Origin of the sequence: Providencia sp. 2.29 (assembly GCF_015832305.1) — a bacterium.
In the GTDB taxonomy this organism is placed as follows: Bacteria; Pseudomonadota; Gammaproteobacteria; order Enterobacterales; family Enterobacteriaceae; genus Providencia; species Providencia stuartii.
In genome coordinates, this window is sequence record NZ_CP065420.1 from 3,626,713 (window position 1) to 3,742,055 (window position 115,343).

General features: G+C 41.3%; 94 protein-coding genes, 3 tRNA genes, 8 pseudogenes and 2 riboswitches (2 of these 107 only partly in view). Of the genes and pseudogenes, 41 read left to right on the forward strand and 64 right to left on the reverse strand.

Features of this window, described 5'->3' with window-relative positions; translation table 11 throughout:
- The 3 genes from rlmM to I3B46_RS17135 all read right to left on the reverse strand — a co-directional run.
- Window positions 1–838, reverse strand: partial view of a 23S rRNA (cytidine(2498)-2'-O)-methyltransferase RlmM gene (rlmM, locus tag I3B46_RS17125; RefSeq protein WP_004916579.1) — the 5' portion only. 260 nt of this gene lie to the left of the window's left edge; 838 of the gene's 1,098 nt are visible here — the first part of the coding sequence; the start codon lies at window positions 836–838; the stop codon falls past the left edge of the window.
- On the reverse strand, window positions 831–1,226 hold the full coding sequence (locus I3B46_RS17130) for a DUF423 domain-containing protein (protein ID WP_014657673.1): 396 nt from the start codon (window positions 1,224–1,226) through the stop codon (window positions 831–833). Before I3B46_RS17130 ends, rlmM begins: the two co-directional genes overlap by 8 nt.
- A 145-nt stretch (window positions 1,227–1,371) precedes the next feature.
- A complete protein-coding gene (locus I3B46_RS17135; protein ID WP_004916582.1) occupies window positions 1,372–2,313 on the reverse strand; it encodes a transcriptional regulator GcvA in 942 nt (313 codons plus the stop codon).
- A 611-nt stretch (window positions 2,314–2,924) separates the two neighbouring features.
- On the opposite strand from I3B46_RS17135, the gene csdA reads away from it, so the two are divergent.
- Window positions 2,925–4,133, forward strand: a complete 1,209-nt coding sequence (gene csdA / locus I3B46_RS17140; protein WP_014657672.1) for a cysteine desulfurase CsdA — start codon at window positions 2,925–2,927, stop codon at window positions 4,131–4,133.
- A 9-nt stretch (window positions 4,134–4,142) separates the two neighbouring features.
- A complete protein-coding gene (csdE, locus tag I3B46_RS17145) occupies window positions 4,143–4,604 on the forward strand; it encodes a cysteine desulfurase sulfur acceptor subunit CsdE (RefSeq protein ID WP_004924917.1) in 462 nt (153 codons plus the stop codon).
- A 25-nt stretch (window positions 4,605–4,629) separates the two neighbouring features.
- Here csdE and tcdA read toward each other — a convergent pair whose 3' ends face one another.
- On the reverse strand, window positions 4,630–5,448 hold the full coding sequence (gene tcdA / locus I3B46_RS17150; RefSeq protein ID WP_014657670.1) for a tRNA cyclic N6-threonylcarbamoyladenosine(37) synthase TcdA: 819 nt from the start codon (window positions 5,446–5,448) through the stop codon (window positions 4,630–4,632).
- Between the two features lie 21 nt (window positions 5,449–5,469).
- Entirely contained in the window at window positions 5,470–6,561 is a 1,092-nt protein-coding gene (mltA, locus tag I3B46_RS17155; protein ID WP_004924922.1) for a murein transglycosylase A, read from the reverse strand.
- Between the two features lie 339 nt (window positions 6,562–6,900).
- On the opposite strand from mltA, the gene I3B46_RS17160 reads away from it, so the two are divergent.
- The 3 genes from I3B46_RS17160 (at window position 6,901) to I3B46_RS17170 (ending at window position 7,191) form a co-directional block, all read left to right on the forward strand.
- Window positions 6,901–6,977: transfer RNA gene (locus I3B46_RS17160), tRNA-Met, on the forward strand.
- A gap of 31 nt (window positions 6,978–7,008) precedes the next feature.
- A tRNA-Met gene (locus tag I3B46_RS17165) sits at window positions 7,009–7,085 on the forward strand.
- Window positions 7,086–7,114: 29 nt separating this feature from the next.
- Window positions 7,115–7,191 (forward strand) — tRNA-Met (locus I3B46_RS17170).
- A 96-nt stretch (window positions 7,192–7,287) separates the two neighbouring features.
- On the opposite strand, the gene amiC is transcribed toward I3B46_RS17170, so the two are convergent.
- The gene (gene amiC / locus I3B46_RS17175) at window positions 7,288–8,538 is read right to left on the reverse strand and encodes an N-acetylmuramoyl-L-alanine amidase AmiC (protein WP_014657669.1); all 1,251 of its coding nucleotides are present in this window, start codon (window positions 8,536–8,538) and stop codon (window positions 7,288–7,290) included.
- Window positions 8,539–8,784: 246 nt separating this feature from the next.
- On the opposite strand from amiC, the gene argA reads away from it, so the two are divergent.
- Window positions 8,785–10,128 (forward strand): amino-acid N-acetyltransferase, encoded by a 1,344-nt coding sequence (argA, locus tag I3B46_RS17180; protein ID WP_163762162.1) that lies wholly within the window; start codon window positions 8,785–8,787, stop codon window positions 10,126–10,128.
- Between the two features lie 53 nt (window positions 10,129–10,181).
- On the opposite strand, the gene I3B46_RS17185 is transcribed toward argA, so the two are convergent.
- From I3B46_RS17185 to rppH, 13 genes are all read right to left on the reverse strand, one after another.
- A complete protein-coding gene (locus tag I3B46_RS17185) occupies window positions 10,182–10,751 on the reverse strand; it encodes a hypothetical protein (protein ID WP_004924935.1) in 570 nt (189 codons plus the stop codon).
- Between the two features lie 50 nt (window positions 10,752–10,801).
- Window positions 10,802–12,658 carry an exodeoxyribonuclease V subunit alpha gene (recD, locus tag I3B46_RS17190; RefSeq protein ID WP_169342218.1) on the reverse strand — a complete coding sequence of 619 codons (1,857 nt, stop codon included), beginning with the start codon at window positions 12,656–12,658 and terminating at the stop codon, window positions 10,802–10,804.
- On the reverse strand, window positions 12,658–16,266 hold the full coding sequence (recB, locus tag I3B46_RS17195; RefSeq protein ID WP_174822175.1) for an exodeoxyribonuclease V subunit beta: 3,609 nt from the start codon (window positions 16,264–16,266) through the stop codon (window positions 12,658–12,660). The genes recD and recB overlap by 1 nt, the downstream gene beginning before the upstream one ends.
- 5 nt (window positions 16,267–16,271) lie before the next feature.
- On the reverse strand, window positions 16,272–19,169 hold the full coding sequence (gene ptrA, locus I3B46_RS17200; protein WP_104873263.1) for a pitrilysin: 2,898 nt from the start codon (window positions 19,167–19,169) through the stop codon (window positions 16,272–16,274).
- An 18-nt stretch (window positions 19,170–19,187) separates the two neighbouring features.
- Window positions 19,188–22,562 carry an exodeoxyribonuclease V subunit gamma gene (gene recC, locus I3B46_RS17205; RefSeq protein ID WP_104873262.1) on the reverse strand — a complete coding sequence of 1,125 codons (3,375 nt, stop codon included), beginning with the start codon at window positions 22,560–22,562 and terminating at the stop codon, window positions 19,188–19,190.
- Window positions 22,540–22,917, reverse strand: a complete 378-nt coding sequence (locus I3B46_RS17210; RefSeq protein ID WP_004924951.1) for a prepilin-type N-terminal cleavage/methylation domain-containing protein — start codon at window positions 22,915–22,917, stop codon at window positions 22,540–22,542. Before I3B46_RS17210 ends, recC begins: the two co-directional genes overlap by 23 nt.
- On the reverse strand, window positions 22,914–23,357 hold the full coding sequence (locus I3B46_RS17215) for a YgdB family protein (protein WP_060561235.1): 444 nt from the start codon (window positions 23,355–23,357) through the stop codon (window positions 22,914–22,916). Before I3B46_RS17215 ends, I3B46_RS17210 begins: the two co-directional genes overlap by 4 nt.
- Window positions 23,354–23,941: a prepilin peptidase-dependent protein gene (locus I3B46_RS17220; RefSeq protein ID WP_004924958.1), complete on the reverse strand. Its 588-nt coding sequence runs from the start codon at window positions 23,939–23,941 to the stop codon at window positions 23,354–23,356. Before I3B46_RS17220 ends, I3B46_RS17215 begins: the two co-directional genes overlap by 4 nt.
- Window positions 23,942–23,950: 9 nt before the next feature.
- Window positions 23,951–24,436 (reverse strand): prepilin-type N-terminal cleavage/methylation domain-containing protein, encoded by a 486-nt coding sequence (locus I3B46_RS22540; RefSeq protein WP_004924961.1) that lies wholly within the window; start codon window positions 24,434–24,436, stop codon window positions 23,951–23,953.
- 268 nt (window positions 24,437–24,704) lie between these two features.
- Window positions 24,705–25,556: a thymidylate synthase gene (locus I3B46_RS17230; protein ID WP_004924967.1), complete on the reverse strand. Its 852-nt coding sequence runs from the start codon at window positions 25,554–25,556 to the stop codon at window positions 24,705–24,707.
- Between the two features lie 182 nt (window positions 25,557–25,738).
- Window positions 25,739–26,641, reverse strand: a complete 903-nt coding sequence (gene lgt / locus I3B46_RS17235) for a prolipoprotein diacylglyceryl transferase (protein ID WP_004924969.1) — start codon at window positions 26,639–26,641, stop codon at window positions 25,739–25,741.
- Between the two features lie 75 nt (window positions 26,642–26,716).
- Window positions 26,717–28,963, reverse strand: a complete 2,247-nt coding sequence (gene ptsP / locus I3B46_RS17240; protein ID WP_004924971.1) for a phosphoenolpyruvate--protein phosphotransferase — start codon at window positions 28,961–28,963, stop codon at window positions 26,717–26,719.
- A 4-nt stretch (window positions 28,964–28,967) separates the two neighbouring features.
- On the reverse strand, window positions 28,968–29,501 hold the full coding sequence (rppH, locus tag I3B46_RS17245; protein ID WP_004924973.1) for an RNA pyrophosphohydrolase: 534 nt from the start codon (window positions 29,499–29,501) through the stop codon (window positions 28,968–28,970).
- A gap of 113 nt (window positions 29,502–29,614) precedes the next feature.
- Window positions 29,615–29,713: riboswitch (TPP riboswitch) on the forward strand.
- Between the two features lie 59 nt (window positions 29,714–29,772).
- Between rppH and thiB the strand changes: the two genes are divergently transcribed.
- The 6 genes from thiB (at window position 29,773) to rluA (ending at window position 39,554) form a co-directional block, all read left to right on the forward strand.
- Window positions 29,773–30,777 carry a thiamine ABC transporter substrate binding subunit gene (gene thiB, locus I3B46_RS17250; protein ID WP_104873261.1) on the forward strand — a complete coding sequence of 335 codons (1,005 nt, stop codon included), beginning with the start codon at window positions 29,773–29,775 and terminating at the stop codon, window positions 30,775–30,777.
- Window positions 30,753–32,366, forward strand: coding sequence for a thiamine/thiamine pyrophosphate ABC transporter permease ThiP (thiP, locus tag I3B46_RS17255; protein ID WP_004924976.1), 1,614 nt, complete (start codon window positions 30,753–30,755; stop codon window positions 32,364–32,366). The genes thiB and thiP overlap by 25 nt, the downstream gene beginning before the upstream one ends.
- Window positions 32,350–33,057: a thiamine ABC transporter ATP-binding protein ThiQ gene (gene thiQ / locus I3B46_RS17260; RefSeq protein WP_004924979.1), complete on the forward strand. Its 708-nt coding sequence runs from the start codon at window positions 32,350–32,352 to the stop codon at window positions 33,055–33,057. The genes thiP and thiQ overlap by 17 nt, the downstream gene beginning before the upstream one ends.
- A gap of 53 nt (window positions 33,058–33,110) precedes the next feature.
- Window positions 33,111–35,462: a DNA polymerase II gene (locus I3B46_RS17265; protein ID WP_004924981.1), complete on the forward strand. Its 2,352-nt coding sequence runs from the start codon at window positions 33,111–33,113 to the stop codon at window positions 35,460–35,462.
- Between the two features lie 380 nt (window positions 35,463–35,842).
- On the forward strand, window positions 35,843–38,749 hold the full coding sequence (gene rapA, locus I3B46_RS17270) for an RNA polymerase-associated protein RapA (RefSeq protein WP_014657659.1): 2,907 nt from the start codon (window positions 35,843–35,845) through the stop codon (window positions 38,747–38,749).
- Window positions 38,750–38,900: 151 nt separating this feature from the next.
- Window positions 38,901–39,554, forward strand: coding sequence for a bifunctional tRNA pseudouridine(32) synthase/23S rRNA pseudouridine(746) synthase RluA (gene rluA, locus I3B46_RS17275; RefSeq protein WP_004924987.1), 654 nt, complete (start codon window positions 38,901–38,903; stop codon window positions 39,552–39,554).
- 95 nt (window positions 39,555–39,649) lie between these two features.
- On the opposite strand, the gene djlA is transcribed toward rluA, so the two are convergent.
- Complete coding sequence (gene djlA / locus I3B46_RS17280; protein ID WP_004924988.1) at window positions 39,650–40,465, reverse strand: co-chaperone DjlA; 816 nt, start codon at window positions 40,463–40,465, stop codon at window positions 39,650–39,652.
- A 181-nt stretch (window positions 40,466–40,646) separates the two neighbouring features.
- Between djlA and lptD the strand changes: the two genes are divergently transcribed.
- The 6 genes from lptD to apaH all read left to right on the forward strand — a co-directional run bounded on the left by lptD (window position 40,647) and on the right by apaH (window position 47,480).
- Window positions 40,647–43,013: an LPS assembly protein LptD gene (lptD, locus tag I3B46_RS17285; RefSeq protein WP_014657657.1), complete on the forward strand. Its 2,367-nt coding sequence runs from the start codon at window positions 40,647–40,649 to the stop codon at window positions 43,011–43,013.
- A 138-nt stretch (window positions 43,014–43,151) separates the two neighbouring features.
- The gene (surA, locus tag I3B46_RS17290) at window positions 43,152–44,471 is read left to right on the forward strand and encodes a peptidylprolyl isomerase SurA (protein WP_004924993.1); all 1,320 of its coding nucleotides are present in this window, start codon (window positions 43,152–43,154) and stop codon (window positions 44,469–44,471) included.
- Window positions 44,452–45,447: a 4-hydroxythreonine-4-phosphate dehydrogenase PdxA gene (gene pdxA, locus I3B46_RS17295; protein ID WP_163762163.1), complete on the forward strand. Its 996-nt coding sequence runs from the start codon at window positions 44,452–44,454 to the stop codon at window positions 45,445–45,447. Before surA ends, pdxA begins: the two co-directional genes overlap by 20 nt.
- Entirely contained in the window at window positions 45,444–46,253 is an 810-nt protein-coding gene (rsmA, locus tag I3B46_RS17300; RefSeq protein WP_014657655.1) for a 16S rRNA (adenine(1518)-N(6)/adenine(1519)-N(6))-dimethyltransferase RsmA, read from the forward strand. Before pdxA ends, rsmA begins: the two co-directional genes overlap by 4 nt.
- A 19-nt stretch (window positions 46,254–46,272) precedes the next feature.
- Window positions 46,273–46,650 carry a Co2+/Mg2+ efflux protein ApaG gene (apaG, locus tag I3B46_RS17305; RefSeq protein ID WP_004924999.1) on the forward strand — a complete coding sequence of 126 codons (378 nt, stop codon included), beginning with the start codon at window positions 46,273–46,275 and terminating at the stop codon, window positions 46,648–46,650.
- A gap of 2 nt (window positions 46,651–46,652) precedes the next feature.
- A complete protein-coding gene (gene apaH, locus I3B46_RS17310) occupies window positions 46,653–47,480 on the forward strand; it encodes a bis(5'-nucleosyl)-tetraphosphatase (symmetrical) ApaH (RefSeq protein ID WP_104873259.1) in 828 nt (275 codons plus the stop codon).
- A gap of 182 nt (window positions 47,481–47,662) precedes the next feature.
- Here apaH and folA read toward each other — a convergent pair whose 3' ends face one another.
- The gene (gene folA, locus I3B46_RS17315) at window positions 47,663–48,166 is read right to left on the reverse strand and encodes a type 3 dihydrofolate reductase (RefSeq protein WP_004925009.1); all 504 of its coding nucleotides are present in this window, start codon (window positions 48,164–48,166) and stop codon (window positions 47,663–47,665) included.
- Between the two features lie 169 nt (window positions 48,167–48,335).
- Between folA and I3B46_RS17320 the strand changes: the two genes are divergently transcribed.
- From I3B46_RS17320 to I3B46_RS17360, 9 genes and pseudogenes are all read left to right on the forward strand, one after another.
- The gene (locus tag I3B46_RS17320) at window positions 48,336–48,950 is read left to right on the forward strand and encodes a LysE family translocator (RefSeq protein WP_004925011.1); all 615 of its coding nucleotides are present in this window, start codon (window positions 48,336–48,338) and stop codon (window positions 48,948–48,950) included.
- 373 nt (window positions 48,951–49,323) lie between these two features.
- Window positions 49,324–49,911 (forward strand): DUF6630 family protein, encoded by a 588-nt coding sequence (locus I3B46_RS17325; protein ID WP_223854678.1) that lies wholly within the window; start codon window positions 49,324–49,326, stop codon window positions 49,909–49,911.
- 156 nt (window positions 49,912–50,067) lie between these two features.
- Window positions 50,068–50,886 (forward strand): annotated as a pseudogene (locus I3B46_RS17330) (IS256 family transposase).
- A 156-nt stretch (window positions 50,887–51,042) separates the two neighbouring features.
- Window positions 51,043–52,136 (forward strand): annotated as a pseudogene (locus I3B46_RS17335) (IS3 family transposase).
- A 42-nt stretch (window positions 52,137–52,178) separates the two neighbouring features.
- A pseudogene (locus tag I3B46_RS17340) lies at window positions 52,179–52,415 on the forward strand (RHS repeat-associated core domain-containing protein); the annotation flags it as partial.
- A gap of 342 nt (window positions 52,416–52,757) precedes the next feature.
- Complete coding sequence (locus I3B46_RS17345) at window positions 52,758–53,354, forward strand: barstar family protein (protein ID WP_163762164.1); 597 nt, start codon at window positions 52,758–52,760, stop codon at window positions 53,352–53,354.
- A gap of 267 nt (window positions 53,355–53,621) precedes the next feature.
- Window positions 53,622–53,738 (forward strand): annotated as a pseudogene (locus tag I3B46_RS22770) (RHS repeat-associated core domain-containing protein); the annotation flags it as partial.
- A gap of 84 nt (window positions 53,739–53,822) precedes the next feature.
- Complete coding sequence (locus I3B46_RS17355; RefSeq protein WP_004925031.1) at window positions 53,823–54,170, forward strand: AHH domain-containing protein; 348 nt, start codon at window positions 53,823–53,825, stop codon at window positions 54,168–54,170.
- Window positions 54,167–54,730 (forward strand): hypothetical protein, encoded by a 564-nt coding sequence (locus I3B46_RS17360; protein WP_004925033.1) that lies wholly within the window; start codon window positions 54,167–54,169, stop codon window positions 54,728–54,730. The genes I3B46_RS17355 and I3B46_RS17360 overlap by 4 nt, the downstream gene beginning before the upstream one ends.
- Window positions 54,731–54,819: 89 nt before the next feature.
- Here I3B46_RS17360 and I3B46_RS17365 read toward each other — a convergent pair whose 3' ends face one another.
- From I3B46_RS17365 to tnpA, 5 genes and pseudogenes are all read right to left on the reverse strand, one after another.
- On the reverse strand, window positions 54,820–55,032 hold the full coding sequence (locus I3B46_RS17365; protein WP_104873257.1) for an endoribonuclease SymE: 213 nt from the start codon (window positions 55,030–55,032) through the stop codon (window positions 54,820–54,822).
- Window positions 55,032–55,704 (reverse strand): annotated as a pseudogene (locus I3B46_RS17370) (integrase core domain-containing protein); the annotation flags it as partial. The pseudogene I3B46_RS17370 and the gene I3B46_RS17365, both read right to left, overlap by 1 nt.
- Window positions 55,705–55,732: 28 nt before the next feature.
- Window positions 55,733–57,256, reverse strand: a complete 1,524-nt coding sequence (gene tnpC, locus I3B46_RS17375) for an IS66 family transposase (RefSeq protein ID WP_163762158.1) — start codon at window positions 57,254–57,256, stop codon at window positions 55,733–55,735.
- 84 nt (window positions 57,257–57,340) lie between these two features.
- The gene (gene tnpB / locus I3B46_RS17380; RefSeq protein ID WP_034167512.1) at window positions 57,341–57,685 is read right to left on the reverse strand and encodes an IS66 family insertion sequence element accessory protein TnpB; all 345 of its coding nucleotides are present in this window, start codon (window positions 57,683–57,685) and stop codon (window positions 57,341–57,343) included.
- Window positions 57,682–57,978, reverse strand: coding sequence for an IS66 family insertion sequence element accessory protein TnpA (gene tnpA / locus I3B46_RS22545; RefSeq protein ID WP_094961085.1), 297 nt, complete (start codon window positions 57,976–57,978; stop codon window positions 57,682–57,684). The genes tnpB and tnpA overlap by 4 nt, the downstream gene beginning before the upstream one ends.
- Before the next feature lie 617 nt (window positions 57,979–58,595).
- On the opposite strand from tnpA, the gene I3B46_RS22775 reads away from it, so the two are divergent.
- Window positions 58,596–58,757, forward strand: coding sequence for an RHS repeat-associated core domain-containing protein (locus tag I3B46_RS22775; RefSeq protein WP_080574256.1), 162 nt, complete (start codon window positions 58,596–58,598; stop codon window positions 58,755–58,757).
- 84 nt (window positions 58,758–58,841) lie between these two features.
- Here I3B46_RS22775 and I3B46_RS17395 read toward each other — a convergent pair whose 3' ends face one another.
- From I3B46_RS17395 to nudF, 18 genes and pseudogenes are all read right to left on the reverse strand, one after another.
- Window positions 58,842–59,783, reverse strand: coding sequence for a hypothetical protein (locus I3B46_RS17395; RefSeq protein WP_104873254.1), 942 nt, complete (start codon window positions 59,781–59,783; stop codon window positions 58,842–58,844).
- A gap of 126 nt (window positions 59,784–59,909) precedes the next feature.
- Complete coding sequence (locus I3B46_RS17400; RefSeq protein WP_231405872.1) at window positions 59,910–60,161, reverse strand: hypothetical protein; 252 nt, start codon at window positions 60,159–60,161, stop codon at window positions 59,910–59,912.
- A 105-nt stretch (window positions 60,162–60,266) separates the two neighbouring features.
- Window positions 60,267–60,524: a PAAR domain-containing protein gene (locus tag I3B46_RS17405; protein WP_104873253.1), complete on the reverse strand. Its 258-nt coding sequence runs from the start codon at window positions 60,522–60,524 to the stop codon at window positions 60,267–60,269.
- A gap of 472 nt (window positions 60,525–60,996) precedes the next feature.
- Window positions 60,997–61,179: a hypothetical protein gene (locus tag I3B46_RS22550; protein ID WP_102957315.1), complete on the reverse strand. Its 183-nt coding sequence runs from the start codon at window positions 61,177–61,179 to the stop codon at window positions 60,997–60,999.
- 49 nt (window positions 61,180–61,228) lie between these two features.
- Window positions 61,229–62,170 (reverse strand): hypothetical protein, encoded by a 942-nt coding sequence (locus I3B46_RS17415; RefSeq protein WP_040132429.1) that lies wholly within the window; start codon window positions 62,168–62,170, stop codon window positions 61,229–61,231.
- 109 nt (window positions 62,171–62,279) lie between these two features.
- A complete protein-coding gene (locus I3B46_RS17420; RefSeq protein WP_227698347.1) occupies window positions 62,280–62,537 on the reverse strand; it encodes a hypothetical protein in 258 nt (85 codons plus the stop codon).
- 114 nt (window positions 62,538–62,651) lie between these two features.
- Window positions 62,652–62,870: pseudogene (locus I3B46_RS17425) on the reverse strand (PAAR domain-containing protein).
- Entirely contained in the window at window positions 62,863–63,810 is a 948-nt protein-coding gene (locus I3B46_RS17430; protein ID WP_004925096.1) for a hypothetical protein, read from the reverse strand. The pseudogene I3B46_RS17425 and the gene I3B46_RS17430 overlap by 8 nt, the downstream one beginning before the upstream one ends.
- Window positions 63,811–64,045: 235 nt before the next feature.
- Window positions 64,046–64,144 (reverse strand): annotated as a pseudogene (locus I3B46_RS21920) (PAAR domain-containing protein); the annotation flags it as partial.
- A 223-nt stretch (window positions 64,145–64,367) separates the two neighbouring features.
- Window positions 64,368–65,309 carry a hypothetical protein gene (locus I3B46_RS17435; RefSeq protein ID WP_072502821.1) on the reverse strand — a complete coding sequence of 314 codons (942 nt, stop codon included), beginning with the start codon at window positions 65,307–65,309 and terminating at the stop codon, window positions 64,368–64,370.
- A 253-nt stretch (window positions 65,310–65,562) separates the two neighbouring features.
- Window positions 65,563–65,986 (reverse strand): annotated as a pseudogene (locus I3B46_RS22780) (transposase); the annotation flags it as partial.
- A gap of 65 nt (window positions 65,987–66,051) precedes the next feature.
- Window positions 66,052–67,464, reverse strand: coding sequence for a cell division protein FtsP (gene ftsP, locus I3B46_RS17445; protein ID WP_004925110.1), 1,413 nt, complete (start codon window positions 67,462–67,464; stop codon window positions 66,052–66,054).
- Window positions 67,465–67,801: 337 nt separating this feature from the next.
- Window positions 67,802–68,536 (reverse strand): 1-acylglycerol-3-phosphate O-acyltransferase, encoded by a 735-nt coding sequence (locus tag I3B46_RS17450; protein ID WP_014657639.1) that lies wholly within the window; start codon window positions 68,534–68,536, stop codon window positions 67,802–67,804.
- A gap of 145 nt (window positions 68,537–68,681) precedes the next feature.
- Window positions 68,682–70,940: a DNA topoisomerase IV subunit A gene (gene parC, locus I3B46_RS17455; protein WP_163762166.1), complete on the reverse strand. Its 2,259-nt coding sequence runs from the start codon at window positions 70,938–70,940 to the stop codon at window positions 68,682–68,684.
- A gap of 39 nt (window positions 70,941–70,979) precedes the next feature.
- Window positions 70,980–72,875 (reverse strand): DNA topoisomerase IV subunit B, encoded by a 1,896-nt coding sequence (parE, locus tag I3B46_RS17460; RefSeq protein WP_004925119.1) that lies wholly within the window; start codon window positions 72,873–72,875, stop codon window positions 70,980–70,982.
- 96 nt (window positions 72,876–72,971) lie between these two features.
- On the reverse strand, window positions 72,972–73,553 hold the full coding sequence (gene yqiA / locus I3B46_RS17465; RefSeq protein WP_040132435.1) for an esterase YqiA: 582 nt from the start codon (window positions 73,551–73,553) through the stop codon (window positions 72,972–72,974).
- The gene (gene cpdA / locus I3B46_RS17470; RefSeq protein WP_014657637.1) at window positions 73,553–74,392 is read right to left on the reverse strand and encodes a 3',5'-cyclic-AMP phosphodiesterase; all 840 of its coding nucleotides are present in this window, start codon (window positions 74,390–74,392) and stop codon (window positions 73,553–73,555) included. The genes yqiA and cpdA overlap by 1 nt, the downstream gene beginning before the upstream one ends.
- A 108-nt stretch (window positions 74,393–74,500) precedes the next feature.
- On the reverse strand, window positions 74,501–75,139 hold the full coding sequence (gene nudF, locus I3B46_RS17475) for an ADP-ribose diphosphatase (protein WP_004925129.1): 639 nt from the start codon (window positions 75,137–75,139) through the stop codon (window positions 74,501–74,503).
- A gap of 343 nt (window positions 75,140–75,482) precedes the next feature.
- Between nudF and tolC the strand changes: the two genes are divergently transcribed.
- The 4 genes from tolC to I3B46_RS17495 all read left to right on the forward strand — a co-directional run bounded on the left by tolC (window position 75,483) and on the right by I3B46_RS17495 (window position 79,734).
- Window positions 75,483–76,859, forward strand: a complete 1,377-nt coding sequence (gene tolC / locus I3B46_RS17480; protein ID WP_004925132.1) for an outer membrane channel protein TolC — start codon at window positions 75,483–75,485, stop codon at window positions 76,857–76,859.
- 316 nt (window positions 76,860–77,175) lie between these two features.
- Window positions 77,176–77,379, forward strand: coding sequence for a hypothetical protein (locus tag I3B46_RS17485; RefSeq protein ID WP_127891330.1), 204 nt, complete (start codon window positions 77,176–77,178; stop codon window positions 77,377–77,379).
- Window positions 77,380–77,868: 489 nt separating this feature from the next.
- Window positions 77,869–78,567, forward strand: coding sequence for a DUF1190 family protein (locus I3B46_RS17490; RefSeq protein ID WP_004925139.1), 699 nt, complete (start codon window positions 77,869–77,871; stop codon window positions 78,565–78,567).
- A gap of 6 nt (window positions 78,568–78,573) precedes the next feature.
- The gene (locus I3B46_RS17495; RefSeq protein WP_060561409.1) at window positions 78,574–79,734 is read left to right on the forward strand and encodes a glutathionylspermidine synthase family protein; all 1,161 of its coding nucleotides are present in this window, start codon (window positions 78,574–78,576) and stop codon (window positions 79,732–79,734) included.
- Window positions 79,735–79,840: 106 nt separating this feature from the next.
- Here I3B46_RS17495 and ygiD read toward each other — a convergent pair whose 3' ends face one another.
- Both ygiD and ribB read right to left on the reverse strand, forming a co-directional pair.
- The gene (gene ygiD / locus I3B46_RS17500; protein ID WP_104873249.1) at window positions 79,841–80,629 is read right to left on the reverse strand and encodes a 4,5-DOPA dioxygenase extradiol; all 789 of its coding nucleotides are present in this window, start codon (window positions 80,627–80,629) and stop codon (window positions 79,841–79,843) included.
- Between the two features lie 165 nt (window positions 80,630–80,794).
- On the reverse strand, window positions 80,795–81,448 hold the full coding sequence (ribB, locus tag I3B46_RS17505; RefSeq protein ID WP_104873248.1) for a 3,4-dihydroxy-2-butanone-4-phosphate synthase: 654 nt from the start codon (window positions 81,446–81,448) through the stop codon (window positions 80,795–80,797).
- Window positions 81,449–81,604: 156 nt separating this feature from the next.
- Window positions 81,605–81,755: riboswitch (FMN riboswitch) on the reverse strand.
- Between the two features lie 281 nt (window positions 81,756–82,036).
- On the opposite strand from ribB, the gene ubiK reads away from it, so the two are divergent.
- Window positions 82,037–82,321, forward strand: a complete 285-nt coding sequence (gene ubiK / locus I3B46_RS17510; RefSeq protein WP_004925153.1) for a ubiquinone biosynthesis accessory factor UbiK — start codon at window positions 82,037–82,039, stop codon at window positions 82,319–82,321.
- A 94-nt stretch (window positions 82,322–82,415) separates the two neighbouring features.
- Here the strand turns inward: ubiK and hldE are convergent, their stop codons facing one another.
- The 3 genes from hldE to I3B46_RS17525 all read right to left on the reverse strand — a co-directional run bounded on the left by hldE (window position 82,416) and on the right by I3B46_RS17525 (window position 87,751).
- On the reverse strand, window positions 82,416–83,846 hold the full coding sequence (hldE, locus tag I3B46_RS17515) for a bifunctional D-glycero-beta-D-manno-heptose-7-phosphate kinase/D-glycero-beta-D-manno-heptose 1-phosphate adenylyltransferase HldE (RefSeq protein WP_004925155.1): 1,431 nt from the start codon (window positions 83,844–83,846) through the stop codon (window positions 82,416–82,418).
- Window positions 83,847–83,917: 71 nt separating this feature from the next.
- On the reverse strand, window positions 83,918–86,779 hold the full coding sequence (glnE, locus tag I3B46_RS17520; RefSeq protein ID WP_053109743.1) for a bifunctional [glutamate--ammonia ligase]-adenylyl-L-tyrosine phosphorylase/[glutamate--ammonia-ligase] adenylyltransferase: 2,862 nt from the start codon (window positions 86,777–86,779) through the stop codon (window positions 83,918–83,920).
- A 9-nt stretch (window positions 86,780–86,788) separates the two neighbouring features.
- Window positions 86,789–87,751, reverse strand: coding sequence for a CYTH domain-containing protein (locus tag I3B46_RS17525; RefSeq protein ID WP_104873247.1), 963 nt, complete (start codon window positions 87,749–87,751; stop codon window positions 86,789–86,791).
- 391 nt (window positions 87,752–88,142) lie between these two features.
- On the opposite strand from I3B46_RS17525, the gene I3B46_RS17530 reads away from it, so the two are divergent.
- Window positions 88,143–88,760 (forward strand): TIGR04211 family SH3 domain-containing protein, encoded by a 618-nt coding sequence (locus I3B46_RS17530; protein ID WP_014657632.1) that lies wholly within the window; start codon window positions 88,143–88,145, stop codon window positions 88,758–88,760.
- Window positions 88,761–88,769: 9 nt separating this feature from the next.
- On the forward strand, window positions 88,770–90,014 hold the full coding sequence (locus I3B46_RS17535) for a multifunctional CCA addition/repair protein (RefSeq protein ID WP_104873629.1): 1,245 nt from the start codon (window positions 88,770–88,772) through the stop codon (window positions 90,012–90,014).
- A gap of 44 nt (window positions 90,015–90,058) precedes the next feature.
- On the opposite strand, the gene folB is transcribed toward I3B46_RS17535, so the two are convergent.
- A complete protein-coding gene (folB, locus tag I3B46_RS17540) occupies window positions 90,059–90,418 on the reverse strand; it encodes a bifunctional dihydroneopterin aldolase/7,8-dihydroneopterin epimerase (RefSeq protein WP_004925173.1) in 360 nt (119 codons plus the stop codon).
- Window positions 90,419–90,532: 114 nt separating this feature from the next.
- Between folB and plsY the strand changes: the two genes are divergently transcribed.
- A complete protein-coding gene (plsY, locus tag I3B46_RS17545; RefSeq protein ID WP_014657630.1) occupies window positions 90,533–91,189 on the forward strand; it encodes a glycerol-3-phosphate 1-O-acyltransferase PlsY in 657 nt (218 codons plus the stop codon).
- A 199-nt stretch (window positions 91,190–91,388) separates the two neighbouring features.
- The gene (locus tag I3B46_RS17550; RefSeq protein WP_104873246.1) at window positions 91,389–92,921 is read left to right on the forward strand and encodes a methyl-accepting chemotaxis protein; all 1,533 of its coding nucleotides are present in this window, start codon (window positions 91,389–91,391) and stop codon (window positions 92,919–92,921) included.
- A gap of 107 nt (window positions 92,922–93,028) precedes the next feature.
- On the opposite strand, the gene tsaD is transcribed toward I3B46_RS17550, so the two are convergent.
- Entirely contained in the window at window positions 93,029–94,057 is a 1,029-nt protein-coding gene (gene tsaD / locus I3B46_RS17555; RefSeq protein ID WP_163762168.1) for a tRNA (adenosine(37)-N6)-threonylcarbamoyltransferase complex transferase subunit TsaD, read from the reverse strand.
- Window positions 94,058–94,383: 326 nt separating this feature from the next.
- Here tsaD and rpsU point away from each other — a divergent pair, with 326 nt between their 5' ends.
- The 3 genes from rpsU to rpoD all read left to right on the forward strand — a co-directional run bounded on the left by rpsU (window position 94,384) and on the right by rpoD (window position 98,485).
- Window positions 94,384–94,599 carry a 30S ribosomal protein S21 gene (gene rpsU / locus I3B46_RS17560; protein ID WP_001144069.1) on the forward strand — a complete coding sequence of 72 codons (216 nt, stop codon included), beginning with the start codon at window positions 94,384–94,386 and terminating at the stop codon, window positions 94,597–94,599.
- 115 nt (window positions 94,600–94,714) lie between these two features.
- Window positions 94,715–96,460, forward strand: coding sequence for a DNA primase (gene dnaG / locus I3B46_RS17565; RefSeq protein WP_104873245.1), 1,746 nt, complete (start codon window positions 94,715–94,717; stop codon window positions 96,458–96,460).
- A 117-nt stretch (window positions 96,461–96,577) separates the two neighbouring features.
- Window positions 96,578–98,485: an RNA polymerase sigma factor RpoD gene (gene rpoD, locus I3B46_RS17570; protein ID WP_120752680.1), complete on the forward strand. Its 1,908-nt coding sequence runs from the start codon at window positions 96,578–96,580 to the stop codon at window positions 98,483–98,485.
- 57 nt (window positions 98,486–98,542) lie between these two features.
- On the opposite strand, the gene I3B46_RS17575 is transcribed toward rpoD, so the two are convergent.
- The 7 genes from I3B46_RS17575 to I3B46_RS17605 all read right to left on the reverse strand — a co-directional run bounded on the left by I3B46_RS17575 (window position 98,543) and on the right by I3B46_RS17605 (window position 106,427).
- The gene (locus tag I3B46_RS17575) at window positions 98,543–100,006 is read right to left on the reverse strand and encodes an MFS transporter (RefSeq protein WP_104873244.1); all 1,464 of its coding nucleotides are present in this window, start codon (window positions 100,004–100,006) and stop codon (window positions 98,543–98,545) included.
- Window positions 100,007–100,260: 254 nt separating this feature from the next.
- Window positions 100,261–100,533, reverse strand: a complete 273-nt coding sequence (locus I3B46_RS17580; RefSeq protein WP_004925202.1) for a YkgJ family cysteine cluster protein — start codon at window positions 100,531–100,533, stop codon at window positions 100,261–100,263.
- Window positions 100,530–102,101 carry a cobalamin adenosyltransferase gene (locus tag I3B46_RS17585; RefSeq protein ID WP_163762169.1) on the reverse strand — a complete coding sequence of 524 codons (1,572 nt, stop codon included), beginning with the start codon at window positions 102,099–102,101 and terminating at the stop codon, window positions 100,530–100,532. The genes I3B46_RS17580 and I3B46_RS17585 overlap by 4 nt, the downstream gene beginning before the upstream one ends.
- Before the next feature lie 55 nt (window positions 102,102–102,156).
- The gene (locus I3B46_RS17590) at window positions 102,157–103,233 is read right to left on the reverse strand and encodes a hypothetical protein (RefSeq protein WP_004925206.1); all 1,077 of its coding nucleotides are present in this window, start codon (window positions 103,231–103,233) and stop codon (window positions 102,157–102,159) included.
- A 37-nt stretch (window positions 103,234–103,270) separates the two neighbouring features.
- Window positions 103,271–104,131, reverse strand: coding sequence for a helix-turn-helix transcriptional regulator (locus tag I3B46_RS17595; protein ID WP_061064382.1), 861 nt, complete (start codon window positions 104,129–104,131; stop codon window positions 103,271–103,273).
- 568 nt (window positions 104,132–104,699) lie between these two features.
- The gene (locus I3B46_RS17600) at window positions 104,700–105,083 is read right to left on the reverse strand and encodes a hypothetical protein (protein WP_163762170.1); all 384 of its coding nucleotides are present in this window, start codon (window positions 105,081–105,083) and stop codon (window positions 104,700–104,702) included.
- 12 nt (window positions 105,084–105,095) lie between these two features.
- The gene (locus I3B46_RS17605) at window positions 105,096–106,427 is read right to left on the reverse strand and encodes an MFS transporter (RefSeq protein ID WP_163762171.1); all 1,332 of its coding nucleotides are present in this window, start codon (window positions 106,425–106,427) and stop codon (window positions 105,096–105,098) included.
- 98 nt (window positions 106,428–106,525) lie between these two features.
- Between I3B46_RS17605 and I3B46_RS17610 the strand changes: the two genes are divergently transcribed.
- Window positions 106,526–107,419: a LysR family transcriptional regulator gene (locus I3B46_RS17610; RefSeq protein ID WP_104873242.1), complete on the forward strand. Its 894-nt coding sequence runs from the start codon at window positions 106,526–106,528 to the stop codon at window positions 107,417–107,419.
- Window positions 107,420–107,576: 157 nt separating this feature from the next.
- Here I3B46_RS17610 and I3B46_RS17615 read toward each other — a convergent pair whose 3' ends face one another.
- The 6 genes from I3B46_RS17615 to I3B46_RS17640 form a co-directional block, all read right to left on the reverse strand.
- Window positions 107,577–108,677 (reverse strand): ABC transporter substrate-binding protein, encoded by a 1,101-nt coding sequence (locus I3B46_RS17615; RefSeq protein ID WP_053109752.1) that lies wholly within the window; start codon window positions 108,675–108,677, stop codon window positions 107,577–107,579.
- A gap of 62 nt (window positions 108,678–108,739) precedes the next feature.
- Window positions 108,740–110,944: a TonB-dependent siderophore receptor gene (locus I3B46_RS17620; RefSeq protein WP_104873241.1), complete on the reverse strand. Its 2,205-nt coding sequence runs from the start codon at window positions 110,942–110,944 to the stop codon at window positions 108,740–108,742.
- A gap of 523 nt (window positions 110,945–111,467) precedes the next feature.
- Complete coding sequence (locus I3B46_RS17625) at window positions 111,468–111,767, reverse strand: HdeA/HdeB family chaperone (protein WP_014657621.1); 300 nt, start codon at window positions 111,765–111,767, stop codon at window positions 111,468–111,470.
- Window positions 111,768–112,047: 280 nt separating this feature from the next.
- Window positions 112,048–112,275 carry a HEAT repeat domain-containing protein gene (locus I3B46_RS17630; RefSeq protein ID WP_014657620.1) on the reverse strand — a complete coding sequence of 76 codons (228 nt, stop codon included), beginning with the start codon at window positions 112,273–112,275 and terminating at the stop codon, window positions 112,048–112,050.
- Between the two features lie 786 nt (window positions 112,276–113,061).
- Window positions 113,062–114,189 (reverse strand): hypothetical protein, encoded by a 1,128-nt coding sequence (locus I3B46_RS17635; protein WP_060561403.1) that lies wholly within the window; start codon window positions 114,187–114,189, stop codon window positions 113,062–113,064.
- A gap of 40 nt (window positions 114,190–114,229) precedes the next feature.
- Window positions 114,230–115,343, reverse strand: partial view of a fimbria/pilus outer membrane usher protein gene (locus I3B46_RS17640; protein WP_231405873.1) — the final stretch only. The gene runs 1,472 nt beyond the window's last position; only the last 1,114 of its 2,586 coding nucleotides appear in the window; its start codon lies beyond the right edge, outside the window; its stop codon occupies window positions 114,230–114,232.

The window sequence follows — 115,343 nt, forward strand, 5'->3', positions numbered from 1 at the left end:
CCATATCACACACTAACCAAGTAATATTTTTCGTATTTGGCTCGAATTTAAAACCATCGACTTGATGGTGCCTAACTTGCCCCGTGTCCATCAAGCTTTGCGCCATCGGACCATTATCCACGGCATGAACCATCATACTGCGCTTAACTAATTGGTAGGTCCATCCCCCCGGACATGCACCAAGATCCACCGCATTCATACCGCTTGCTAGCCGCTCATCCCACTCATCGTAAGGGATAAATATGTGAAATGCCTCTTCTAATTTCAATGTTGAGCGACTAGGTGCATCCGATGGAAACTTAAGCCGAGGGATCCCCATATAAAATGGCGAGCTATTCGAACTGTAAGAATATCCGGTATAACAACAGCCTGAAGCAATAAAGAAAACATGGATAACCGGACGTTTGAAATTCTCTTTAGCCAGTAAAACTTTTTCTTGTCGTAAAGCATTACGCAAAGGCACCGTAAATTTACGGCAAAATTTCATCAACTCTTTGCTTTCATTAGTATCAGCAACTTCAACGCGAAGATCGCCTGCTCGTTCAACCTGCTGGCTCAGCGCATTCACAATGGGGGTAACACGATCTTCTGGAGGTAAATCTTTAAGCAGTTCCCCAACCACAAACATTTGACGAGCAAAAATCAGCTCACGAAAAGGTAGCTCGCGGGCAAGTTTATCGGCATCTTCAGCTTGATAGCATTCAAAAATAACATAACCGCTATTTTCTTTGACGCGCGCAAAACCATAAACCTCTTTTTGCCCAGCTTTATCTGTAATTTCGGCCGCACACTCTTTTTCAAAGCCTGGACGGCAATATAATGCAATTTTATTACTCATGGCGTAACGCCGGTTTCCTTAGACGCATAGCGCCGATAACGACCAACAGCCAGCCAATAAGAAAACAAACTCCCCCTATTGGCGTAAAATAGGAAAAGTATTTTACCTGTAACAAGGCCATACAATAAAGGCTACCACTGAAAAGAAGTATGCCTACGGCGAAAAAAACGCCACACCAGTAAAACCATAGAACCACTTTACGCAATAAAATCGCCCCTAGCACCATTAAAGCTACTGTATGTAGCATCTGATACCGCAAACCGATTTCAATCCATTCCATCTGATGAGCACTCATAATCGACGAAAGCGCATGAGAGCCAATGGCACCAAAAGCCACAGTAAAAAAGCCACTAATCCCAGCAAAAATTAACATCAAACGACTATTCACAGTAACACCTTTTATTAACCATACCCTAAATAATCCCAGTTGCATCAAGGGGTTAATTTAAAATCCCGATAAACACGATAAACTGAGTGCCGTTTTACCTATCTATGCAACCAACTGCAACTTGAAAAATAACGGGTATATATGATTACTGAATAAGCGCCATATCTTGGTCACCCGTAATAAACCCCAGTTTTTCTTGCTCGCTTGCTGCTTGAGTCAAGATCCATTGACGAAATGCAGCTATTTTTCCCAAATCAGCTTGGTTTTCCTGACAAACAAGGTAAAACGCGTTTTTACTCACCAATACCTCGTTGAATGGGCAAACCAAACGACCTGCATCAATTTCATTTTTTGCCATAACATTATTTGTTAAAGCGACACCCTGACCATGTACTGCGGCTTGAATGACCATAGCACTATGACTAAAAATAGGGCCTTGTTGTACATTGATAATATTGTGCAATTCTAATTGGCGAATATAAGCTTGCCAATCCCGACGAGAAGAATCATGTAATAACGTATGATTGACTAAGTCTTCAGGCTGCTTTAATTGATGCGCCCCCGTTAATAATAACGGAGAACAAACTGGCATTAAATATTCAGCATACAGCCTATCCGTCCTTAGACCAGACCAATTTCCTCGCCCATAGAAAATAGCCACATCAACATCATCCGCTAATTTATCTTCTTCCCTATCAACGGCCTGAATACGAACATCAATCCCCGGATAAGCTTGGTTAAAGCTAGAAAGACGCGGGACAAGCCACTGTATTGCAAAACTAGGGGATAAACTAACCGTTAATGCTCCCTTAGCACTTCGCGCCTGTAATTTCCTTGTCGCCTCATTAATAGAAGAAAATATCTCTTTAATATCAAGATAATAACTTTGGCCTTCTTCTGTTAACAGCAAAGAACGATTGCGCCGGCGAAATAACTTTAACCCGAGGAAATCTTCCAAACTTTTCATTTGGTGACTCACAGCGGCTTGGGTCACAAACAACTCTTCCGCCGCTTTAGTAAAACTTAAATGACGAGCGGCGGCATCAAACACTCTTAACGCATTAAGTGGCGGTAATCTTTTAGACATAATCACTTCTACTTGATAGGGTTATACGCATTAGTTTTTCTCATCCGAAGCATTATAAATTGTCCATTGAGGATACGCCAGTAAATACCTATAGTATGCACACTTCCTAAGCCGGAACGAAAAGTTACAGAGTTTAGTTACTTTGAAACTTTTGGCTTTGTGGTTGTGATGTTGTGTTTGCAAGTTGTCTGGGAATGCCAGACTTTGTAGCTTTAGCTACTGTTTTTTTTCACTTCCTGTACATTTACCCTGTCTGTCCATAGTGATTTTATGATGCACCGCTTTAATTGCGGTGCTTTTTTTTGCCTAACAATTGCAAATAACATTTTCAAGACAGGTTTTAACCAGTTTACAAAAAATATTATCAGTTAAATATTTAAGATAATTCTTGAATTTTCCCCATCCAAAGATGAGCTCACCGAAAAGACAAAAGAAAAATGATTGCAATATGCAGTAAAAGGCATAATCATTTCCCTAATTTTTCTAAAGCTCTAATAAAAACCAGCGGTAAAATTAAATGTAACAAAAGATTTCGATGAATAAATCGAGAATATCATCAATAATTATGATTACAAACCAAACGCCAAATATTTAGATAAAGAACACATATAATGTACCATTTTTCTGCAACACAATTTCGAAAACAATTTCCAGCTATCAATTCTCAAACGATTCATCTTGATAGTGCAGCAACAGCCTTAAAACCAAACTCAATGATTGAAGCCGCAGATAACTATTACCGTCACTCTGGCAGTTCAGTTTATCGAGGTCAATCTCCAGAGTCGTTACGAATTACTGAAAATTATGAACAAGGCAGGAAACGTGTCGCGAAATTGATTAATGCAGAGAGTGAAAATACCATTATTTGGACCCGAGGAACCACCGAGTCCATTAACCTTATTGCCCAAAGTTATTTTAGAAATCATTTAACAGCAAATGATGAAATTATTGTTAGCGAATTAGAACACCACTCTAATTTATTACCTTGGCTGATTCTTGCACAGCAAACTGGTGCAAAAATTGTCAAATGGCCTGTCACTCAACACTACACCCTCGATATTGAAAGCCTTAAGCCGCTACTTAATCCACGTAGCAAAGTGATCGCTATCACCCAGATGTCAAACGTAACAGGCTATCAACCAAATTTAGCAGCAGTAACGTCACTAGCTCATGCGGCTGGGGCGCTCGTTGTCGTTGATGGCGCACAAGGTGTGGTACATGCCCCAATTGATGTCACCGCTTTGAATATCGATTTTTATGCTTTCTCCGCCCATAAATTATATGGCCCAACTGGGCTTGGCGTTTGCTATGGCAAACCACAATTGTTGGCTGCGATGTCACCATGGCATGGTGGCGGTAAAATGTTATCAGAAGTTAATTTTGAGGGCTTTACTCCCGCTCCTGTTCCTTATTGTTTTGAAGCTGGCACACCAAATATCGCTGGCGTCATTGCCTTTTCAGCCACTCTTGACTGGTTATCTCACATCGATTTACACCAATCTGAGGCCTATTGTTGTTCACTCATCCACTACGCATACGAAGAACTCAGCAAATTAGAGGGGTTTATCTGCTATAGCCAGCCTAATACTCCGCTACTTTCCTTTAATTTCGCTGGCATACATCATAGCGATTTGGGCCTATTGTTGACTGAACAAAAAATTGCATTACGCTATGGGCAACATTGTACGCAACCATTAATGGATGCAATTGCTATTACAGGCTGCTTACGCATCTCTGTCATGCCTTACAATGATCAGCAAGATATTGATAAATTTATTAACGCAGTAAAATTTGCACTCTCAATACTGAATGATGAATAAGGAAGCCGAATGACTTCAATAATATCGACATTTGTTCCACACCCTTTCGGTACGACGCTGAAAATTGAAGAGATTATTGAACAATTTTCAGCACAAAAAGCGTGGGAAGATAAATATCGCTTGCTTATCCAACTCGCTCGTCAACTACCGACTCTGACTGATGAACAAAAGCAGCAGACTCAGGAAGTGAAAGGTTGCGAAAACAGAGTGTGGATTGGTGCAAGACTCAACGATGACCAAACATTTCATTTTTATGGCGATAGTGAAGGACGTGTTGTTAAAGGGCTATTTGCGATTTTATTAGCCGCAGTGGAACAAAAAAATAGCCAAGCGATCCTCGCTGTCGATTTTGAGGATATTTTGAATAGAACTGGGTTATCTGGCCAACTCAGTGAATCTCGACAAAATGGAATAGCCGCATTAATAACGACTATTCGCAACTTTGCCAGCGAAATGACACCTGCCGAATAATGTACTAGAGGCTATGAAAATAGCCTCAGCTTTTGAGCGAATTTTCCCGCTCTAATTTTGCGACCATCTTCTTCAGAGCATGTGATACTGCAATAAAACCAAAACTTGCTGTCACCATCGTTGCCGCCCCAAAGCCTGAAGCGCAATCCATTCTTTTAGAGCCGTCAGCGGTACTTTTAGCCGCACAGACGGAGCCATCACTTTGCGGATAAACTAATTGCTCTGTTGAAAATACGCAGTCTATGCCTAATTTACCTTTGCTATTTTTAACAACATTAAAATCGGATTTCAGGCGCTCACGTAATTTTGCGGCAAGGGGATCTTGGATCGTTTTCGCTAAGTCTGTTACTTGGATCTGCGTTGGGTCGATTTGCCCTCCTGCGCCCCCTGTCGTTACAACGGGGATTTTATAACGCCGACAGTAGGCCAACAGAGCCGCCTTCGGCCTGACACTATCGATGGCATCAATAACATAATCAAACCCCGTAGAGAGCAGCTCAGCCACATTATCTACGCTCACAAAATCATCCACGATATTCACAACGCATTCAGGATTTATTTCTAAAATCCGTGCTTTCATGACTTCAACTTTTGGCTGACCCACTGTGGATTTAAGTGCATGTAACTGACGATTGGTATTAGTGATACAGATATCATCCATATCAATCAGGGTAATCTGCCCTATTCCCGTCCGTGCGAGTGCTTCCGCAGCCCAAACGCCGACGCCCCCAATCCCAATAACACAAATATGAGAACGAGCAAAAAGTGATAGCGCTTGCTGTCCATAAAGACGTCCGATCCCAGCAAAACGCTGCATCCAAGCATCTGAAAGCTTAGTTTGCATAGTAAATAGTAACCTTAATAACTACATATGACCGAAAAGTGGCTGGCTCTTTTTCAACACCCACACTCTTCCGTAATGATTATAAAAACCGGCCATTCTACCTGCTTCATGACCTGTTCCATGATAGATATCGAAATGATGTCCTTTAATTGCACCACCAACATCTAGGGCAATCATCATACGCATTTCATAGCGTCCCGTAAATTTCCCTGCATTATCAAGTACAGGTATTTCTGCTAATAGCGCTGTGCCTGGCGGAATAAGTGTTTTATCCGATGCGACTGATGCTTTAGCAATTAACGGTACTGCACTAGCGCCTCTGACAGGAACAAATGATTGTGGTTTGAAGAAAACAAAGGAAGCATTTTGTTCGAGTAATTCGCGCACTTCTTGTTCGCTATGGCTATTCGCCCAATCGTGGATCGCTTGCAGTGACATTTTCTCTAACGGCACTTCACCACGATCGACAAGCACTTTACCTATGCTCTTATAAGCATGCCCATTTTTCCCCGCATAACCAAAGAAATTCAGCGGGCTACCATCACCAAAATCCACATAGCCGCTACCTTGAACTTCCATCATAAAGTTATCCATGGCGGAGTTACTGTAGGCTAGAATGAGTTTATCGCTTAAAGCACCATTGTATATCGCGGCTCGGCTGGGGAGGCGTTTTTTCCCTTTAGGTGGCATTGCATAAAGTGGGTGCTGAAATTCCCCCTGTTTGGTACGGCGAGCTTGGATAACCGGCGTGTAATACCCAGTAAATTGTACGTTACCATAATTATCCACCCCTTCCATTTGAAAGGCGGTTAAGTTGAAACTCGCCAGTTTTTTAGGATCTCCCCCTGCAACTAGCCAGTTTTCAATCGCATGATAGGTATCATTGTTACCTTGAAACAAACGCGGTGACGCATTCTTGATTTCATTAACTTGCCGATAAAAATCTTGTGAATTGATTGGGCGCCCTTGAACATTTACTTGGCTTACTTGCTGAAGATCTTGCTTTAAACGTCCATCTTTATACTGCTGCCCTTGATCTGTCGGGTGAGATTGACAGCCAACAAGTAAAGATACAAACGCACCTGCTACACACCATTTTTGCCATAATTTCATGTTATACCGCCCACTCCAATCCAATATGAAGCGCACAATAGCAAACCCACATAAAGAATGAAACGGCTAAAAATACTTACTCTCCTATCGCCGTACAAATTGTGGACTTATTACTGGTTATTATTTTTCCCCGCAATGGATAATTCACATTTATTTTTTATCATCGACTCTAAAAAAAGGATTTAGCCTATTGCCTGTTAATCAATCTCACCGCTCCATTAAAATGATTAATATTTGACCATTGAGTGTATATTTTGTTCTATCTATGCGGAAATTTGAAAAAAATACACAAAAAAACTTGCATCAGATCTCATCCCGAGTATAGTGCCCGCTATCGGACGCGGGGTGGAGCAGCTTGGTAGCTCGTCGGGCTCATAACCCGAAGGTCGTCGGTTCAAATCCGGCCCCCGCAACCAATCTTCAAATTAGTATCAAAAATATTTCAGGCGCGGGATGGAGCAGCCTGGTAGCTCGTCGGGCTCATAACCCGAAGGTCGTCGGTTCAAATCCGGCTCCCGCAACCAATATCCCCTGTTATATTTACCTCTTCAGTCGCGGGGTGGAGCAGCTTGGTAGCTCGTCGGGCTCATAACCCGAAGGTCGTTGGTTCAAATCCGGCCCCCGCAACCAATTCTTATTTTTCCTATTAAATCAATGCAATAATAAAAAAGGCAACTCACTTTTCAGCCAGTCACCTTTTCTAATTTATCGATTTTATTCTAGCGACTAATTTCTAATCGCTAATTCGCCGCCATTACGAAAATAGGCTTTAATCCCTTGGAAGATAGATTCCGCCATCTGCTGCTGGAACTTCGCGGTTTTCAATTTACGCTCTTCTTCTAAGTTACTGATAAAGGCTGTTTCAACCAAGATTGAAGGGATCTCCGGCGCCTTCAATACCGCAAAGCCTGCCTGATCAACTTTATTTTTATGTAGCCGATTGACTTTGCCCATGCGCTTTAAAACCTCATCACCAAATTTGAGGCTGTCATTAATGGTTGCTGTTTGCACTAAATCAAGCATGGTATGGTCAAGGTAAACATCACCACTTTTGCTCACCCCACCAATTAAGTCAGCCTCGTTCTGTGTCTGAGCGAGGTAACGAGCGGTATTACTGGTGGCACCTTTAGTCGATAAGGCAAACACAGATGAACCGTGAGCTGAGCGATTGGTAAAGGCATCAGCGTGAATCGAAACAAACAAGTCTGCCTGCATTTTTCGAGCCTTAGCGACCCTAACCTTCAATGGAATAAATACATCCTCGTTACGAGTCATATAGGCACGCATTTTGGGATCTTTATCGATTAACGCTTTCAAACGGCGAGCGATTTGTAAAACCACATCTTTTTCTCGCGTTTTGTATTTCCCCATTGCGCCGGGATCTTCCCCCCCATGCCCTGGGTCAATCATAATAATAATGGGGCGATCTCGACCTGCTTTACCCGGTTTCTTCGCCTGAGCAGGCATTTTCTCTTCTAAATCGCCTTTATTATAATCTTCCAATAAGGCAAGCAATGGATCGTCCGATGTTTCTACCCCTTTACCCGGATAGAAATCTAACACCAAACGGTTTTTAAATTCAGCAACGGGCGCGATAGTAAAAATCTGTGGGCTGACTTTATTTTTGACTTCAAAAACAAGACGCACTGTTTTTGGATCAAACTGCCCGACCCGTACTAATTTTAAATGCGGGTCGCGAGATTGGATTTGAGTTCCCATCTGCTTCAGAATGTTGTTCAGCTGTACCCCTTCCAAATCGATAACGATGCGTTCAGGGTTATGCAGTACCAACTGGCGATATTTTAATGGAGCACTCGATTCTAGCGTCACGCGCGTATAACTTGATGCAGGCCAGATACGTACTGCGATCACATTTGTATTCGCAGCAAAGCCAAATGGGCTGACACTAAGCAACATAACCGCTGCCGCTCCTTGTAAAAGGCGGCGTTTAGATGGACAGTGATCTGGGTGACTCATCAATAATTCCGAACCTAAAACTGAATATCAGGTGATTTTAGAACAAAAGCCAAATAGAGGCCAGAAACATAAACTCTAGCGAATCATTCGCATACTGTCATCAAGAATACACATTTAAATATAGAGATATGTAAACCCAAATAATAAAAATGTTACAAGTCTTATCCTATATTTTGCTTGATATTTATCGCTAAAAAGAATAAAAATACATTAATAGCGAATAAAAATTCAGTTAAGAGGGTGGTTATGAAAGAGCGCAGCACCGAATTGGTAGATGAGTTTCGCCATTCGGTTCCTTATATCAATGCCCACCGCGGCAAAACATTTATTATTATGCTTGGTGGAGAAGCAATTGCGCATGAGAATTTTCCGAGTATTATCAATGATATAGGATTATTACATAGTCTTGGTATCCGCATTATCGTAGTTTACGGCGCTCGCCCTCAAATCGAAGATATTTTAGCCGAGCATAATTATGAGGCTGTTTATCATAAACATACCCGCGTAACGGATGCGAATACACTTGAATACGTTAAGCAAGCCTCTGGTGCCTTATTACTTGATATTACGGCTCGTTTATCGATGAGTCTGAGTAACACACCTTTACAAGGCGCTCATATTAGTGTTGTCAGCGGTAACTTTGTGATCGCGCAACCACTCGGTGTGGATGATGGCGTTGATTACTGCCATAGCGGGCGTATCCGCCGCATTGATGAAGATGCTATCAATAAACAACTGGATAATGGCTCTATCGTACTTATTGGTCCGGTTGCCGTGTCTGTTACTGGTGAAAGTTTTAATCTCACTTCTGAGGAAATAGCCACTCAACTCGCAGTGAAAATGAAGGCTGAAAAGTTAATCGGCTTTTGTTCTTCACAAGGAGTCGCTGATAAAGATGGCAATATTTTATCAGAATTATTTCCCGATGAAGCCGAAGATAGGATCCAAGAGCTGGAATCCGAAGGGGATTATTATTCAGGTACTGTGCGCTTTTTACGTGGCGCGGCGAAAGCTTGCCGCCGCGGTGTTCGTCGCAGCCATTTATTAAGTTATCAAGAAGATGGCTCGCTAATCCAAGAGCTCTTTTCGCGCGATGGCATTGGTACGCAAATTGTCATGGAAAGCGCCGAACAAATCCGTCGTGCTAATATTAATGATATCGGCGGTATTCTTGAGTTAATTCGCCCTCTTGAGCAGCAAGGCATCCTTGTAAGACGTTCACGGGAGCAACTTGAGATGGAAATCGATAAATTTACGATCATTGAACGAGATAACTTAGTGATTGCTTGTGCGGCTCTCTACCCTTACCCCGAAGAAAAACTGGGGGAAATGGCTTGTGTCGCCGTGCATCCTGACTACCGTAGCTCTTCGCGGGGAGAAGAACTTTTACATCGAGTTTCCCTACAGGCTAAGCAATTAGGGTTAGCAAAGCTATTTGTTTTAACCACACGTAGTATTCATTGGTTCCAAGAAAGGGGCTTTATTCCCGCAGAGATTGAGATGTTGCCATTGAAAAAACAGGCGCTATATAACTACCAACGCCGTTCTAAAATTTTGATGCTAGATTTACATGCAAAAGCCGATAAATAGGCTTTAGCTCGACTAACCTGACAATTTACTTACTGTCAGGTTAGTCAATCAACCTAGGCGATTTGTACCACTCTTGATTTTTGGCATAGCGGTATGCTATCGATTAAAGGTTGTAGCAGTGATGACATTTCGGCAAATGATGCGCCATAGAAATAGAACGCTGTTTCTGTAGGGCCTTCCCACACACCATGGATCGCACCAATATCTTCTACAGCCTCGTCTAATTTATCGAAAATATCGTTAATATCGCTATTTTCATAAACTTCGTCGGGCAAATCAGTACCATTTAAATAAAGGGCTAACCCTTCTTCATCACCAAATTCAATCACAATGTCTTCACCATGAATAACTAAACGTGATCCTTTCGGCGCCAACATGGATGAAAACAATTGAATAATTAAGCTGATATTTTCATCATTCGCCTCTGCAACAGATAACTCAATATCACACTCATCAATTTCACCATTGTCTGAAAGTAACGTGCCACCACCTGTCACATGAATATCTTTTTCCATACTTTGCATAACATGCATAAAGGCATCTTCTAAGTCTGCACGTCTTTCTGGCTGAATTCTCGCTTTAAGTGTGACTGTTATTGCCGTCGTTGTTGGCTGGGTATCCATATTATTACCTTTTGCATTTAAGTCTAATTATGTAGCCAAGGCTACTACGTTTATTTTACATTCATGAGCTGTATTGCTAAGCCACTACGTCGTTTCGTCGGTGTCTCAATGGCACGGCGTAAAATCTTAATCGTGCAATACAAAGAAAGTTCTTTTTTGGCGCGAGTTATTGCAGTATACACAAGCTCTCGAGTGACGACTGGTGAATATACCTTCGGTAGTACTAAGGCGGTATGAGCAAACTCTGAACCTTGTGATTTATGTACAGTCATTGCATATGCTGTTTCATGTAAAGGCAACCGATTAGGTTGGATCCCCTTAATTGAGCCATCGGGATACTGAAAATAAGCTCTAAGTGCCCCTTCTTCATCAGGCAGGATTATCCCTATATCGCCATTAAATAGCCCTAATGGACTATCATTTCGGCTGATCATAATTGGCCTACCTGCATAATGTTTATTTATTTGGTTTAATGGCCGATGAATAAGCCCCTGTCGATGAAGCAGTTTTTCTAATTTTTCGTTTATCCCTGTTACACCATATGGGCCATCTCTCAAAGCTGTCAACAAACGAAATTGATTAAATTTAAATAAAATCTCAGCCGGATCCTGTCTAGCTTTTACTGATAGAAGATAATCTCGATAGAAATTAGATGCCGCTATCAACATCTGTGCATAATCATCCTCACTTTCTTGTAAATAAGTATGCACGTCATTTAATGTGCTGTTTAATAACTTTTCAGCACGCTTGGTATCTCCATCATTAACCGCAAAAGCAAGCTGCCCGATACCCGAAGAAGCCGAAAAACGGTAACTTTTACGCAGTAGGCAGAGGCTATCTCTGATCAAAGGGCCTGTATTTGATGTAAAGTGATCGAGTGCGTATCCTGTCAGTTGAGCCAATTCTTGGGCACGTTGGGGGCTATATCCTTGATCCGCAAATTGGCAAATATCTCCAAGTACAGCCCCCGCTTCGACGGATGCTAATTGATCTTTATCCCCTAAAAAGATCAATTTGGCATTTACTGGCAAGGCTTCGATTAATTTACCCATCATGGGTAAATCCACCATGGAAGCCTCGTCAACAATCAAAATATCCAATGTTAATAAATTATCGCGGTGATAGCGGAATTGCTGGCTTTCAGGTTGTGCCCCTAATAGCCTATGCAGTGTTTTTGCCTGATTAGGCAACATATATCGCTCTTCATCGGTCAATGACAAGTCATCGAGTGCTGCCCCCAACGACTCTGTTAAACGTGCCGCAGCTTTACCTGTCGGCGCTGCTAATTCAATTTGAATACGTTGTTTATTCTCTACAGCCAATTTAACCAATGCCGCTAAAATTCGAGCAACTGTGGTTGTTTTCCCCGTGCCAGGCCCCCCTGAAATCACGGAAACTCGGCTAGTGACAGCCACTGCGGCAGCTATTTTTTGCCAGTCAATTTCATCACTTTGCGGGAAAAGAGCGTCTAATATTCCTTTAATGCGCAGAGCATCATATTGAGGTAGTCCGGTGTGTGAAAAGTAGTCTGAAACACTTTGCTCATATTGCCATAGCCGCTGAAAATATAAAAACTCCCCCGATAACACCAAGGGGGATAATTCACTTTCCCCCGCTAGGCAGACAAAAGGGGCATTTTTAACTAGGTAATAAATGGTTTCTGGATCAGGTGTACCTATTGCGTGCCAAAATTCGTCTGCAAGTTCAGGATGGCGCCCTGCAAACAGTTTTTCCTGACTGAAATCAGATAATGACAAGCAGACATGCCCCGCCATCGTCTCAGCACTCAATAATGCGGTAAGCAGTAATAATGTTGGGTTTTGCTCTTGTGTAATGTTATAAGCAAACTGGATATCAAGGGGAGTGAATAATCGCGCTTCGAGCGCTTTATTAAACAGCGCTTTCATCATGGCTCACTTCCCTCTTGTGCGTTACGAAATAGTTGGTCCAGTTCGTCGATAAATGCCTTTTCTGGCCGATAATAAAAAATACCATTTTTTGACTCTACCCGATCAATGCCACGAAGAAAGAGGTAATAGACGCCACCAAAATGAACATCATACTGATAGTTAGGTAATCGCTGTTTAAGGTAACGATGCAGCGCTAATGAATATAATTGATATTGAAGATCATAACGGTGGTCAATCATCGCTTCAGCCATCGCAGATTGCGTATAGCTAGCCGCATCATCACCGAGGTAATTTGATTTATAATCAAGGAGATAAAATTTCCCTTTCCATAAAAACGTTAAATCGATAAACCCTTTTAAAATACCTTGTACTTTTTCAAAATTAAGCGGAGGGCAAGCCGCAGATAGCGGATCATATCGATGAGTAATGCGATCAACATCTTCAGCTTGAAGCAAGTTATCAATAGGAAGATAAAACTGTAGTTCATCTAACATATCTTGAGGCGCTAATGCAGACAAGCATAAACCATCATCTGCCAGTGGCGCATCCACAATAGCCGCCAACCATGCCTGTAACATGTCAGCCCATTTGGTATCAAACCCTGCTCCTTGCAATTTCTCAACTAACCATTCAAGGGGGATCTCTTGTGAAAAGTCCATTTCTTCCATAAGTTCATGAAGAAAAGTTCCCGGTGCAGTTCCGCGGGGAAACAGATGTGGTGTCAACGTAAATTCATCGATTTCTGGTAAAGTGGCATCTAAGCTAGCTTCCACATCTATTTTAGGTGCCAGTGAGGTCGCAAGCTGCTCAGCACTTATCGCTTGCTCATTACCACTGCCACTATGACCACTGCTATAGCTCAACCCTGAATAACTGGTTACTCTCCAATGGTAGTCAAAGAAGCGAGTAATATCCCTAGCTGACAATGACTCATTATCATCTTGATCAAAAGACATTGAGATAGATTCTGTATACTCAATGCGCTCCACACTAATCGCTGTACCGGCAAGCTCTGCTAATCCTTTATTGAGTAAGCTAAAATCCCCCGCTTCCCCCTTTTGAATTAAATACCCCAAAGCAGATAAGTGTAGGTCGGTTTCACCACTTTTCTTGCGGTTACCTTTAATTATTGGCGCAATACCAACACTACAATGATAGATTGCACGTGTTAAGGCAACATAGAGTAGCCGTAAGTCTTCCGCCAAACGCTCTTCATCCGCAAGCGCAACGTTCTCTTCACTATCATCTAAGTCTAAATGAGTGCCGTAATTCTCCCTGTCATGGTACAGCGCCTTTGATTGTGGTAAAAAATTACTCGCAAATGGCAGCCAAACAATCTTGTATTCAAGGCCTTTTGATTTGTGGATGGTACTGATTTGAACTAGGTGTTTATCACTTTCTAAACGCATTTGCTGTGCGTTCGATTGATGATCAGGATGAGCAATTTGCTGTGTTAACCAACGCACTAATGTGTGCTCACCTTCTAATTGAAGAGACATCTCTTGAAGCAGTTCACCAATATGCATCAAATCCATTAAACGACGTTCACCTTCCACGGCAGAAAGCAATGATTCTGCAATATGGCGCTCCGCCATCAGAACCCGAAGCATCGGCAGAACCCCGCGCTTACGCCAAATTAGCGCGTATTGAGAAAACTCATCCACCAGCGCTTCCCATGCCTTTTCATCGTAATTTAGCGCATCAATCTCTTTGGCGTTTAGCCCTAAAGTTCCCGTTGCTAGTGCACTACGTAAAATACGCTCTTTTTCTGGCGACAGTACCGCTTGTAAGATCCATAAAAGGTCACGCGCTTCTTGGGTCGCAAAAACACTTTCTCTATTCGATAGGAAGACAGATGGGATACCCAACTGATTGAGCGCATCACGGATCAGTGTTGCTTCACGTCGGCTTCTCACCAAGACTGTAATATCAGCCGCAGAAACCGGATGTTGTTTTCCATCACTATGCTGAAATAAGCTTGTTCCCTCAGCTCCCCCTTGTAACCATTGACTGATCTGTGCGGCGCATTGTGATGCCATTGTTTGCTCATAATCAGCAATAGAAACCGCTTCTGCATCAATTTGCCAAAATGTTAGCGCTTTTACTGCTTGACCATGATGCTTTAATATCTTGCCCGCATTTTTGGCTGCAAAGTTGACAGGGTTAAATGGGATCTGCTCAAAAATAAAAGGTTTTTCGCAATGGCTAAAAATACGGTTAACAGCTTCAACCATTTGCTCGGAGGAGCGATGGTTAGTTTCTAGTGTATAGTGAGCACTAACCTGCTTTTTCGCTGCAATGTAAGTAAAAATATCAGCGCCGCGAAACGCATAAATAGCTTGTTTAGGGTCACCAATAAATAACAATGCACTATTTTCAACCTCATGATAAATCCGCTGAAAAATACGATATTGTTGAGGGTCGGTATCCTGAAACTCATCAATCATCGCAACAGGGAAACGCTGGCTAATGGCTTTAGCTAAGTAATCTCCGCCCTGCTTTTTTAATGCGTTATCTAAGCGAGTGAGCAAATCATCAAACCCCATTTCGCCTCTACTGTGTTTTTCTCGGGCAATGTTTTGCCTAACTTCTGTTATGGCAACGGGAATAATCAGATCTTTAATGGTTAGGGATTGCGAAAGAAGTTCATCAATGAGCGCGAATACCTCGTGCTCAGGGCCTGAGCCACTTTTCGATTTATCATGTAAGGCAGCTTGCGAAAACCGAATAATTTCTTTTGGCAGTTGGTAATCTTGTGTTTCTTCCTCTGCCCAGCGTGCCATTTTATCTAACCAGCTCGGTAAAAAGCGTGAGCTATAACTACGTTTATCAACATCTGAGCTAACAATCCGTTTTTCAATCTCAGAGCACCCTGCTAGCCATAAAGACTTCACTTGAGTAATGAGTTCGATTAAACGCTGGTGACGCTCTTCAAAGGTTTCTTTATTTGGCGTTTCATTAACTATGTATGGCATATCACCTTGTAAAAAAGGCTTAATATCCGCCAGTAGTGCTTCCGGACTATTCCATTGTGACAAAACAACTTTTGCCATTGAATAATCGAGTGGATAGAAATGACGCCGCCAAAAATCAGCACAAGCTTGCTTTTGAATCGGAAGTTCATCTTGGATCATCGTCTGTTCAAATAAAACGCCTGATTCAAAAGCATTGTGAACTAACATTCTCTGACAAAAGCCATGAATGGTATAAATCGCAGCTTCATCCATTTGACGCTCAGCGGTAAGTAACCAATTTATGGCAAACTCACGTTGCTCTGGTGTTGGAATTTGCGAGAGTAGCTCTAAATATTCCGGCTCTTTTTCGAAACCGACCCCATCACGGATACAAGCAAGGCGCATTTTATGAATTCGCTCACGTATACGCCCTCGTAATTCATTAGTTGCGGCTTCTGTAAATGTCACTACGAGAATTTCTTCAACTGTAAGAGGTCGGGGGAAAGCATTCTCCCCCCCTAACCCTAATAGTAAACGCAGATAGAGTATCCCTATCGTATAGGTTTTGCCTGTACCCGCAGAGGCTTCAATTAACCGTTGGCCTTGTAATGGTAACGAAAAAGCATCTAACAATTGGGAACTTATCTGCATTTTACTCACTTCGCATCTTCCTTAACTGGCAAGATTTTTTGAAATTCTGACGCATTCGGATAGAACACCCAGCCTTTTAGTGGTGCATATCCTGTTTTTTCATTGACATCTTGACCAATAACTTGAGATGCCAACGCTAACCCTTGACGTTTCATCACCGCTTTTTGGTAGTACTCAATCACTTGCTGCTGAGTCACTTTCTCAAATAACGCGAGTACTTTCTCTCGGGTATCGAACGTAAAAATATTGCGGTTAAAGTCTGAAGAATAACGTCCAACCTCTTCATAGAAAGTTTGTGGAGGTTGTTTCATTTCAGTAATAATCGATTGTTTATACTGTTCAAACTCTTGGGCTGGCAGTTTGTTCAGCTTATCGAGTGCAACTTGATAAAACTCTTGGTAACGAGAGTTCAAGTAGTCCGGTGTTTTTGCGTTACTTTGCAATAAGAAACCAATTCCCCACTGGTCACCTAACCCAACTTTGAAAGCAAAAACCGCATACCCAAGTTGCTCATTTGTTCTTAGTTGATCGTAAAACCAAGGCTGAATGATATTAGACAGAAGGCCAGACAATACCGCCCCTTCAATACGGCTGTAACCTTCAGGGATAAATATCTCTGCCAAAGCGTTATCTGTACTTTGAGCTTGGTGATGGAAATCCGCTAAATATGGTTTATCAACAACGACGATATCACCACGCCACCAATTTGTTCCTTTGCTCTTAAGTAACTTTTGGGCATCTTGGATCACTTTCACACTTTGTTTATCGGTTAAATTACCAATAACCATCGCCTGTAGCGCTGCACTATCCACAACTTTGCTACGATAATCTGTAATATCTTTTAGCGAAATGCTATCAAGCACTGATAACCGTTCTTCTTGCTCAAAATAAGGTACGGTATCGATACGACGCAGTGGTTGCATCGCTAATTCATAAGCTTTGGCATTATTAGCAACTTTAATTTGCTCCTGATACCAAGATTTCGCCTGAGCCAGTTCCCTTTCGGTAGGTTCAAAGCTGACATAAAGCTTGGTCATTGATAAAAACAACTCAGGTAAATGCTGTGTATAACCACTCGCATTAAACTGTAAGCCAAGTCCTTGGGAAACAGAAACAGACATCCCAGCAACGGATGCTTGGTATTGCAATTCATCCATTTTTAAAGAAGCGATATATTGCAGTAACGCGCCTGTCACTTGCGATTTAGCATCCTGCATCCCCTCTTTCGTTCTAAGAGATAAATTAATTGTTGCCTTCGGTTCGTCCGCGAAATATTGGCTAGGCATATAGAGCACTCGAGTGTTATCTGTTTGATAGATAAGCTCTGGGTGCTTATATGTCTTATCAACCTTAATTAATGACAAGTTATCAGGAATGTATGGGTTTAATTCAGGCAATCTAAATTTCATTTTAGATTCCAATTTATCCCATTGTGCTAACTGCTTTTCTGTAATTTTATCAACCTGATAAGGTGCATTCACAAAGTAAGCTTTTTTGTTATGAGGCTCATCCGGGCTAATAAACCAAATCCTCGCATCTTTTGCCGTTAATTCAGATAGACGAGCCTTAATGGCAGCAGGATCATACTTGTCAGCAATATAATCTGAGTCCAGTACATGCTTCACTGGTACATTGATCATTTGGTCTGATAACCACTCAATGTAATTCATATCTCTGACAATGGAGCCATAACGAAAAGAGAGATTCAGTACATTGGCAATTTCTTCAAAATAATTTTTATTAATACCGTCTTTTTTCAGTAAATCGATATAAGAGAAAACAGCCGCAATAATCTGATCGCGCTCTGCTAACCCTTTATCGGTTAACGTAATATAAATTGAGAAAACACCATCATTGCGATCTGCATTTGGTGTTGATGACGCACTGATCCCTTCGGCAAGCCCTTGAGATATTAACCAATCAGCAAGCGTACCTGGGCTGCGATTCCCAATTAGGTAACCAATATACTCATCACTTTTACTACGAAAGTCAGCCATATTGTTTTTTATACTAAACTCAAGCTGAATTGCTTTTTGTGGCTGAGCGGGAACATAGTGAATGATGATCCCCTTTTCGTTATCTGTAACGGCTGGCACATCTGTCGATGGTGCAGTGACTTGACGATCTGGGATGCGTCCAAAGGTTTCTGCTGCTATTTTAGCCAATGACTCTATAGACTGGTCGCCATAAAGCACACCATTCATCAAATTTGCAGAGTAGTATTGCTTATAAAAACCCACCAGCTCTGCTTGTAATTTACTGTTCGGTTTATCTTGTAGCGTCTCTAAGTTTCCACCGGAAAAACGTGAGTTCGGATGCTGAGGATTTAACGTTTCCGAACGAACCTGCCATAACCGCATGCCATCACGGGAGCGCGCCATCGTCAGTTCAGCATTGACCGCATTACGCTCTCTGTCTGCATTAGTTGGGTCGAGCAATGGATCTGCCAATGCATCAGCCAATCGATCGGTTGCTTGTTGAAGTGCACTATTTTCAACTTCCAAATAATAAGCAGTACGATGAGCGGCAGTACTTGCATTATGACTACCACCGTGTTTTTGCAAAAACTCAGACAAACTGCTTGGTTCTGGATATTTTTTAGATCCCATCAACACCATGTGTTCTAAATAGTGCGCTAACCCCAATTGACTATCTGGATTTTCTAGACTTCCAACAGGAATGGATACCGCCGCTAATGACTTTGTCGCTTTAGGATCGGACACCAATAGAACAACCATGCCATTATTTAACTTGATGGCTTGATAAATTCTTGGGTCATTTTCACTCTTATTGATAGTCTCAGGTAAAACTTGCCAAAGGGGTTGTGCGGCTACCGCTCCCCCCCAAGCCACTAAGGCCAACAACAAGAAAAATTGAGCGATACTTTTGGATAAACGTAGCATCCTTTAATGCTCCCCTTTTTATTTTAAATGTTCTGCCATTGGCAGAAGGTAACGCTGAGTATTTTCCAACAGCGCCTGAATTAAGTTCTGATCGATGTTTCTACAAACTCGTAAAACATAATCGTCTTCCATTTCACCTCTTTTCATTGAAGAACCTTGAAGACTTTGCATTAATGCGAACAGTGCTTTTTGCTGAATCTCCTCAGAAACAAAGTCATACTGTTTGCTCTTTTTATCAAAGCAAGCGGACAACCAGTTCCAACCGCTTTGATTTAACAATAATAGTGGTGAATTTAGCCCATCACAGTAACCTGTGATTAATTGCTCTAAGTATTTTTTCGCATCGTCTTGTTTTACACTAGAAAAGTGCCAAATGCTATTCTCTCTACCAAGCGCGATACTCTCACCTTCAGCGATAGCAAAATTAAATAATAAGTGTTCAACCCACAGCTGAACGCCATCATTTGCGGTTAAATAGGCAGGCCGATAGCGCAACACCCCTTTTTCATGAATATTCTTTAATACCCCATTAATTTTGATGCCATTAATTTGAATATCAATAACGTGATCAAATAGTTGTGCATTTTGCTCTTTAATCTTCTCCGCAAGTGGCGCAATATCCTTAACTTGCTGCTCCCAAAAAAGCTGACCAAATTGTTTTGCGGGTAACTGCCCCGCCGCCCTTAATGCCTGATATAAAGGTGCCGGATTCTCATCTTTAATGAGTAAGGCTAAAAGTCGCTCATTCACTTTATAGCGCTGTAACCTATCCAGAATAAAAGGTTCATCTTCTGGTAGCTCTGTTTCTTCAATCGTAAAATGAATTTTTAAGCGCTGCTGGAAAAAAGCCCTAATTGGGTGCCGATAGAAGCGTAACAGTTGTTCAATCGAAATATCGGTCACTGGCTCTCGTTCATCCAAGGTAGAGATAAATGATTTGTTCCCTTGAAAAGTTGTTTTGGCCGCTGGTAACCACTCACTCGCAAAGCTTTGATAGGGTGAATTAGCTATAAAGTTTTCTTTCGCAAATGGCACTCTATTGTGTTGGAACACCAAATGCTCTTTTAATTTTATCGCGCTGTCATCAATATTAAGGGCTTCATCGCCTTCCAGACAGAAACTCTGGCAAATATAATCTAACAACTCGGTAACCAATACCGATGGGTTACACACCTGATTATCCTGGATAGATAAGCCGATATAACTGATATAGAGCTGTTGTGCAGCTGAATTCAATGCTTCCAAAAACAGATAACGGTCATCATCCCTACGCTTCCTATCCCCTCTAGCTGGTTTTTCTGCCATTAAATCGAACCCTAATGGCGGAATTGTTCGAGGATAGATACCATCATTCATGCCTAGCAAGCAGACCACCTTAAAGGGCACTGAACGCATAGGCATTAGTGTACAAAAATTGATAGCTCCCGCTAAAAAGCGTTGGCTGATCTTCTCTTCATCGAAACAGACTGCCAATTCATCCCGAATTAAGCGTAAAGGCACCTGTTCATCATAGCCAGAGCCCTGCGCATTTTGGATAATTTTATGCCACTGCTCTGTAACAAGAGTAAGTACTAACTCAGCATCTCCGTCAACGTGAAAGAAGCTGTCAATTAGCTGCTGGCAAACCTCTTTCCACTCATCAAGAGTTCTTTCAACGTCTAGTAAGGTTCGCCATTCTTTTAGTGTATTCACTAATAAAGCGAGTTTACCTGCTAATTGAGCAGCTAAACCACTACTCTCATCATACGGTAGAACATCATGCCAAGGGCCATATCGACTGTCCATCGCATAACCTAACAGCATGCGACTTAAACCAAACTCCCAGGTATTTTGCCCTATCACTGGAAGCGATAAAGCGCGAACGTTATCATCATCCAATCCCCAGCGGATACCTGACTCATTAACCCACCTGCGTAACAAGCCTAATTCCCTTTCATCAATATCAAAGCGTGCAGCAAAAGCAGAGACCTCAAGTAATGTGAGTACTTGCTCCGTTGAAAAACGGCTTTGAGGCAGGTCGAGTAACAGTATAAATGCCTGTAAGATTGGGTGTGCTTGTAAGGCTTTTCTATCTGAAATAGAAAACGGGATATATCGCTTAGACGCGGTATTACCAAAGACGGCTTGGATAAATGGAGTATAACTATCAATATCCGAAACCATCACAATGATATCCCTCGGGGTCAATGAGGGGTCTTGTTCAAACAGCGCCAATAATTTGTCTTGTAAAACTTCCACTTCCCTTTGAGCACTGTGGCAAGAATGAAATGTGACGGATTGATCAGATAAGGTTAATACCCGCTTATTTTGACTTGTATTGTAATCCGTTAATGTGGTTCCTAGCTGAGCATGGTTTTCGAGATCTAAAATGTCTTGCTGCAAATGCTCTAGTAAACAACTACGAGCGGTATCCACAAATGCTGAAATTTCATTTGCACCATCGATTTGTGAAATAAAATAGAGGTTATCTCTCCCCAATTTTCCCCATGATGCCAGCAGTGGGTTCGCTAACTCTTGCTCTCCCTCTGCATTAAATAACCCTTGAGCATGCTCATCTATTTTAAAACGTGATATTTCATGCTTATCAATATAATGATGCAGTTTTCTTTTTTGAAGTTTTGCGAGAAAAGCGTGGCTATGGATATCCCCCCAATAGTAGCGGCAAGGGTTAGTAAACATTAAATGGATATCTGTGTGTTCTGCAATGGCATTCAATGCTTGCAGGTAAACAGGTGGTAATGAAGAGATACCGCAAATAAAAATGCGTTTTGGTAGAGCATCTCGTACGCCCTGAGTGGTGGACAATTTATCGATAAAGCTCTGATAAAGATTCGCTCGGTGCCATGGGGATTGCCCAAGAGAGTCAGTATAAGCAACTAACCGTAGCCATAACCGTTTCTGCCATAGCTGATTGGTTCCTAAACCATCAATAAGCTCATTTTGTTGCCATTTTTCAATCCACTGAGGCCGATATACTAAATATTGGTCAAATAGATCCGCGACACGCCCAGCAAGTTGATGTAGCTTACGTTTATCTAAGTCATTATGAAGGTAATGGCGTAGTGGCTCAAATTCATCTTCATCGATCACTTCAGGTAAGATTTTCATCAACTTCCATGTCATCGCCTGCTTAGTGTAAGCGCTCTCTTTTGGTATATCCGGTAATACCCGTCGAAACATATCCCAAATAAAGGTTGCCGGTAATGGATAATAAATATTCGCTGCTATTCCGAAGCGTTTTGCTAATTCTATCTGTAACCATTGAGACATACCGGGGCTTTGTACCAAGATTATCTCTTGTTCGAACGGGTGAGAAAGAGGCTCATTCTCCATTAAGTGAGCTATCAGTTCCTTTAACAGCTCTAACTGATTAGAATGATAAACCTGAAACATTGTTATCTCCTGTTCTACAAAACCAGCGGTTTAGAGAAAGTGCTTGCCTAGTCGTTGATAGGGTTACTTTGATATCACGACAACCATCTAATACGGTGAATGTCTGTGAGCTTAGCTGCCAATCGGGGTACATACCCCCTGAATTTTCAGGGATGGGCACCACACCCACCGTTGTGCGTTCCAAATTGCTCTGTAACTCTCTTAATGCTATTGAATTATGAAATATCCAATTGAAATTCAAGGTAATATATTGGCTGTAGTTTAACAGAGCAATTAACAAAATAGCAAAAACAACGAGGGCGATCATTGATTCTATTAATGCGAAACCTTCCTGTTGACTGGTGGGCGACCTCATGAACAAAATCCTTTTTGATTAACAGGGCAATAATCCAACCAACCTTTTATACGTGGCCTGACTTTTTGGGTTTTAGAGATAGGCGCGACCCAACGATAAACCGTCACATAGTGCCGCCCTTTATATAGACCTTTGCCCGATAAAACAAACTGCCCACTCTTATAATGTTTAATACAGCTCACCCACGTTTGAGTTGGTGGTCGTTGGCATTGCCAATTTGCCCCTCTGTACGTCGTTAACCGCCAAGATTGCTTTAACCCCCACGCTAGCGCTGATTCTGCTTGGTTAAAAGCTTCGATATAGTTTTTTTCACGAAAAAACTCATCACGGGCATTATCTTGATAAAAATGTAAGGTTTTTAATAATAATAACCCCATAGTCATCAACACAATGACCATGACTAACGCAATGTTTCCTCTTTGCTCCCTAACTCGCCTCATCGTAAGTTTCTCAGCAAAACAGCGGTACGATAATGCAGCACTTTGTGAGGCAAATGAGGGCTTTCAATATCAAGGCTCATTTCAAGTATTGATTGTGATTGATCCCAAGTAAATCTCATTGAATTCACTTTAATCATTAAGGGGTCAAACAAGGATAACCACCGATTGCCATCACAATCCATCACATTACGGTTTGACTCTAATTTTCTATCATTGAGCCGGTAACCAAAAAAATCAGACTCCTTATTTCTGCCTCTGACAGGTCTCCATGTACCTGATAAATTTTGGTCGTAAGCGAAAATAATGCAGGAATTAGGGTGACGACCTAAAAATTTAGCACCGATCTTGATAGGCTCTCCTTGGCAAGAGAAACTACTACAATAGCCAATACGCCTAAAATCCTTTTCCATATTAATAAGCACCTGCCTAACCTCCCTATCCACCTGATACTGAATATAAGATTGGTGAGTCTGTTTAAACAAATTCGGGAGAACAGCAATGGCAGCAAGACAAACTAAGCTACTGATAGCCATTGCTATCAATGTTTCAACTAAGGAAAAACCGTGTTGTTCATTGATTTTCATAAGAGAAACTCAACAACGCGGAATTCCAGTCAGTTTATCATTGCTACACACCCTGATCCGCCCCATCGCTGACATGAATACCGTGATCTGCCCAAAATCATTTTTCAATTCAAGACGAAAAGAGTGGCTAGTCCCTTGCTTCCCATAAAAATCAACAGATAAACGAGAAGCCGTTTTAATTTCAATGCCTTCAAATTGGGTCGATGCTAATGCTGCAATGGATTTTCTAGCTCCGGCCTCTTTGATGCTTAACGTCCATTCTCCTTGAGAGAGTGCTATCGATAAAATGCGATGTCGATTTAAATAAACACTCTCCATCAAATGACGGTAAATAAATACGGTAACCTGCCGTGCAGCATCAATTAAGCGTAACTTTTGCTGTTGTTGCTGCCAGTTATATAACGCGGGCAACAAAGCTAAAGAACAAATAAATAACACCACTAAAAGCTCAATGAGCGTGAAGCCTTTCTCTCCTTTCACTATTCGAATTTCCATATATCGCCGCCATTATCTTCGCAAAATGTGCACTTAATATTGTCGACGATGGCAAATAAAAACAGCGTGATTAGTTCACTCTACATAGCCTTTCGCAAACTATCATGAAATTCATAATAGCTGTTTCGTTATTTTAGGAAGCGCTTCGCAAAAAATGATGAGGGCGAAAAAAAGAGGTAACAAACTGAATTCGGAAAAGGTAAAAAAAACCAAGGCGCGGTTCAAAATGACCATACGCCTTGGTTTATCAACGTATCTCTAGGTTGCGTTATACCGTAAATGGATACTTGATAGCTTCGTGGCACTGATACCCCTCTAGGGTGAAGTCATCAGTGCTAACCCAAGTTTCAATATCTTCCAACGTTTTAATTTGAGGGTTTATCGATAATGAAGGCAAAGGGAAAGGTTCACGCTTCAACTGTACATCACGCATCAATGGCAATTGGTTTTCATAAATATGCGCATTCACAATTTTATGGTACGCCTTACCTGCTTTATGACCCGTAATTCGTGCCATTAATGCCAATAATACAAAGCACTGCACTTGGTTAAAGTTTAAACCTAGTGGTACATCACAACTACGTTGATAAGAGGTCAAATGGAGGGTATCACCTAATAATGAAAATGTATGGGTGTGCATGCAAGGACGCAGACACCCCATTTCAAATTCACCGGGGTTATAAAAAGTAATGATTTCAGCGCGGTCATCAATACCATTTTTTAGGTTATTAACTACCTTTTTAAGCTGATCAAGGTGTGAGCCATCAGGACGTTGCCAAGAGCGACCTTGGACACCGTATACACGCCCCATATCATCTTCACCTTTTCGATGGGGATTATTTAGCCATGCTTGGTTTTCATTGGCATTAGCATTCCATGTATTACAGCCAATTTCACGAAACTGAGCAGCGCTATCATAGCCACGTAGGTAGCCTAATAGCTCGGCAATAGCTGCCTTATAAAAGCTTTTTCGGGTCGTGATTAATGGAAACTGGTTATTCGCAACATCATATTCCAGATCAGCATTAATCACAGTTAAACAACGTACCCCCGTACGTTTATTTTCAACCCACTGGCCTTCATCAATGATGCGCTGACATAACTCAAGATACTGCTTCATAATCACTCTCTTACTCAATAGGCTACAAAATTGCCGATAACTGTAACCTTATAATATTAATAGATTTTAACTAACGCGAAGTACCGCTTGGCGGCAAATAAATCAACCATTCAGGTTGTGGCTAATGTGAGGAAACTTAGCCGACAACCTAACTACTTGGAGTATGACAACCCTATATTGATTTATTTACTTGGCTGCTGCTCTTTATTATCAGGCTTATGTGCGGGAACATTTTTACCATACTTATATGCCCAAATGATCATCAACACACCAATAATAATCATCGGTATTGATAAAATTTGGCCCATACTGATCCCACTGAATAAGCCTAGCTGAGCATCAGGCTGCCTAAAGAACTCAACGATAATGCGGAATGCACCATAACCAATTAAGAATAAACCTGAAACACTGCCCATTGGGCGAGGTTTACGGACAAATAAGTTAAGGATAAGGAATAACACAACGCCTTCTAAAAACATCTCATAAAGTTGAGATGGGTGGCGAGGAAGCACGCCATACTGCTCTAGAATAGGGATTAATGAAGGGTCTTGTGCCGCAAGTTGAATATCTTCACTACGGGAATTAGGGAATAAAAATGCCCATGGGGTATCAAGTGTTACACGCCCCCACAACTCACCATTAATAAAGTTACCTATCCGCCCCATGCCAAGACCAAATGGGATCAGTGGAGCAACAAAATCTGAAACTTGCAAAAAACGACGGCGTGTACGATGCGCAAACCACATCATTGCACAAATAACACCAATTAAGCCGCCATGGAACGACATGCCGCCATCCCAAACCTTAAATAAATAAAGGGGGTCATCTAAAAATACAGGAAGGTTGTAGAAGAAAACATAGCCGAGTCTTCCACCGACAAAGACACCTACAAAGCCAATATAGAGTAAGTTCTCAACCTCATTTTTTGTCCAACCGCTATTTGGTTTGCTTGCACGGCGGCTAGCAAGCCACAATGCGAAAACAAACCCTACAAGATACATAAAACCATACCAGTGTAGTGATACTGGCCCAATTGAGAACATTACGGGATCAATTTCCGGAAATGCTAAGTAGCTGTTACTCATCGTTCCCCACTTTATTTGTTAATCTAAAATCATAGCGCATCATAGCATAGCTCATACGCAGGTGAATAAGGCAGATTAGATCCCGCCTCGAGCAAAGCCACCAAGCCCATTTTTCTCCATAAATAGACTTATTATTTGCCTAATACTGTCGCTTGTTTCCGCAGTTAAAAGCTCAGGCACTAGCTGCTCAACTTTTTCAGGCTGTAGCCCTCGAATAAGATACTTCACTCTTGGTACGCTTCTTCCACTCATACTTAAGGAACGATAGCCTAATGCAATTAACGCCATCACCCCAAGGGGTTGCCCCGCCATTTCACCGCAAACACTGACTGATATCCCAACCCGTTGACACTCTTCATGAACTTTTGCTAAAAAACGGATCATTGAAGGATGGAGGTTGTCATAAATGGTGGCAACATGCGTATTGTTGCGGTCAACTGCAAGTAAATATTGCGTCAGATCATTCGTTCCAATTGAGATAAAATCTATCCGTTTTTTTAACTCAGGAAAAAGAAACAGTAAAGACGGAACTTCAAGCATTACCCCAATTTCCGGCATAGGAACGGTTTGCCCCGTTGCTAAACTTACTTCTTCTTTTGCCCGCTTAATCAATGTGATCGCTTCATCCACCTCATTGATACTCGTGATCATCGGCAGTAATATGCGCAAGTTTTGTGTTGCAACATTTGCATGTAGCATAGCTCTAAGTTGGATTAAGAAAATTTCTGGCTGATCTAGCATCACGCGAATGCCTCGCCAACCTAAGCATGGGTTTTCTTCATTGATTGGCATATAAGGTAATTGCTTATCTGCACCAATGTCTAATGTCCTCAATACCACAGGCTTATCGGCAAATAACTGTAAAATCTCTTGGTATAACTGCTTCTGCTCATCCTCTGACGGGAAGCCATTATGAAGCATAAAAGGGAGTTCTGTGCGGTATAACCCAACACCATCAACAGCGACATTGATCTGCTGTTCATAACGGGGGCTTAAACCTGCATTCAGATGGATATGTACGCGCTCGCCATTTTTTAACTCTGATTCCTGCTCAAGTGCACCTTCAGCGAGCCGACTCAGTACATCTTCCTCTGCAATAATTTGTTTATATTCCTGAGCAACAATATTTTCAGGCTCTATGAAAATTTCACCACGATAACCATCAAGGATCAAAAAGCGGTTGTGAAGCAATGAAGGGTCAATATCCGCCCCCATTATCGCGGGGATCCCCATTGCCCGTATCAAAATAGCCGAATGAGAGTGTGTCGCGCCATCTCGCACGATAACACCTGCAAGTTGCTCTAATGGCATTTCAGCTAACAAACTCGCGCTCAATTCGTCCGCCACTAAAATAAAACGTTCAGGCCACTGATCCATTGAAGTCAAGCTGTCATCCAGATGGAATAGCAAACGCTGTCCTAACGCGCGTAGATCGGCTCCTCTTTCGCGAAGGTAGAGATCACGTAAGCGTGAAAACTGCTCAACATAGTCTTCAATAACGATTTTAACCGCCCACTCCGCCATTGAGCCTTGTTCGATTGCGGAAAATAAGCGTTTTTTTAGTTGAGGGTCATGGAGTAGATGATTGTAGAGGTCGAAAATCGCAGCACTCTCTTTTTGGGAGTTTGCAATAAAACGTTTGCTGATACGGCGGCATTCTGAGGCGGCATTTTCTATCGCAGTTATTAAACGCTGTTTTTCCGCATTTTGGTCTAAGGCACACGCCTCACAAATACTGTCGAATGATGGTTGTGAGCTATCTTGCCAGCCATATGCCATGACAATTCCCTGAGAAACTGAAATGGCTTTAATACGGCTTTGCCTATATTGACCAAACACCCCTTTGGTTTGCGCTTGCGACAATATTACGGCTAATTGCATGGATAGCGTCACCATAAAAGATTCTTCGGTTTCGCTAAAGAAACGTCGCTCACGTTGTTGAACGACTAACACCCCAAGTAATTGACGACGATATACGATAGGGACACCTAAAAAGGCTTTCAATCGCTCTTCTTTTAATTGGGGAAGGTATTTAAATTCGGGATGTTCACGGATATCTGCAAGATTCAACATCTCAGACTGGCGTCCAACCGCACCAACGACTCCCTCATCAAAACCAAGGCGAATAGCAACACCGCTAGGCTTTTTTAACCCGCGGGTTGCCATTAGGTAATAGCATTGACGTGAGTGGTCTGCCAAATAAATTGAACAAACGTCAGTCTGCATGGCATGACAAGTTTCATTGACCAAAACTTCTAACGCTCCGGTTAAACTTGTCGCCATGGCAACTTTTTCAACAATCTCACGTAGACGCGTCAACATGATATTATCTCGCTCCACGCCTACGATGAGTGAATGCAGGTCTTTGTACTGGCTTTTGTTCCTGTAATGACATGACAACAGGTGCAAATTCTTTCATAACACGGCGATACACTTCCCGTTTGAAAGAGACCACTTGCCTCACAGGGTACCAATAACTGACCCATCGCCAGCCATCAAATTCTGGCGATTTACTGCGCTGAACGTTTATATCTGCTTCATTGCATTGAAGTTGTAGTAAAAACCAACGCTGTTTCTGCCCGATACAAACAGGTTTTGTGTCCCAACGCACCAAACGCTTGGGTAATTTGTAACGCAACCAATTGCGAGTTGAAGCTAACAACCTAACATCTTTACGTTGTAGGCCAACCTCTTCGAACAATTCACGGTACATAGCCTGTTCTGGCGATTCCCCTGGGTTGATTCCTCCCTGAGGAAATTGCCATGAATGTTGACCATAGCGGCGGGCCCATAAAACCTGCCCTTGCCGATTACAAATTACAATTCCTACATTCGGGCGGTAGCCATCATCATCGATCACCAGACTACCTCAATAACCAAATTTGAAAGATAACTAATTGTTTCACACATACCCTAACTGGTAAACCTATATCAATAGAGTTTGCAGATATGAGTAAAGACACTACAATAGCGTCTATCTCAACGGGGTGCCAAACATTATTTAGGCTGAGAATTAACCCGTAGAACCTGATCCGGGCAATGCCGGCGTAGGGATTTGAGCTACCATCAACATAATTTGTTATGGTGCCCTCTCAAATCCTGTGTGCTTTCTCTCTAACGCAGGAAAAAACATGTTTAAAAAATCGCTCCTTCAGTCACTCTTTGCACTTACTGCTCTCGGTATTACCCATATAGCATGGGCAGAAAAGCCGACTTTAACCGTTTACACCTATGACTCATTTGCTGCCGAATGGGGACCTGGGCCACAAATTAAAAAAAATTTCGAAAAACAATGTCATTGTGAACTTAAGCTCGTTTCGTTAGGAGATGGTGTCGCTCTTCTCAATCGTTTACGTATGGAAGGGAAAAAAAGTAAAGCGGACATCGTGTTAGGGCTAGATAATAACTTGATAGATTCTGCCGAGAACACAGGGTTATTTGCGCCAGCAGAGATCAATACTGATGCAATGAAATTACCTATTGAGTGGAATAATTCAACTTTTATCCCGTATGACTATGGTTATTTTGCGTTTATCTATGACACAGATAAAATCAAAAACCCACCCAAAAGCATGAATGAGCTACTCAATAGTGAGCAGCCATGGAAAATTATTTACCAAGACCCTCGAACCAGCACACCCGGCTTAGGCTTAATGCTGTGGATTGAAAAACTCTATGGCGATAAATCTGCCGATGCGTGGCAAAAAATAGCGAATAAAACCCTAACAGTGACAAAAGGTTGGAGTGAGTCCTATGGCTTATTCCTCAAGGGCGAAGGTGACTTTGTACTTAGCTACACTTCATCGCCGGGTTATCAAATACTCAATGATAATAAAGATAATTATGCGGCTGCCTTATTTGATGAAGGGCACTATATGCAAGTGGAAGTTGCAGCAAGATTGAAAAATAGCTCGCAACCTGAGCTGGCAAAGCAGTTTTTACAATTTATGTTAACGCCTGAATTCCAAAATACACTCCCTACGACTAATTGGATGTATCCTGTCATTGATACACCACTCCCTGAAGTTTATAACGTCCTTCCTGTGCCTAAAAAATCACTGCAATTTAGTGCACAAGAAGTTGCCAAAGAACGTCAGTCATGGGTCCGTTTATGGCAATCCGCCGCCAGTCGTTAATTAATTTATCACTTATACCGGGGGCTTTGGCCTCTGGTTTATTAGTGTCTGTTGCACTATTGGCTTTTGGTGCACTGTGGCTTTTTTCGCCTGAAACTTCATGGAGTGAGATTTTTAGCGACCGCTACTTATGGCATGTGATCGGCTTTACTTTTTGGCAAGCCTTTTTATCAGCGCTGTTCTCTGTACTGCCAGCCATTCTCCTTGCCAGAGCGCTCTATCGACGCCGCTTCCCCGGTAGAACGCTATTTTTACGCCTCTGTGCAATGACGCTTGTTTTACCCGTCCTTGTCGCTGTTTTTGGTATTTTATCTGTTTATGGAAAAACAGGCTGGCTCTCATCACTCTTTCAGTTGGTCGGTATCGAATACCAATTCACCCCTTATGGCCTAAAGGGGATCTTACTTGCCCACATTTTCTTTAATATGCCACTTGCTACTCGTATGTTGCTGCAATCGCTCGAAAGTATATCAATAGAGCAGCGGCAAATTGCAGCACAACTCGGGCTTAATGAGTGGCAACAATTTCGTATTTTAGAGTGGCCATATTTGCGTAGACAGATGCTACCTACCGCAGCGTTAATTTTCATGCTCTGTTTTGCCAGCTTTGCAACGGTTCTTGCTCTTGGTGGTGGCCCCGCAGCAACGACGATTGAACTGGCTATTTATCAAGCTCTTAATTACGACTTTGATCCGGGGCGTGCTGCAATTTTGGCGCTCATCCAGTTATTTTTCTGTGTTGGATTAATGTTTCTCAGTCAGAAAATAAACAGTTTGTTTTCTATTGGTCATAGCCAACACAATCATTGGTATGATCCCGCAGACAATATTTTTCGCCGAGTACGAGATGCCCTTGTGATCACCGCCGCTATTTTGCTGCTGCTTCCGCCCCTGCTCGCAATTATTGCTGATGGGGTTAATGGCCGTTTGTTGGATGTTCTTAACCAATCCGCGCTTTGGCAAGCCGCTTCCACATCGCTATTTATCGCGTTATGTGCTGGCCTATTGTGTGTCTTGCTCACCATGATGCTGTTATGGAGTAGCCGCGAATTACGCTTACGCCATGCAATAAAATTAGGGCAAGCGATGGAATTAAGTGGGCTTGTGATTTTAGCCATGCCTGGCATCGTACTTGCGACTGGTTTTTTTATTCTCTTTAATGAAACGATTGGTATTCCTGAATCGCCCTATGCGTTAATCATATTGACTAATGCCCTACTTGCCATCCCTTATGCATTAAAAGTCTTAGAAAACCCAATGCGGGATCTGGCTGAACGCTACAACCCTCTTTGCCAATCACTAGCGATTGGTGGCTTCAATCGATTACGGATCATTGAATTAAAAGCGTTAAAAAAGCCCCTCGCTCAAGCTCTCGCTTTTGCTTGCGTTATTTCTATTGGTGACTTTGGGGTCGTGGCGTTATTCGGTAATGAAGATTTTCGTACTCTCCCTTATTACCTTTATCAGCAAATAGGGGCTTATCGAACAAATGACGGTGCCGTAACAGCGATGTTACTCCTTTTATTATGTTTTACTTTATTTAGCCTACTCGAACGTATATCAGGAAAAGATTATGATAAAGTTAAATAACATTGATTATCAATATGATAACCTGAATATGCAATTTGATTTCTCCATCAAAGTAGGCGAGCGCGTTGCTGTAATGGGGCCTAGCGGTGCGGGCAAAAGTACACTGCTTAGCCTTATTAGTGGCTTTCAATTTGCCAAAAGCGGCTCAATTCAGCTAGCAGGGGCTGATCATACCTTCACGCCTCCTGCCAAACGCCCAGTTTCGATGTTATTTCAGGAAAATAACCTATTTGCTCATTTAACGGTCAGACAAAACATTGGATTAGGGTTACATCCGGGGCTGCGGTTAAGCCGAGAACAAATACAACAGGTTGAATTAATTGCTACGCAAGTTAGCCTCGATGAGTTTCTTGATAGGTTACCCGCCCAATTATCAGGGGGGCAACGCCAGCGGGCTGCACTGGCTCGCTGTTTGATCCGCCAGCAGCCAATCCTCTTATTGGATGAACCTTTTTCAGCTCTCGATCCCGCCTTACGCAATGAGATGCTATTACTCCTTGATGAGATCTGCCAATCACGAGATATCACACTGGTCATGGTATCGCATAATATTGAAGATGCACTACAAATCGCCCCAAGAACGCTAGTGATTCATGAAGGTGCTGTGGCGTATGACGGCTGTACCAAAACACTGTTATCAGGTAGTAATTCAGCCTCTGAATTATTAGGCATAACAAAAAATACTGTATAAAACCCCACCCATGTCGTATAGTAGGCTTGTTAATTATTGATGCGAGCCTCTCTATGCCTCAATTTATGTCTCCTGCTGAAAAAGGCTTTATTTTAAGTCGTCATTGGAAAGACACCCGCCATGGGGTTGAGGTTAGCTATTGGCTTATCACTGATAATGGCCCTCGTAAAGTGACGGTTCCTCTGCAACAAGCCATCGCTTTTGTTCCCCTTTCATCACTACCGGCGATCAAACCTCTGCTTGATGAACAAGCAAACTTATCCTATCGCCCCGTTGAGTTATCCGATTTTCGTCGTGAAAAAGTTGCGGCTATTTATTGTCAACAATATCGCCAATTACAAAATCTGGATAAACGCTGCCAAGAACTCGGTATTGAATTGCTTGAAACGGATATTCGCCCCTGCGAGCGCTATCTTATGGAGCGTTTTATCACTGCGCCTGTATGGTTTTCACAAAATCAACAAGGTGAATACCAACTCAAACCTTGTGATAGCTATCGTCCACTGATTAAAGCTGTATCGTTAGACATAGAAACCAGCCAATACGGTGAATTATATTCAATTGGGTTATCCGGCTGCGGCGATAATGTGGTTTTTATGTTAGGGCCAGAGCAAGGCTCTGCACTCAACAATACCCATCGGCTTGTTTATGTGAATAGCCGCCCACAATTGCTTGATAAACTGAATGAATGGCTACAACAGTATGACCCCGATGCCATTATTGGCTGGAATCTCATCCAATTCGATTTAAATGTACTCCAAAAGCACGCCGAACGTTATGGCATCCCACTCCAGCTTGGTCGCCAAGGGAAAAAGCTGGAGTGGCGTGAACATGGCTTCAAACAAGGTGTATTTTTCGCTTCGGCAGAAGGTCGTTTAATTATTGATGGCATAGATGCGCTCAAAGCAGCGACATGGAACTTTCCCTCATTCAGTCTTGAGTTTGTTGCGCAAGATTTACTGGGTGAAGGGAAAGCCATTGACAGCCCTTATGACCGTATGGATGAGATCAATCGCCGTTTTCATCATGATAAGCCCGCGTTGGCTCACTACAATATTCAAGACTGCCTATTAGTCCATCGTATTTTTGAAAAAACCGATTTAATGGCTTTCTTGCAAGAACGCTCGACTGTCACTGGGCTGGCGGTAGATCGTATGGGTGGCTCCGTGGCGGCATTTTCACATTTATACATTCCCCGCCTGCATCGCTTAGGGTTTGTGGCACCAAACCTGACAGAGCAAAAGCTACAACATAATCCGGGGGGCTTTGTGATGGATTCACAGCCCGGTTTATATGACTCGGTATTAGTACTCGACTATAAAAGTTTGTACCCTTCGATTATTCGTACTTTTTTGATTGATCCTGCCGGTATGATTGAAGGGCTAGCTCACCCTGATCAGCAACATTCTGTTCGCGGTTTTCGTCAAGCTTGGTTTTCACGTAAAACACACTGTTTGCCTGATATTGTCAGCCATATATGGCAAGGCCGTGATAAAGCCAAACGAGAAGGTAATGCGCCATTATCTCAGGCACTTAAAATTATTATGAATGCCTTTGCTGGCGTCCTTGGTGCTGAAGGATGTCGTTTTTTTGATCCCCGTCTTACCGCATCCATTACCATGCGGGGTCATGAGATCATGAAAATAACCAAGCAATTAATCGAAGCCAAAGGCTATCAAGTAATTTATGGGGATACTGACTCCACTTTTGTCTGGTTGAAAGAAGCCCATACACAGGAGCAAGCACAAAGAATTGGCTTCGAGCTGCGTGATTACGTGAATAATTGGTGGAAACAGCATTTGCGGGATGAATGGCAGCTAGAAGGGGTACTTGAATTAGAGTACGAAACCCACTATCGACGTTTTTTAATGCCGACTATTAGAGGTTCCGAGTCAGGCAGTAAAAAGCGTTATGCTGGACTTAGTGGGGATAAAATGGTGTTTAGGGGATTAGAGACAATCCGCTCCGATTGGACCCCGTTAGCACAATTGTTTCAAAAAGAGCTGTATACACGTATTTTTCATCGGCAACCCTACCGCGAATTTATCCGTGACTATGTGCAAGCGATTCGTAATGGCGAATACGATGAACGCCTTGTTTACCGTAAGCGTCTACGCCGCAAATTATCTGATTATCAACGTAATGTGCCGCCTCATGTAAGAGCCGCTCGCAAAGCCGATGAATACAATTTACAACAACAGCGCCCACAACAGTATCAAAATGGGGGATGGATAAGCTATATCATCACTCTCGCGGGGCCTGAGCCTTTAGAAATTATCACGGCAAAGCCTGACTATGAGCACTATATTTTGAAGCAGATAAAGCCTATTGCCGACGCCATTTTACCTTTTTTACAAGATGATTTTGATACTATTTTAACGGGCCAGATAACTTTACTCTTTTAAGATTGGGGTTAATTTTTACTCAATTTTTTGCTAAAATGGGAAACCATCAACCAAACTTCTGGTTGAAAACCTTCATTGCTAGAATCAAAAGGGAAAATACCTGATAGCACAATAGTGAGAAACACTATTGCTTTGGTATTGTTGTTTTTTTAACAGGTGACGATAAGCCTTGCTTGAATTAATATAACGCCCCTTTGGTATCTCGCACTTCGTTTCTACACTATGTTTGCGAGACAATTAACAATAATTGTCCTTTGGGCAGCGACTACAATTCATATTCACATTGCCCTTGTTTACTAACACAGAGTGAAGGCAAATATATAATTTGTCTTAAAAAATCTAAAAATAAACTATTAAATTTATGGAACTGAGTTAAACCTATGCCATTTACTCTTGGTCAGCGCTGGATAAGCGATACAGAAAGCGAACTCGGATTAGGCGCCGTTGTGGCTATTGATGCCCGTATGGTGACTTTACTTTTTCCCGCCAGTGGTGAGAATCGTCTCTATTCACGTAATGATGCACCTATTACCCGAGTTATGTTCAATGAAGGTGATATCATTACCAGCCATGAAGGCTGGCAACTCAAGGTCGAAAGCGTCACAGAAGATGACGGCCTGCTCACTTATATTGGTACTCGCCTTGATACAGAAGAGCAAGGCGTTAGCCTAAGAGAAGTTTTTCTCGACAGCAAACTCACCTTCAATAAACCTCAAGATCGCCTATTTGCAGGTCAAATTGACCGTATGGATCGCTTTGCTTTACGTTATCGCGCACGTAAATTTCAAAGTGAGCAAGTTAAGCACCAAGCGACAGGTTTACGTGGTATTCGCGCAAGCCTTATCCCACATCAGCTACATATCGCTAATGAGGTAGGTAAACGCCACCACCCTCGCGTATTACTGGCCGATGAAGTGGGTCTGGGTAAAACCATTGAAGCTGGGATGATCATCCATCAACAGTTAATGGCAGGCCGTGTTGAACGTGTGTTAATCATTGTGCCTGAAAGCTTGCAGCATCAATGGCTCGTTGAAATGTTACGTCGTTTCAACCTCCGTTTTTCACTGTTTGATGATGGTCGTTATAGTGAAGCGCAACATGACAGCGATAATCCATTTGAAACAGAACAGTTGGTGCTGTGCTCATTAGACTTTGTACGTCGCAACAAACAGCGCTTCGACCAGCTCGTTGAAGCGGGTTGGGATATGATGATTGTCGACGAAGCTCACCATTTACAATGGAGTGAAGCAGCTCCTAGTCGTGAATATCAAGTGATTGAAACCTTGGCAGAGAATATCCCTTCTGTTCTGCTGCTAACCGCAACGCCGGAGCAACTGGGCCAAGAAAGTCACTTTGCACGTCTTCGCCTGCTCGATCCCAATCGTTTCCATGATTATCAAGAGTTTATTGATGAGCAAGCCAACTATCGCCCTGTTGCGGATGCGGTCGCACTGCTATTAACTGGTGAGAAACTCACCAATGACCAACAAAATCTACTCAATGATCTGATCAAAGAGCAAGATATTGAGCCGTTATTGAAAGCCGCTAACGTTGACAGTGAAGATGGCAACGCGGCTCGCCAAGAGTTGGTCAGCATGTTAATGGATCGCCATGGTACTAGCCGTCTTCTATTTAGAAATACCCGTAATGGTGTTAAAGGCTTCCCTCGTCGTGAATTGCATTCGCTGAAAATGCCGCTTCCTACCCAATACCAAACAGCAATCAAGGTTGCAGGTATTATGGGGTCGAAAAAAGATCTCGAAACGCGCGCTAAAGAGATGCTCTATCCAGAGCAAATTTACCAAGAGTTCGAAGGTGAAAATGCAACTTGGTGGAACTTTGACCCTCGCGTTGAGTGGCTCATGGGCTACCTAATGGCTAACCGTAACGAAAAAGTTTTGGTGATCTGTGCAAAAGCCGCCACAGCGTTGCAATTAGAGCAAGTATTGCGTGAACGTGAAGGGATCCGCGCCGCGGTATTCCATGAAGGTTTGTCACTACTTGAGCGTGACCGTGCGGCAGCTTACTTTGCTTCAGAAGAGGATGGCGCACAGGTTCTACTTTGCTCTGAAATTGGCTCTGAAGGACGCAACTTCCAGTTTGCTAACCAATTGGTGATGTTTGATCTCCCCTTCAACCCAGACCTATTAGAACAACGTATTGGTCGATTAGATCGTATTGGGCAAACACGCGACATCGTTTTAAGCGTACCTTACTTAGAAAATACTGCTCAAGCCGTGTTATTGCGTTGGTATCATGAAGGTTTAGATGCTTTTGAGCACACTTGCCCTACCGGACGCTCCATTTACGATAAATATTATCAACAACTGCTGCAATATATGGCTGAGCCAACGGTAACCGACGGTTTTGAAGAGTTCTTAAAAACCTGCCGTGAAGAGCACGAAGCATTAAAAGCACAGTTAGAACAAGGCCGCGACCGTCTACTTGAAATGCACTCCAACGGGGGGGAATCAGGTATTCAATTAGCCGAAACGATCGGTGCGGAAGACAATGATACTGAATTGGTTAATTTTGCCCTTAACTTGTTTGATATTGTTGGCATTAACCAAGAAGATAAAAGTGATAACTTGCTGATTTTGACCCCATCCGATCATATGTTAGTTCCTGATTTTCCAGGGCTACCGCAAGATGGTTGCACAATCACTTTTGACCGTGAGCAAGCGTTATCTCGTGAAGATACCCAGTTTATTAGTTGGGAGCACCCGATCATCCGCAATGGCTTAGATTTAGTCTTGTCTGGTGACACAGGGAGCTGTGCCGTTTCTCTGCTTAAAAATAAAGCGCTTCCTGTTGGAACATTACTTACCGAATTGGTGTATGTCCTAGAAGCACAAGCACCGAAGCACTTGCAGATTAGCCGTTTCTTGCCTGCAACCCCGATCCGCTTGTTGATTGACTTAAAAGGGAACAACCTCTCTTCACAAGTTGAGTTTGAAAGTTTTAACCGTCAGCTCAATGCGATTAATCGCCATATGGCAAGTAAATTGGTTAATGCGGTACAAAATGAAGTGCATTCGGTCCTGAAAATGTCCGAAGCGATGGTGGAAAAAGAAGCCGAAACGCTTATCGCGAATGCGAAAGAGGCCGCGGATAAAGCTCTTTCACTAGAATTGGCTCGTCTTGAAGCACTGAAAGCGGTTAACCCAAATATCCGTGATGAAGAGTTGGATGTGATCGAGGAAGAGCGTCAGCAACTGCTCACCAATATTGGGCAAGCAACATGGCGTCTTGATGCTATTCGTTTAGTGGTTGTCACTCACCAGTAGTCACACGTTTTTAATTAAACTAACACCGCTTGGTTATTTCTCTCACTAAGGGAGAAATAACCTTGCTGATAACGCAATGAATTGGCTTTTGGCGTTTATCCACGCGCGATGCTGATCATTGATTTAGTGAGATCTTGGAGCCTTATTGTCTATGATGGAGCCTTACCATCCCCCTACTGATCCTTGGCTATATGTTCTGTATCAAGATGAACATATCATTACGGTGAATAAGCCAAGTGGGTTACTGTCTGTTCCCGGTAAAGCCCCTGAACACCATGATAGTATTATGAGTCGCATACAGCGCGACCATCCACACGCTGAGTCTGTCCATCGCTTAGACATGGCAACCAGTGGCGTCATGGTTGTCGCACTAAATAAAGCCGCTGAACGGGAATTAAAGCGCCAATTCCGTGAGCGAGAGCCTAAAAAACACTATATTGCCCGAGTTTGGGGCCATTTAGAGAAGCAGGAAGGTTTAGTGGATTTGCCGCTTATTTGCGACTGGCCAAATCGACCAAAGCAAAAAGTCTGCTTTGAAACAGGAAAAGCCGCACAAACAGAGTATCAGGTCTTGGAATATGAAGAGCAAGCAACCCGTGTAAAGCTATCCCCTATTACAGGCCGCTCTCATCAACTCCGCGTACATATGTTAGCGCTAGGCCATCCAATTCTTGGAGATAGGTTTTATGCCCATGAGCAAGCGCGTGCACTTGCCCCTCGCTTACAGCTTCACGCCCAAGAGCTTTACATCACGCACCCTGCCTATGGCACACCGATGCATTTTAGCTGCCAACCCGATTTTTAAATTTATTCATCAACTATTAGGCCGTAATAGCAACAATGCTACGGCCTATTGGCTAAATAAAAATCACATCGCAGAGTGCGATATGGCGAGAAAATTTATTTGAAGCCGCGCTCTTTTTTGATTAAATCATAAGCCGCTTGTATTGACTGAGCCTTCTGTTTCGCAAGTTCCATCATCTCGGGGGGCAACCCTTTCGCTATCAACTTATCAGGGTGATGTTCACTCATTAATTTACGATACGCCCGTTTAATTTTCGTTGGTTCATCATTAATAGAAACACCAAGTACCTTGCAAGCATCTTCAAGAGTTGGGCCATTCGATGATTGATAGTATCCGCCTGATTGCTGATGAGAATAGCCGTGACCAAACTGTCGGCCACCTTGGATCATATTTAAAAACTGTTCAAATTGTGTTTTAGAGATCCCTAACTCTTCTGCAATAATAAACAGAACCTTTCTTTCGTTTGGGTGCAAGCTGCCATCGGCAAATGCCGCCTGTAACTGAATTTCCAGAAACATCTGAATTAAGTCGAAACGACCATAGCAAGCCATACGTAATTGCTTCAGTACATCACGTAGTGGAAAGTCCGGTGATTTACCTTCCCTAAACGCTTGTTGCGCCGCTTTTCGTGTTTCCCCATGTATTTGCATTCTATCCATCAAATTTGATGCTAACTGAATGTCTGTCTCGGTTACACGGCCTTTTGACTTAGTTAGATGACCCAATATTTGGAAGGTACTGGCGAAAAAAATAACCTGACGATCACGTTTATTCATTGCACTAGCAAACTTACGTTGTGCCAAGGCCTTATCAAAACCATGCCCTAAAATTAAACCAATTAGCGTGCCCCAAATGCCAAAACCAGAGGCTATTGCCAGTACGACACCAATAATTTTGCCCCAATAGTGCATATATCCCTCAATTCTTCAATGCTCAGAATCCAATTTTGCATTATCATACTATCCATTCTGCTCGGTGCATAACTACAAGCGCGTAAAGTTTTATACATTATACTGGCGCAATGTAGTTGGCTAAGTTAGTCTTTGAGCGTTTGTCGGCTATGCCAATTACGACGGAACCGCATATTTAATGATGAAAAAAAGTTATCCAACACTACTTGCATCCATGGTATGGATGGCAATTTATAGTCAGCAAGCGCATGCTGACCTAGCAGCACAATGTATGCTGGGCGTCCCGGTTTATGACAAACCACTAGTTGAGGGCGATCCCAAAGATTTACCGATCCGTATCACCGCTGAAGATGTTCAGGGCGAATACCCTAACTTTATTGAATACAGCGGCGATGTGGATATCCAACAAGGTAACCAAACGCTGACAGCCGATAGCGTTAAATTGACGCAGGTTAACCCTGATAGTGCTGATCCAATCCGTGAAGTTACTGCAACAGGTAACGTTCACTATGATGACCCACAAATTATTCTCAAAGGCCCTAGTGCTTGGTCTAACCTGAATAATAAAAATACTGACGTGAATGACGGCAACTATATGATGGTGGGTCGTCAGGGTCGCGGTGAAGCGAAAAAAATGAAAATGCGTGGTGAAAACCGCTATTCCATTATGGAAGACGGTACATTCACCACCTGTTTACCGGGCAATAATAGCTGGAGCGTTGCAGGCTCCGAAGTGATTATTGACCGTGAAGAAGAAGTGGCTGAAATTTGGCATGCACGTTTTCGCTTGGGTGATGTCCCGGTATTTTATAGCCCATACATGCAATTACCTATCGGTAACAAACGTCGCTCCGGTTTCTTAATTCCAACAGGAAGCTACTCTAATAATGATGGCCTAGAGTTTTCACTGCCTTACTATTGGAATATCGCGCCTAATTACGATGCGACAATTACCCCACAATTCATGACCCACCGTGGCATAAAATTAAATAACGAGTTTCGTTACTTGGTCACGCCGGGAACGGGAACTATCGCCTTCGATTTTATTAATCACGACCGCGCGTATGTGAAAGATAAAGAGCGTAATAAACGTGATGCACGTGACAGTGATGACCGCTGGTTATTCTACTGGCGCCATTCAGGAACTTATAACCAACATTGGAACTTCAACGCCGATTACACCAAAGTAAGTGATCGCCAATACTTTACGGACTTTAGCTCGCAATACGGGAATACAACAGACGGTTATGCGACGCAAAAATTCAGTACTGGCTATTCGGCTGAAAACTGGAATGCAACCCTAACGCATAAGCAGTTCCAAATTTTTGTGGAAGATCCCAATCGCCGTGCTTATAAAGCTGAGCCGCAGTTGGACTTTAACTACTACAAAAATAATTTAGGTGCCTTTGACTTACACACCTATGCGCAAGCTGCTCGCTTTACCAGTGTTGGCAAAAATAACCCAGATGCAACGCGTTTGCATATCGAGCCTGAATTAAGCCTTCCGCTGTCAAACGGCTGGGCGAACATGAACAACAGCTTCAAATTGCTGGCAACCCATTATGATCAAGATATTCCTAAAGCGAATAACAACGCCAGCTTAGAGAAAAATGTCACACGTGTTCTTCCTATATTTAAGAGCGATGCCAAAGTCGTTTTCGAACGAGATCTACTTGAAGGCAGTGACTTTGTTCAAACCTTAGAGCCTCGTGTCCAATATCTCTATATTCCATATAAAGATCAGGACAACATTAACAACTATGACTCGGCCTTACTCCAGTCAGACTATAATGGTTTGTTCCGTGACCGAATTTATAGTGGTCTTGATAGAGTCGCTTCCGCGAACCAAATCACGACAGGTATCACAACGCGTATTTATGATGAATCCTTGGCCGAACGCTTTAACTTCTCTGTCGGGCAAATCTACTATTTTGAACGTCCGCGTGCGGGTAACTCCAGCCTGAAAATCGACGATAAAAGTAATACTGGCTCGTTATTGTGGGCAACAGACTCTTACTGGCGTATCAACGATAAGTGGGGGATCCGTGGTGGGCTACAATACGATCGCCGTTTAGGCAACGTCACCATGGGGAATGCTGTGACCGAGTATCGCATTGATGCTGATCGTTTGTTACAGTTAAACTACCGTTTTGTCGACCGTGACTATATTCAAGCGACCTTTCGTCGTGATGAATCAGGTGGCAACACTTATACCCTACCAGAATACCAAAAAGGGATTTCCCAAGTGGGTGCGGTATTAAGTTGGCCATTAAGTGAGCGTTGGGGCTTTGTTGGCTCTTATTACTATGATACTAAGCAGCAACAATCCGCCAGCCAATTAATTGGTTTACAATACAATACTTGTTGTTGGGCGTTCAATGTAGGTTATGAACGTAAGATTGTTGGATGGCAAGAAGACAAGTTCAGCAGTGAATATGATAATAAATGGTCATTCAATGTGGAACTTAGAGGCCTAAATAACAATCATAGTTTAGGTAGTCAGGAAATGCTTAATAGAGGTATCATCCCTTATCAGCGTGCTTTCTGATAATAAACACAAGCTATTTGATGCCGCTGCTTACTCACAATAAGGCGAGTTATCTGCTCGCCAAATAGTAAGCAGTGTCGCATAAATAAAACGATTAACCTGCCTCTGGCGGAACCTAAATCAATAGATAGGACCATTATGAAGAATTGGAAAACGCTTATTCTGGGACTGATGTTTGCAAGCTCCACAGCATTGGCTGCACCACAGCAAATGGATAAAGTTGCTGCTGTAGTCAATAACGGAGTTGTGCTGGAAAGTGACGTCCAGAATATGTTAAACACAGTAAAACTGAACGCACGCAATGCTGGCCAACAAATTCCAGATGATGAGACTCTTCGTCACCAGATCCTTGAGCGTTTGATCACTGATAACATCATGTTACAGATGGCAAATCAGATGCAAATCAATATCCCTGAAGAAGCCGTTAATGCCACAATTGCGGATATTGCTCGCCAAAATGGTTTAACTTTTGAGCAGATGCAAGCACGTCTAAAAGCGGATGGTATTGATATGGCAAAATACCGTAGTGAGATCCGTAAAGAGATGCTGATCGCTGAAGTGCGTAATAACGAAGTACGCCGTCGCGTGACTATTTTACCCCAAGAAGTTGAGTCTCTCGCAAAACAGATCAGCAGCCAAGCAGACTATGAAGCGAGCGTTAACCTAAGTCATATTCTCATTCCATTACCTGAAAACCCAACTCAAGAGCAATTACAAAAAGCAGATGCGATTGTTGCTAAGATCATGGATGAGATCAAAAAAGGCACCAACTTCGGCAAACTGGCTATTGCTTACTCCGCAGATCCACAAGCACTGAAAGGCGGTAATATGGGATGGTCTCGCCTACAAGAGCTACCAGTTGTTTTCGCTGAACAGTTGAAAAGTGCGAAGAAAGGCGATGTTGTAGGCCCTATTCGTTCTGGTGTTGGCTACCACATTTTGCGCGTTAACGAAATGAACAGCGCCAATAAAACCATTTCAGTCACCGAAGTGAAAGCTCGCCATATCCTTATTAAGTCATCACCAATTATGGATGATAACCAAGCGAGACAAAAGCTCACTCAGATCACACAGGATATTCGTAGCGGCAAGACCACATTTGAAAATGCGGCAAAAGAGTTCTCTGAAGATCCGGGCAGTGCGCTTAAAGGCGGTGAGTTAGGCTGGAATATGCCAGATGTATACGATCCCGCTTTCCGTGATGCCTTGATGAGACTTAATAAAGGCGAAATCAGTCAACCTGTTCGCTCAAACTTTGGCTGGCACCTTATTCAGCTAGAAGATACCCGCAATGTTGATAAAACAGATGCGGCACAAAAAGATCAAGCCTACCGTTTATTGTTCAATCGTAAATTCAACGAAGAAGCACAAAGTTGGGTACAGGAGCAACGTGCGGCGGCATATGTTAATGTCATCGATGGACGTGATAACCAATCTAATGACGAAAAATCTCAATAAACCAATCGTAATAACCCCCGGCGAGCCTGCCGGGGTAGGCCCAGATATACTTATTCAACTTGCCCAAGAGTTTTGGCCTGTTGAGCTTGTTGCGTGTGCTGATCCTGAATTACTACTCGCTCGAGCCAAACAACTCAACCTGCCACTGTCATTAAAAAACTATCAATCAGGTAATGAACATGACGCCCAAGTACCGGGAACTCTGTCTATCCTTCCCGTCAATTTGAAAGCACCAGCGCAAGCCGGTGTGCTAAACATTGCCAATGGGAAGTATGTTACTGAAACATTAGCAAGAGCCTGTGATGGTTGCCTAAGTGGAGAATTTTCTGCCATTGTGACTGGCCCTGTCCACAAAGGGGTGATTAATGATGCGGGGGTTCCATTTAGCGGGCATACTGAATTTTTTGCCGATAGGAGCCATTGTCACCGTGTGGTGATGATGTTAGCCACAGAAGAGTTACGTGTGGCTCTCGCCACGACCCACTTACCCTTAAAAGATGTTTCAGCGGCAATCACTCAACAAAGTCTACGGGAAGTGATTACAATCTTAAATCACGATTTACGTACAAAATTTGCGATTGATACACCAAATATCTATGTCTGTGGCCTAAACCCGCACGCGGGTGAAGGAGGACATATGGGAATGGAAGAGATAGAAACCATTATCCCAACACTTGAGAGTCTTCGTGCTGAAGGTATGAATCTCATCGGGCCGCTGCCCGCTGATACCCTATTTCAGCCTAAATATTTAGAAGATGCGGATGCCGTACTCGCAATGTATCACGATCAGGGTCTTCCTGTGTTAAAATACCAAGGTTTTGGTAGAGCCGTGAACATTACGCTGGGTCTGCCTTTCATTCGTACTTCTGTTGACCATGGCACTGCGCTAGAGTTAGCAGGTACGGGTCGTGCCGATGCGGGCAGCTTTATTACCGCATTGAAGTTAGCTATCCAAATGACATATAAGAATTCATGAATAATCGAGTCCATCAGGGGCATCTTGCCCGCAAACGTTTCGGGCAGAACTTTTTAACTGACCAATTTATTATCGACAGTATTGTAGATGCAATACATCCACAACCAGGGCAAGCTATCGTCGAGATTGGCCCCGGTCTTGGCGCACTGACAGAACCTGTTGGTAGTAGAATGGATAAGATGACGGTTGTTGAGCTAGACCGTGATCTCGCTGCGCGCTTGCATGTTCACCCACAGTTAAAAGATAAGCTTACAATTATCCAGCAAGATGCCATGACAGTGGATTTCGGTGAATTAGCGAAGCAGGCAGGGCAACCTTTACGTGTTTTTGGTAACCTGCCTTATAATATCTCGACCCCGCTAATGTTCCACCTATTTACCTTTACAAACTCTATTGCTGACATGAACTTTATGCTGCAAAAAGAGGTTGTAAACCGCCTAGTTGCAGGTCCTGGGAGTAAAGCCTACGGCCGTTTAAGCGTTATGGCGCAATATTACTGCCAAGTTGTTCCGGTGTTAGAAGTGCCACCAACGGCCTTTGCACCGCCACCAAAAGTTGATTCTGCGGTTGTTAGGCTTATACCTCATCGCGAGAACCCTTACCCGCTGAAAGATATTAAAATGCTCAGTCGTATTACCACACAAGCATTTAACCAGCGTCGTAAGACGATCCGCAATAGTTTGGGGGATTTACTCAATGTTGAGCAGCTCACAGAGCTAGGCATTGATCCCGGTACTCGCGCTGAAAATATTTCCGTTGAAGCTTATTGCAAAATGGCGAACTACCTAGCAAGTTTGTCTGAATAAGTATCGAAAAGGAGGCACTATGCTTAACGAACCTAATGTTAGCATCCAAGTACAGAGTGTCTATATCGTCAGCCAGTCTCAACCTGAAATAGGACGATATGTATTTGCCTATACCATATCTATCCGTAACTTAGGCCGAGAGCCACTACAGTTAATGAGCCGCTATTGGCTCATTACTAACAGTGATGGTCATAAAACTGAAGTTCAAGGCGAAGGCGTTGTCGGTGAACAACCAATCATCCAGCCCGGTGCGGTATACCGTTATACCAGTGGAGCAATATTAGAAACTCCCATGGGTACAATGGAAGGTTATTACGTCATGTTAAACAGCCGAGGAGAACACATTCATGTGGATATTCCTCCATTCCGCCTTGCTTTACCTACTTTGATTAATTAATTATGTCGACATATCTTATTGGTGATGTACACGGCTGCTATCGCGAATTGCGTGCATTACTCGAACAAGTGAATTTTGAGCCGCAAAAAGATACTTTGTGGCTCACTGGCGATCTGGTTGCCCGAGGGCCTGACTCATTACAGGTCCTTCGCTATGTCAAAAGCCTCGGTGATTCCGTACGCATAGTGCTAGGTAACCACGATCTGCACTTATTAGGTATTTACTGCAAAATCAGCCGGAATAAACCGAAAGATCATCTCGATGAGCTACTCAATGCGCCCGACGCTGATGAATTAATCAATTGGTTACGCCGCCAACCGCTGCTACAGGTCGATGAAGAGAAAAAGATCATCATGGCTCACGCTGGGATCACACCACAGTGGGATCTGCCGACAGCACGCATGTGCGCACGGGAAGTAGAATCGGTTTTATCAAGCGATGCTTATCCGCTATTCATTGATTCTATGTATGGCGACATGCCAAATAATTGGTCTGAGAGTTTAATGGGGCTACCGCGTTTACGCTTTAGTACAAATGCATTAACACGAATGCGCTACTGTTTCCCTCATGGTCAACTGGAGATGATTTGTAAGGAAAGTCCAGCCAAAGCCCCTTCTCCCCTTAAACCTTGGTTTGCACTGCCCAATAAACTCCCTGAAGGCTATTCTATCTTTTTTGGTCATTGGGCGTCTTTGGAAGGGAAACATACGCCAGAAAATGTGTATGGGCTAGATACTGGTTGTTGCTGGGGGGGAGAATTGACGCTGTTCCATTGGGAAGCAAAACAGTATTACCACCAAAAATCACACCAAAAACGCCGTAAAGATTAATCATTAAGTTATGTTTATTTCCCTTAAATAGACATAACTTAAAAGCTATTCTTTTTAATTTAAACTGAATAGTAGTAATAAATTCATTAGATTTATTTTTGAATAGTGATTTAATTCGCTGCTTTCATATATTAATAAGCAAAAACGGAGCAATACGCTCCGTTTTTAAAATTACGACGCTATTAAATTCTTTTGGTTAAAATCTCAAAACAATAACCATGTGAATTGTTCTCATCCGCCTCATGGTACTCGGTGAAAATAGAATCCCACTCATCTGGCTCGTAAATTGGGAAATGAGTGTCGCCAATCACTTCTGCATCCACGTGAGTTAAATACAGCTTATTCGCCAGAGGTAAAAACTGTTGGTAAACTTTTCCGCCTCCAATCACAATGACTTCATCATCGTCAGAGCCTGTCTTGGTTTGCTTAGCCGCCGCCAATGCTTCTTCTACGGAGGAGACCCAGATAACATTTTTATCCGAACCCGGCTTACTACTTAATACAATGTTGACGCGCTGTGGAAGCGGACGACCAATTGATTCGTAAGTCACTCGACCCATTATGACTGGCTTATTTAACGTATTACGTTTAAACCAAGCAAGATCACCGGGTAAATGCCAAGGCATCGCTTTTTCCATGCCGATAACCTGATCAATCGCCATCGCTGCGATTAAACTAATATTCATTGAGTCACCTTAGAGGCTAATATACAAATTTGTGCTCACTATACGTAAACAGAAATGCTTCGTCGACTAAATTTAATCTTCCTTAAAAAGTGATTATTAATTTATACTCAGTTAGTGATAAAGCCGACTAAAAATAACATTAAAAATAAAATCAATATAGAGAGTGCAAATGTACGAGACCTCCCTTTTAATTGCCACTATCGCCACATTAGGCATGCTTTCCCCCGGGCCAGACTTTTTTCTTATCGTTAAAAACTCAGCGCGCTATCAGCGTTCAGCAGCGCTCATGACTGCAATGGGCGTCATTTGTGCGGTTGCCCTACATATGACTTATTGTGTCGCTGGGCTTGCGGTTCTTATCACCACCACACCTTGGTTATTTAACGTATTAAAATACGCAGGAGCGGCTTATCTGATTTGGATTGGTGTTAAAAGTTTGATGCCAAATAAAGGACAAAACCTAGACCTCAACAATACACAACACGAAATCGTCACTTTCAAAAAAGCATTTATGCAAGGTTTCCTTTGTAATGTTTTAAACCCTAAAGCAACATTGTTCTTTCTTGCTGTTTTTACTCAAGTTTTAAGTGTTGATTCGACGTTTGGTGAAAAGCTGTGGATCGCCTTTATCATTTGGGGGCTTGCTGCTATTTACTGGCCACTGCTGGTGTGTTTGATCCAGAGTGCTCCTGTAAGAAAAGGGTTAGCTAAAGTACAAAAATATGTCGATAAAGTGCTTGGCGTTGTACTTATTGCTTTCGGGGTTCGAGTTGCACTCAGTTAATCAGATGAATAAAAAAATCCCTCAGCCATGATTGTTTAATGTCTGGGGGAAATACATAAATGGTTTTTAAACCATGCTCGCCTATTGTTAAAAACTCCCTATCAATCACGCTTATTTAACGATAGCTAATATAAAAATATTCACAAATAGCTTTAAACCCTAACTCTAAGATTGAAAGATCTGATCTCCTCCTACAGTTAATTAATTCCCCTATCGAATTACTTAATTATTTAACTCATACTTTTCATTATCATCAGTAAAAAGCATCGACTTAACTAAAACCAAAAACAAGAATAATCTTGTTCAGCCTTTTCATCAAATTGTATAATTTAACTTTAATAGATAAATAAAATTAAACATGGGCCTTATGATCATGGAACAAAATACGACTCTTTTTGATGAAGATGAAATGGAACAAATCAGTACTCTTGCCTCTTCCATATTACCGCCTTCCGAACTCGCTGAGTGGAATTCACTTTTGCAAAAAGCTATTCATCATCCCGATGATGTTTTAGAAGATGAAAAATATTCAAACTATTCGGATTTAGAAGCTGTGTTTGATGAAGATGACGACGATAGGTTACAACTACTGTTTGATATCTTCTGTCACAGTCATAATATCGTTGTCGCTATTGATTGGCGTGGTGAAGATGATGATGATCAGTTAATCACCTTTTTGTCTCAGCGGATCTCCCAATTTGATCCTACCCTTGAAAAAGAACAGCTGTTCAAAACGCTTAAAGAGCATGTTGATAACAGTGAATTAGAGAATGAAGAGTTTGAAAGCAGTACGGATTACTTCGCAGAAAAGTTTAGCCTCTTACAAGATTTTATTGAAAAGTATGGCTATAAAATGTGGGTGCTACATGTGGATTATGATTCATACCCTATCTTTATTGCAAGTATCGAGAATAATTCGGTCATAGAAACTGAAATGTTTATGGATTTTATTCCGAACTAAATGAGACTGTAATTTAAATTGTGTATTTGCCTGCTTTTGATAGGTTAAATCCAACAACAAAGCAGGCATATTATGGACGAGAAAAAACTAAAAGCCCTTGCAGCAGAATTTGCAAAAGGGATTAAGACCGAAGCTGATCTTAATCAGTTCACTCGCATGCTGACTAAATTGACGGTTGAAACAGCATTAAATGCTGAACTAACCGAGCACCTAGGTCATGAGAAAAATAGTACCAAAACAGGTATTAACATGCGTAACGGCTATTCATCTAAAACATTACTCACGGACGATGGTGATTTTGAATTGAACACGCCACGTGACCGTGAAGGCAGTTTTGAGCCTCAGTTGATTACGAAAAGTCAAACTCGCATTACTCAGATGGACAGTCAAATTTTATCCTTTTATGCAAAAGGAATGCCCCCCGTGAAATCGTCGCTACATTCAAGGAAATGTACGACGCTGATTTCAAAAGTCACCGATGCTGTTAAAGAGCAAGTTCAAGAGTGGCAAAATCGGCCTCTCTAATCGCAGTATCCCATTGTCTATCTTGACTGTATTGTTGTCAAAGTGCGTCACGATGGCAGGGTTATCAATAAGTCTGTTTTTCTTGCATGAGCCATCAATACTGAAGGACATAAAGAGCTTTTGGGCATGTGGATGGAGGAAAATGAGGGGGCTAAATTTTGGTTATCGGTTCTTACTGAACTTACAAATCGCGGTGTTCAAGATATCCTGATTGCCTGTGTAGACGGTTTAAAAGGCTTTCCAGAGGCGATAAATAGCGTTTATCCTCAAACACAAATCCAGCTGTGCATCATTCATATGGTGCGCTACGTTTCTTGGAAAGACTACAAGGCTGTGACTGCGGGGCTGAAAACCATCTATCGTGCCGCAACAGAGGCTTCTGCATTGATAGCATTGGAAAAATTCGCTTTAATATGGAACAAAAAATACCCGCAAATTAGCAAAAGTTGAAAAGTTGGTATGCGCATTGGGAAAACGTAAATACGTTTTTTGCTTACCCTGATGATATCCGCAAAACCATTTATACCACGAATGCCATTCGTCCACTTCCCCTAAAATAAGACAGCTATAATTAGATTTTCTGCTCTAAAATTTGCAGAGGTCATGATGAAAAAAGTTCGTTTTACTGAGACTCAAATCGTTAATATCTTAAAACTCGCTGATTCAGGGATGAAAGTGGAAGATATTTGTCGCCAAAATGGCGATCAGTAATATTACTTATTATAATGGTGGTATGGAAGCTAATGATGTTAAAAGATTAAAAGAGCTTGAAGAGGAAAATGCCAAGCTTAAAAAAATGTTTGCAGAAGTTAGCCTTGAAAATCATACGATGAAGACGCTTTTTGCAAAAAAGGATTGGTAGTGGCGGAAAAGAAGTCCTGTACTCAGGCTTTAAAAGAGGCAGGTTTATCAGCCATTAAAGCTTGTAAATTAACATCATTACCTCGGGCAACATTTTATCGCCGACAGCTAAATTGGCGTGAAAGAGATCGTGCAGTGATTGATGCTATTCAATCAGTTTTAGCTAAATCGCCACAGTCGGGATTTTGGAAATGCTATTTTCGGCTAAGATTTCAAGGCTATCCCTTTAATCATAAACGAGTTTATCGCGTTTATTGCTGTTTAGGGTGAAACCTGAAACATCGAGTTAAAAAAATACTGCCAAAACGAGAAAAAAGCCCCTTAGTGATTGAAAAAGTCCCGAATGTTCAATGGGCATTGGATTTTGTACATGACAGTTTATATTGTGGTAAGCATTTCAGAATATTGAATATTATTGATGAGGGAACACGTGAATGTTTGGCGATTGAAGTGGATACATCGTTGCCAGCTGAACGGGTTATTAGAGTGCTTGAACGCTTAAAAGTCGACAGAGGAGTGCCGAAACAAATACGCGTGGATAATGGACCTGAGCTTATTTCAACCAACCTATTGAATTATTGTACAAATAATCAGATTGAGCTATGTCATATTCAACCCAGTAAGCCACAACAAAATGGCTTTATCGAACGTTTTAATGGCTCATTCCGCAGTGAATTTTTAAATGCATATTTATTTGAGTCATTAAGCCAAGTACGTGAAATGGTGTGGTTTTGGCAACAAGATTATAACCAAAATCAAACGCACGAAAGCTTAAATCCCCCCCTCCAGAGGTATATCGTAAACAGTTAGAAAACTCTAAATTGCAGTGTCTTAATTAATGGGGAGTGGACAATATCGTTTAGCAAGGCCAATAGGGTGTTTGGGGGAATTTACAGCGTCAGACCCGCCCTACCGGTGAGTTTAACAGTGAACAAAACCTGCGTTTTCAAGGGCAATATTTCGACAAAGAAACCGGCCTGCACTATAATACTTTCAGGTACTACGCCCCGGATTTAGGCTGCTTTACCCAGCAAGACCCGATAGGGTTAGCGGGTGGGTTAAATCTGTACCAGTATGCACCGAATCCACTGACATGGGTGGACCCGTGGGGTTGGGCGAAGAACAAGCAACCTAATTACTCTAAGAAAATACAAGACTTATTTAATGCCGCATTAGATGTATAAAAAGTGGAGGCGGTGTTCCTCGTTTAGATACCAAAGGTAATCCTAAAATATATCAAGGAAAAGAATACCTAAAATGGTAAGGCGCTATAGAATATGAAGTACCTAGACTTGACAACAATCATCGGGTTTTACAACTCAATGGTGTGAATTCTATGGGTATTCCTTATTCTAAAGTATGGATATACCTTAGATCATTATCAAAAAATTCATTCAGACTGGAAACCGATGGGTAACATTAAGTGTTAATTGAATAGAACCAATGTATAAGGATTTAGTATGCCATTTAAGCTAAAATTAGAATCAAATAACGTAGAAATTGGACATGTGGATTTGATAAAAATAATCAAAGTAGAACATTTCTATATGGTTTTTTTGAAAGATATATGGATAAATTGCTCAAATCAGAACTTTAAGATTGATAGCTTAACAAATTTAAGCATCGCCAAACCACATGGATATGAATATTTAGCTTCATTTGATATCATTGATTCAGCTAAATTTAATAGAAATCAAAACAATTGTATATTACTTTCATCACTTGATAGTATTACTAACTCTAGATATATTAATAATTATTCTAGACTCCTTTCATTATGGAATTTGAATGATACCAATATTAATTGGAGAGACATGTCAATTGAATATAAAAAAATATGGTTAGAGCTATGCTTAGAACAGAGCGGCATTAAGTACAATGATATCAAAAAAAAAATTGTAATTGACTGTACTCATATATCTGACATACCAAGTTTATATTGCTTACTGGGTGAGGCATTTTTTGGATGGAAAGGTTATATTGGCAGCAATTTAGACGCACTAGACGATAGTCTAATAAATATAAAAAGTAATGGAAAAAAAAATAACCTTCCTTAATAGTAATATATTGATAAAAAATATCGACACTACCAAAAACATAAAAAAATATTCAGAAAGCTATATTTCAATTTTAACGGATATATTCAGTAAACATGGCTTTTGTGTTGAGTTACATTAGGTTAATGACTACTAACTTAACGATATTAATATTAAACCATATGTTATAGTATTGAATATATAATTTTTAGCTAAGGCCAATAGGGTGTTTGGGGGAATTTACAGCGTCAGGCCCACCCTACCAGTGAGTTTAACAGTGAACAAAACCTGCGTTTCCAAGGGCAATATTTCGACAAAGAGACCGGTCTGCACTATAATACTTTCAGGTACTACGCCCCGGATTTAGGCCGCTTTACCCAGCAAGACCCGATAGGGTTAGCAGGCGGGTTAAATCTGTATCAGTATGCGCCAAATCCGCTGACATGGGTGGATCCGTGGGGACAGTGTGCGATTAAACTATCGAGAAATATGGTTTCAGTTGGTACTCCTAGACCTGCAAACTCAGCCGCTCACCACATAGTAGGGGATACATCTAAAGGAGTGAAACCAGCGAGGGATATTCTAAAAAAACATGGCATTGATATTGATGATGCTAGTAATGGGGTTTTCTTGCCTAATAAAAATAACATTGATGAGTCGCTGTCTGGTATTAAACATAACGGTAGACATCCGAATAACTACATCGATGCGGTTAATGAACGAATAATTCAGGCAGACCTAACTGGTGGAAAACAAGGTGTTTTAGATGAATTATCAAACATCCGTAACATTCTTTCTTCTTCAAGTCGAGATGCGAGTTGGTACAAAATATTATGAGTAATAAAATATATTATTTAAAATCCGATGCAATGAATTACTGCTCTTTTATCCAAGATTATCCTGCGAGAGAAGAAAGCATAATAGCAAGAGCAATGGGACAAAAATGGCAAAAATTTAACAACACATATACCAATATAGTTCTAGAACTAAGGGCTAATGATTTTGGTAAGAAAAATTATCAATTTGACTTTAGCAGCGCTCTATCTCCATTTATGGTTTTTAGTGAGGGTGCATTAGTATCCTTATCTGATATTCTGAGTTCAAGGGGGCAAATATTACCAGTTAAAACTGAGAGCAAACGGAAAAAATTCGTTGGCTATTATCCAACCAATCCGCTTTCAGAATGTTTTGACAGAAAGAATTCTGTTTATCGGGAATATCCCAATGGATTAATGATTGAGAAGCCAGTCCTCATTAAAAGTAACATTACAGATGAGTATCTATTTACTATTGACGAAGATATTAGTCGGGTTTTTGTTACGGATAAGTTTAAACAAAGAGTAGAAGATGCCGGTTTAACTGCTTTCGATTTTTCAGTAGAAGTAGAATTATCGTAAAGATATTGACGAACTTATGATTTAAATTACAAGCTCGTGTAATTACCCGTTTTAGCTACAAATATTACACCAAAGCAAGTAAATTGTCGTTAGATCACTCCCCCGAACAGCGCCTTAATCTTAAGTTTAAATGCGGCGAACTGAGCTTGCTGTTGCTGGTTTTGTTGCTTTATTGCTCGGATATCCTCATAGTCCGGTATTAATACCCAACAGCCGTTTAAAATCTTAATGGTAAAGGAGAAGCCGGTCTCAAAAACTGCCTCTTTCAGCCACTGACCTTTAAGGTTATGTCCACTTCCCATTAATTGAGACACCCTAAACTAGAGTTTTCTAACTGTTTACGATAGGCCTCCGGAGGGAGGTGATTTAAGCTTTCGTGCGTTCGATTTTGGTTATAATCTTGTTGCCAAAACCATGCTAATTCTCGAACTTGGCTTAAAGATTCAAATAAATACGCATTTAAAAATTCACGGCGAAACGAGCTACTAAAACGTTCGATGAACCCATTTTGTTGTGGTTTTCCCGGCTGAATACGGCACAGCAAAATTTGGTTATCTTCACAATAATTCAATAAATTAACTGAAATGAATTCAGGACCATTATCGACTCGGATCTGCTTCGGTAACCCTCTTTCGGTTTTTAAACGGTCAAGCCCCCTTGATGGCACGCTCAGCCGGTAGTGACGTATCAACCTCAATCGCTAAACATTCACATGTTCCTTCATCAATAATATTGAGGGCTCTGAACCGCTTACCGCAATATAAACTGTCGAGCATAAAATCCAGTGCCCATTGAATATTTGGGAATTTTTCTATCACTAATGGCTTCTTTTCACGCTTCGGAAGCACTTTTTTAACCCGTCGTTTCAGGTTTAGCCCCAATTGACAATAAACGCGATAAACTCGTTTATGATTAAAGGGATAGCCTTGAAATCGTAGTCGGAAATAGCATTTCCAAAATCCCGATTGTGGCGATGTAAGCGCTTAATGAACCAGTAAAGCTTTACTCAACCTCACTGATTTCTACGTTCCATGGCATGAGATCCGACACATCATCTTTCGGACTTCGTTTTGGTAACTCGGTAAACAGGTGTTGGAAGTAATAATAAGGGTTCATGTCATTAGCGCGGCAAGTCATCACGAGGCTATACAAGTTTGCACTCGCCTTTGCTCCGCCTACCGACGTTGAGAACATCCAATTTTTGCGACCTGTCGTGAACGGCCTTATATCTCGTTCGGTCACATTGTTGTCGATACTTATATCGCCGTCTTCAAGGTAGGTAAGCAGCTTAGGCCACTGGTTTTGCGTATAAGTGATGGCTTTGCCAAGTAATCCTTTAGGGAGAACGTTTTGACTGTCAAGCCATTGCTTGAACTCATCTAAAATAGGTTTGGCTTCTTCTTGTCGTAGTTGGTGTCGAGATTTTGCGTCAAGCCCTTTGGCTTTCTTTTCAATACCGTATAGTTTGCTAATAAAGTTCAGTGCTTTTTCTGGCTTGCCCGCTTTTTTTGATGGTGAAGCTTTTTGAGCATCAGTGAACTTTCTGCGTACATGCGCCATGCAAGCAGCTTGAGTCACGTCCTCAAGTTTGTCGTATGCACTGTAGCCATCCGATAGCAAGTAACCAGAGTAACTACCTAAAAAGTCTTGTACGCACTCTGCTCTGCGGCTGGCTTGATAGTCGTAGATAACCACTGGGTTATTGACGAACTCACCGCTACGATAGACCCACATATATGACTTAGATTGTGCTTTCTTATCTTCTTCACGTAATACTTGAACAGTGGTTTCGTCCGCGCAGATGAGCTTTTCTTTCAATAACTCACTTTTCATTGCATCAATAATGACTTGCACTTTGCTTCCTAACTGAACGCACCAGTTGGCCAGTGTAGCGCGGCTAATATCTATACCAGAGCGATTGAGAATATCCACTTGGCGATAGAGTGGCAGAGCATCAACGTATTTTGCTGTGACTACAGCGGCGAATGCATCTGCACTCCCTAGGCTTTTAGGGATCATACTTGCGGGTTTTGGGGCTGTGATAATCTTTGTTTCAGTCTGTGTTTTTTCACACTGCCGGCAAGCGTACTTGGTTCGCTCGTGACGTATAACACTAACCTTCTGTGGGATGATTTTCAGCTCTTCAGAAGTTTCAACACCACATTGATGTAAAGGCTCGTCGCAGCAGTCGCAATAAGGGGCATTGAGTTCATGTTTATGAACTTCACGCTCGAGCTCTTTTGGAAAAGGCTTACGGCCTGTTTTTTTCTTGTCGTCGTCGGATTTAGCCGTACTCTTTTGTTGCTCCGCTTCGTTAAAGGTACCTTTGGGTATTTTTTCACTTTGTGATGAGAAGCGCTTTGACTTACTTAAATTGAGCTGTTCAATCAACAACTCAATTTTGGTTTTGAGCTCGGCAACCTCCTCTTGCTTTGCCGCAAGGAGTTTATCTTTTGCTTCGTTCTGTTGGTGAAGCTCAAGCAGCATAGCTTTTAGCTGGTCGATATCATCAGGGAGGTCGGTCATGTCTGGGCTCTGGTCATCTCAATGACTTAAGTATGACAGCAAAAAAGGATCGTTCAAGCCCAACGTGACGATCAGTATCAGCGGTCACACTTCTAGATTATGAAGTGGACGATGAGCTTTGGCATGTTCGAGCGTTAACCCCGAAAGAAGCCAACCCAGTTGTTGCTTAGTAATATGAATGGCTCCGTCCTCACTGGGTCTTGGCCACTTGAAGGTCCCTTTTTCTAAGCGACGATAGTACAGCCAGAAGCCATTAGTATCCCAAAACAAGATTTTCAATTTATCTCGGGTACGATTGCAGAAAATGAACCAAGACTCACTAAACGGATCCATCTCAAGAGTCTCCGCGACAATCAACGATAGTCCATCAATGGACTTACGCATGTCCGTGACTCCAGAGATGAGGAAAACCTTACCTGTTGGTATCATTGTAGCGCTTCAAACCAAGTCTTAATTTGTTGCGAGCTAAGCGTTGCCGGCAGTTCTGCTCGAATGCCATTATTGAGAATTAACACAACACAACTTGTGCTCACGGTAGGCTCTGTCACCACGATAGGTTGAACCCTGGTTTCAGGCTCGGATTGCGTGAGCTTTTTCGACCAATAGTGAAAAGTCTGATAGCTTATGTTTTGCTCCGAGCAAAACTGCTTAATGCCTAAATTACTTTGTCGTTGCTGCTCTAGAATTGCAGTCCAGTATTCTCGTTTACTTTGTTGTTCCATAGTCCCTCCAATGAAAAAGCTACTATGGCAAATGACGAGTTTGTTTAGTATGTGTGGTTCATTAACCGCTTACGTATGTAATCCAATGATGTTAAACCATTAAAAGAGCTTGAAAAAAACTCAACGCTTAAGTCAGCCTTGAAAACCATGCGATGAAAGCGCTTTTTGCAAAAAAGGTTGGTAGTAACTAACGGGGAAGACGTCCTGCGTTCAATCAATAAAAGAGGCAGGTTTATCAGTCAGTAAGGCTTGTCAGATGACTTTGTTGTCCGGGGCAACGTTTTATCGTCGGCAGTGAGATTGATGTGAAAAAAATCGAGCGGTGATCGAGGATATACAATCCGTTTTAACCCAGTCACCACAATCTGGATTTTGGAAATACGATTACCGTTTGCGATTTGAAGGCTATCCCTTTAATCATAAACGCGTTTATGGCCGTTTAGGACTCAATCTAAAATGTCGAGTTAAAAAAGCGCTCTGCGTACGTGAGAAAAGGCCACTAGCAATTGAAAAAATACCGAATATTCAATGGGAACTAGTTTTGTTGCTTGATAACATGGGTATCTTCTCTGCCCGATATTCCCCCAGACAAGCATTTAACATATTGACAATAAAATGTGAAACCTGCTCCAACATCCGCTTCTTATTTCAACAAAGAGGTAGGATTACACTATAACACGTACCACTACTACGCCCCAGATTTAGGTCGTTTTATCCAACGAGACTCGATAGTGCTGGTAAGTGGACTGAATTGTACCAGTATGCACCGGACCCTTTAATCTGAATTGACAACTCATTGGATTAAACAAATTAGATATATAAGGGATGACAGAAAAAAGCGAATCCCTGTCTATTTATCGAGGTTAAAATAGTGTATGAATAACTTTCAATTCTGGGTTAATTGTAATGATATCATCAATTATTTGATTATAAATAGCAGGCATCGTTTGTTTCCACCCCACCATATCTGGACGGTGCTCTATAGCCATGGGGGTTCTTAATAGCGTATGATCAATAATAGGCGTTGTTAACCCGTGTCGTGCACGGAAATTTTTTACGGCTTGGTATTCAAAAGGCCACGCTAATAAAATTTCCATATCAATTTCATAGCCTGTTGAGCTTTGTTCATTCTCATTCTCTGCAAATAATGCAGACCATTCAATATGCCTGTCACATAAAGTAATCAACCATTGTTCTATAACGTCATGACTTTCAGTATAAAGTGCTTCTTGGCAGAATCGTTGATAAAACGGGTCAATAGGAATACCTGCACTCTCCCAATCTATGGTCTGATTTTTTTCACTTGCCAGCATTTCAATGGCTAACACGCCTAATTTTTGAGGACGGGTATACATTGGAAGGGATTTTGCCATTTTTCCCGATTGAATACTTTCAATGATTTTATCGTAGCAAAGATGTCCAACTCTAAAATCGTCACAAGCGAAATCCATTAATAAAATTTCGCCTTGCTCAGCAAGGTTAAAAAAGCATTTGTGTCTTTTATAGTTATCATAATAACCCAATATATAGTTTAAATTCTTATGATAAAAAAAACGTTCAAATGTGTAGAAAACTTTATTAACTTTTTTATACAACTGAAACATATATATCATTGCAATTGATGATGCATTAAAGTCCAAAATAGACATGTAATCAATATATTTATTCTCATTATTATCATGCATTACATCTTCAATGCTTTCAATAAAATCTTCATTTATAAGATCTTCAATGTCATTAACATCCCTAGTTGTTTGATTGACTCTTTTTTCTACATATTTAATTATATCATTTGCTCTGGTCATTTATTTAAACGCCTCAATTATATAGAAAGAACCGTATTTATTATTGCTTGACACATCCAATTTACCATCAATAGCAACCGTTAATTTAAAACCTGCAATATTACTCTTACTGATATCTTTTTTAATTTAAACTAACATTTTCCTTTGAGCTCTACTTAAATTATAATCATTATGTCCTTGAACAAAAGATATATTTACTAGACCAGTATGCTTACTTATATTTCCAATATAATCTTTTTGAGATTCACTTGGCTCACCACTTTTTGGTGTTGCATTTGACCCAAACTTATCCTTCATCGTCGTTTTGATTTCAAACGTAACCCACTCAGGTGGCGGTGGCTCAATTTTGCAAATGAAATCATCTTTATAATCATTCATTATTTAAAACTAACATACTGACTAACAACTGTATTCACTCATTCTTTATTGTTTTACCCCCTATGATTAAAGCACCCCGCTCAAGATACTTTTTTTACTGCTTGCTTAATCCACTGCGACAAGCACACACGCACAAGCCACTTTGTGACCTTCAAGTGCGACGGGAATTCCGTTGATTTTCATTAAACCGTCGCCCTCGACGATAGCACCTGTTGTTTTACATAAAGGGCAATAAACTGATTCACTCACACAGGCGACTCCTTGGATTTGTTTGGCAAGGGATGAACCGGTCAGCACCATGCCATCTGTGCCGATGGTATCATTTTTTAAAATAATTTTACGACCATTAACTGTGCTACGCATTATTGACTCTATTTTAATGAGTCTATCTACATGGTTCAAAAACAGTTTAACCCGTCTAAATATTGTGCAACGAGACAGAGAAAGACAATGTTCTCTTTACGTATCTGCACTGTATTGATATTTTCCAGTACTTGCTTTAAGAATAACTCTTTTTCTTTATAGTTATCAGTAAATTATTTATTCATATCCTTTAATAGAAACAATTCAATTCCTGATTTTAGTATCAAGGGTTCATTACCGATAACCAGATAGCATTTTTTGGCATAATCGATGATTTCACTGACGTTGTGTGATAAATCGAGAGTTTGATAATACTCAATCATACCTTCTAACCATACTTTACTTTTGAGTCTTTGAACAAAACTACTTGCTCAAGATGCTCTTGTACCGTTTGAAATAACGGTGACTGTGCGTAAAATTTCCCACAATAGAGCATGAATGTTGTCTGCGTAACACACAAATATTGGCTTGCTCAACCAATAGATTCAAAATACACATAATTTTTCTTTAATTGATTAAACAAGGCCTCTCGCTTAATTTCATGGTGATCTAATGCTACGCGATGTTCTTCTTCAAAGTAGTGAACTGCATCAAGATAAAAAGCTTGCAGCTTATTATCACAAATAATTTGTTTACTTTGTGCCGTCAGCTTCATGACATTACCCATTTTAAAAAGCGGTAAATTAACCGCCTATTGTTCATGATTAAAATAGTTTATGAATAACTTGCAGCTCGGGATTAATCGTAATGAGGTCATCAATTATCTGATAATAAATTGATGGCATATTTTGCTTCCAGCCCACCATATCAGGACGGTGTTCGATCGCCATTGGCGTTTTTAATAGCGGATGATCTATGACAGGGGTGGTTAATCCATGTTTAGCCCGGAAATTTTTAACCGCTTGATATTCAAAAGGCCAAGAGACTAAAAGCTCCATGTTAATTTCATATCCCGTTGAACGTTGTTCGTCGTCATTATCCCTAAACATGGCCGACCATTCGATATGTTTATCGCACAATGTAACAAGCCATTGAGCGATAACATCGTGATTTTCATTATACAATGCTTCTTGGCAGAAACGTTGATAGAATGGGTCAATAGGAATTCCGGCGCTTTCCCAATCTATTGTTTGGTTTTTCTCGCTTGCCAGCATTTCAATCGCTAGGACACCTAATTTCTGTGGTCGAGTGTACATAGGGAGTGATTCTGCCATTTTACCCGATTGAATACTTTCAATAACTTTATCGTAGCAAAAGTGCCCTATTCGAAAATCATTACAAGCAAAATCCATGAGTAAAATTTCACCTTGCTTGGCAAGATCTAAGAAATGTTCTCTGTTCTTATCGACATCATTATAATTCAAAATAAAGAGTAAATTATAATGGTAGTAAAGTTTTTCGAGTTCATATGGTGAATTGTTATCTTTTTTGTATATTTGCCGCATGTATATTGTATCTGTAGCTGTTAACAAATAACTCAATAAAATTTGATAGTCAATATAACGCTCTGAGTTATTTAACCCCTGTAATTTATTTAAACTATCTAACCTTGAGTTAGATATAAACTCATTGATTTTATCGACATCATTCGTTGAATCTTTCATTATTTTTTCTATATACTGAATAACTTTTTGGGTTCGCTTCATTTTTTTAAATCCTCTGCGACGGACATAGTATCATATTTATTATTAGATGCAGGATTGAAACTATTATCTAACCCCACTGTTACTTTATAACCAGCTATTTGATTTTTTACTAGCTACTATTTATTTCCTTCAGTAAAGTAGCTTCTTTAATAGTTAAAGAATAACTATTTTTATCATTTAAAAAAGAGTTTATAGAGGTATCAAGATGTAGCTTCATATTACCTATGTAATCTTTCCGAATTTCACTTAACTTCCCTCCGTTTGGTGTTGAATTTGGACCAAACTTATCCTTCATCGTCGTTTTGATTTCAAACGTGACCCCACTCAGGTGGCGGTGGCTCAATTTTGCAAATGAAATCATCTTCATAATCATTCATTATTTAAAGCTAACATACTGACTAACAACTGTATTCACTCATTCTTTATTGTTTTAACCCCATTGATTACAACACCCCGCTCAAGATACTTTTTTACTACTTGCTTAATCCACTGCGACAAGCACACACCCACCAGAGCAACCACAAGCCACTTTGTGACCTTCAAGTGCGACGGATATTCCTGATTTTCATTAAACCGAGTCGCCCACACTGGCGACTCCTTGAATTTGTTTGGCAAGGGAAGACCCCGTAAGCACTGTACCACCTGTGTTGGTGGTATCATTTTTTAAAATAATTTTACGACCGTTAACTGTGCTACGCATTCAGAGCTTTCTCCTCGTCACGTTTAATCAGTATGGCTTCAATTTGTGCCTCAAAATCTTTTGGTAATTTATTGCGAGAAAGTAAGAGTAAAGGTTTTGGCTGCTTATAATCACTGTCCATTACCGCTTCACGCCCTTCACGCATAAAAGTATTCACAAAGCTGACAAAGATATTGGCTTCATTAGCTGTATTAAAGTTAAGGTTTGACATGGCTGATGTATAAGGCAAAAACATCTCTTCCTGCAATTCACCATTTTCAGTATTAATGCTATATAACCGGACTGCAAGCATAATCGGGGCATGACCATACTCAATATATTCATAGCGGTCTGCTGAAACTTTCCCTTTTAAATAGCTATAGACATATTTTTTCTCTCGATCAAAAATCAGGACTGGTAGCGGCTTTAAAAAGATTATATAACCCACAATACTGGTAAAAATACCAAAAATTAACGTGAAAATTATAAGAGTAACGTCCTTACCTCCAACTTTATCGACATGCCCTCCCCATAAATAGTAATCGACAAAGAAAACCCCAAAGCTTTTATTGCCTTCACCATAAAATGGTCTAAGCTCCTTAATTTTTTTAGTCAATGTTATATTTTTTTCTTTATAAAGATTATACTTTTTCTCATACATTGAGATGGTGCTAACAAAACTATTGTAGTTATCTATATTTGACTTTATTAGTACACTCAAAATTACTATAAAAAAAACTAAAATAACCAGAAAAAAGCTCATTGCCCCAACATCACGTTTTCCTCGATTAATATTCGCAATGGCAAATTGTTTAGCATTAATTTCATCAATAAAGGTTAACTCTTCAAGCTCAACATTATTTTGGTAACGTTCGTGATTAGATACAAAGCGTTGTTTCTTGGCACGATCAAAATTGGATTTTAATGTCATGTGTTTTTTGACAAAGGCAACTATTCCCATTATATCTTTTCCTCATTAATAAAACCCAGAGTGCAATTAGCCTCATCTAACGCTTTTTCACTGTCGATATACCGCATCGGTGGTAGAGGTGACTCAATTTTGCAAATGAAATCATCTTTATAATCATTCATTATTTAAAACTAACATACTGACTAACAACTGTATTCACTCATTCTTTATTGTTTTAACCCCTATGATTAAAACACCCCGCTCAAGATACTTTTTTACTGCTTGCTTAACCCACTGCGACAAGCACACACCCACAAACCACCTTGTGTCCTTCTAATGCTACTGAGACCCCATTAATTTTCATCAAGTTGACTTGCTCGACCAATAGATTCAAAGTGCAAATAATTTTTCTTTAATTGATTAAACAAGGCCTCTCGCTTAATTTCATTGTGTTCTAAGACAGCTTGATATTCCTCTTCAAAATAGTGAACTGCATCAAGATAAAAGGCTTACAGCTTATTATCACAAATAATTTGTTTTCTTTCTGCCGTCTGCTTCATAATATTACCTGTATCTAAAGATGGTAAACCATCGGTGATTTACCGTGATTAAAATAGTTTATGAATCACTTGCAGCTCTGTATTAATCGTGATCAAGTCTTCAATCATCTGATCATAAATAGCGGGCCTATTTTGCTTCCAACCCACCATATCAGGGCGATGTTCAATTGCCATCGGGGTTTTAAGTAATGGGTGATCGATGATAGGAGTAGTTAAGCCATGTTTGGCGCGGAAATTTTTGACGGCTTGATATTCAAACGGCCACGCTAATAATATTTCCATATCTATTTCATAGCCTGTCGCACTTTGTTCATTTTCATCCCAGTCAAATAAAGCGGACCATTCGACATGACGATCACACAGTGCAATAAGCCATTGGGCGACAACATCGTGATTTTCATTATATAACGCTTCTTGGCAAAAACGTTGATAAAACGGATCGATAGGAATACCTGCACTCTCCCAATCTATGGTTTGATTTTTTTCGCTTGCCAACATTTCAACGGCAAATACGCCTAGCTTCTGTGGGCGAGTATACATAGGGAGTGATTTTGCCATTTTACCCGATTGAATATTCTCAATAATTCTATCGTAGCAAAGGTGCCCAATTCTAAAGTCATCACAAGCAAAATCCATCAGTAAAATTTCGCCTTGTTCAGAAAAATCTAAAGATAAATTTTTATCCTTAAATAGGTTATAATAACTAGCTAAAAAAGAAACATTTCTATGCCAAAAGAATTTCTCAAAAGCATAAGATTTTTCATTCACATTTGAGTAGATTTCTTTCGTATAAAGCAACCCAGTAATTCCCATTGCAGAATCAAGAGCTACAAGATAATTTATATACTTATCAACAGGCTTTCTTGTAATATCTATTTCTATATCTTTATAAAACCGACTATCTATCTTTTTTTTCAAATCTATAGTACTAACTTCTATGTCTTTCAATTCAGTTTCTATATATTTATTGATTAGCTCCATTCTATTCATTATTTTATTCTTTCCATAAGAAACCTGTTATCAAATCGAGAAGTTTTACTAACAGAAAACATCTCATCTATTCCAACTGTTATTTTGATACTCTTTATATTATCAATATTAGCACGTAAATATTCAAAGACGATCAACGACCGTCTAATCGCCGTGGTTAAAATAGCTTATGAATCACTTGCAGCTCTGGATTGATCGTCATGAGGTCTTCAATTATTTGGTTATAGATAGCTAGCATATTTTGTTTCCAACCCACCATATCCGGTGGTTGCTGTTGCCATAGTTTGAGTTCAGAATAACTTTGCCAGTCACTGCGCTAATCGCGGCAGGTGAGAGACTAAAAGCATACAGTTCTTCAATTCTCGGCTAATACCCGAGTAACTCATACTCAGAGCAAAAAACGTATTATTTTATGCTCGACCTCATTCGATAATGTCGCTTGGTGCTTTTTCACCCGTTACGGTTCGAAAGAACCATTACGATCAGGTCTCGTTGCCAGTTCAACGTTACCCGTTGATATTTTGATGGTTTTCTTAGTGATACCATTTCGGCGATTGGCATTGATATCATTCGCCAAATAAGAGTCTCAATGGGGTCAGGATACCGCCTTTGCCGATCAATACCTGCCCCTCTTGAAGTAATTTTAAGGTTTTATCAAAATCGAAAGGTTGTGTCATCAGCCCTTCCTTTTTGAGGTCGTTTACTAGGATGACACAGAATTTCTAACACTCCCGATTTAACATTAATTTTCGGGTGCCACGACCAGTTGCCCCACTGAGCCTAAATCCGCTTTTTCTAAATTGTTGCTGTAGAATAAAAATGGAAAGTGCTCATAGGATGGCTGCATCATTTGTACCAATAGTTCTGTTTTACCATCAACCCAAACTGTATCTTTCCAGCCGAAATCCTCCGGTGGTGTCGGTTGTCCATTACGGTTAATCACTTTAAAACGAACCCCTTCAATATGAAAAGGTTGAGGAACATTACTGGTTACGGCCCAGCGCTCCCACCCACCTTGTTGGCTTGATAGATCAATACGACGAGTATCTTTTGTCGTATTATTGATGCCATAAGGTTCATTAAGGTGAATATCACGATTACGAATAGATGAAGTGATCTGAGTTTTATCTTCAACTAACTGAGTAGGAACATCATCAGTCACCAAAGACATTAACCCTGTTGCTTTGATAGTCAACACATTGGTCGATATGAGTGTTGTTGAAGGTTCAAATAAACTCTTCACTCTATCCATAAAGCTCGCTGATTCACCCGCTGTAATGGTAAGCTCTTCTGTTTTTGCCATATCAATCAAGACTTCTCGACGTTCACCCGGTGCCAACGACAGTTCAGGCACTTTGACTGGTGATGTCAATAATCCTTGATCGGAGGCTATCATCACAAAAGGACGCCCATCGCTAATTTTCATGACATAGCGCCTCGAATTAGAGGCATTTAATAAGCGTAAACGGATCCAGCCACGGGAAACTTCAATATAAGGGTCTTGAACACCGTTAACTAATAACGTATCCCCAAGAAAACCGTCCTCATTGGCTTGGTATTCAGGAACCCCAAAATTATCTAAGCGCTTATCTTGGATAATAATAGGAAAATCATCGACGCCATAATGTTTTGGTAGTCGCAGATTCTTCGTTGAATCATCTTCAATGATCCACATCCCTAATAGACCATTATAAATTTGAGGCCCCATTTTGCCTTCTGTATTCGCGTGATACCAAAGGGTCGCTGCGGGTTGACGAATAGGGATCACAGGAGACCAATCGGCTCCTGAAGAGATTAACCTTGCCGCTCCACCTATTTGAGTACCAGGAACTTGCAGGCCACTAACTGTCATGGAAACAGACTCAGGTAAGCGATTACTATAAATCAGCTTAATATCATCGCCATTTTTTACTTTTACCGTTGGACCTGGATAAGAACCATTAACCCCCCATATATCCGCAGAGTATTTCCCATCAAACGACCAATGTATTTTTTGTAATGTCAAAAATAACGGCTGTCCTGATTTGGATTCTAATAATGGAGGAACAGGGAGCGGGTTTTTGCCATTACCGCTCGCAAAAGCATAGTTTGATGTATTGACCAAACACAAAGCCAGCCCTGCAATAAGCAGAAACTGACGCCGACTGAATGACATAAATTCTCCACTAAACTAAAAATAGCAGCGCTAATTATTGTTAGATATTCGCAATATAAGCCAATTTAATCGTTAATTTTAGGTTCGCGCTAGCATAACCCATCATTGGGCCATAATCTTAAACTTGATACAAATGGGTTGTAATGATATCGCGAAAATAGATGAAACTCTAAAAATATCTATAACGATAAATAAAATTTAATAGTCAAAAATGACAAGATAAAATGTAATTAGACGTGTAAACAGGATCATGTGATTCATTAAATAAAAACGCCCTTTTCTGATGAGATAACCTATTCAGAAAAGGGCGTCATGTTAAGTCATCGTGCCGAACAACTTATTTATTTTGCTTGTCTATTTCAGCAATCTCTTCATCGAGCTGCTTAATTTTAGCTTCCATCAAATCATGGCAATATTCAGCGAGCTCCCTGACTTGCTCCTTGGAATAGTTTTTTGTCTCTATTGGCTCTAACATTTCAACGATCACATGACCATTATTCCAACGGTTGAGTTTGATCCTTCCTTGAGTGGTAGAAACACAAACCGGTACAATTGGTACACCCGCAGCAATCGCCGCATGAAATGCCCCTGTTTTAAAAGGTAGCAACCCACGACCACGGCTACGAGTTCCCTCTGGAAACATCCAAATTGAAATTTGATGTTTTTTGATTTGTTCAGCCACTTGCGAAATTGTGTTATGCGCTTTTGAACGATTCGAACGGTCGATCAAAATATTCCCCGTGATCCAGTACAGAAAACCAAAAAACGGGATCAACACTAAACTTTTTTTCCCTACTGTCACCGTTCTTGGTTGAACACCATTCGACATTGTGACCATGTCATAGTTATTTTGGTGGTTACCAATATAAATGCTCGGGCCATATTTTTTCGCTTTTTCTGGAACGCGGTTAATAATTTTTATGCCAAATAATGTTGATAACCGCCCAAACATATGGCCAAAAACCATCACATGTTTTGGATCACGAGGGCTAAATAAACAATAAATTCCCCCAAATACACACACCAATATTGTATAAATAATCACAATAATGGCCCTAATCAGCGCTAGCATAGAGACCTCTGTCTAAATAATCAGAACTTGATTATCCTCGCCATACTTCAAGTGCAGCATTGTCAGCACGATTGATTCCGCTATCGGCTGGCTGACCTTTACGTATTTAGAGCATAATCAATCCCATAATAAAATTGCACTATTATTATTTGTCTGCATCCGCAGTTTCAACTTCAATTCGCTCAATATTATGCAAGCCACGAGGTAGTGATGTACCACGACGCCCTCTTTCTGCACGATATTTTTGCAACTCTTCCGATTTCAATCTCAGTTTCCGTTTACCGAAATAGAGCGTAATTGAAGCCTGTGCTGGCAGCACTAATAACCAAACAAGAAGGTCTTCACCACTTGCCGCTTGAGCACCGGTAATATTGATGATCTTATTACCTTTCCCTTTCGACAATTGAGGCAAATCAGCAACAGGGAACATTAACATACGACCAGCCTTAGTAATGGCTAACAGTACATCTTCTTGCTCATTATTGATCTCAATTGGTGTGAGGATCTTGGCGTTATCCGGCAGATTAATCAGAGCCTTACCTGTTTTGTTCTTGGTGACAAGATCATTAAAGGTACAAATAAAACCATAACCCGCATCCGATGCCATTAAATATTTTTGCTCATCTTGGGCCATCAGAACATGTTCGACGGTCGCCCCCGGCGGTAGTGATAAACGCCCGGTTAATGGCTCCCCTTGACTGCGTGCGGAAGGTAGCTCTAATGGGTCAACCGAATAACTACGCCCTGTCGTATCTAGGAAAACAACAGGCTGATTGGTTTTACCTCGAGCGGCACCTTTGAAACTATCTCCAGCCTTATAACTCAGATTAGAAGGCTCAATATCATGCCCTTTCGCACTGCGTACCCAGCCCATTTCTGACAATACAACGGTAATCGGCTCTGAAGGTAGAATTTCATGTTCGCTCAATGCTTTTGCTTCTTCACGTTCACGCAGTGGCGAGCGACGCTCATCCCCATAAGCTTTGGCGTCAGCCTGAATTTCTTTTTTAATCAGCGTATTTAGCTTACGCTCGGAGCCTAAAATACTTTGTAATTCATCACGCTCTTTAATTAATTCATCTTGCTCGCCTCGAATTTTCATCTCCTCGAGTTTAGCCAAATGACGTAATTTTAATTCTAAGATAGCTTCTGCTTGCGTATCAGAGAGATTAAAGCGCGACATTAAGACAGGTTTTGGCTCATCTTCCGTACGGATGATCTCAATAACTTCATCAATGTTAAGATAAGCAATTAATAAACCGTCTAAAATATGTAAGCGTCTAAGAACCTTTTCTAAACGATGATTAAGGCGATTACGTACCGTTTGACGGCGGTAAACAATCCATTCATTGAGTATATCTACCAACCCTTTAACTGCTGGACGATTATCAAGACCTATCATGTTGAGGTTAACGCGATAGCTTTTCTCGAGATCTGTCGTCGCAAACAGGTGATTCATCACTTGTTCGAGGTCAACACGATTACTACGCGGCACAATGACTAGGCGTGTAGGATTTTCGTGATCGGACTCATCACGTAAATCATCCACCATCGGTAATTTCTTCGCGCGCATCTGGCTTGCAATCTGCTCAAGCACTTTCGCCCCAGAAACTTGATGAGGCAGAGCAGTAATAACCGCATTGCCATCCTCTTTTTCCCAAACAGCACGCATACGAACCGAGCCGCGACCATTTTGATAGATCTTACGAATATCCTCTCGGGAAGAGATAATCTCTGCTTCGGTTGGGAAATCTGGACCAGGAACATACGACATAATGTCATCCAGCGACAGCGTTGGCTTATCCAATAGAGCAACCAAGGCTTGAGCCACTTCCCGTGCATTATGAGGTGGGATATCTGTCGCCATCCCAACGGCGATCCCCGTTGTACCATTGAGCAAAATATTCGGTAAACGCGCTGGCAACATTTTTGGCTCATTCAAAGTGCCATCAAAGTTAGGGATCCAGTCCACTGTGCCATGCGCAAGCTCGCTCAATAATACTTCTGCGTATTTTGATAGCCGTGATTCGGTATAACGCATCGCGGCGAAAGATTTAGGATCATCAGGCGCACCCCAGTTTCCTTGACCATCAACCAATGGATAGCGGTAAGAAAACGGTTGAGCCATTAGCACCATCGCTTCATAACAGGCAATATCACCATGAGGGTGATATTTACCTAGTACGTCACCGACCGTCCTCGCTGATTTTTTATATTTCGCCGTATTATTAAGTCCTAACTCGGACATTGCATAAACGATACGGCGCTGGACGGGCTTTAGCCCATCGCCAATAAAAGGTAACGCCCTATCCATGATCACATACATCGAATAGTTCAGATAGGCGTTCTCAGTAAAGGCGTGGAGGGGTAAACGCTCTACGCCGTCATGAGTAATTTCACTCATTCAATACTTTCCTTACTCTTTTTGATAGCGTGATGAATGTTAGACTTCAATTTCAGCCATATCGCCTTTTTCTTGTAACCAGTTACGACGATCTTCTGAACGTTTTTTTGCTAACAGCATATCCATGACGGCCACTGTTTCTTTGTAGTTCTCATCATCAATGGTTAATTGAACAAGACGGCGAGTGTTGGGATCTAATGTCGTTTCACGCAATTGAATTGGGTTCATTTCCCCCAACCCTTTAAAGCGCTGTACATTGGGTTTGCCTCTCTTACGACTCAGCCTATCAAGCACGGCATTCTTTTCGCTTTCATCCAATGCATAAAACGTCTCTTTCCCTAAATCGATACGATACAGTGGCGGCATTGCCATGTATACATGCCCTTCTTTGACAAGCTTAGGGAAATGACGCACAAACAATGCACATAACAGCGTCGCAATATGTAACCCATCAGAGTCAGCATCCGCAAGAATACACACTTTCCCGTAACGCAATTGGCTTAAATCCTCACTATCAGGATCCATACCGATGGCAACAGAAATATCATGAACTTCTTGCGACGCCAGCACTTCATCGGAAGAGACTTCCCATGTGTTTAGGATCTTCCCACGTAAAGGCATAATAGCTTGATATTCACGGTCGCGGGCTTGCTTTGCTGAGCCTCCCGCAGAATCCCCTTCCACCAAGAACAGCTCTGTCATACTTAAATCTTGGGAGCTACAATCTGCTAACTTACCGGGTAAAGCGGGGCCACTGGTTAACTTCTTACGCACCACCTTTTTAGCCGCACGCATACGCCGCTGAGCGCTAGCAATTGCCATTTCCGCTAACTGTTCGGCAACTTGAACGTTTTGGTTTAACCATAGGCTAAAGGCATCTTTTACGACGCCAGCAACAAATGCCGCACATTGGCGAGAAGAGAGACGCTCTTTCGTTTGCCCAGCAAATTGCGGATCTTGCATCTTAACCGAAAGCACATACGCACAGCGCTCCCAGATATCATCAGCAGACAGTTTTACGCCACGAGGTAAGATATTACGGAACTCACAGAACTCCCTCATTGCATCAAGTAACCCTTGGCGCAACCCATTCACATGGGTTCCCCCTTGTGCGGTTGGGATCAAGTTAACATAGCTCTCCGTGAGCAGTTCTCCGCCTTCTGGTAGCCATAAAAGCGCCCATTCAGCCGCTTCGCTCTCCCCCGAAAACTCTCCAGTAAATGGTTGATCCGGTAACAGCTCTAATCCATTAACGGCTTCCATTAAATAGTCTGTTAGCCCATCCGTATAGCACCAGCTTTGCTCTGTATTGTTGAGCTGATCCTTAAACGTGATTTTCACGCCAGGGCATAAAACCGCTTTTGCTTTTAAATTATGAGCTAAACGAGAAACGGAAAAACGCGGATTATCGAAATAGCTTTCATCCGGCCAAAAATGCACGCTAGTGCCAGTATTGCGCTTAGCGCACGTACCGATAACATGCAATTCTTCGACTTTATCGCCATTTTCAAAGGCAATTTGATAAATTTGACCATCACGGCGCACTGTGACTTCAATACGCTTAGACAAAGCATTAACAACGGAAATACCTACACCGTGCAAGCCACCTGAGAATTGATAGTTTTTATTGGAAAATTTACCACCAGCGTGTAACTGCCCTAAAATCAGTTCCACAGCGGAGACTTTCATTTCAGGATGGATATCAACGGGCATACCTCGCCCATCGTCAATCACTTCAAGTGACTGATCAGGATATAAAATTACTTCAATATGCCCTGCATGCCCTGCCAGTGCTTCGTCAACACTGTTATCAATTACTTCTTGTGCTAAATGGTTCGGTCGGCTGGTGTCTGTATACATCCCAGGGCGACGGCGAACAGGTTCCAAACCACTGAGGACTTCAATGGCCTCTGCGTTATAACTAGATTGAGTCATGTTGTCATTCTGCGGTAATAGGTGATTAATTGAACAACTCAAAGCGTTCAATCAGTGATTTACTGTTGATAATAACAGTGTACAGATGTTTTGGCATTATTTCTCTGCCAATCTCAGAAAATGGATGATTTGCGGAAAGTGATTCTCAAAACCAACAAAGGCATGATTACCTTGTGGTTCAACAGTTTGTTTGCATTTTGCAAGATAGGAAACCGCTTGGCGATAATCGAGCACTTCATCCCCCATTTGTTGTAACAACCAGATCAAATCGGGATGATCAACTTGTGGCAGATGCAATGCTTTCAGTTCATGCATATGCTTAGGCTCAAGAAAATACTTTTCATGCGTATAAGGATTGATATTTTCGCCAAGATAATCCTGCAAAAGATCAAAAGGACGCACTGCGGGATTCACCACAACGGCTGGGATCTGAAAACGCTGTGAAAACCAAATCGAAAAATAGCCGCCTAATGATGAGCCAACGAGCCCCATCGGCGCGTCTTTATGCTGTAGCACAATCTCTTCTAACATAGAAGCGGCTTGCTTTGGATAGTTAGGCAATTGCGGCACAATCATGTTGATGTGCGGGTAGCGCTCATTCACCCACTGTTTTAAGCCATTGGCTTTCGCCGACTGTGGCGAACTATTAAAGCCATGGATATAAAGAAGCGTCGACATTAGTAGCCGTCCGAATCAAAGTCAGGACTGAATTCTTTGGTATTTAAACGACACACTTGCGTACTAATATGCCTTTCCCCTTTCTCATTGATGGAGAGTTCGAGATAGCGCCAGCCTGGAGCGACGGTATCTAGTGCAAAGTTGGTACAATGAGGCTTAAACTGCACGCATGTCGAAGGCGTCGCTAATAAACGAATACCATGCCAGTATTCATCCATTTCTTGATGAATATGCCCACAAAGCATCACTTTAACTTGTGGATACCCTTTTAGGTAATCCGCAAGAATATGGGAGTTACGCAAGCTGTGCTGATCAAGCCAAGTACAGCCCGAAGGTAAAGGATGATGATGAAGCATCACTAAAGTGGTACGCTGAGGGCGCTTATCCAAACAGCTTTTCATCCACTCAAGTTGCTGCTCTGACAATTCGCCATGTGGAACGTCTTGCAATTGGCTATCCAGCATCAAAATTTGCCATTCATCACCAATCAAAATTTCTTTTGCACTTGAAATCCCCGCTAACTTTAAAGAGCTGACCATTGCAGGTTGGTAATCATGATTACCTGGGAGCCAAACACAGGGAGCCGGTAGACGCTCAATCCCTTTTGCAAAATGTTGGTAAGCTTCTGGTGATTGATCTTGGACTAAATCACCGGTTGCAACGATCAGATCGATAGGCAGATTTTGTTCTAAAATAGCATCAAGGACGGCATGATAGCTCTTGTGCGTGTTAATCCCCAATAGGGTATTCGCTGTATCAGCAAAGAGATGCGTATCAGTAACTTGTAAAATCCTGACTACCTTCGCATTACGAGCAGTCACTTCGAGCTGGCTGTCCAAAAGTTTTCCTTGTTCCAATAAAAAATGTCACCGTTATTTTGCTATTCTACCGTTAACAGTAGGTTAATATCTGCTAAATAGCACACACTTCATTAGATTAATTGTTATTTAAGACAGTTTCACCCATTTTTGTTGCAATTTTTTGTAATTAAGCTGTAGCCACTGGAGCACAATGACCGTTGCCGCATTATCAATAATCCCCTCCTCAACCCATTGATAAGCCTGCTCACGGCTAACCACATGGACACGGATATCTTCATTTTCTGATTTTAAACCATGGATACCAGAAGCATGGGAACTGTCAACCTCACCAACATACACATACATACGTTCAGAGGTGCCCCCAGGACTCGATAAATAGCTTAATGCTTTTTCAGTGCGACCAATGACCAATCCGGCTTCTTCGTCAGCTTCACGACGTACTACTTGCTCTGCAGTTTCATCGGTTTCTATCATTCCTGCAACCGCTTCAAGTAACCATGGCGTTTGACTGGTTTCTATGGCAGGCAACCTAATCTGCTCAATAAGCACAACCTTATCGGCTTCAGGATCATAGGGTAAGATAACGCCGGCGTGCCCGCGTTCAAAGACCTCACGAGTAATTTCTTCGCTCCAACCCCCCTCAAATAATCGATGGCGAAAGCGGTATTCAATCATTTGAAAAAAACCATTAAATAATTTACGCTTAGATATAATTTCAACATCATTTTTATTATATTTAATTGGCTGCTCTACATTTTTTGTCATAACAATCTCCTAAGCTGATGTTTTCCATATTAAGGAAAAATTATGGAATAAAACAGTTTTTAGGGCTTTTTCCCTTTATATGAGTTAATGTTTAAACAAATTGAGACAAAATGGCACAAAACGCTACCGTTAACCTATGCGATACTCTGTTACAATAAGCGTCAATATGAACTGAAATATATAGGCAACAACAAGGTCTGTTTTTGACAAGTATTTCTAGTGATGATGATTTATTTACATATAGGTTCCAGTTTGTCCTATTTATCTCGGCTCTCTCCTCACTTATGCCAGTGGGGCACAGGTAACAGGCTGAACTTATTTGCTGTTTAATCAAGGAATCCAAATGAAGAAACTGCTTCCCCTTTTTATTGCATTAAGTTTTGTGGGTCTCAGTACGAATAGCTACGCAGAAGATCTACTTCAGGTTTACCAAAAATCCAAAGAAAGTAACCCTGATCTAAGAAAATCATTAGCGGAACGTAACCAAGCTTTTGAAAAGATTAATGAATCCCGTAGCCCATTATTACCACAATTAGGTTTAGGGGCCGGTATAACATATGGCAGTGGTTATCGCGATACGAGAAATACTGAAAGCAACGGTCTCAATGCTTCTTTGAAATTGACCCAAGTCGTTTTTGATATGTCAAAATGGCGTCAACTCAGCGTCCAAGAAAAAACCGCGGGTATCACGGATGTTTCGTATCAAACCAGCCAACAGCAACTGATTTTGGATACTGCAACAGCTTACTTTAACGTATTAAAAGCGATTGACGCGCTATCCTATATCGAAGCAAATAAAGAAGCCGTTTACCGTCAACTCGATCAAACGACCCAACGCTTTAACGTGGGCTTAGTGGCTATCACTGACGTACAAAACGCCCGTGCAAACTACGATAGCGTGTTAGCACAAGAAGTTTCAGGCCGTAATGACTTAGAAAATGCGGTTGAAAAACTGCGTCAGGTCAGCGGTGTTTACTACAATCAACTGGCTTCACTGAATATCGATCGTTTTAAAACCGTGACTCCTGATCAGGTTGATGCAATTTTAAAAGAAGCGGAAGAGCGTAACCTAAGCTTACTGAGCGCTCGTTTAGCACAAGATGTTTCACGTGAAAACATTCGTTTAGCGGAAACTGGGCATATGCCAACCATCAATCTTGATGCGGCTACCAGCGTTGCCAATACACATAACCATGGCAGCAACTTCAACGGGTTAGATCGCAATAGCTATACTGGTCAAAACAGCATTGGCTTAACCTTAAGCTTACCACTTTATAGTGGTGGTGCGGTGAGTTCACAAGTTGAACAAGCACAATATGGTTTCCAAGGTGCCAGTGAGCAACTTGAGAGTGTTTATCGTAACGTAATTCAGTTGGTACGTTCTTCATATAACAACGTGTCATCTTCTATCAGTAGCATCAATGCGTACAAACAAGTCGTTGTCTCTGCACAAAGTTCATTAGATGCGATGGAAGCTGGTTACCAAGTGGGAACTCGTACGATTGTTGACGTGTTAACCGCAACTACCGCGCTGTATCAGGCAAAACAAAACCTGTCTAATGCACGTTATGATTACATGATTAACCAATTAAACATTGAGTTTGCTCGTGGCACACTCAATGAAGAAGATATTGCTCGCCTTAATGCAAGCCTAGGCAAAGAGGTTTCAACCTCACCTAGCAGCATTATTCGCAATATTGAAACACCACAAATTAGGTAATAACAACTTTAAAGGGGTCGATAAGTCGGCCCCTTTTTATTCGCGCCAACCTCCCTCCTTTTTTAACTTTCCTTTCTTAAACACGTTGATGATCACCACGGCCTAAATTGCACGCTGTCATCAGTGAAACATTTGTGTTTTCTCCTCCATCAATAAATTAACAAAATCTATTAATATAAAATAAATTCAATAGGTTACAATGAAATCTAGCATAAATTATGGAGTTTGCGTCAGTGAATGCAAAGCCATTTTTCTCAATAATTAGGGAGTGATATAAAACGAGCTCCTTAATTGATAGATAACAGATGGAAATATTATGAAGAGATTTATTCTTCTTGCATTATGCACGACGCTTATACTGCCAACTATGGGTGCACAAGCATCCCCACGCTCTCATCATACTGAGGCAAAAATTTCAGCATCACCAGTTAAAGCACATAAAAATAAAAAGCCAACACCACCGCCAAAAAAGAAAAAAGCCCCAAGAAAACATAAATCTAAAATTCCACCAAGACCATAATTGGGACTAATGTGCATGGGTGTGTTTATGAATTTAAACCACCCATTATTTAGCAAGCAAAGTATCTTTAACTGATAAAGCCCTTTTATTTAGTGAATAATCACCATAAAACAGGGTTTTTGATTTTATAAAAAGCCTAAAACATCATGTAGTAATAGTAGAAATTCGTATAAATATCGTTTTTGCTATCTAAAAGAGTGCAACCAGACTTTATTGATTATTTCTTTGTGCAAAATCAGCCAACTCTGATGAGAAACATTAAGTAATAAATCAAAAAACAAACAAAATATAATTTATTGAAATAAAACAAAAATAGTTATACTTTTTCTAAAATAACTTCTCTTGCGTATTAATTCTGACGAGGAATTTGCAAAATTTATTATTTAATCGCATTTCATTGGCATTTCTGCTTTAATTTTCAACGTATTTCCCCTATCCTAGAGTCAACAAAACTAACCTCTTACTCACTCTTAATTCAGGGTAATTACCATGACCATGAAGCGTACCAAGCATATTAATCAAGACGCATTTCGTAAGTCTTGGCGTTCATATCGCTTAGCACCCGTTGCTATTGCCGTTAGTGCTGTATTTATGCTCTCCGCTTGTGAAGAAAGCGATGAGACTGTTTCTCTGTATACCAATGCGCAGGATTGTAGCCAAGCTAATCCTTCTCAAGCTGAACAATGTACTTTAGCCTACAACAATGCATTACAAGAAGCGGCAAAAACAGCCCCTAAATATGCAACGAAAGAAGATTGTATCGCCGAATTTGGCGAAGCAATGTGTACTCAAGCACCTGCACAGGCTAGTTTCTCAAGTACCGCAGGTAATGGTGAACAAACAGCTCAAGCACAAAGTAGCTCTGGTAGCATGTGGATGCCATTGATGATGGGTTACATGATGGGTCGAATGATGGGCGGTAGTGCACCTTCACAACCTCTTTTTAGCTCTAAAAATCCAGCTAGCCCAGCTAATGGCAAATTTGTCGATGCTACAGGTAAAAGCTATGGTCCTGCTGTTGCAGGTGGGCGTTCTATCAGCGTACCAAAAACAGCAATGGCACCTAAGCCACCAACCACTTCCACCATCACTCGTGGTGGCTTTGGCGACACGGTGAATAAGCAAGCGATGGCACAGAAATCTTCCTCGTCTAAATCTTCTTCATCTTCCCGTTCAATGGGTGGTTGATAAGTAATGAAACGAGTACCAATTATTGAGCGCCCTGATTGGCGCGAAAAAGCAGCTGAATTTGGCTTTGGTTTTCATACCATGTATGGCGAGCCATACTGGTCTGAAGACGCTTACTATCAATTCTCAATGGCGCAAATTGAAGAAATTGAAGATGCCACTGCTGAATTACACCAAATGTGTTTAAAAGTGGTTGAACGGGTTATTGAAAGTGATGAGTTACTTGCACGCTTTCAAATCCCAAAACACTGTTGGGAGTTTGTACGCCAATCGTGGAAGACGAGCCAACCTTCGCTCTATTCACGCCTTGATCTGGCCTACGATGGAGTTAACCCTCCTAAGCTACTAGAGAATAATGCTGATACACCGACATCGCTCTATGAGTCAGCCTTTTTCCAGTGGATTTGGTTGGAAGATCAGGTCAATGCAGGGAAACTACCTGAAAACGCCGATCAATTTAACAGTATTCAAGAGCAGTTGATCGAACGTTTCACTCAGCTTAAAGATCAACATGGTTTCCGTCTGCTGCATATGGCGTGCTGCCGTGATACCGATGAAGATCGTGGCACTGTTCAGTACCTACAAGATTGTGCTCATGAAGCAGGTGTCGCAACTGAATTCCTTTATATGGATGAAATTGGCTTAGGTGAAAGAGGTGAATTCACAGATACACAGGATCAGATCATTAGTAATCTGTTTAAACTGTATCCGTGGGAATTTATGCTCAGAGAAATTTTTTCTACCAAATTGGAAGATGCCGGTGTACGTTGGTTAGAGCCAGCTTGGAAGAGCATTATTTCGAATAAAGCACTGCTACCAATGTTATGGGAAATGTTCCCAAATCATCCTAATTTGTTGCCAGCTTACTTTGCTGATGGCGAAAAACCAGAGCTTGAAAGTTATGTGATCAAACCACTATTTTCTCGCGAAGGGGCGAATATTCGTGTGATTGAAAAAGGCCAAGAGATTGCCTCAGCAGATGGTCCATATGGCGAAGAAGGCATGATCATCCAGCAGTTCCATCCGCTACCTCAATTTGAAGGTAACTATACATTAGTAGGAAGTTGGTTAGTGAATGATCAACCTGCGGGTATCTGTATTCGCGAAGACAAAGAGCTTATCACTCAAGACCTCTCTCGCTTCTATCCTCATGTCATTATTGACTGATAGACAAACGGCATGTTAACCATGCCGTTTTCTTCCACTAAAAACACAAGGCAGTAAATTTACCTTCAACGCGGGAAAGTCATTTTTGTTTACCTTTCCTAGCCTGTTATTCACCTACTTGCACCGATAGCATGCTCAAAGAGCCTGATACAATCCCTTCTGTCGGGGTAGATATTGCTTCTTTACCATCCCAACTACCAATCACATACAACAAAGGTAAAAAATGCTCCGGTGAAGGGTTAGAACGCCTCCCATCTTCCCGTATAAGAGCCGCTGTCAAAGGGTGAGGTAACTGCTTGCTTGTTAGGTGCTCAATCACAAATTGCTCAAACGAACGCGCCCAAGGGTACGCCTCAACATTCGCATTTTGCCAATTCATTTCCCTCAGATTATGCACCACATTCCCACTAGCCATAATCATCACTCCCTGCTCTCTTAATGAGGCCAGCTTACGCCCCACTTCTAAGTGCCAAGCCGCAGGTTTTGTTCCATCAATACTCAATTGAACGACTGGAATATCTGCTTGAGGATACATACGAACGAGGATCTCCCATGCACCGTGATCTAGCCCCCATTCACTTTTATCTAAATAGACTGGTAATGGCGCTAATAAATCGGCGACTTGCTGAGCTAGTTCAGGGGAGCCTGATGCTGGATATTGCACTTGATACAAAGGTTCAGGAAAGCCGCCAAAATCATGAATGGTTCTTGGCTGAGCCATCGCGGTGACGGCGGTTCCTCGAGTATACCAATGTGCCGAGATCATCAAGATAGCTTTGGGTTTAGGCAGCGACTGCCCAAGAGCTGCCCATGCCTGAGTATATTGGTTATCTGATATCGCATTCATTGGGCTGCCATGGCCAATAAAAACCGCTGGCATTTTGTTCGCTGACATGAGTTTCATGCTCCATCTTACACATTATTATCTCAGCATACGCAGTTTAATAATAAATCACAGTAGATGGTGCTGAGCATCTTCGTCAAATAAATTGAATAAGCCACAAAGGTGTGCAACTTTGTGGCTTAAAATTCGATGCTAAATGTCTAACTCTCTGTTTGCTTAGCTCGCTTTCTTTTCCATCTGCAAACGGTATGCAACCAGATCTTCAATTGTTAAAACGGTCATACCATGTTCTTTAGCAAAAGCAACGACGTTCGGTGCGCGAGCCATTGTGCCATCATCGTTAGTCAATTCGCACAACACTCCCGCGGGTTTAAACCCAGCTAGTGTCGCTAAATCAATGCTCGCCTCTGTATGACCACGACGAGTCAGAACCCCGCCATCACGACCACGCAGCGGGAACACATGTCCTGGATGATGTAGATCTGCCGGCGTTGCATTATCAGCAATGGCAGCACGGATTGTTGTGATGCGGTCTGCTGCTGAAACGCCCGTCGTTACCCCTTTAGCTGCCTCAATCGTTACCGTAAAAGCAGTATTGTTTTGGCTGGTATTATTTTGCACCATCATAGGCAATTCAAGCTGTTTACGGCGTTCTTCCGTAATGCACAGGCACACAATCCCGCTACTATAGCGGATAGTCATGGCCATTTGTTCTGGCGTCATTGTTTCTGCGGCAAAAACAAGGTCGCCTTCATTTTCACGATCTTCATCATCGAGCACAAGCACACCTTGGCCTTGGCGCAATGCTGCAATGGCACGTTCAACACGTTCGATTGGATTACCGAATTCGGAAAGTAGCGTCTGATTCATGGTAAAAACCTCTTAAGTAATAATTTATTAGTTACCAGAATCAGGGCAGTCTTAGGAGTATGAGAACTGAATAAACAAAACAGCCACGAGTGTGCGCTCTGCCAATTCAGATATGAAAAGCAATACAGTGCTTCGATAGCACAATGATGCTAATACCGTTATTCTCTCCCATCCGGACTATAACCGTCGGCTCCAGATTCACACTGGATCTGCTGACCTTTACCCTAACAAATGATAAAGCGCTCGCGGGCTTCATGCCTAGGCATGTTACCGCCGGTGGGGACTTCCACCCCGCCCTGAGATAAGCGCATTCAATATAACGCCAATAATTACAACGTGCAACGGGCAAACCCAAAATTAACGGCTAACTCACATTTTCTGTCAAAAAAAATCAATAAAAAACGAAGCATTATTCATTCAAGTCACACATTAGATACGCTTAAGTGAGGATGAGCAATTGAGGAAGACAGGCCTATCTTGCACACCTTTATCTCAACTTGCTGCACAAGGTGCATATGGGCTTTATTACAAAGCATTCTAGTATTACACTATCGGTAAATTGATCTTTTAAAACTTAAGGACCCGCGAATGCTCGATCCGAAAAAAATTGAACAAGTAGCCCGCCAAATTCAAGGTGCTTTACCAAAAGGCGTCCGTGATTTGGGTGAAGATTTTGATAAGAAACTACGTTCACTGCTTCAGTCACAACTCAGTAAACTTGACCTTGTAAGCCGCGAAGAGTTTGATATTCAAACCCAAGTGTTATTGCGTACACGCGAAAAGTTAGCGCAAATGGAACAACGAGTGAAAGCATTAGAAGAGCGTTTTGGTGAACCAAAAGCGCTTGAAGAGAAGCCATCTGAACAAGAATAATTTCTTGCTCCCCTAGGCGGTAGCGCTATACGACGAATTTTGATAAGACCTGTGCCACATCTATCACAGGCCTTATCAACGGTATGTTTGTAGCTTATTTGCTGGTTTTCATAATATTTTTAATGATATTCGTCGTTGAAATACCATCTTCAAAGTTCAGTACTTTAACCTCACCACCCGCAGCCCAAACTTCCTCGCTCCCAGCTATCTCTTCAGGGCGATAATCTCCCCCTTTCACCAGAACATCAGGTAGCACTTCACTAATTAAACGTTGTGGCGTGTCTTCTTCAAAAGGAACGACCCAATCGACAGATTCCAACGCTCCTAGCACAATCATACGCTGCTCCAGCGGATTGACGGGGCGAGTTTCCCCTTTAAGGCGGCGCGTCGAAGCATCACTATTTACGGCGACGATTAGCCTATCCCCTAGCTTACGAGCATTAGCAAGGTACGAAACATGGCCTGCATGCAGAATATCAAAACAACCATTTGTCATCACCACACGTTCGCCACGCAACCTTGCGTTTGCCACAGCCTGTTTTAGCTGCTTTTCATCCATCACACCAAAACCGTTATCGGCACGGCCGCGGATCGCATTCTCTAACTCGATAGGGGAAACGGTTGAAGTCCCCAATTTTCCAACGACCACACCTGCCGCAGCGTTAGCTAACGCACATGCCTCATGCAGAGGGCGACCTGAAGCAATAGAGGCCGCCAATACGCCAATGACCGTATCCCCCGCCCCTGTTACATCATAAACTTCTTGCGCTTCTGTCGGTAAATGTAGCGGTGGCTCATCACGGCGGATCAGGCTCATCCCTTGCTCAGATCGTGTGATCAATAACGCTGTTAAATCGAGGGATTTCAATAAATTCATCCCCTTCTCTTCAACATCTTGGTTATCACGGCAACGACCGACAATGGCTTCAAACTCAGACATATTTGGTGTCAGCAACGTCGCACCACGGTAGCGTTCAAAATCACTCCCTTTCGGATCAATCAGAACAGGCACGCCGGCTTTGTTTGCCAAGGCAATCATTTTTTGTACTTGCGATAATGCCCCTTTAGCATAATCTGACAATACCAATGCACCAATATGTGGCAAGGCTTGTTCAATACGTTCTAGCAAAGGTTGAACATCAATATTTTCAAAGCCTTCTTCAAAATCAAGGCGGATCAGTTGTTGATTACGTGACAACACCCGTAATTTCGTAATCGTGGGATGAGTTGGGATTGCCACAAAGTCACAACGTACTTTTACAGCATTCAAACTTTCAGTGAGTGCTTTTGCCGCATCGTCAATTCCCGTCAAGCCAACAAGGCGAGAGTTGGCGCCTAATGAAGCAATATTCATGGCTACGTTAGCAGCACCACCAGGACGCTCTTCAACCATATTGACTTTAACCACCGGCACCGGTGCTTCTGGTGAGATACGACTCGCTGGGCCATGCCAATAGCGGTCTAACATGACATCACCAACAACAAGTACACCTGCTTGTTTATAATCAGGGAGTGTTACTTTCATCCCAAAACTCCAGTTTTCAAAAGGAAGCTGTAATTAATTAACGCGATATTATCACAAAGCAATAGGCCGCGTTAATGATGCGATTCGACCGCCCCTAGCCATTTTTCCCAACTCGCTAAAACCTGTTCACGCTCAACGACAAACTGGCTGATATCCACTCTACTTGGCAATGATTGCAAAGCAAGATGATGTAATTCATCACGCATAGTCACATACGCCTGAGTTAAAGCATTGGCTTCATTTTCAGGCATCAACGCATGTTGAGCCATAAGTTCAAAGATACGGACATTATCAGACCAACGAGTTAACGATGGGTTTTCAGGTGCGTAGCGTAAAACAAGGTATTGTGCGATAAATTCAATATCGGTAATGCCCCCCGGATCAGCTTTCAAATCAAATAGGTTACTTTGATGGCTCCCTAAGTGTTGATGCATTTTCAACCGCATATCACGTACTTGCTGACGTAATGTTTCTGCATCTTGTGGAGTACATAAGGTTTCATGGCGAATACGATTAAACTCTTGTTGTAATCTAGCATCGCCAAATACCATTCTAGCTCGGATCAATGCCTGATGTTCCCATGTCCATGCTTCATTTTTTTGATAATCATCAAAGGCTTCAATGGTACTGACTAACATACCAGACTCCCCTGATGGCCTTAAACGGGCATCCACTTCATACAGTACCCCAGAGGCTGTACGGGTACTAAATAGATGAATAATGCGCTGTGCAACACGTAAATAAAATTGCCTTGCGTCTATTGAACGCTCACCATTCGTGACAACCCCGATAGGGCAATCGAATAGAAACACCAAATCCAAATCGGAACTGTAGCCAAGCTCCCAGCCGCCTAATTTCCCATATCCCAATACCGCAAAACCATATTGTTTTTCATCTAATTGAGCAAGATGTGCTGGCTCACCGTAGCGTTTCACCATTTTTTGCCATGCTTGATGAACAACGGCATCAATGATCGCTTCAGCCAAATAGGTTAAATGATCACTGACTTTCATCACTGGCAAGACGCCCGTAATATCTTCCGCAGCAATACGCAATAATTGTGCTTGTTTAAATTGCCTTAATGCCTCTAGCTGTTGCTCTTCATCTTCTTCTGGCACTCGCATTAAATATTGACGCAATTCATCACGATATGCGGTTAAAGGTAGAGGTTGGTAAAGGGACTTCGGATCGAGTAGCTCATCAAGCAATAATGGGTGGCGGGCAAGCTGCTCCGCAATCATTGGGGATGCGGCACATAAGCGAATAACGTGAGTCAATACTTCATCAAATTCAAGCATCAACTCTAAATAGGTTGTTCGGCTAACTATGCTTAATAAAAGTGGTGTTAGACGTTCGACAACTTGCCCTGCATCCGCCCGCTCTCCCACTTTTGCCAATAATTTAGGCATTAATTCATCAAGAACATCTCGCCCACGCGGCCCTATCGTGCGTTTATTGAGGTCGTGACGAAACATCAAAATGCCATGAATGATTTTCTGGGCAACTTCCTCGTCCTGAGAAGGCAAGTAAGGGGCTAACTCCTCTTTAGTAAGCTCCCCTTGCCACAAGGTGATATAGATCTCATCGAAGCTATCTTGACGCTCTTCTTCATCATCCTGACCAATTTGTTCAGTAAAAATATGATGAACCATCGCCATTTTCTGCATGAGTTCTTGATAAAAAGCCTGCCAGTGTTCAAAGCCCATCCCCCAAGCTAAACGGGCTTGATTGAGAGCATCATCTGGTAGAGTCTGGGTTTGCTGGTCATCAATACTTTGCAATAAATTTTCCACCCGCCGTAAAAAGAGATAATTCTCTTGTAGCAGTTCGACTTGCTCGGCAGGAAGCAGTTCAAGCTCTCGAATACCTTTCATGGCTAGCAGTAATGATTGTGATTGCAGTGCCGGTTCGCGGCCGCCACGGATCAACTGAAAAACTTGAGTGATAAATTCAATTTCTCGAATGCCACCAGCCCCAAGTTTAATATTATCGACCAGCCCCCGACGGCGAACCTCTCGCTCAATCATATTTTTCATATTACGTAGCGATTGAATCACACTAAAATCGATATAACGGCGATAGACGAAGGGACGTAGTAACTGACGCAATGTATCTGCATAATGTAGGCTATCTGGCCCCATAATACGTGCTTTAACCATTGCATAACGTTCCCAATCTCGCCCTTGCTCTTGATAATAATCCTCTAAAGCAGAGAAACTGAACACCAAAGGCCCACTGTCACCAAATGGGCGTAAACGCATATCGACACGATAGACAAAGCCCTCAACCGTGACTTGATCGAGGACGCGGATCAACTTTTGTCCTAGACGGGTAAAAAATTGCGCGTTATCTAGCTCTTTGCGTCCACCGCGTGTTACGCCATTTTCGGGATAGGCAAAAATCAAATCGATATCAGAGGAAAAATTAAGCTCTCCACCACCCAGTTTCCCCATCCCAAGAACCAGTAATGGCTGTGGGTTACCTTCGCTATCACAAGGCGTTCCCCACGATTGACTATATTGCTGATATAACCAATCTCTTGCGGCAACGATCACGGTTTCCGCTAAATGACTCAGTTGCTGTAAGGTTTCTTTTTCCGAACTGATCTTTAAGGCTTGCATCCAAGCGGCTCTGACTAGCATTTGATGGCGAAATGTCCGCAATACTCGCATCAAATGATCTTCATCTACCACCGATTCCAAATCCTTTCCAAGCCACTGCTCATAATGTTGCCATTCGCTAGGGCTAGGTCGTTGCTCACGGATCTGCTGCAAAAAACGTGAATGCGCTAAAACCTGCTTTAACACAAAGTCACTAAAACTTAGTACGATGGCTTCTTCATCACTCAGAGGCAGTAATTCACTTCCATGATCGGCCAAACGTGCGATAACCCGCTCTCGTTGGCTGTGTAGCAACTCAGGAAAAGGATGCATATCAACACCTTAATGAATATCAGTATATTTCAAGGCAATTAACCACTGCGTGAAGGCCAATTTACATTTTAACCAGCGGCTACTGTAGCAAAAGGTTTCTGCACTCAGTTTATCATCGGCAAGATCCGCGCGAAGCTGCTCTAAAGGAATATCCTGCACAAACTGGGGGGCAGAGTTGCGATAATGCACCAAAAACGCTTGGACAAAGCGTAAAAAGACATCAAGCCCTTCACGGGCACCCGCCTCATCGGCTAGCCAATAGGCTTCATGCTGTTGGCTTAGCTGCTGCATATGCATCAATGCTTGTTCTATGGGCTGTTGCTCATAATCAAACACCGTTTCTGGCTGTTGCAATGGCGCGCGCTCTGTTTGCATCAATGAATAGCCTCTCGCAGCTTTACTGGTGGAAGAGAGGCGCAAACCATCAATGTCGGCTAGCTTTTTCGCTAAATTCAGTACATCTGCAACGAAACCTTTTTTAAGTTCTAATTCAAATTCTTGAATAGGAAGATCTCGGGAGCCAGCAGAAATTTCCCCCTGATCGAAAACAATTTCGATTTCACTGTCTTCAAATGTCACTAGCCATTTTTCACGGGTAAAATTAGTACTAAAAAGGATCTGTAATTGTGACTGTAATTGCTGGACATCGGTGCCTTTTGGCCAAATTTCGACGGGAAAAGCGGGTAAATTGAGCTCTGGTGCATCAATATCAACATTATATTCAGGACGTTGATGCAATCCGCCAATCACTTGTCCTGCCGTTTTAATGGTCATTTCATAACGACCATCACAACCGCGAATACGCAATCCCATATCCCATTGGCGCAGTTGGCGTGTTTCAGTGTCGAAATAGATATTAGTCAGTTTCTTTGGTTCAGTATGTTGGTGGGAAAGTGTCGATAAAAATTGGCGTACTGGCTCAATTGCCGTGGTTTGAGCAGCCAATTTCAGTTCAACTTCTAGGTGGCTCATACATTTCCTTAATTGATAATTTCTCTGCAATTATATTACCCCAATCAGCGCCGAGTGAGAAAACAAAGCGCAAAGAAACCAAAAATTCTATGCTCTCAATTTATTTCAGGTGTTTATGTCAAGAAATGCAAGGAATTATACGCTATATAGTGAGTTAGGATAGTTCCCATTCTGGTTTTACATTTGCACACGCACACTTAACTCTTTAGTATTTGTACTCGTCGTACTTCAAGTTGTCGCAACACGCTGAGTTTTTGTTGACTAAGTCATCCGCGCGAATGGCATCGCTATCTATTTCGCTCACTCACCGTCTAGCCGCAACTCGAATGATCTAGAGTATGTCTACACATATGCCGCATTCATTCACCATAAATAATAGAAAGTAAATACTATGCGAAAAATACCATTATTACTCCTTTCAATCATGGGGCTAAGCCTATCAGTCAGCACCGTTGCCGCTGAAAAACGTTATATTTCTGATGACTTATCAACTTATGTGCATAGTGGGCCAGGAACAAAATATCGGATTGTTGGCACACTCAATGCGGGTGAAAGTGTTGAGCTTATCTCAACGGATGGTAATTTCGCTCAAGTCAAAGACGAACGTGGGCGTACAGTATGGCTTCCAGAAAACCAACTCAGTGACACACCGAGTATGAAAATACGTATTCCTGAGTTAGAAGCCGAAAATCAAAAATTACGTCAGCAACTCGAAAATATTGATAATACGTGGAATACACGCACGGCGGATATGCAACAGCGCGTTGCCGATAACGATAAAATCGTCAACCAATTGAAAGCCGAAAATGAAAAATTGAAAAATGAGCTTATTAAGTCTGGCAAGAAATTAGAAATTGCGGAAGTTAACCTTGATGACCGTCGTCGTGAACTCATATTACAATGGTTTATGTATGGTGGTGGTGTTGCGGGGGCTGGGCTTATTTTTGGTCTGATCCTGCCGCATATTATTCCGCGCCGTAAAAAACGTAATGATCGTTGGATGAGCTAAAAATTAATGATGAAAGTATATCTGGTCGGTGGAGCGGTACGAGATGAACTGCTTGGCCTTCCGGTCTCAGATAGAGACTATGTGGTGGTAGGGTCAACACCTGAAACGATGTTGGCCCAAGGTTTCCAGCAAGTGGGGAAAGACTTCCCGGTATTTCTTCACCCTCAAACCCATGAAGAGTACGCTCTAGCAAGAACTGAGCGCAAAACAGGCGCAGGGTATACTGGATTCAGTTGCTATTCCACCCCAGACGTGACCATTGAAGATGATCTTCTACGCCGTGATCTCACTATCAATGCCATCGCTAAAGATGACCAAGGACAGTTGACCGATCCCTATAATGGGGTCGATGACTTAAAGGCGAGAGTCTTACGTCATGTGTCTGAGGCATTTGCTGAGGATCCACTACGCGTTTTACGCGTAGCGCGTTTTGCCGCTCGTTACGCTGAACAAGGTTTTCATATTGCCCCCGAAACCCTATCGTTAATGCAAACCATGACGGCATCTGGTGAACTTACTCATCTAACCGCTGAACGTGTTTGGGCAGAAACCGAAAAAGCCTTGAAGTCCAAATCACCGCAGGTCTACTTTGAGGTACTCCGTCAATGTGGGGCCCTTGCCGTGCTATTTCCCGAAATCGATAATTTGTTTGGCGTGCCAGCTCCTGCCAAATGGCACCCAGAAATTGATACGGGGATACACACCCTAATGGTGTTACGTATGGCCGCCCAACTTTCCACTGATGTTGATATTCGCTTCTCTGCACTGTGCCACGATGTCGGTAAGGCACTCACTCCCAAAACTATCTGGCCTAGCCATCCTCATCATGGCGAAGCTGGCGTTGCCCTAATCGATAACTTGTGTGATCGCTTAAAAATTCCTAATAGCGCGAGGGAGCTTGCACGCCTAACCGCTCGTTTCCATGATAAAATTCATGTCATAAATCGATTAACAGCCCAAGAGCTGGTTCAATTATTTGATGGATTAGACAGTTGGCGTAAACCTGAGCGAATAGCCCAATTGGGGGTGATTAGTGAAGCTGATGCGCGTGGTCGCGCTGGCTTTGAACAGCAAGCGTATCCACAAGCGGAGTTTTTTCGCCAAGCTTTTCATGTTGCCCAAACGGTTAGCGTTAAGCCTATTGTTGAGCAAGGGTTTCAAGGTCCCAAAATCCGAGAAGAGCTGACTCGCCAACGCATTGAACAGATTGAACAGTGGCGGCAACAGCAAACACTGTTACCTATTAATGCCTAACCGATAGTTGGCGGCGATACACCGCCCTATCTTTCTTTTCAGTTTTAAGCGGGTCTAGTGCCTCTTTCAATAATAACACCCACACTTTTCGCCCGCACAACTGCGCCTGGCTTAGCAACTTTAATGCGTACCCAAGGGCAACAAAAATGACCTAATAGAAGTTGAGCGACTTCTTCCGCGACACGTTCTACTAAGCCAAATTTGTTTTTACTGACATGATCCATAATGGCTTGGCTAATTTGCGCGTAATCGAGACAATCGGTGACATTATCGCTCCTTGATGCTCGTTTGTTATCCCATCCCATTTCGATATCGAGCACGAGTTTCTGCTCAATTTTTTGTTCCCAGTCATATACACCAATGGTGGTGATGACTGATAATTGTTCAATAAATACGATATCCATCACGTCATTTTCTCGTTTATGTGCTGAATTGATACCACTTCATGGAAAATATGCGTATTATCCAATGAGTGAAATAAATTGTGTATATATACCCCAACTGTTTTGGAGTTTGCTATGAGTGCAACCGCGCTTGGCATGATAATCTTTGCCTACCTTTGTGGCTCAGTTTCAAGTGCTATACTGATCTGCCGATTGGCAAGATTGCCCGACCCTCGTCAACACGGCTCAGGTAACCCTGGAGCAACCAACGTCTTGCGCGTCGGCGGTAAATTAGCCGCAGCCGCAGTGCTCATTTGTGACGTCCTAAAGGGGATGATCCCGGTTTGGTTGGCTTATTATCTAAAAGTTCCTCCATTCTATCTTGGCTTTGTCGCGATTGCAGCTTGTCTGGGACATATTTACCCCGTTTTCTTCCGTTTTAAAGGCGGGAAAGGTGTCGCAACGGCATTTGGCTCTATCGCCGCTATCGGCTGGGATCTTTCTGGCTTAATTGCGGGCACTTGGTTACTCACGGTACTTCTTAGCGGCTACTCTTCATTAGGTGCCATTATCGGTGCACTACTTGCCCCATTCTATGTTTGGTGGTTTAAGCCCGAGTTCACCTTCCCTGTGGCGATGCTCTCCTGCCTCGTCTTAGTGCGCCATCATGGTAATATTCAACGTTTATGGCGCGGGCAAGAAAGTCGTATTTGGCAAAAGCTCAAAAATAAGAAACAAAAAACCCCGAAAGAAATCGCTCAAGAAGCAAAAGAGCAGGAACAAGAAGATTAATATTAAGAGGCTGTCATAACAGCCTTTTTTATGCTTTCAACATAATTGACCTACTCCTATCCAAACTCTGTACCAAACTTAAGTGATATTGCGGGTAAAAATCAGATAAACATCAAATTATTATAAATAATGCCTAATGATAATTTGAAATAAGTCGAAATATACCATTGAGAAACTCAACAATTATAATGGTGTATTTATGACGAGCATTCCCTTTATTACACAAAACGAATATCAATTAGAAGACGATACCACACTGATGACCACGAGTGATTTAGATGGCAATATCACTCACGCAAACGATGACTTTATTAAAGTAAGTGGTTATTCACTCTTGGAACTGATGAACCAACCTCATAACATCATTCGCCACCCTGATATGCCTAAAGCAGCCTTTGCGGACATGTGGAGTACCTTAAAAAAGGGGGAGCCATGGACTGGTATTGTAAAAAATCGCCGTAAAAACGGTGATCACTATTGGGTTAGAGCCAATATTTGCCCAATGATGAGAGAAGGTGTTATCACGGGTTATATGTCGCTTCGAACAAAAGCCTCACGAGAAGAAATCGCCAGTGCTGAGCCGCTCTATCGGGCATTAAACCAAGGGCGCCCCCCTCATAAATTACATAAAGGCCTCGTGTTAGCAAAGCACTGGTTTGGACAATACCCTGCGCTGTCGATACGTTGGCGTATTCGATTACTGATGATCCTGTTATTTACGGGTTGGATAAGCGTTGCTGCACTCTCGGGCCTACAAGGCTTGTCTTTTCTTCACGCAACCGTTCTCACCTTAATCACCTTATCCGCTAGCAACGTTTTACTTGAACGTATGGTGGCGAAGCCTATCGAAAATGTTGCTAGACAAGCCCTTGATGTGGCAAGAGGCGAGTGCCACAGTATCAGCCATCTTCATCGTGTTGATGAAATTGGGATGATATTACGATCTATTGGTCAACTCGGATTAGTGTGCCGGTGGTTAACCAACGACGTGTCTTACCAAATCAGTAATGTGCACAACGAGAGTGAACTATTAGTTAACGATTGTGATGAACTAGAACAGCATACCCAAAAAACAGTGGGCTATGTGCAACAAACGGTAGCGGCGATGAATCAAATGTCAGTGTCCGTACAAATGAACGCAGATAATACAATACAGGCGGATAAACTCTCTAGTCAGACAAGTGAAACCGCAATTCATGCCGCGGAAGCCATGAAAAATGTTGTCCAAACCATGGATGAAATTGTTCACAGTACGAATAAAATCAACGCTATTACCGATGTGATTAAAACGATCGCTTTTCAAACCAATATATTGGCCCTTAATGCCGCTGTTGAAGCAGCTCGAGCAGGAGAGCAAGGAAAAGGTTTTGCGGTTGTTGCAGATGAAGTGCGTAGCCTTGCCAGCCGAAGTGCGAGCGCCGTAAACGATATTCGTGACCTTATTGATGACTGTGAAAACAAAGTACATTCAGGCAAATTGCACGTACACACCACGGGAGATACATTGCAAGAAGTGGTCAAGCAAGTACAGGATGTCACCCAACTGATCAGCCATATCAGCAACGCAACTTCCGAACAAGCAGCCGGACTCACTGAAATCACACAGGCCGTCTTTGAACTCGAATCCATCGCCCAGAAAAATACCGTGTTAGTCGAACAAAGTGCTAATGCCTCTGAGGTCGTCAAAAAACATGCGATAAGATTGGATGATGCGATAACTATTTTGCACTAAATCACCGTTTCTGGATCTAAAAAAGAAAACGAGATATCGGGAGACAATAAATTAGCGGCGACTCAATTGACAATAAATGGGCCGCCGCGCTAATCACACTTTCGATACTATTCGCGAGTTTCGACTAATGGTGGAAGCTCCGCTAATGGCCAACGCGGGCGCACTGTAACGCCTAAGCCTGTTGTCGCGCCGCCTTTTAAGCGGATCAGCCCCGCTAATGCAATCATCGCACCATTATCAGTACAGAACTCTGGGCGTGCATAAAACACCTCCCCCCCACGCTGCTTTAGCACCTCTTCCATTTTAGCGCGTAGTGTACGATTGGCACTCACTCCCCCCGCCATAACTAGGCGTTTAAAACCGGTTTGTTCAAGTGCACGCTTGCATTTTATGGTTAATGTATCCACTACGGCATCTTCGAAAGCGCGTGCAATATCTGCGCGAGTTTGCTCATCATCCGCATTTTCCCGAATGGTATTAGCGGCAAAGGTTTTCAGCCCTGAAAAGCTAAAATCAAGCCCTGGTCGGTCGGTCATTGGTCGAGGGAAAACAAAACGACCTTCTGTGCCTTGTTGTGCCATACGCGATAACACTGGCCCCCCCGGATAATCTAACCCGAGTAGTTTTGCTGTTTTATCAAATGCTTCACCCGCGGCATCATCAATAGACTCACCGAGTAATTCATATTCACCAATACCAGTCACACTAATTAGCTGGGTATGTCCCCCTGACACTAATAAGGCAACGAATGGAAACTCAGGGCTTTTTTCCTCCAGCATCGGTGCTAGTAAGTGCCCTTCCATATGATGAACAGCAACAGCAGGAACGCCCCATGCAAAGGCTAGCGAACGTCCCACGGTGGCACCAACCATTAAAGCGCCTACAAGCCCCGGCCCCGCTGTATAAGCGACCGCATCAATATCGGCACTCGTAAGATTGGCTTGTTTAAGCGCGGCCTGAATGAGTGGAACCGTTTTGCGAATATGATCGCGAGAGGCCAATTCAGGAACCACGCCACCGTAGTCAGCATGAACTTTTATTTGGCTATATAATTGATTAGCTAATAGACCGGCCTTATCATCGTAGATTGCGATCCCGGTTTCATCGCAGGATGTTTCGATACCTAAAACGCGCATTGCACTACCCTTGTTTGTTGCATGAGCCAAAGTCTATCATTAAATTCAGGCTATCGTATAATTTATGATGCCAAAAGGCTGACTTTTCCTGTTGTATAGTCTATAATCAGTGCCCTGTAATAAATTTCGTGTGGCTAATTTTCATTATTACCTAAACTCGCTGTTTTTTTCATCAAAAAAACAACGAAATGGTAATCTTGTGTGTTTCAATTTTATACGGCACTTTACAAACCCGTACTCATTGAAGTAAAATTCCGCACCATTTTAAATGACGGCTGGTGGAATAAAGCCAGCAACAACCCGATTTCTATTGAGGTGAGAGGCACATGCCGGTAATTAAAGTACGTGAAAACGAGCCATTCGACGTTGCATTACGTCGTTTCAAACGTTCCTGCGAAAAAGCAGGAGTCTTAGCTGAAGTTCGTCGTCGTGAATTCTATGAAAAACCAACGACTGAGCGTAAACGCGCTAAAGCATCTGCTGTTAAGCGTCACGCTAAGAAACTGGCTCGCGAAAACGCACGCCGTACTCGCCTGTACTAATTGGTCGCGGTAACCACCGCAATCATCACAGGCAGTATTAGTAAGCAGTTAAAGGCCGTGCTTTCCTGAGGGAAGCGCGGCTTATTATCGTTCATCAACAGGCGAAAAGAGGCTTATGGCTGGACGAATCCCGCGTTCATTTATCAATGATTTGTTAGCGAGAACCGACATCATCGATTTAGTCGATGCAAAAGTCCCGTTAAAGAAACAGGGTAAAAATCATCACGCGTGCTGTCCGTTCCATAACGAAAAAACACCATCTTTCACGGTGAACAGTGAAAGGCAGTTTTATTACTGCTTTGGCTGTGGTGCACATGGTAATGCGATCGATTTCTTGATGAATTACGACAAACTCGATTTTGTTGAAGCCATCGAAGAATTATCCGCCTTACATGGCCTTGATGTTCCTTATGAAACGGGAACTGGCACAAGCCAAATTGAACTTCATCAACGGCAAAATCTGTATCAGTTGATGGAGAAAATAAACCATTTTTACCACGCTGCCTTAAATCATCCATCGGCAAGTAAAGCCAAAGATTATTTAAGCCAACGTGGTTTATCGGCTGACGTTATTGAGCATTTCTCGATAGGTTTTGCCCCTGTCGGATGGGACAACCTGCTCAAAAAATTTGCCGTAAACCCAGAAAGTCGCAAACAGCTTGATGATGCAGGTATGTTAGTGACGAATGATAGTGGCCGTACCTATGACCGTTTCAGGGAACGGGTAATGTTCCCCATTCGAGATCGTCGTGGGCGTGTTATCGCTTTTGGTGGGCGTGTTTTAGGTGACGCATTACCGAAATACCTAAACTCACCGGAAACCGATATTTTCCATAAAGGCCGGCAGCTATTTGGCCTCTATGAAGCAACGCAACACAACGGTGAACTTGATAAATTACTGGTTGTTGAAGGCTATATGGACGTTGTTGCATTGGCACAATACGGTATCCGTTATGCGGTTGCCTCACTTGGAACCTCAACAACCTCTGAACATATTCAGTTGCTCTATCGTTCAACAGATACGGTTATTTGCTGTTATGACGGCGACCGTGCTGGGAGAGAGGCAGCTTGGCGAGCCCTTGAAAATGCATTGCCCTATTTGACCGACGGTCGTCAATTACGGTTTATGTTTTTACCTGATGGCGAAGACCCTGATTCTTTAGTTCGCAAAGAAGGTAAAGAAGCATTTGAATTACGAATGAATGACGCACAAACATTATCGTCATTTCTATTTGATTCACTCGTGCCACAAGTTGACTTAAAAACACAGGAAGGACGAGCAAAATTTAGTAAGCTCGCCATCCCTTTGATAAAACAAATACCTGGTGAAACATTGCGCCTATATATGGCTCAAGAGCTAGGAAATTTTATTGGTATACCGGATATTTCTCAGGTTCTTGCTATGATTGATAGAGAGAATGCAGAACCGGTAAATTACCAAGCACCGAAATTAAAACCAACCACAATGCGTATTTTAATCGCGTTGTTGGTACAGAATCCGAGTTTTTCGGAATTCGTTCCCTCGCTAGAGGGGATAGCCCATATCCAAATGCCGGGGCTTTCTCTATTTCAGGAATTGGTTGATGTTTGCCGTTCCACCCCTGGTATGACGACTGGGCAGTTGCTTGAGCTGTATCGTGACAATAAATTCGCGAGTCAACTTGAAAAACTGGCAACTTGGAACGATATAGAAATAGAGGAGATAGCGGAAAAGACATTTAAAGATGCTTTAAACCATCTATTTAATAGCGCGCTTGACGAGCGTTTTGACTACTTGATAGCCAAAGAACGAACTGAAGGGCTGACCCCAGAAGAGCGCGCAGAAGTCCGCCTAATCACGCTTTCACGTGTGAAGACATAACTGAATACCAAACGGCTTAAGTGCCGATTTACTAAAGGCAAATGCCTGTAAAATGCTACGATTTTAAAGGGGCGTAGCGTAATAATAAAAATCCCCTTTGAATGTTCTTGTTGGCCGATTGTTTCGCCGACCGACACCAATCTAAATACTCAGAAGTGTGGATACCGTCTTATGGAGCAAAACCCGCAGTCGCAGCTTAAGCTACTCGTAACCAAGGGTAAAGAGCAAGGTTACTTAACCTATGCTGAGGTCAACGACCATCTGCCGGAAGATATCGTCGATTCAGATCAGATTGAAGATATCATCCAGATGATTAATGACATGGGCATCCAGGTCATGGAAGAAGCACCTGACGCCGATGATTTGATACTGGCTGAAACCACATCCGACACGGATGAAGATGCGGCAGAAGCTGCAGCACAAGTTCTATCCAGTGTTGAAAGTGAAATTGGTCGTACTACAGACCCTGTGCGCATGTATATGCGTGAAATGGGAACAGTCGAACTCTTAACCCGTGAGGGTGAGATCGACATCGCAAAACGTATTGAAGATGGCATAAACCAAGTTCAATGCTCTGTTGCAGAGTACCCTGAAGCCATCACTTATCTCCTTGAACAGTATGATCACGTCGAGGCAGGCGAAAGCCGTTTATCCGACCTGATCACCGGTTTCGTCGACCCTAACGCTGAGGAAGATCTCGCACCAACTGCAACACACGTTGGCTCTGAACTTCCACAAGAAGAGTTAGATAAAGACGACGATGAAGACGAAGATGATGAAGACGGCGATGACAGCGATAGCGATGATGATAACAGCATCGATCCTGAACTAGCCCGTGAAAAATTCAGCGAATTGCGCGCGCAATACGAAAAAACACGTCAGCACATTAAGCAATTTGGTCGTAACAATGCACAAACCGCACAAGCGATTGAAGAGCTTTCTGAAGTCTTCAAACAGTTCCGCTTAGTGCCAAAACAATTTGACTATCTGGTCAATAACATGCGTGAAATGATGGATCGCGTTCGCCTTCAAGAGCGTACCATCATGAAACTGTGTGTTGAACAGTGCAAAATGCCTAAGAAAAACTTCATCACGCTATTTAGCGGTAATGAAACCAGTGAAACTTGGCTAACAGCCGCCAAAGCGATGAACAAGCCTTGGTGTGAAAAGCTGGTTGAAGTTGAAGAAGAGATTTTGCGTTGTCTGCAAAGATTACGTCAAATTGAAGAAGAAACAGGCCTGACTATTGAGCAGGTGAAAGATATCAACCGTCGCATGTCTATTGGTGAAGCCAAAGCTCGCCGTGCGAAAAAAGAGATGGTTGAAGCGAACTTGCGTCTGGTTATTTCGATCGCGAAAAAATATACCAACCGTGGTTTGCAGTTCCTTGACTTGATCCAAGAAGGGAATATCGGTCTGATGAAAGCGGTTGATAAGTTTGAATATCGCCGTGGTTATAAATTCTCGACCTATGCAACTTGGTGGATCCGTCAGGCAATTACGCGTTCTATCGCAGATCAGGCTCGTACCATCCGTATTCCTGTTCACATGATTGAAACCATCAATAAATTGAACCGTATCTCTCGTCAGATGCTACAGGAAATGGGCCGTGAACCTTCACCAGAAGAGTTAGCGGAACGCATGATGATGCCGGAAGATAAGATCCGTAAGGTACTGAAAATAGCTAAAGAGCCTATCTCTATGGAGACGCCAATTGGTGATGATGAAGATTCACATCTCGGCGATTTCATTGAAGATAATACTTTAGAACTGCCATTAGACTCAGCAACTTCAGAAAGTCTACGTTCGGCAACTCATGAAGTATTAGCTGGCTTGACTGCACGTGAAGCAAAAGTACTGCGTATGCGTTTTGGTATCGATATGAACACTGACCACACGCTAGAAGAAGTGGGTAAACAGTTCGATGTTACCCGTGAGCGTATCCGTCAGATCGAAGCAAAAGCACTGCGTAAATTGCGTCATCCAAGCCGCTCAGAAGTTCTACGTAGCTTCCTTGACGAATAATTCAGTCTTTAAACACCTGCTTCGGCAGGTGTTTTTTTTATTCGCCTAATTAATACACTAAATGTTCACTTTTCGACGTTTAACAATCAACCATAGCGTGAAAACCACAACACCCGCCCCACCTATCATCGCCACATTAAACCCTGATGTCATTGCTGCTCGAACAGCTTGAGCAACATAAGGCAAAGTAACTGATGAAGTATTATTAATAAGTAAACTGACTTCTTGAGCAGGTACGGTTGCCATTAACATTTCATCATGCTGTAATTGATTGAGTGCTTGATGCGTCATTAATGTCCCTAATAGTGCGATCCCCAATGTCATGCCTGTTTGCCGTAACGCATTCATCACCGCGGAGGCAACCCCTGAATAGGCTTTATCAACACTCCCCATAATCAAAGCTCCTATCGCCGGTGTCGCCATTCCCATCCCAGCCCCCAGCACAAATAAAAGCAAAGCAATAACCGTATAAGCCGTATCTGCATTCACCAAACCAAGCGCAGTAGATGTTAGTGCAATAAGCACAAACCCTAAAATCATTAAATTTCTGACACTCGTCAATCGAGTCAAGTGACCGAAAGAGAAAGAAAATAGTGCCATGGCAACAAATTCAGGAGCCATACGCAATCCTGCCTCAAAGGCTCCCCAGCCCTGCCCTTTTTGTAGAAATAAGGCGATAAAAAATACATTGCTGTAGGTCGCAAAACCAAGCGTAAAAGAGGCCACGTTATATTGAAAAAAGTATTGATTAGTTTTAAACAAAAAGATGGGAAATAAAGGCCTTGCGACTTTCATTTCGACTATCACAAAACTGATCAAAGCGAGAAAACCTACAGTTAATCCCCCTATCGTCATAACGCTTCCCCACCCTTGCGCTCCTGCTTCAATTAAGCCATATGTGACACCCGCAAGCGCAACAATACTCAAGCATTGGCCTAATGGATCAAAGGCGGCTTTCTCGGGATCTGCACTTTCATCAATGCCTATCCAACCCAACAACAAAGTGACTATTCCAAGAGGAAGATTAATTAAAAAGATCGTTGGCCAATCAAACAGTTCAACTAATAACCCGCCTAAAATAGGACCAATTATCAATGACAATGCACTCACAGCAGACCAGATCCCGATTATCTTCACTCGCTCAATATCATTCAAAAATGCTTGGGTAATAATAGATAAAGCACCGGGGATCAGTGCTGCTGCCGCAATGCCTTGGGTCACTCTTCCCCAAATCAGCATATTTGTTGTCGTCGCTATCGCGCAAAGGGCAGAGCCAAGTGTAAAAATGGCGATCCCTGCTAGCCACACTTTTTTACGCCCATAACGATCACTAATCGGCCCCACAGACAAAATCAATGCAGATAAACAAAGCGCATAAGCATCAATGATCCACTGGAGCATTCCCATATCAGCATTGAGATCCCGTTGAATTGCAGGTAATGCAACATTGACGATGCTGATATCTAATGTCGCCATAAACGTGCCTAAACAAACGGCAGAGATCAAAAAAAGACGTTTCATTATTCTCACCTTCCCATCAAATGATGCCTTTATCATAATTATCGACCGGCCGACGGTCAATAACAAATGAGATTGAATATCATTTAATGTTAGGGATCAATAAGATCACGCCTGTAGGTTTAATGAAAAGGGATCATTAACTAAGTTATAGGGGGATGTTGATAAACCAAGCCTACTTTATCAATTCATAAAATAAGACCATCACTAAAAGGTTTAGTAATGGTCTTATTAAACGGATATAGCATAAGTCAAAATTATTCACTGCCCAGTATTATTTCACAGGCAATTCTGTTCACTTCAACAAATTCATGCCATGTATATTGATCGTGATAATGAAGCAAATACTGTTTATCGACACGACAGATATCTGGGCGCTCTTCGTAAATAGTGCATAACATGCTAGTTTCATTATAATGTTTACAGATGCCATCGCCTCTATCAAGAAATTGAGTTTCATTAGCGCGATCAACATGGCGGCAGCATGCTCCACATTTATCACAAGGAAATAGCTCGGTTTCTAAAATCATAATGAATCCAGCCAATCACTGAATGAATCATCACTATCTACATCATAGGGTAATGCAATATTGCTCCGTTTAATTTCCTGATTAAGAATAATTTTTCGCTCATATTCTGTATTTGTCGCCTGCAATGCATGGGTAAACGTCTGCATTTCAGCAACATTAAAATTAAATTCAAGCTGAGCAAGTTCTGTTAGGTATTTATCTAAAGCAGCATTAACATCTCGGTAGTACTTTAATGTTAGCTCATACTTATTGCGGAATTTATTTAAAAAACGCCAAATCTTTTGCATTAAATTACTGTGCTCTAAATAATAGCACATCGCCAATGTCAATAAACCAGAGACTAAAGCCCCAATGAATAGCGCAACATCATTACCGAATGGGAATGATAATATTCCATTCAAATATGTTGTTATCATTGAACCGAGTACAACAGAAATACTGGTCGATATAATTTTAATGGCTGATTTTAGTAAATCCCCTAATGTTAAATTTTCTGGATTAAAAAAGAGCAGCTTCACAGCAGAAAATAGGCTATTTGCAGACTCTCGGATTAACTTCCCTATCATTTTTGTCGATGTTAGGAAAATATTCAACATGGTGGTTGTAACACTGGCTAATAACCCACCAAACAACCCATTATTAAACTCAGTCCAAAAATCTTTAAAACGAGCTTTTAATCTTTCCCAAATATTCGTAACAACACCTTTCAAATCCTCCAAGAAAAGTTTAAATTTAAAGTTTGTTTTATGCTGTTCAATCAATTTAGGAATCGAATCTTTTAATTCAAACCAAAGCTCTGCAAATACAATCCCTAGCATTTGCCTTGCTCCCATTCTCAACCCAGTGTTAATAGCCGCTGATGCCGTATTCACAAAAAACTTACTGCTACTGTAGTACTTGCTACTAATTTCTGCATCATACTGTTTTCTGGCCTTTTCATCGACAGCCTTCATGGCATCAAAATTGGCTTTCTGCTTATTCTTAAGTGTCTTGAGTTTTTTTAACTCAATATCGGTTAGTTGCCCTTTACTTTCTAATGCACTAATTTCTGCTTTAAGCAGTGTTTGCTGTGACTTTAGATTCGAAATAAAGTCTGCCATTTTTTTGGCTTTTTTCGACTTATTTAATGTTTCATTCGTAAAGGTCAAATTTGAGTCACGGTTAGCTAAATCCGCACCGTCAATTTCAGCAAGAACACGTGCAGGGTCATTATGCACTTCATAAGCCGCAATAATATGATCAAGATTAGTCACATCATGTTGGCTAAACGTTTCTCCTGTATAGGAGTCCGTTAACTCACCCGCTAACTTTTTTTGTTTGCCTTTGCGGTTTGTCTCTTTGTAATTCTCGTGGCTGTGGTATGCATGTGAATCATATTCACCACGATCCCGATAACGATTTTTTTCTTCCTCGGTTGCCCAAATATCATTTCTGACATTATGCACCGTATCAACATCCCCCCCTTTTTTATCTTTTAATAATAAAAAATCCAAACCAAAGGAAGTGACTAAACTTTGAACAATCGTATCGTTCACTTCTTTTTGCCAATTATAATTTGTCTGTTGCATATGTCTTACCTATAAGTAGCAGTGAAAGTACTGCTACTTATGATTTATGATGCCATCAAGATAACGTAAAACGCTTAGTTTCATCTAATCGCTTATCTAAACATTCCTGATTTAATATTTTCAGACCATGGCTATCTGTTTCAATCTCGATAACCTCATCAACAATAATAGCCTCATTATTTTGATTTAATTTCGGCTTAAATAATGGTGTCGTAATTAGGTTAGTCATAATAGCTGCAAGTTTATAACCATTATTAATAGTGAGCTTTAACTCATCCGTAATGCCATGGGTGTTAGCCTGACCTAATGCTTTATTACGTTGAATCATTTTGTCGGCTTCTATGAGTGCTAATAGATATGGTTTAAACACGGTAAATTGTGCTTCTAAAACATGATAAATAGCGACAACGTACTCTTTGGTTTTGGTTAAATTTTCATAAGCCAAAGTCATTTTTGCAACGGCACCATTAACTTCAGAGCGAATTTTTTGGGCATTATCTAATGCTTTTTCAGCGTGAGAATTATAAGCCCAACCAGCAATCGCTAAGATAGGAGCAACAACAGCACCACCTAACACCATTGCTCCACCTGCCATCCCCCAACCACCAGCAGCTAGAGAACCGCCACCGATAGCCGCCATTGTCGCATTATAAGCAGCCGCACCTGAAAGCGCTGCAATTGGTGTTCCTGTAGATGCAGCCGCGAATGCCATAACACCACCATAGACAGCAAACCCCGCAGCAGCACTTGATGCACCGGCTCCCACTAAGGTTCCAAGATACTCTGTCGCTGAAATAGCGAGGTTTTCAATTTTATTGATTTCATGACGTGGAATCGAAATTGAAATATCCTGTCCTGATTCATTAAGCTGCTTTAATATTGATTGTGCGATAGTGTTAAATTTATTGAAACTTTTACCGATTTTTAACTCAAGCGTACCTAACTTTTCTAATTCCGTTGTCGTGCTAACATTTATTGACTCTAGCACTTCTTTTTTTTCATCATAACGACGTTTAGAGCTCTCTAAAATATCGTCAGCTTCTGATTTTGTTTGGTATCCGTCATAAGCTTTCTTTCCACCAAACGCGGCGGCCGCAATAGCTGCACCAGCAATAATAAATGGTATTGCCATAAAATCCTCTCAGTTTTAATAAAATGAAAATAACTAGTTACAATTGACTAATATAATCCCGTAGGTTTTGTTCAAACTTTATCTTTAACCATTCTGGCTCTAAAACTTTAATATTTGGGATCCAATATTGAATTAAAGGTAAAATTTGCTTTTCACTCATCGCAGAGCATGAAATTGTTAGAGAATCACTACTTTCATCAACAATACACTGATTAGGTAAAACATCTCTTCTTTTGAAGTAATCAGCTATCGACTTTGAAACCAATACTCGAGCATGAAAATAATTATGGCTAGTCCATGGGTCTTTACTCTCCATTAACATATTGACAATATTATTATCAGGTAAAAAAGTTTTTTTGCTGACATCTAACCATTCAATCCTATTTAGTGAAAATGATTTAAGCTTCCCCTCTTCGATAGCATTCAAGTACCAAATCGTATTGTGACAGATGAGCTTATATGGATATATTGTCCGATTTTTGCTTTTATACAAAATATGACATTCTCTTTTATTATCAATTGCATACCTAATTCTTTCATAATGTGTTTTTAAGTAGCTCTTGATCTTATGCTCAATGCCATTAAATTTAATGAGAACACTTCTGTTCTGAATAGTCTCAGGAATACTCTTCAAAAAAGACTGACTAAAATCAGGCAAATACTTATCTATACCAAAAAAAGAAATCATTTTATAATATTCGACAACTGTCGAAAAACCATACTTTGAATTCCCTTTATGCTCTAAAATTAAGTTTAGCGAATTCAAATCTCGATAAATCGTCCGCTCGCTGACTTTAAAACGAGAGGCTAATTCATACTTATCTACTTCACCATAAAGATATGCTTCGAGAATAATTGTTGCTAATCTGACTCCTTGATTTTTTTTATAGTCATCCATTTTATCACCAACTATGATTTAGGTTAATATTGATTACGCAAAGAATATCAAACTCAGTGACAAATGGCGTCAGTACAAAACTTTTTATCGTATAAGATAACTCTCATTTTTATATCATAGCAATTTTTCTGCTACCTTTAATTAAAACCCTTATTAAGGGTAATTACCTTTTATTTAAAAACCACTGTAATTCTGCACAGACTATTTAAGAGTAAACAGCCAATAAAAAACATTAATAACAAAATTACGCTTAATAGGTGATTTTTATTCTAACGACAAGTTAAAAATGCTCATAAAACAAACTGTGATTATCTAATTCTTATTATCTTAGTCTTTTAATAAAGGGAAAACGAGACCATGATTAAGTAGCGTGATGACTTTAACTGGGTTGGAAATAGTGATAATGATGGCAGCATAGTCGCTCGCACATGTGAGCAACATTTTAATGTATAAAGGAATATCCTAGTTATCCCCAGCCAATATGTCGAAAATTCGATTAAAAATGATAATGAAGATGAAAAAACATTAGCCTACTGTTCAAAAATACGCTAACGCTTTAATAAGTAAGTTAGTTTTTATTTATAGGAGTTTCATGCAAATATACCCAAAAAAAACGTTCCCCGAGTACCTTAATACAAACCGTAGCAGTTCGTAACAGCCTTGATTCAGGGGTTTCATGCAACTCTTGATACTGTATCCAGCAATACTCACCTAGCTCAAAAATTGGTTTAATATCTGATAATGTGATTGTAAGTGAAGGCCTTGTGCCTATATTTTGGCTAAACAACTCATTCACTTGCTCTAAACCAATACGTTCTCCCTTAATTGTCACCATTGCAAAAGCATCATCAAAGCTAGCTAATAAAGGGGTTAATGCATGCGTATCTTTGCCAGTAAATACATTTTCAATCAAGATATGTAGATCTATAACACTCTGCAACGCTTTTTCCATGTGACTCATAAATTATCTCTCTTTTAATACTGCGATTAATGATAGTAGGCCGACAACCGCTGCTATCATGAAGGTATACTGATAGCGTAATAAATCATTTTGTACGGTGACGACACTAAAAATAGATACCAACACGACCGTTCCCACACTGAACGAAACTTGGCGATTAATATTCCATAGCACACTCCCTTGCAATAAATCCTTCCCTGAAAAATCAATTAATGCACTGATCTGAGCGGTATTAGTACACAACCCACCACCAGCCCCCATTAATAAATAAGCAGCAATGAGTAGAGGCAAATCTGAATAACTTGATACCCAAAACAGCAACATTATTCCTAAGCTATGAGTCGTCATTCCTGCAAAAAATAGCGTTTTCTTACCAACTTGGTGATAGAGGTAACCACCACTTAGCATTGATAGTAGTGCCCCCGCGGCATATAGCAGCATAAACATACCCGTCTGAGCTGCACTAAAATGCAAATTGCTTTGTAAGTTAAAAATATTGAGTAAATTGACACCTGTAAATACACCAGGTACTGCGTAATAAACAATAAAAGCATTACGCAAATTGCTATTTACGAGTAACTGAAAATTTAAAATGGGCGCCGAACATTTTTTGGCGTATTGAAGATATAAAACCAGAATAAAAGCGGAAAATAGAAAGCTACTTACGGCCAGCACAAGGCTATGATAGTCGTTATAAAATGAAAAGGATAACAATAAGAACAGTAAGCTAAAGCTCACCATAATCAACCCTATCACATCAGGTTTTTCTCTTTGTTGCCGCCCATCATTATTCACCCACCACCATGCTAAGATTGCCGCAAATAATGAGAAAGGCAAATTAGCATAAAATACCCAGCGCCACGATAATGAATCAATAATCATTCCCCCTACTGCTGGAGAAAATGCAGGAGCCGTTAAAGCGACAACCATAATTAAAGTTGAAATACGATGGCGCTCTTTATCTGGAAATAGCTCAAAAACGAGAGCCTGTCCCACAGGGATCAATAGCCCACCAGCAATGCCTTGAATAAAACGCCAAACTACCAAGCTATAAATTGAATGACTCAGCCCACACAATAAAACACTGACTGAGAATAACAGCATAGAAATACTGAGCAGTTTCTGGTTACCTAATTGCCCAGCGAGCCACAAACTCAATGGCATGATCAGGACTAAACCTAAGATATAACTATTAGCGACCCAAGCCACCATTGATTGGCTGGTAGAAAACGCTGAAGCAATATCTGGCAATGCAATCGCTGACATAAAAATATTAATACAGTCGATAAAGAAGCCGATTAAAAAAACAGTTGCGATTTTATATCGATAAGACATACCTACCTCCGGCGCACAAGAGTAGGTATTCCCCCTTTCTTTGTCGATATAAGAGGATTAAACTCATTGTTTAATAATGACAAACAATCAGACTGATTATGCAAAAAAACCTTAAGCAAATAACCACTTTTCTGCAAGTGGTGGACTCAGGCTCTTTTACTAAAGCCGCTGATATTTTAGGTATGAGCCGGTCTATGGTCAGTATTGATATCAAGCAGTTAGAGATACGGCTGAATGTCAGTCTGCTCATACGTAATACGCGCAATATTGCCCTCACCGAGGCGGGTAAGCATTTTTATGATGACTTTAAACGTATTCAACTAGAGATAGAAGAAGCGTTTGAAAGAAGCCAAAATTTAGCAACAAACGTCACAGGCTTACTGCGTTTTTCATCCACGAATGAATTTGGCCAACGTTATATTTTGCCTTTACTACCTGAATTTTGTCGCCTTTACCCGAAGTTACGCCTGCAATACAGCTTTAATTCATCATTAGATGATTTGGTCACCGAAAAATTAGATCTCGCGATACGTTTAGGTAATTTAAAAAGCTCATCACTAAAAATACGCAAAATAGGTGAATACCAAATCTATATTGTGGCGACCCCTGAACTATTAAAACACTATCCCGTTAAAGGTATTAACGATTTAGCACAAATTCCTTGGATAACCCATTCATTACTCAATTGGCAAGATACACAATACGTTCTAAAAAATACTCTAGGGGAAAAATACCCTCTTCCCATCATAAAAGGCCAATATGAATCGAATTCAGCATCGGTGATCCAGCAAATGGTACTGGCCTCTCTAGGTGTCGCTATCTGTCCTGATTGGCTAGTTAATGATGATATTAATGCAGGGCGTCTCATTCGTTTATTACCTGAATTTTATCTACCTTCACAGAATATTCAGCTACTTTATCCCAATAGCACCACTCTACCTGCGAAAACACGCGTCTTTATTGATTACTTAGTTGAAAAATTTAGCCTATAAAAAAAGCCGTGTCTCATCGAAACACAGCCTTAAAATAGCATCGTAACTGTCAATAACGCTGGGTGCGGCTAGGCAATAAATGACTAAGGCGCTAGAGCACAGACTTGTGTGAGTATGAGTCAGCGTCATCAGCAAAGCGTAAAGTATGACGAGTATATTAAAGGGCTATCCAAAACACTCCATTCGCTTTAATAGCCGTAAACTGCTGTAAGAATTCCTGCAAATTTTGCTCTGGCTCTAAGGTTGCAAAAGTCTGCGGATGCATAAACTTAGCCATGGCTTCAATAGCAAAAATATTCATTGGGTTATTATAGAAATTATGGTAAACCGCCATGACATGCTTATCTTTTACCGCTGTCAGCGATGAAATCCCTTGGCGATCGACAAGCTTAGCCAATTGCTTTTTAGCAACCGTTGCATCTGCATAATAACCCAGTTTAACGGCTGTTGAACGGCGATTAAAATTCTGCCAATCTGCACCGGTTAATAAATAAAAGTCAGGGTTTAGGGTAATAATGTTTTCAATTGAACTTTCAGCACCTTTAGCCGGAAACTTGTCTTCCACTAAGTTTTTACCACCCGCAAGGCTTGCTAAAACCCCAAAACCTGACCGACCGTAGAGCTGACAACAACTATCCGTGAATAAACCCGCATTAGCCTCAATTAATACCGATGGATAAGGTTTTTTCAATTGCTCTTCAATGGCGGCTAGCTTTTCTTGATACAATTTTGCAAAGCGGTTTGCACGTTCCTGAGTTCCTAATAATTCACCTAATAACACAATACTTTTTGGCGTGTTATTGGCGATATCCATACGGAAATCAATAAAAATAACCTTGATCCCTGCTGCTTCCAATTGTGGCATAAATTGGCTATCGCGCATCGCTGCATAATTAGATTTATGCATTAATACCACTTCTGGCGCCAGCTCAAGTAATTTCTCAATTTGAATGCCCGTCTCACGGGTTTTTCTTAGTGTTGGTATTTTGGCTAACTCAGGAACCGCAGAAAAATAAGCCTGCTTTAAATCAGGCGCGTACTGTTCTAACGAATCACTCCAGCCAACAATACGTGAAAAAGCGTCTTGCCCCGCGGCAATATCGACCGACAAAATATCTCTTCCATCAATCAAAAATAATTTTTCGACAGGAAGATCAACACTCACTTCACGTCCTTGTAAGTCCGTAATTAATGTAGGCGTTTTAGCTGACGCAATTACACTGACTAAGCATAATAATCCGGTTAATAGCCATTTCATTCAATAACCTCATTGAGTCATAAAGATGAGCCATCAATAAGATGACTCATAAAATATTCAACTTAAAACGTCACACTATAATTCAACGCAAAAGTTCTTCCTCTACCTTTATAGGTATACAGATCTGCTGCCCCATAACTCGGGCTATATAATTTAGGCGCACGCTGTCCCCAAATGGTGGTGTAATCTTCATCCAGTAAATTTTCTACCGCAAAACTGACTTTACCAACTGGCAATAAATAACTGCTTAAGAAATCCACGGTATTATAGCCATTGAGCTTGTTACCATCCGCATCTGAAACATTAAAGGTTTGCTGGCTTTGTAAACGTAGAGACCAATCATTAGGCTCCCATCCCACATAAGCAGTAACTTTAGATGGGCTAGCAAATTTAACGCTCCATTTTTCCCATTTACCATCCACTTTGGTTTCTGACTTTTGCAGATTAAAGTTACTACCAACACTCCAATCACTATTATCGAAGAAATAATCAATCGCCCCTTCCACACCATAAATACGACGTTTATCTGACTTCATATAAATCGTCATATCCGTATTATTAATGTCATAACTTCTGTCTGACAATGAATAATATGCTGCAATCTGTGTACGTAGGTTCTCGCCGGTATAACGCCAGCCCAGCTCATAAGAGTCAACTTTAATGCCTTTAACTTTAGTATCATTAATATTAATACTATTTTCTAATGCCAAATGCCCATTAGCATCAGGGGCTGCTGCGTATTTCCCTGTACCATAATATTTTGCAATATCAGGAATTTCGAAGCCTTGAGAGAAATTAAACCATGTTTGCTGATCTTCCGTTAAATTAATTAGTAGACCCGCATTAAAGAGTAAATTGTTATAATCAGTGTTCCCCCCAGGTACTGCATCGGCGGATTTTATCTTACCTTCTGCGATTTGCTGCTGTTGAGCATACCCAACAAAATCATCCACTTTGTTTTCGGTATATTGATAGCGCACACCGCCGCTTAAAGTGAATATTGGATTAATATCGTAGCTGCTTTGTAAGAAAGCGGCCATATTGGTTGTGGTATAACTTGGATAACGCCCAACTTGATAGGCTTTTTTCAAATCCATACCACCTGATTCTTTCGCTTTATCTAAATTAAAGAACATTTGATTAGCACGAAATTGTTCGTGCTCAGCGTCAGCACCATAAGTCAGCGTCAGATTATCGACAGGCTCACTATTAAACGTCAGCTTAGTGCCATAGAAATTGGTTTTTTGATCGGAAGCACTAATGCTGGTCACATCCTTTGCTTTATTTAACGCGGGGAATGGGTAAAATTTTTGTGATTCATCACGATAATAAACTTGAGCAACAAAATCTTGCCCCCAAAGGTCGCCATTTGAATATTGTAAATTCAACATATGGCGCTCAGTACCCGGTAAACGATCTGAGTTTAATTTGCCGCTATTATAGGCTTCGCCTTGGCCTTTCACCGCCGCAAAATCTTTGCCTAAATAAAGCCCATGTTTGCCATCGGACTCACTTTTATAATATTGAACCGTGGCTTGTAGCTGCTGATTATCATCAATATTAATAACCCCAGCGCCCATTACATCCAAGCGGTCAGAAAATTGTAGGCCTGTTTGTGTATTATCAATATTAATTGCCTTACCTTTGCCATCATACCAACCGCCATAACGTTGATAGGCAACAGATAAACGACCATGGGCGTTTTCATTACCCCCACTCATTGCCGCAGCAACATTTTCATCATGATCTTTGCCATTACTGAAACCGGTTTTTCCGCCAATTTGCAGGTCAACTTGTTTTTCTTCTTGGCCTTTTTTGGTGACAATATTAATTAATCCACCACTACTACCGCCCCCATATAAAGAAGTCGCGCCAGAAATCACCTCAATATGGTTAATATTAAATGGGTCGATAGAATCTAATTGGCGGCTGTCACTACGCGAAGAATTTAAACGTACGCCATCCACCATCACAATCATTGAGCGGCCACGCATATTCATGCCGTAATTAGTACGTCCTTGACCGCTAACACTCATACCGGGGATCAATTGTGACAGAATATCTTTTAACTCTTTTCCACCTTCTGCTTGCTGTTCAATTTCAACATTATCAATAACCCATGTGGTTTGGGCCATCTCCGACACACTTCGATAAGAACGCGTTGCCGAGACAGTCATTTCATCTTGTTTGTTTTCTGCTGCGAATGTTGCTGGTGCAATAAATGAAGCAAAACATGGAGAGAGTATCCAAAGATGCTTAATTTTCATGTGCCTAAGATCCTAATAGGTTGTCGTGTTTTTTTAAAAGCCGCGGCCGATAGCATTACGGCTTTTTATCCGGCTAAATTAGCGGCTAATTTTAACTGATAACAAACATACTATTAAGAACTATTATCATTATAATGCTTTTTTTAGACGCTTTCGGCAGATAAGAAGATAGGAGAAGCCAAATATTTATAAATCAGAAAAAGAAATGCTGGAGGAGATCAGACAAAAAACAGGTTTATCGGATTTTGAGCTACCATCAATAACAAGTTATGACTAAGTCGCTATGTCGTCGTCGAGCCAATTAAAACGATATATAAAATGAATAGTAAGGTGTTTGCCTTTGATTAAACTAAAAACAAACACCACATTAACAAGGCTTTGATTTTGTACTACCCATAATATTTCAAGTGACAACGTTATTGATTAGGTTCGCTCGTATTCACCACAACATTTTGTCTGTGCCTAACGACTTGCTCACTTATCAACTAACATAAATTGAAATTATCTAGGGCATAAATTTAACTTATTTTTTTGACGCTAAGTAATCTTGTAACGTACCTTCAGGGTGCTTCTTACAGAATTCAACAATCTGTGGCGCTTCAGCAACGCTTTGCTCTGTTAACGCAACATAATCACCACCTTTAAATTGTGTATCCATATTGGTGATCCACAATGCAACAGGTGCCCAGCTTTGCGGGTTCAAATTAATATATTCCTGACAAGTCATTTTTTCAGGCGTGACAATATTCGAGTCCGCAGCCATCGCATTAAAAGAGAATGCTGCCATAGCAGCTAAAACGCTAGAGATAACAATCTTTTTCATTATAAACCTCTTATGTGTATAAATAATGCATAACAATGTGGCTGTTTATTTTTATCACAAACTTATTAAAGTTTATATAATCTTATTTGGATGATAAAAATAGAAAACAAAAGACTTAATTTGACCATCTTTTTATAATTAACTTAAATTGATAAAATAGAAAAAAAGCTTTCATTTAAGTTTCTATAAGAGTAAATAAAAATAATAATATAAACCTATCACTGAACCTAATATTTAAAATATAAATTGTTTATTGGAATAAATGAGCATAGAGATTTCATTATTTTTCTGTCCCCGGAAAATAACCGGCTAGCTTACTTAATGACCTAATTGATGATACTGCCACCTCTTTGTTAGGATCCTTGCATAGCGCCATTAATCTTACAACAGCATTATGTTGCTCAATCGTTGCTTTATAATCCCCTAATGCAGAAATAGCCGCAATTTTGACATCATCGTTACCTCTAAAGGTAAGCTCAATCAATGTGCTTATTATTTGTTTTTCCATGAGTTAGCCTGTTATAGTAAGAAATAAGTGAATGTACTTGGTTATTTTAAGTCAAATAACTAATTACATCCTACTGTATTCAAGAACAATTTAAGTGGCTAATTGGAAATTTACTCCCATTTATTATGTGTTTTAATATTTATAGCGATAGTTCAAATTAGACGTAAGATTTATAACATAAAATACTCGTCGTTGGATGAAAGGGCACTATCCTTCATTAAAAAACACGACTCATAGTTTAAAATCGCCATCCATACTCATTACGTACTCAGAGAAGATCGCTATGTATAAAACCTAATTGTTGAATATCAAGTTGTTGTAATACTAAAGCCCGTTAAAAATGGGAATCAATTAACGATACCAGCCGTAAAATTGATATATTCAGGGCGAATAGATATAATGTGGAGTTATAATATAGAAAAATATGAAGGCAAAAATATTATGAAGTTAAAATCTATTGAAGATTAAGACAGGCACCTGAAACTACTAATTCCACCACATGAATACTTTAGAAGAGGTAACTTAATGATATTAATATAATTTCCACATAAACAACCGTTTAAAAACAGAAAAAAATCTACTTAACCATTTCAAATTAAGAAATAAGTAACATTTGTTATATTTTAACTTACTAGTTATACTTATTAAATTCCAACACTTAATTAAGTGATTTTTTATTTAAAAAATTAACCAAGAATATATTAGCAATAACTCAATTAAATATTACCAAAAAAAATAAATTAAAATAGCAACCTCTCATATTAAATCAATATGAGAGGAATTACATTACTTAGCAAATATAGATAAGTCTAAAGCACCATAATAAACACCTGGCTCAATATAGTGTTCATCTTTGCATAAATTCCAATCTATAGTGAACTCACCACTATAATTATCATATTTATGTTCTAAATCAATATCAAAGGCTTCACCATTAAATAAAATATCCCCCTCATCATCACAGTCTGAACCATTCTGATTGATTATCCCTTCAATATATAAACCATTATCTTCATAGTCTTCATTAATTAAGTAAAACTTATTTGGTTCGTCTTTTATTAGCCCAGTTTGCAATCGAACAGAGCCTAGAACAGTATTTCCAATGTTACTATCACAATCAATTTCAACAGTCACTCTTTCATAATCAACCAATCCTGTTGACTCATCAGAAGATAGATAAAACCTAGATGAAGTATTTCCATTCACATCGATTGTGCAAGCATCAAGAACATCAATGTTAAAAGAACTAACTAATATCTCAGATAAATCTGTAGTTCCGTTTGCTTTTGCCGTTAATGATGCACCATATAGTTGAGGAACTATTGTACCATCACTTAATGCTATAAAATATTCCCCTGGCTCTGCCAGATCCGGTGATATAAATTTAATTTCTGCTCCTGTTACAGTAATATCAGTAACTCGATCATCATTTGGTGAAAATAGTTCCCCATTAAGGTTTTCTGATGGGGAGTAACAATATGCATATGAACTAGACTGCACTAAATTATCAATCTGAACAACTTTACCATTAACAACTCTTACACTACCATTATCGTGATTACCATCTAAATCAACCCAACTGGATGTAGCAAAAAAACTTAATGAAAAATAACCCACATGTTCCATGTCACTATTTAACAAATGAAAGTAATATTGGTCATCTTCTTCATAAAGTTTGTCGCTATTTAGGCAATAGTTTCCATCATGGCTTATAGAGATAATCCCAAATACATCCCAATTCCTAGGATCTTCAGTAGGGCCAATTAAATTAATACTAGAACTAATTGATACATAAGATACTTCTGTATCCGGTGGAATAGTTACATCAATAGTATTAGCAACCCCTAATGAACCTTTCAGTAAACACAACACTAAGATAGCTTTTGCAACACCCTTTTTAATCGTTAATATCATTATTTCATTCCTCATACTAATACTGGCTATCTTGCATTAATCACTGACACGCTAAGCTGATTTTTCTAATTGGGTTGTCTTCCGTTACTGCAATATCTTTCAAATGAGAATAATGAGTACCACACGATGCACTGTGGCTATTTCCCCATTGGATCAGCAATGTTCCGGAATCAGGTAACCCACTCATATAAAGTTGGCCGTTATCACCCACAATACTGGTGTTTTCTTCATTTGTTTCATCATCAACCAGCTTAGCAATCGCCCCAAAAGGGATCACACCGTCTCGATAGGTTAGTGAAATCAGTGCCTGCATCCCGACACGTGTTGGGAATTTCGCTTTAACCACCGCGCCTTTCGTCGGGTAAACGTTTTGCGAGGTCTTTGGTAACGTCACATCATCGGGTAACGTATTTACATTCAAACCAATGGTATTTTTGGCGTATTCGTTCACGTTCGGGGCAACCGCATAACCAAACATATCAATTTTTGCATTACCTTGATTTAACGAGGTCCCATCCGCATCCGGTGCTTCAACTAACACCACGGAATTGCCTAATGTTCGTGCTAATGTCAGGCCACCTGAATGGATCACCATCCCACCATTGACGCCCGCATTCACAGAAGAAGAACTTGATGAATAGTTATATCCCCCAGAAAAGCTGCCTTTTGAGGTGTTGTAATTCAGACTAATGGCGCTATTACTTTCTTGGTTGTTATTTCCCATACTCTGTGAAACAGAATAAGACAAGTCTCTGTCCAATAATGAACCGTGCAGCCCGACTTGCTGGCTATAGTTACCGCGGTTGTTTTTGGAAATATAATAATTACTGCTCATATTTCGTAAGTGCTCTTCATTGGTAAATAAACTGAAAGGCACATTCACATTGAAAGAAATTTGATGGTTTTTAGGCCAATCATTACGGCTATCGGATTTTCTGTAGTCAATCGCATAACTGACGTTGTAATTCACCCCTTTAAAATTACCGTTATACCCTGTCGATAATTGGGTAGTTTCAGTATTGGAGTCCCAATAATCGGTACGACTGCCACTTAAATAAATCGAGCCATATTTGCCCAGTGATTGTGAAAGCGCGGTTCGGAAACTAGAACGTTGGCGTAATCCTAACCAAGGTGCCACACCATCATTGAGCTGA

What these genes read in the sequence shown, in the direction of transcription:
- I3B46_RS17185 (WP_004924935.1), bottom strand. Translation starts at nt 10,751, where the DNA reads ATGGATACCCAGCCAACAACGACGGCAATAACAGTCACACTTAAAGCG.
- rapA (WP_014657659.1), top strand. Translation starts at nt 35,843, where the DNA reads ATGCCATTTACTCTTGGTCAGCGCTGGATAAGCGATACAGAAAGCGAA.
- I3B46_RS17360 (WP_004925033.1), top strand. Translation starts at nt 54,167, where the DNA reads ATGAGTAATAAAATATATTATTTAAAATCCGATGCAATGAATTACTGC.
- I3B46_RS17345 (WP_163762164.1), top strand. Translation starts at nt 52,758, where the DNA reads ATGCCATTTAAGCTAAAATTAGAATCAAATAACGTAGAAATTGGACAT.
- I3B46_RS17590 (WP_004925206.1), bottom strand. Translation starts at nt 103,233, where the DNA reads ATGGCAATACCATTTATTATTGCTGGTGCAGCTATTGCGGCCGCCGCG.
- ptrA (WP_104873263.1), bottom strand. Translation starts at nt 19,169, where the DNA reads ATGCTACGTTTATCCAAAAGTATCGCTCAATTTTTCTTGTTGTTGGCC.
- recC (WP_104873262.1), bottom strand. Translation starts at nt 22,562, where the DNA reads ATGTTTCAGGTTTATCATTCTAATCAGTTAGAGCTGTTAAAGGAACTG.
- I3B46_RS17495 (WP_060561409.1), top strand. Translation starts at nt 78,574, where the DNA reads ATGAAACGAGTACCAATTATTGAGCGCCCTGATTGGCGCGAAAAAGCA.
- I3B46_RS17530 (WP_014657632.1), top strand. Translation starts at nt 88,143, where the DNA reads ATGCGAAAAATACCATTATTACTCCTTTCAATCATGGGGCTAAGCCTA.
- I3B46_RS17605 (WP_163762171.1), bottom strand. Translation starts at nt 106,427, where the DNA reads ATGTCTTATCGATATAAAATCGCAACTGTTTTTTTAATCGGCTTCTTT.
- I3B46_RS17490 (WP_004925139.1), top strand. Translation starts at nt 77,869, where the DNA reads ATGACCATGAAGCGTACCAAGCATATTAATCAAGACGCATTTCGTAAG.
- lgt (WP_004924969.1), bottom strand. Translation starts at nt 26,641, where the DNA reads ATGAGTAACAGCTACTTAGCATTTCCGGAAATTGATCCCGTAATGTTC.
- I3B46_RS17485 (WP_127891330.1), top strand. Translation starts at nt 77,176, where the DNA reads ATGAAGAGATTTATTCTTCTTGCATTATGCACGACGCTTATACTGCCA.
- tnpC (WP_163762158.1), bottom strand. Translation starts at nt 57,256, where the DNA reads ATGACCGACCTCCCTGATGATATCGACCAGCTAAAAGCTATGCTGCTT.
- surA (WP_004924993.1), top strand. Translation starts at nt 43,152, where the DNA reads ATGAAGAATTGGAAAACGCTTATTCTGGGACTGATGTTTGCAAGCTCC.
- rpsU (WP_001144069.1), top strand. Translation starts at nt 94,384, where the DNA reads ATGCCGGTAATTAAAGTACGTGAAAACGAGCCATTCGACGTTGCATTA.
- I3B46_RS17430 (WP_004925096.1), bottom strand. Translation starts at nt 63,810, where the DNA reads ATGGGAATAGTTGCCTTTGTCAAAAAACACATGACATTAAAATCCAAT.
- I3B46_RS17220 (WP_004924958.1), bottom strand. Translation starts at nt 23,941, where the DNA reads ATGAAAATCAATGAACAACACGGTTTTTCCTTAGTTGAAACATTGATA.
- ftsP (WP_004925110.1), bottom strand. Translation starts at nt 67,464, where the DNA reads ATGTCATTCAGTCGGCGTCAGTTTCTGCTTATTGCAGGGCTGGCTTTG.
- lptD (WP_014657657.1), top strand. Translation starts at nt 40,647, where the DNA reads ATGAAAAAAAGTTATCCAACACTACTTGCATCCATGGTATGGATGGCA.
- I3B46_RS17415 (WP_040132429.1), bottom strand. Translation starts at nt 62,170, where the DNA reads ATGAAGCGAACCCAAAAAGTTATTCAGTATATAGAAAAAATAATGAAA.
- folA (WP_004925009.1), bottom strand. Translation starts at nt 48,166, where the DNA reads ATGAATATTAGTTTAATCGCAGCGATGGCGATTGATCAGGTTATCGGC.
- I3B46_RS17600 (WP_163762170.1), bottom strand. Translation starts at nt 105,083, where the DNA reads ATGGAAAAAGCGTTGCAGAGTGTTATAGATCTACATATCTTGATTGAA.
- I3B46_RS17615 (WP_053109752.1), bottom strand. Translation starts at nt 108,677, where the DNA reads ATGAAATGGCTATTAACCGGATTATTATGCTTAGTCAGTGTAATTGCG.
- I3B46_RS17395 (WP_104873254.1), bottom strand. Translation starts at nt 59,783, where the DNA reads ATGACCAGAGCAAATGATATAATTAAATATGTAGAAAAAAGAGTCAAT.
- tsaD (WP_163762168.1), bottom strand. Translation starts at nt 94,057, where the DNA reads ATGCGCGTTTTAGGTATCGAAACATCCTGCGATGAAACCGGGATCGCA.
- csdE (WP_004924917.1), top strand. Translation starts at nt 4,143, where the DNA reads ATGACTTCAATAATATCGACATTTGTTCCACACCCTTTCGGTACGACG.
- I3B46_RS17400 (WP_231405872.1), bottom strand. Translation starts at nt 60,161, where the DNA reads ATGAATGATTATAAAGATGATTTCATTTGCAAAATTGAGCCACCGCCA.
- recB (WP_174822175.1), bottom strand. Translation starts at nt 16,266, where the DNA reads ATGCAGATAAGTTCCCAATTGTTAGATGCTTTTTCGTTACCATTACAA.
- rsmA (WP_014657655.1), top strand. Translation starts at nt 45,444, where the DNA reads ATGAATAATCGAGTCCATCAGGGGCATCTTGCCCGCAAACGTTTCGGG.
- I3B46_RS17630 (WP_014657620.1), bottom strand. Translation starts at nt 112,275, where the DNA reads ATGGAAAAACAAATAATAAGCACATTGATTGAGCTTACCTTTAGAGGT.
- I3B46_RS17265 (WP_004924981.1), top strand. Translation starts at nt 33,111, where the DNA reads ATGCCTCAATTTATGTCTCCTGCTGAAAAAGGCTTTATTTTAAGTCGT.
- rluA (WP_004924987.1), top strand. Translation starts at nt 38,901, where the DNA reads ATGATGGAGCCTTACCATCCCCCTACTGATCCTTGGCTATATGTTCTG.
- amiC (WP_014657669.1), bottom strand. Translation starts at nt 8,538, where the DNA reads ATGAGTCACCCAGATCACTGTCCATCTAAACGCCGCCTTTTACAAGGA.
- I3B46_RS17580 (WP_004925202.1), bottom strand. Translation starts at nt 100,533, where the DNA reads ATGATTTTAGAAACCGAGCTATTTCCTTGTGATAAATGTGGAGCATGC.
- hldE (WP_004925155.1), bottom strand. Translation starts at nt 83,846, where the DNA reads ATGAAAGTAACACTCCCTGATTATAAACAAGCAGGTGTACTTGTTGTT.
- ygiD (WP_104873249.1), bottom strand. Translation starts at nt 80,629, where the DNA reads ATGTCAGCGAACAAAATGCCAGCGGTTTTTATTGGCCATGGCAGCCCA.
- thiP (WP_004924976.1), top strand. Translation starts at nt 30,753, where the DNA reads ATGGCAATCCGCCGCCAGTCGTTAATTAATTTATCACTTATACCGGGG.
- I3B46_RS17620 (WP_104873241.1), bottom strand. Translation starts at nt 110,944, where the DNA reads ATGAAAATTAAGCATCTTTGGATACTCTCTCCATGTTTTGCTTCATTT.
- I3B46_RS17525 (WP_104873247.1), bottom strand. Translation starts at nt 87,751, where the DNA reads ATGAGCCACCTAGAAGTTGAACTGAAATTGGCTGCTCAAACCACGGCA.
- I3B46_RS22550 (WP_102957315.1), bottom strand. Translation starts at nt 61,179, where the DNA reads ATGAAGCTGACGGCACAAAGTAAACAAATTATTTGTGATAATAAGCTG.
- I3B46_RS17355 (WP_004925031.1), top strand. Translation starts at nt 53,823, where the DNA reads ATGGTTTCAGTTGGTACTCCTAGACCTGCAAACTCAGCCGCTCACCAC.
- thiB (WP_104873261.1), top strand. Translation starts at nt 29,773, where the DNA reads ATGTTTAAAAAATCGCTCCTTCAGTCACTCTTTGCACTTACTGCTCTC.
- I3B46_RS17230 (WP_004924967.1), bottom strand. Translation starts at nt 25,556, where the DNA reads ATGAAGCAGTATCTTGAGTTATGTCAGCGCATCATTGATGAAGGCCAG.
- pdxA (WP_163762163.1), top strand. Translation starts at nt 44,452, where the DNA reads ATGACGAAAAATCTCAATAAACCAATCGTAATAACCCCCGGCGAGCCT.
- ubiK (WP_004925153.1), top strand. Translation starts at nt 82,037, where the DNA reads ATGCTCGATCCGAAAAAAATTGAACAAGTAGCCCGCCAAATTCAAGGT.
- I3B46_RS17365 (WP_104873257.1), bottom strand. Translation starts at nt 55,032, where the DNA reads ATGGGAAGTGGACATAACCTTAAAGGTCAGTGGCTGAAAGAGGCAGTT.
- thiQ (WP_004924979.1), top strand. Translation starts at nt 32,350, where the DNA reads ATGATAAAGTTAAATAACATTGATTATCAATATGATAACCTGAATATG.
- apaG (WP_004924999.1), top strand. Translation starts at nt 46,273, where the DNA reads ATGCTTAACGAACCTAATGTTAGCATCCAAGTACAGAGTGTCTATATC.
- I3B46_RS17625 (WP_014657621.1), bottom strand. Translation starts at nt 111,767, where the DNA reads ATGAAAAAGATTGTTATCTCTAGCGTTTTAGCTGCTATGGCAGCATTC.
- I3B46_RS17635 (WP_060561403.1), bottom strand. Translation starts at nt 114,189, where the DNA reads ATGATATTAACGATTAAAAAGGGTGTTGCAAAAGCTATCTTAGTGTTG.
- ribB (WP_104873248.1), bottom strand. Translation starts at nt 81,448, where the DNA reads ATGAATCAGACGCTACTTTCCGAATTCGGTAATCCAATCGAACGTGTT.
- I3B46_RS17325 (WP_223854678.1), top strand. Translation starts at nt 49,324, where the DNA reads ATGGAACAAAATACGACTCTTTTTGATGAAGATGAAATGGAACAAATC.
- djlA (WP_004924988.1), bottom strand. Translation starts at nt 40,465, where the DNA reads ATGCACTATTGGGGCAAAATTATTGGTGTCGTACTGGCAATAGCCTCT.
- I3B46_RS17550 (WP_104873246.1), top strand. Translation starts at nt 91,389, where the DNA reads ATGACGAGCATTCCCTTTATTACACAAAACGAATATCAATTAGAAGAC.
- I3B46_RS17320 (WP_004925011.1), top strand. Translation starts at nt 48,336, where the DNA reads ATGTACGAGACCTCCCTTTTAATTGCCACTATCGCCACATTAGGCATG.
- I3B46_RS17575 (WP_104873244.1), bottom strand. Translation starts at nt 100,006, where the DNA reads ATGAAACGTCTTTTTTTGATCTCTGCCGTTTGTTTAGGCACGTTTATG.
- I3B46_RS17420 (WP_227698347.1), bottom strand. Translation starts at nt 62,537, where the DNA reads ATGAAGATGATTTCATTTGCAAAATTGAGCCACCGCCACCTGAGTGGG.
- I3B46_RS17135 (WP_004916582.1), bottom strand. Translation starts at nt 2,313, where the DNA reads ATGTCTAAAAGATTACCGCCACTTAATGCGTTAAGAGTGTTTGATGCC.
- yqiA (WP_040132435.1), bottom strand. Translation starts at nt 73,553, where the DNA reads ATGTCGACGCTTCTTTATATCCATGGCTTTAATAGTTCGCCACAGTCG.
- dnaG (WP_104873245.1), top strand. Translation starts at nt 94,715, where the DNA reads ATGGCTGGACGAATCCCGCGTTCATTTATCAATGATTTGTTAGCGAGA.
- parE (WP_004925119.1), bottom strand. Translation starts at nt 72,875, where the DNA reads ATGACTCAATCTAGTTATAACGCAGAGGCCATTGAAGTCCTCAGTGGT.
- recD (WP_169342218.1), bottom strand. Translation starts at nt 12,658, where the DNA reads ATGAAAGCGCTGTTTAATAAAGCGCTCGAAGCGCGATTATTCACTCCC.
- tcdA (WP_014657670.1), bottom strand. Translation starts at nt 5,448, where the DNA reads ATGCAAACTAAGCTTTCAGATGCTTGGATGCAGCGTTTTGCTGGGATC.
- I3B46_RS17215 (WP_060561235.1), bottom strand. Translation starts at nt 23,357, where the DNA reads ATGAGGCGAGTTAGGGAGCAAAGAGGAAACATTGCGTTAGTCATGGTC.
- glnE (WP_053109743.1), bottom strand. Translation starts at nt 86,779, where the DNA reads ATGCATCCTTTTCCTGAGTTGCTACACAGCCAACGAGAGCGGGTTATC.
- folB (WP_004925173.1), bottom strand. Translation starts at nt 90,418, where the DNA reads ATGGATATCGTATTTATTGAACAATTATCAGTCATCACCACCATTGGT.
- I3B46_RS17535 (WP_104873629.1), top strand. Translation starts at nt 88,770, where the DNA reads ATGAAAGTATATCTGGTCGGTGGAGCGGTACGAGATGAACTGCTTGGC.
- I3B46_RS17210 (WP_004924951.1), bottom strand. Translation starts at nt 22,917, where the DNA reads ATGAGGTCGCCCACCAGTCAACAGGAAGGTTTCGCATTAATAGAATCA.
- csdA (WP_014657672.1), top strand. Translation starts at nt 2,925, where the DNA reads ATGTACCATTTTTCTGCAACACAATTTCGAAAACAATTTCCAGCTATC.
- apaH (WP_104873259.1), top strand. Translation starts at nt 46,653, where the DNA reads ATGTCGACATATCTTATTGGTGATGTACACGGCTGCTATCGCGAATTG.
- I3B46_RS17610 (WP_104873242.1), top strand. Translation starts at nt 106,526, where the DNA reads ATGCAAAAAAACCTTAAGCAAATAACCACTTTTCTGCAAGTGGTGGAC.
- I3B46_RS17405 (WP_104873253.1), bottom strand. Translation starts at nt 60,524, where the DNA reads ATGCGTAGCACAGTTAATGGTCGTAAAATTATTTTAAAAAATGATACC.
- argA (WP_163762162.1), top strand. Translation starts at nt 8,785, where the DNA reads ATGAAAGAGCGCAGCACCGAATTGGTAGATGAGTTTCGCCATTCGGTT.
- I3B46_RS17585 (WP_163762169.1), bottom strand. Translation starts at nt 102,101, where the DNA reads ATGCAACAGACAAATTATAATTGGCAAAAAGAAGTGAACGATACGATT.
- tolC (WP_004925132.1), top strand. Translation starts at nt 75,483, where the DNA reads ATGAAGAAACTGCTTCCCCTTTTTATTGCATTAAGTTTTGTGGGTCTC.
- nudF (WP_004925129.1), bottom strand. Translation starts at nt 75,139, where the DNA reads ATGACAAAAAATGTAGAGCAGCCAATTAAATATAATAAAAATGATGTT.
- ptsP (WP_004924971.1), bottom strand. Translation starts at nt 28,963, where the DNA reads ATGTTGACGCGTCTACGTGAGATTGTTGAAAAAGTTGCCATGGCGACA.
- plsY (WP_014657630.1), top strand. Translation starts at nt 90,533, where the DNA reads ATGAGTGCAACCGCGCTTGGCATGATAATCTTTGCCTACCTTTGTGGC.
- I3B46_RS17435 (WP_072502821.1), bottom strand. Translation starts at nt 65,309, where the DNA reads ATGAATAGAATGGAGCTAATCAATAAATATATAGAAACTGAATTGAAA.
- I3B46_RS17595 (WP_061064382.1), bottom strand. Translation starts at nt 104,131, where the DNA reads ATGGATGACTATAAAAAAAATCAAGGAGTCAGATTAGCAACAATTATT.
- I3B46_RS17450 (WP_014657639.1), bottom strand. Translation starts at nt 68,536, where the DNA reads ATGCTAGCGCTGATTAGGGCCATTATTGTGATTATTTATACAATATTG.
- tnpA (WP_094961085.1), bottom strand. Translation starts at nt 57,978, where the DNA reads ATGGAACAACAAAGTAAACGAGAATACTGGACTGCAATTCTAGAGCAG.
- mltA (WP_004924922.1), bottom strand. Translation starts at nt 6,561, where the DNA reads ATGAAATTATGGCAAAAATGGTGTGTAGCAGGTGCGTTTGTATCTTTA.
- parC (WP_163762166.1), bottom strand. Translation starts at nt 70,940, where the DNA reads ATGAGTGAAATTACTCATGACGGCGTAGAGCGTTTACCCCTCCACGCC.
- I3B46_RS22540 (WP_004924961.1), bottom strand. Translation starts at nt 24,436, where the DNA reads ATGGAAATTCGAATAGTGAAAGGAGAGAAAGGCTTCACGCTCATTGAG.
- tnpB (WP_034167512.1), bottom strand. Translation starts at nt 57,685, where the DNA reads ATGATACCAACAGGTAAGGTTTTCCTCATCTCTGGAGTCACGGACATG.